We start from the raw sequence: 112904 nt of genomic DNA, 5'->3' as shown, positions 1-112904 counted from the left end.
CCGGCAGAATCGTTACGCCAAGGTTCGACAGCTTGAGCATGTGCTCCAGATGAATGCTCGAGTACGGCGCCTCGCGCGGCACCAGAATCAACTGGCGACGCTCTTTCAGCGTGACATCCGCAGCGCGTTCGATCAGGTTGTTGCAGGCGCCAGTGGCAATCGCCGACAGCGTGCCGGTCGAACACGGCACCACCACCATCGCCGCCGGCGCACCGGAGCCGGAGGCCACCGGCGACATCCAGTCTTCCTTGCCGTACACGCGAATCTGCCCGGCGGCGGCACCGGTGTACTCGGTCAGAAACGCCTGCATCATCTGCGGTTTGTTCGGCAGGGAAACGTCGGTCTCGGTGGCCATCACCAGTTGCGCAGCCTTGGAAATCAGGAAGTGCACTTCACGATCTTCGCGCACCAGGCAATCGAGCAGGCGCAAGCCGTACTGCGCGCCCGAAGCGCCGGTCATCGCCAGGGTGATGCGTTCCGGGCCGCCGGCCTGCGAATAAGTGTTCATTGCAGCGCCTCGGCGAGCTTGCCGTGCAGACCGCCGAAGCCGCCGTTGCTCATGATCACCACGTGCGTGCCGGGCTGCGCTTGGCTCTTCACGCGTTCGATGATGCCTTCCAGAGAATCGCTGACGATGGACGGCACGGTGCATAACGCTGCGGTGGCGCCGAGGTCCCAACCGAGGTTGGCGGGGGCATACCAGATCACCTGATCGGCATCGACCACGCTGTCTGGCAAACCGTCACGGTGCGCGCCGAGCTTCATCGAATTGGAGCGCGGCTCGATGATCGCAATCAGTGGCGCGTCGCCGATGCGTTTGCGCAGGCCATCGAGCGTGGTAGCGATGGCGGTCGGGTGATGGGCGAAATCGTCGTAGATGGTGATGCCACGCACGTCGGCGACTTTCTCCATACGCCGTTTGACGTTCTTGAAGGCGCTCAACCCGGCGATGCCCATCGATGGCACAACACCGACATGCCGCGCCGCAGCCAGAGCAGCCAGGGCGTTGGCGACGTTGTGCTGACCGGTCAATTCCCACTCGACGGTGCCTTGCGACACACCTTCGAACATCACTTCGAACGCCGAGCCGTCCTCGCTCAGCAACTTGACCTGCCACTGACCGCCGGCACCGGTGGTTTGCACCGGGGTCCAGCAGCCCATTTCGATCACGCGCTGCAACGCCGGCTCTGTGGTCGGATGAATAACCAGACCTTCGCTCGGGATGGTCCGCACCAAATGGTGGAACTGACGCTCGATGGCTGGCAGATCGGGGAAGATGTCGGCGTGATCGAACTCAAGATTGTTGAGAATCGCGGTGCGCGGACGGTAGTGAACGAACTTCGAGCGTTTGTCGAAGAAGGCGCTGTCGTATTCGTCAGCCTCGATCACAAAAAACGGCGTACCGCCCAGACGTGCGGACACCGAAAAGTTCTGCGGCACGCCGCCGATGAGGAAACCCGGGCTCATGCCCGCGTGTTCCAGCACCCAGGCGAGCATGCTGCTGGTGGTGGTCTTGCCGTGTGTACCGGCCACTGCCAATACCCAACGACCTTGCAGCACGTGATCCGCCAGCCACTGGGGGCCGGAGACGTACGGCAGGCCTTTGTTCAGTACATATTCCACCGCCGGATTGCCACGGGACATGGCGTTGCCGATCACCACCAGATCCGGTGCCGGATCGAGCTGCGCCGGGTCATAGCCCTGCGTCAGCTGAATGCCCTGGGCCTCGAGCTGCGTGCTCATCGGCGGATAGACGTTGGCGTCGGAGCCGGTAACGTGATGGCCCAGCTCTTTGGCCAACACCGCCATCGAGCCCATGAAAGTCCCGCAGATACCCAGAATATGAATGTGCATAGTCGACCTCGTAAAACATGGCCGCAGGTTAGCGTAGGGAGGGGGAAATGGCACTCTTTAGCTGTATTCGAATACTCCCGGCTACCCCAACTGCACTCGTCAGCTCCTACAGGGAAATTTATGCGGTTCGGGCGATACCGTGCTTGCGCAACTTTCTGTACAGCGTATTGCGACTGACCCCCAACTGTTCAGCGGTACGGGTCATATGCCAGCGCGTCTGCTCGAGCGCACCGAGCAAGGCCAGACGCTCGGCGTCATCCAGTGGCTGCGCGCAAGGCTGCGCCGGCGCAACCGCCGGCCGCGCCTGCCGAATCATTGCCGGCAAATCCGCAACCCCGACCCGCCCGCCATCACACAACGCCGCCAGCGTGCGCAGGACATTGCGCAACTGCCGCACATTGCCCGGCCAGTTGAATGCCAACAACGCTTGCCGCGCCGGTTCGTCGATCAGGATCGTTTCGCCTCCGGCCTCCTCGGCCAGAAGAAAATCCAGTAGTTGCGATTTGTCACTGCGCTCACGCAACGCCGGCAATGCCACTTCCAGCCCGTTCAAGCGGTAATACAGATCCTCGCGAAAGCTGCCGCCCTCGACCCGCTCGAGCAGATTGCGGTGCGTCGCGCTGATGATTCGCACGTCCACCGCTTGCGGTTCGCCGCCGATCGGTACCACTTGGCGATCCTCCAACACCCGCAGCAAGCGGGTCTGCAAGGCCAGCGGCATGTCGCCGATTTCGTCGAGGAACAAAGTGCCGCCATCGGCCTGTTGCAGCTTGCCGCGCATGCCGTCCTTGCGCGCGCCGGTGAAACTGCCACCGCGATAGCCGAACAGTTCGCTTTCGATCAGGCTTTCCGGGATGGCTGCGCAATTGAGTGCGACGAAGGCGTTGCCAAAGCGCTGGCTGGCCTGATGCACAGCCTTGGCAAAGGCCTCCTTGCCCGAGCCGGTTTCGCCGTTGATCAACAGCGGCACGTCACGCTCGAATACGCGCAGGGCCTTGCGAAATTCCGCCTGCAACGCTTCGTCGCTCAGGCAAATCCCGGACAGGCGTGGCGCTGGCGCGGCGATGGGCGCTGGAACAATAGCTGCCGGCTTGCGCGATTCGCCGCGCAACACCGCAAACAGATGCCGGCCATCGCGGGTACGCAACGGCCAACTGGCGCTGGCGTTAGCGCTCGCGCGGCCAAGCAGCTCATCCAGCGCACAATCGAAAAACGCTTCCACCGGTTGGCCGAGCAAGCCATCGCGGCTATGCCCGAGCAGGTTCAGCGCACTCTGGTTGACCGCACTGATCCGCCCTTCGCCGTCAAACGCCAGCAGCCCCTCGCTGAACAGACCGACGGACTCGGCCTGCAGGTGGAAACGCAGCAACCATTGATTGTCGAAACAGCGCAGGAAGTAGCAGCTCTCGATCATCTTCGCCGACAGATTGACCAGCGCCATGGTGTGAAACTGGCTTTGGCGCGAAACATCTGGGCGCGCCGAGGACACGTCGAGTACCGCCAGCAATTCCCCGTGCGGGTCGAACACCGGGCTCGCCGAGCAGGTCAGCCCGGTATGGCGGCCGCGAAAGTGTTCGTCCTGATGGATGGTTAGCGCCTGACGCTCGACCAGGCAGGTGCCGATGCCGTTGGTGCCTTCGCACGCCTCGCTCCAGTCAGCGCCGAGCCACAGCCCGGCGCGTTCGAAAATCCTGCGTTCGGTCGGCGCGGTGATGCAATTGAGGATCACACCGCGCGCGTCAGTCAGCAGCACCGCATGGCCGGCGCCGGAGAGTTGTTGATGCAGGCTGCTCATTTCCGTACCAGCGATTTGCAACACTTGTTGCAGACGTTCGCGACTCTCCAGCACCCGGCCGTGTTCAAGCACGGTCGGCGCCATGCTCAGGGCCGGGTCGAGGTGATAGTCCTGCAGACACCGTAGCCAGGAGCGGGCGATCGACGGGTCGGCACCGGGGCCGTGCAAATGCGGCTTGCCCTGGGTGGCGGTGAGGACCTGGCGGGCATGGCGACTCAAATGGTTGTCGTGCATTTCTTATTGTTCTCCCCGAAAGGTCTACGCAATCCCTGTAGGAGCTGCCGCAGGCTGCGATCTTTTGATCTTGAAAAACAAAATCAAAAGATCGCAGCCTGCGGCAGCTCCTACGGAGATTGCTGTTGGCTGAGGATCCCTCAGCCAACAGCGCATTGCAATGCTGGCAAGACCGTCCGGTCACGGGCTGTGCCGCAAGCGGTACAAATTGTCACGCGCGCTGTACCGAAACCGTCACAGCGCCACTCCATTCGTCCGAGACAAACCGGCCAAGCCCTTGATTTGCCTGACCTGCACGGCAGTGGCCCGAGCCTTGCTCTACGCTTATACCAAGCGCACTTGCGCGTCTCTCTAATAAGTACAAAGCCAAGGAGAACATCATCATGCGTTACGCTCACCCCGGTACTGACGGCGCCAAGGTCTCGTTCAAGAGCAAGTACGGTAACTACATCGGCGGCGAGTTCGTCGCGCCGGTCAAAGGTCAGTACTTCACCAACACCTCGCCAGTGAACGGCCAGCCAATTGCCGAATTCCCCCGCTCGACCGCCGAAGACATCGACAAGGCGCTGGACGCTGCCCATGCCGCCGCCGATGCGTGGGGCGCCACTTCCGTGCAGGCACGCTCACTGATCCTGCTGAAAATCGCCGACCGCATCGAAGAGAACCTCGAACTGCTGGCGATCACCGAAACCTGGGACAACGGCAAAGCCATCCGCGAGACCCTCAACGCCGACATCCCGCTGGCCGCTGACCACTTCCGCTATTTCGCCGGGTGCCTGCGCGCTCAGGAAGGCAGCGCTGCGGAAATCGACGGCAACACCGTGGCCTATCACATCCATGAACCTTTGGGCGTGGTCGGCCAGATCATCCCGTGGAACTTTCCGCTGCTGATGGCCGCGTGGAAACTCGCGCCAGCGCTGGCCGCCGGTAACTGCGTGGTGCTCAAACCCGCCGAGCAGACTCCGCTGGGCATCTGCGTGCTGATGGAGCTGATCGGCGACCTGCTGCCACCAGGCGTGCTCAATGTCGTGCAAGGCTTCGGCAAAGAGGCCGGCGAAGCACTGGCGACCAGCAAGCGTATCGCCAAGATCGCCTTCACCGGCTCGACCCCGGTCGGCTCGCACATCATGAAATGCGCAGCGGAAAACATCATTCCGTCCACCGTGGAACTGGGCGGCAAATCACCAAACATCTTCTTCGAAGACATCATGCAGGCCGAACCGAGCTTCATCGAAAAAGCCGCCGAAGGTCTGGTGCTAGCGTTCTTCAACCAGGGCGAAGTGTGCACCTGCCCGTCGCGCGCGCTGGTGCAGGAGTCGATCTACGACGAATTCATGCAGGCGGTGATGAAGAAGGTCAGCCAGATCAAACGTGGCGATCCGCTCGACACCGACACCATGGTCGGCGCCCAGGCATCCGAGCAGCAATTCGACAAGATCCTCTCTTATCTGGAAATCGCCAAGGGCGAAGGCGCCGAGCTGCTGACGGGCGGCAAGGTGGAAAAACTCGAAGGCAGCCTGGCCACCGGTTATTACATCCAGCCGACCCTGCTCAAGGGCACCAACAAGATGCGCGTGTTCCAGGAAGAAATCTTCGGCCCGGTGGTGAGCATCACCACCTTCAAGGACGAAGCCGAAGCCCTGGCGATCGCCAACGACACCGAGTTCGGCCTCGGCGCCGGCCTGTGGACTCGCGACATCAACCGCGCCTACCGCATGGGTCGGGCGATCAAGGCTGGCCGCGTGTGGACCAACTGCTACCACCTGTACCCGGCGCACGCCGCGTTTGGTGGTTACAAGAAGTCCGGTGTCGGCCGTGAGACGCACAAGATGATGCTCGACCATTATCAGCAGACCAAGAACCTGTTGGTGAGCTACGACATCAATCCGTTGGGCTTCTTTTAAGCGGACGGGGCGAGGCAGTGATTACTGCATCGCCCCTTCAATAGCTTCGCGAGCAGCTCGCTCCCGCAGAGAATTTGCGTGCGACCACAAGTCCACTGTGGGAGCGGGCTTGCTCGCGAAGGCGGTCTTACCTTCAATATCCAAGTCACTGACAAACCGCTTTCGCGAGCAAGCCCGCTCCCACAGGGGTAATTCGCCACTCCAGCGATCAGGTTGGATAAAAACAATAAAAACAGGTAACTGCTTATGCCAAGCGATCATGCAAACCCGCAACCGGCAACTTCCTCCGTCGACTTCGAAAAAGTCGGCACCGACTACTTTCAACAACGCGAACTGAAAAAAGGTGCCGCCGGCTGGGTCCTGCTGGTGGGCCTGGGCGTTGCTTACGTGATTTCCGGCGACTACGCCGGCTGGAACTTCGGCCTCGCCCAGGGTGGCTGGGGCGGCATGTTTCTCGCCACGCTGCTGATGGCGACCATGTACCTGTGCATGTGCTTTTCCCTGGCCGAACTGTCGTCGATGATTCCCACCGCCGGCGGCGGCTACGGTTTCGCCCGCAGTGCGTTCGGGCCGTGGGGCGGGTTTCTCACCGGCACGGCGATCCTTATCGAATACGCCATCGCCCCCGCTGCCATCGCGGTGTTCATCGGTGCGTACTGCGAGTCGCTGTTCGGCATTGGCGGCTGGATGATTTACCTGGCCTTCTACATCATCTTCATCGCCATCCATATTTTCGGCGTCGGCGAAGCGCTCAAGCTGATGTTCATCATCACCGCCGTCGCCGCGCTTGCGCTGGGCGTGTTTCTGGTGGCGATGGTGCCGCACTTCGACGTCGCCAACCTGCTCGACATCCCGGTGACCACTGCGGTCGGCGCCAGCCCGTTTCTGCCGTTCGGCTATGTCGGCGTATGGGCGGCGATACCCTATGCGATCTGGTTTTTCCTCGCCGTCGAAGGCGTGCCGCTGGCCGCCGAAGAAACCAAAAACCCCAAGCGCGATCTGCCGCGCGGGCTGATCGGGGCGATGCTGGTGCTGCTGATGTTCGCCCTGTTGATTCTGATCGTCGGCCCCGGCGGCGCCGGCGCCAATTCGCTGCTGACCTCAGGTAACCCGCTGGTCGAAGCACTGAGCAAGGCCTATGGCGGTTCGACCTGGATGGGCAGCTTCGTCAATCTCGTCGGTCTGGCCGGGCTGATCGCCAGTTTCTTCTCGATCATCTACGCCTACTCGCGGCAGATCTTCGCGTTGTCGCGGGCCGGTTACCTGCCGCGCAAACTGTCGCAGACCAACAAAAGCAAGGCGCCGGTGCTCGCGCTGGTGATTCCCGGGATTATCGGCTTCGGACTGTCGTTGACCGGCCAGGGCGACCTGCTGATTCTGGTCGCGGTATTCGGCGCTACCATTTCCTATGTGCTGATGATGGCCGCGCACATCACCCTGCGCATCCGCCGCCCCAAAATGGACCGGCCGTACCGCACGCCGGGCGGCATTTTCACTTCTGGCGTGGCGCTGGTGCTGGCTTGCATTGCCGTGGTGGCGGGCTTCCTCGTCGATCCACGGGTGGTGACTGGGGCCGCCATCATCTATGGAGTGTTAATTGCTTACTTTGCTTTCTACAGTCGGCATCACTTGGTAGCAGGCACGCCGGAAGAAGAATTCGCGGCGATTCAGAAAGCTGAACAAGCCTTGCACTGATTGTCGAAAACCACGGCGCAGAGCTGTTCTGCGCCGTCACGGAGAACGCTGAATGGCCAGTTTTGCTCACACGGTCGGCGCGCAGACTTACCGCTTCGACAGCCTCAAAGACGTCATGGCCAAGGCCAGTCCGGCACGCTCGGGAGACTTTCTTGCCGAAATCGCCGCGCTCAACGACGGCGAACGGGTGGCCGCGCAAATGGCCCTGGCGGACATCCCGCTCACCCACTTCCTGCAGGAAGCGCTGATTCCTTACGAAGCCGATGAAGTCACCCGGCTGATCATCGACACCCACGACAAGCAGGCCTTCGCCGTGGTCAGCCACCTCACCGTCGGTGGCTTTCGTGACTGGCTGCTCAGCGACGCCGCCGACGAAACCAGCCTGCGCCTGCTGGCCCCCGGTCTGACCCCGGAAATGGTCGCCGCCGTGTCGAAGATCATGCGCGTGCAGGATCTGGTGCTGGTCGCGCAGAAAATCCGCGTGGTGACGAAATTTCGCGGCACCCTCGGGTTGCGCGGACGCCTGTCGACCCGCCTGCAACCCAACCACCCGACCGACGAGCCGTCCGGGATCGCCGCGAGCATTCTCGACGGCCTGCTCTACGGCAACGGCGACGCGATGATCGGCATCAACCCGGCCACCGACAGCATCGCCTCGATCTGCGCCATGCTGGAGATGCTCGACGCGATCATCCAGCGCTACGACATTCCGACCCAGGCTTGCGTGCTGACTCACGTCACCACCTCGATCGAGGCGATCAACCGTGGCGTGCCGCTGGATCTGGTGTTCCAGTCGATTGCTGGCACCGAGGCAGCCAATGCCAGTTTCGGCATCAACCTCAATGTCTTGCAGGAAGGTTACGACGCCGGGCTCAGCCTCAAGCGCGGCACTCTCGGCCAGAACCTGATGTATTTCGAAACCGGTCAGGGCAGCGCGCTGTCGGCCAACGCCCACCACGGCGTTGATCAGCAAACCTGCGAGACAAGGGCCTACGCTGTAGCGCGCCATTTCAAGCCGTTTCTGGTGAACACGGTTGTAGGATTCATCGGCCCGGAATACCTCTACAACGGCAAGCAGATCATCCGCGCCGGCCTCGAAGACCATTTTTGCGGCAAGTTGCTTGGCGTGCCGATGGGTTGTGACATCTGCTACACCAATCACGCCGAAGCCGACCAGGACGACATGGACACCCTGCTGACGCTCTTGGGTGTGGCCGGGATCAACTTCATCATGGGTATCCCCGGCTCCGATGACATCATGCTCAACTACCAGACCACCTCGTTCCACGACGCCCTCTACGCCCGGCAGACCCTGGGCCTGAAACCGGCGCCGGAGTTCGAACAATGGCTGGCCAACATGGGCATTTTCACCCAGGCGGACGGCAAGGTTCGCTTCGGCAACAACCTGCCGCCGGCCTTCCGCCAGGCCCTGGCGCACTTGGGATGAGTCTTATGGAAAAACCACCGGTCGATTCGCAAAACCCGTGGCTGCAATTGCGCCGCCTGACCCCGGCGCGTATTGCTCTGGGCCGCACTGGCACCAGCCTGCCGACCAGCGCTCAGCTGGATTTCCAGTTCGCCCATGCGCAGGCGCGCGATGCGGTGCACCTGCCGTTCGATCATGCCGGGCTCAGCGCACAGTTGCAGGACGAAGGGCGCGAAAGCTTGCTGCTGCACAGTGCGGCGCCGGATCGCCACACCTATCTGCAACGCCCGGACCTGGGCCGCAGGCTCAGCGACGAGTCGGCGCAAACCTTGCGCGATTACGCCAGCGCCCATCCGGGCGGCGTCGATCTGGCGATTGTCGTCGCGGACGGCTTGTCGGCCCTGGCTGTGCATCGACATACCTTGCCGTTTCTCAAGCGCCTGGAAGAACAGATGAGCGACGACGGCTGGTCGCTCGCGCCCGTGCTGCTGGTGGAACAGGGCCGCGTCGCCATCGGTGACGAAATCGGCCAGTTACTCGGCGCGAAAATGCTGGTGATGCTGATCGGCGAGCGGCCGGGCCTGAGTTCGCCGGACAGCCTCGGGCTGTATTTCACCTACGCGCCCAAGGTTGGCCTGACCGACGCGTATCGCAACTGCATTTCCAATGTTCGGCTTGAAGGTTTGAGCTACGGCATGGCGGCGCATCGCTTGCTGTACCTGATGCGCGAGGCCGGTCGGCGGCAGCTGTCAGGTGTCAATTTGAAGGACGAAGCCCAGCTTCACACGTTGGAGACGGACGACGCTGTCGACATGAAAGGTAATTTCCTACTCGATCCGCCCCCAGCCTGAACCGTTTCCGCATTGCCTTTGCAAGCGGGTTTCAGGCAGGATCGACGCACGGCCGCCCGGGTTTCCCATCGCCGTCAGAGCAGTTGAAGACAGCCACTTGAAGACGAGACCTATCATGCGGATTATTCAAGCGACCCTCGAACATCTGGATTTGCTGACTCCTTTGTTCGTCAAATATCGCGAGTTCTACGGCTCCCTGCCCTACCCGGATTCCTCCCGCGCGTTCCTTGAAAAACGCCTGCGCCGCAAAGAATCGGTGATCTATCTGGCGCTGGCCGACGATGACGACAAGAAACTCATGGGTTTCTGTCAGCTGTATCCGAGCTTCTCTTCGCTGTCGCTCAAACGTGTGTGGATTCTCAACGATATCTACGTCGCCGAAGACGCGCGCCGGCAATTGGTGGCCGACAATCTGATCCGCACCGCGAAGAAAATGGCCAAGGAAACCCAGGCCGTGCGCATGCGCGTATCGACCAGCGCGAACAACGAAGTGGCGCAGAAAACCTACGAATCGATCGGCTTCAAGGAAGACACCGAGTTCAAGAACTACGTACTGCCAATCAGCGACGAGCTCTGACTCCGAAAGCGTCAGTGATGAGGGAGTTCGCTCCCTCGCCACGGCCAACCGCTGCCTGAAAATTGCTCACTTCGCGACACTCGCCGCTACAAAACCGGCGCGCTTTTCAGCGGTCAGACCGTATAATCCCGATCTTTCCGGCTTGTAAGAAAAACTACACCCCGCTGTAGGCTTACACGAAGTCATCCGCACAGGCCTGCCGAGTCGGGCCGTCATACAGGTGCCCCCATGGATTTCAACCCGCTCGACCTTATCCTGCATCTCGACGTCTACCTCGATTTGCTGGTGAACAACTATGGGCCATGGATCTACGCCATCCTGTTTCTGGTGATCTTCTGTGAAACCGGGCTGGTGGTGATGCCGTTCCTGCCGGGCGATTCGCTGCTGTTTATCGCCGGCGCGGTGGCCGCGGGCGGTGGCATGGATCCGGTGTTGCTTGGCGGTCTGCTGATGCTGGCGGCGATCATGGGCGATAGCACCAACTACGTGATCGGACGCACGGCCGGGGAGAAGCTGTTCAGCAACCCCAACTCGAAAATCTTCCGTCGCGACTACCTGCAAAAAACCCACGATTTCTACGACAAGCACGGCGGCAAGACCGTGACCATGGCGCGTTTCCTGCCGATCATCCGCACGTTCGCGCCGTTCGTCGCCGGTGTGGCGCGGATGCCGTACCCGCGTTTTTTCGGTTTCAGCGTGCTCGGCACGATCCTCTGGGTCGGCGGTCTGGTCACTCTGGGTTACTTCTTCGGCAACGTGCCGTTCATCAAGAAAAACCTCTCGCTGCTGGTGGTGGCAATCATCCTGCTGTCGCTGGTGCCGATGATCATCGGTGTAGTGCGCAGCCGTTTCGGCGGCACCAAAGTGCAATCGCACTGATCCGATGTGGTCACTGAGCGCCTGGCGTCGCCGGCGCCTCCTGGCCAGGCACCCGATTGCCGACGATCTGTGGCAACGGGTGCGCCATCAACTCTCCTTCCTTGACGGCATCAGCGCCGCTGAGGATCAGTGGTTGCGCGAAGCCTGCGTGCTGTTTCTCGAAGACAAGCACCTGACCGCCCTGCCCGGCGTCGAACTGCATCAGGAGCAGCGCCTGCTGCTCGCCGCCCAGGCGCAGTTGCCGCTGCTGCATCTCGGTGACCTGAACTGGTATCAGGGCTTTCACGAGATCGTCCTGTATCCCGACGACTTCCTCAGCCCGCAACGCCATCGCGATGCCAGCGGCGTCGAGCATGAGTGGGACGGCGAACACAGCGGTGAAGCCTGGCAGCAGGGGCCGGTGATTCTCGCCTGGCCCGGCGTGCTGGCAAGCGGTGGCTGGGAGGGCTACAACCTGGTGATTCACGAGTTGGCGCACAAGCTCGACATGCTCAACGGCGACGCCAACGGCCTGCCGCCGCTGCACGCCGACATGCGCGTCAGCGATTGGGCCGCAGTGATGCAGGCCGCCTACGACGACCTCAACCGACAGCTCGACCATGATTGCGACGCCGAAACCGCTATCGATCCATACGCTGCGGAGAACCCGGCGGAGTTCTTCGCGGTGACCAGCGAATACTTCTTCAGCGCCCCGGATCTGCTTCACGAGGCTTATCCACAGGTCTACTTGCAACTGCAGCATTTCTACCGGCAGGATCCGTTGGGCAGACTGCGGCAACTTCAGGCCACAGACCCGGTCTATCAGGCGCACGACTAAGCTCTGCACGACTTCTGGTACGTGGCGTCGGCGTAGGAATGTGCCTATAATCGCCGCCACTTTTTGGTCAATCCGGCCAAGTGTTTTTGGTCAACTACGGGGGCAACGCCCAATGAGCTACAGCAAGATTCCGGCTGGCAAAGACCTGCCGAACGACATCTACGTCGCGATCGAGATCCCGGCCAACCACGCGCCGATCAAATACGAAATCGACAAAGACAGCGATTGCCTGTTCGTTGACCGTTTCATGGCCACCCCAATGTTCTACCCGGCCAACTACGGTTACATCCCGAACACCCTGGCCGACGACGGTGACCCCCTCGACGTGCTGGTCGTGACCCCTTATCCGGTTGCCCCAGGTTCGGTGATCCGTGCCCGTCCGGTCGGCATCCTGAACATGACCGACGACGGCGGCGGCGATGCCAAAGTCATTGCAGTGCCACACGACAAGCTGTCGCAGCTGTACGTCGACGTGAAGGAATACACCGACCTGCCGCCACTGCTGATCCAGCAGATCGAGCACTTCTTCGCGAACTACAAGGATCTCGAAAAAGGCAAATGGGTCAAGATCGAAGGCTGGGCTGGCGCAGACGCCGCTCGCGAAGCGATCACCAAGTCGGTTGCCGCCTACAAGGGCTAAGCAATTGCGCCTCGCGTGAAGCTTGAAAAAAAACCCCGGCCATCCGGGGTTTTTTGTGTCTGCACGCTTCAGTTAAACGAAGCGTTTAAATTCCTACATGCAGTTTTAATCTGTTTAATTTCCCACAAGCGCGTCTTACATCCCGTCGCAAAATACAGGCTTTTTTTGAACGCCCGGTTTATTCAAACCGCTCTAGTGCGGCCGTAGACTCCGTGTTTATGAGAAAGAACACTAGCGGTCCACGATTCAAGGCACTCCTGGAAGCAGCGAACATCAGCACCACAGATTTCGCAAGGTTCTGGGGCACGGAAGCCCAAAACGTTCATAACTGGTACACCCGGGGCGTCCCGGCGTATCGCATGGAAGAAGTCTCACGCCTGTTGTCGGTCAATAGTGAATGGCTGAAAACCGGGGAAGGCGTCAAGGAGGTCCCGCGCCTGCACCCACCCGCCAGCAATGGCGACACGTTCGATGCCCAGGCCATCTGCGGCGTCTATACCGTCATCAACCCCAGCGACATCGACCTGGCTTTTTTCAAGGAAACCCCGATCGCCAACGGCGACGGCAAAACCCATGTCATCCTCGACCCTGACCAATCCCTGCGTCTGCCCCGCGCGCACCTCGATCAACTCGACATCCAGCACAGCAATGCCATTTGCGCGCACATGATAGGCAACAGCATGGCCGAACGCATCGAAGACGGCTCAATCGTCGCCATCGACCGCGGTCTGACCCAGGTCGTTGACGGTGAAATCTACGCCATCGAACACGACGGCATGCTGCGCATCAAATACCTGCACCGCATGCCCGGCAACGGCTTGCGCATGCGTAGCCACAACAGCGCCGAATACCCCGACGAAGTTTTCCGCCCGGCGCAGATCGAGGAGCAGCGGATCCACATACTTGGCTGGGTGTTCTGGTGGTCGACACTGGGCAAGCGCAGGCCGGTGGTGCCGTTTTTATGATTGATTCGAACCTGTGGGAGCGAGCCTGCTCGTGAAGAGGCCCTGATAACCGGTACAAATTCATAGCTTGTACCGCTTCACAGGCTCTAAACCGCACTTGAGGCTGGGAATCCAACGCAAAACTCAGTATCCTGCGCCCCACATTCGCGCATCGACCCGCCCAGCGGCTCGAGTGACGCCCGACACGGCAGACCAACGTCTGACCAAGTCCCACAGCCGGACGCAGATCCGGATGTACGTTTTGAAGGCTGGCGCGGTTTACCAAAAATAAACCAAGCCAGTCCCCGAGAAGCCGGCCACAAGCCGGCTTTTTAATGTCTGCAAAAAGGTCAGGCCTCGCGCAAAGGAATCGAACAAGCCGGGGCCTGCAGTTCTGAAGCGTTTCACAAGGAAGCTAAAACGTGCGATTCCCCCCTCGTTTCACAATGCTCGGACCAGTCATTCTGATCGCCGCGATGAGTTCTCAACTCTGCGGCTGCGTAGGCGCAATCGTGGCTTTGCCTGAGAAAACCACGCACAGAACGGATGAGTACAAAGTTCTAAGCGCTCGCTCGATCCCTCCAGCGGTCACCCGAACCGTTCAATCAACGCCCCAACGTGAGTGGTGTGGCATCACGGTTTGGGCGCTGATCATTCCTGTGCCGTTGAAGTTGCCTGTGTGCTCGTCGTACTCCGAGCAGTCCTTCGGACGTGACGGGTCTGGCAATGAAATCGCTTTGCTCTATTCAAAACAAACAGTGCCATCGCCGTTCTACGCCTGCGGCCCGTTCATGGTGCTGGGACCGATTGTTCACGGTTATCAGGGCAATGCGCTTTGTGGCGTTTTTCCAAACTAGCCGTCGCTCACGGATAACTAAACGACTTCACCAGCGTCAGCTCACCCACCGCCCGCATCGGCACCACAAACGTCTCCATCTTCTCGCTCGGCGTGCCTTCCTCGGTAATGACCGTCACCTGCGCCGTGGTCAGCGCCTGCACCGCTTCATCCCCACCCTCGTCATCCCCGCGATAGCCGCCGCCGTAATAGTTCACATAGACCAGATACTGCCCTTTGAGCGGCGCGGGCATGGCGGCGATTTCCGGGCCGTAGCCGGTGGTGACGTCGACATCGAGGGCGGCGCCGTTGGGTGCGACGCGGTTGCCGTACCAGATGTGGGCGCCATCGGGGGTGATCAGGTGCAGGTCGAGGTCGGTGCCGTCGCTGTCCCAGGCCAGCAGCACGCGCAATTTGGCCGGGGTGGCGCCGCCGCGGGCATTGAGGAACTGCGTGCGGTGGCGTTGCTGGCCGTCGGCGCTGCGCACTTCGACGCTGTTGCTGCCGTTGGGGAAGGAGAACGGCCGATCGAAGCCGCCGGCGGGATCGATTTTCAGCGGCATGCTGACGCCGTTGACGATCAGACGTCCGGGTTCGTTGTTCTTCGGCACGGTTTTAATCTGGCCACTGATTCTGGCGGTATTGGCCTGACCAACCGGCGTGTTGACCGACGAGGCTGGATAGTTGACGGTCTGGCGAAAGCTCTCGCCCTCGCCTTGCGGGGCGCCGCTGCGCCAGCCGCCGACCGGGGTGTCGAGTTTGACGCCGTCAGCGGCGTGGGCCAGCGGCAATAAATTGAAGGCACAGAGCAGCAGCAAGACCTGTGGATAACGAAGTGTCATGGTCATTCCAGCAAAAGGTGACGGGCGAGCCCTTCGATGTAGGTTTCATCCTGGCCGTTGGGGTGTGCTTCGAAGGCCAGGTGCAGATATTCGTGGGTCAAATCGAGGCGATCCTGCAGGGTCAGCACGCCCCGCACGTAAATGCGTTGGCGTTCGCGGTCGACGAAGGGCCGGCCGAAGGCGAGTTTGCATACGGCGAACGTGCTGACTTCGTTGTAGCCGTTTTCGCTTTCGAGCCTCGGACGCCAGCCGCGTCGCTGTTTTTGCAGCCAGTCGTGCGCGGCGGACAATGCTTCGCAGGAGGCGACCGGGTTGTCCCAGCGGCTGAGGCTGGCGCGTGGGTAGGCGTGCAGCAGAATCGCGTCGTAACGCTGGCCGGCGTTGGCTTGCTCGACGGCTTGCTGCCAGGCGAGTTTGTCCGGGCCGGGCTGCTCGGAGTGATAGGTGACCGTGCTGCCGGCCAGCACCAGATCGGCTGTCCACGCCGCAATGTTGCGCGATTCGGCTGAAGCCGGGCGCGGGGCGACGCGCTGGCGACTACTGCTGTCGTCGATGCTCAGGCAGTCGCCATTGCGCGTGGCGTTTTGCAGCAGATAAGTGCGGATCGCTACGGCCAGCGCTTTGGCGGCTTCGGCAGGTTGCGGTTTGGCTTCGCGCTCAAGGACGCGGGCGACATATTCTTCGCGATCAAGTCTTGCGACGAGTTTGTCGTCGAGCAGAAACAGTTCGCCGTCGCTGTGGATATCCAGCGCATTGCCGTTGGCGAACTCGACGCGGTAGTCGCCGCGCAATGGCCCTGACGTGGCAACACGATCCCCGGCCAGAACCTTGGAAACCGGATATTTCGAAAACAGCCCGACTTCCACACAACGCCCCGCGTCCGCTGGCCAAGCCGTCGGCAACACGCTGGCCAGCGCCTGACCGTAATGACGCAGAACCATTTGACTGGTACCGCGTCCACCCGCCCAGATCGGTGCGCCGTCGGCGGTCCAACCGGCGAATCCGCCTTGCCGCGATTGTGCATCCTGATCGCCGAGCCAGCTCCAGGTTTTCACCCGTAGACGCCCGCCCAGTTGGCCGACGACATTGCCGTCCGCCGCGTTCAGCACGACATCAAGTAATACGCGACGCATTTGATCCTGCGCTGGCAGCAACGCCAGAACGCCCAATAACTCAGCAACCGAAACCCTTGTTGCCGGCTGCACGGCTGGCAAATCCAGCAACCACGACGGCGCCTGCCGCGCCTGCCAATACGCTCGCCAATCCGTCGCAGCAATGCCCAACCGCGTCGGTTCGAAATACAGACCGCAGGATTTCACCAAGGCCTGATCACGCTCGATCCTGCCGCCCGCCGAGCAGCAATAAACTTCTTCTTTGGATTGCCCGCGACATTCATAAGCCGGTTCCCGTGCACCGGTATCCACCAGCCACGCGTAGACGAACAACTTCCACAGACTGCCCAGCGGCGCATCCAGCGACGCTGGCAACGGTTCGCGCTTGATGAGTTGCGTCTGACTCAACGACAACAACTCGCCCTGATAGGCCACGCGCAGCGGCTCGTCCTGCGCTGTCGCCAGCGCAGGCATCACACACATCAACAGCCACAGCAGCGGCCGGCGCATGTCAGTTGACCGTGACCTGACCGAGGGCGGCTTTCGCTTCCTGGGCCTGATGCTGCGGCGCATAGACTTGTTTGAAGCGCACCGGCGGGAGGCTGAACTGGCCTTTCTGCGAGAAGCGCACCAGATGGCGCAGGCGTAACTCGCCGCTCAGCGCATCGACCGGCACCGCGTAAGCCAGTTGCCCCGGTTCGAACCTGGCTTTCTCCAGCGCGGTCGGTTCGGTGCCATCCTTGCCTTGCAACTTGATGCCCCACGTTGTGCGTTCGACGTCCGCACCCGGTGGCAGCGGCACTTCGAGCATGCCGTAGCGCAGCGGTTTCGGTGCCTTGCTGGTGAGGATCACCTCGTCCAGGTACAAGCTGTCGCTGGACAGCGGTTTCGTGCCGACCGGCTCGAGTTTGAAGGTGAACGCTTCGTCGCCCGGCACCAGACGCGACAGGCGCCGGGTGACGGTCACGGCCATCGGATCGACCTGCGGCTGTTGCGTCTGAAAGCTCAGCGCCGCACGTAGCGGCCGCTCTTGCGTGCCGGACACGCTCAGCACGCTCGGCACCGGCGTCGCGCCTTGCCATGTCCAGTACATCTCGCCGCTGGCCCCGTAGTTTTTCTTCCAGCCCTCACCCGGCATCAGCGCGATGGTCGGCGAAGCCTGAGCGATGCTGCGTTGCAGCCAGGTCAGCGCCAATGCACGTTCCAGTGTCGATTGCTGCGGCAACAGACGTTGCAACAACGCCGTCGCACGGGCCTGATCGAACGGTTGCAGCGACAGACTCAACGCTTCGACAAATGGCTGCGAACTGACCGCCAGACGTTGTTGCGCTGCGCCCAGTTGGCGATTGAACGCCTCCGGCAAAGCGACTTTCGACTGCGCGGCCAACGATGCGCCGAGCACCCGCGCCGCTGCCAGACCCAGCGCCGAATCCGGATCGCTCATCACCAGACTGTCCTGGCCATCATCGAGCAAGGTTTCGGCGCTGCCCTCACCGGCCTTGGCCAGATCGTCGAGCAGACCGCTGAGCAGCGTGTTCACTGGCAGCTGCATCTGTTTGGCGAACGAGAGAATCAGCGCCCGTTGCAGCAATGGCGTATTCGGCGCTTGCTTGGCGTACACCTCGAGTACGCGCTGCCAGTGCTCCGGCGGCAGGGTCAGATCGAGTACGCGGCTGGCATTCCAGTCGGCGTAATAGGCATAGGCGGTAAGGAATGCATCCGGCTCGCCGTCGTAGCCCCACCAGGTGAAGCTCGCCGATGGCCCGGCCATCTGCACCAGCCGCAGGCGGCTGTTCTGCATGATCAGGCGCAAGCGATCACGTATCTGTGGATTCGAGGCCAGCGATGGATAAGCGATGCTCAACGGCAACAAGCGACTGGCGGTCTGCTCGACGCCGCCGTACGGGTAGCTGAGCAGATCATCGAGGGCCGAACGGAACAGCGCTTGCGGACTGTCATCCAGACGCAGGCGAATATCCGTGGCATCCGCCGGCAAAGTCAAAGGCGTATCGCCGGTGACGACATCAAGGCTTTGTGTCTGAGTGACCTGCCAGCCTTCGCCGGTTGCACTCAAGCGCACAGCCAGGGCATCGGCAACTTTGCCGTCCTGCACCAGCTCCGCTGTCCACTCGCCAGAGGCCAGGGCAAACGCCGGTAGCGGCAAGTAATTGATGCCGCTGTTCAGGGTCACCGGCAGACGTTGTTCGGTGCCGGCATAGTGAGTCACCAGTTCAGCCTTGACCGGTTTCTGAGCCTGACTGAACGCAAACACGCCCAGTTGCGGCTGATCGCCCTTGCGGAATTTGCTCGGCCCGCTCCACTTCAAGTACAGCGGTTTTTCCGAACGGACGAACTGCTTTTTCTGCCCGACCTGGCCATCATCGGCAATCGCTCGCGCGGTGATCCGCCACCGGGTCAGCGAGTCCGGCATCTTGAAGGTGAAACGGGTTTTGCCGTCTGCGCCGGTCAACAGCTCTGGCTGCCATGCGGCGGTGTCGACGTCCTCCCGGCGCGGACGCTCGAGCACTTTAACGCCGCGCTCGCTGCGGTTGGCCTTGCCCGGCGCACCCGGGCTGCCCGGCAATGCCACGTCATAACTGATGAACGACAGGCTGGCGCTGGTACGCACATTGTTGCGCCGTGGGTGATAGAAGAACTGATCGATAGTCGGCGCGACTTCCGGCTGCAACGCGTAGACCATTTCGTCGACCACGCTGACCGTCAGATGCGCCGGAACCGCTTTGCCGGCGAACTGCGTGGTCAGGTCGACCGTGACCGTATCGCCCGGCAGGTAGACCGCTTTGTCGGTGCTGATTGCCACGTCGATCTGCGGCGCGACCACTTTGATCCCGGCGTTCTGGAAACTGTACTGACCGCCCTTGGTGTAGAGCACGGAGAAGGTCAGGTTCGGCGCGAAGTTATCCTTCACCGCAATGCGCGCGCGGTATTGGGTGTCGCTGAGTTTTTCCAGCTTCAGCCAATCGCCGCCCTTGGCCAGCAGCGCGGTCGCTTCGACCTTGTCGCGCTCCAGCGACAGCAGCGCATCGCTGACCGGCTCGGGGAAAGTGATCAGCGCCAGCGCTTCTTCGCCCGCCTTGTACTCTGGCTTGTCGAGGACGATTTCCACCGTGCCCGGCACCGCTTTCACACCGTCGCCAGTGACCGAATGGCCGGTGGCGCCAAGGACGCGACCGTGTTGATCCTTGAGCGTCAGGTTGTAGGTGCCCGGGCGTTCGAAGGCGAGGCTGAAGCCTTTATCCGTCGCGGCGAGTTTGCCTTCGCTGGTGCTCTGATCTTCCAGGCGCACCCAGGCGTAGCTGCTCGGCGTCACGGCTTTGCTTTGTTCGCTGCCACCCTCATTCGCGTAGCTGAAGGCAACCTTGTCACCGACCGCGCTGAAACGTTGCGGCGCGCTCAAGCGGAAACTCGCGGCGCCACGGTCGATGAGGATTTCCTTGGTGGTCTTGACGCGATACGCCGCGCCGTCGCTGGCGAACACGGTGAGCATGTAGCGGCTCGGTTTATCGGCGGCTGGCAGATCCAGGGTCGCGTTGCCTTTGCTGTCGGTGGTCAATTCGGTGCTGGTCAGCTCCACCGGGAATTGCCCGAGGTATTGCAGCTCGTTGTCGACCATCGACAGTTGCTGGGCGCGCAGGCTCAGGCTCAATTTGGCGTTGGCCACCGGCTTGCCGTCCGGGTAGAGCAACACCAGACTGCCTTTGACCGGCTCGCCAGTGCGGTAGTCCTGCCTGGCCAGATTCAGCGAGATTTCGAAGTGCGGCTTTATGTACTCCGCCACACGGAAAGCACTGCTGTAAGCCTGATTCTTGTAGTTGAAGCGGATTTCGTAACCACCGGCCACGGCGTTATCCGGCAATTGGAAACGGCCCTGGGTACCTGCTTTCGAATCAAGCTTCAGATCGAGGGTTTGCAGTTCGGTCCCCGTGGCATCAAGCACGCTGACACTGACATCCGCCGCGCCCGGCAGCACCGAATCCCGCGCGCTCTTGAACTCGCGACCAACGATCTTCAGCGACACCCAATCGCCCGGGCGATACAGCGGCCGGTCGGTGAAGGCATAGAGTTTGGTGTCGTAGATTTCACTGTCGTAGTAGAAGTTTTCCGAGACGAATACGCCGCCTTCTTCGTCCTCGCCGATGACGAACGAGCGCTCCGGGCTGACGTGTTTCAGACGCAGCAGACCGTCGGCATCGGTAGCACCGCTGCTCATCACGCCGAGTCCGTCGGTCCACAGCACATTGACCTTGGGCACCGAACTGCCTTCGTGTTTGCGCGCGGCCCAGACCAGCAATTCGTCACCGGAAATCTTGCTCACCGCAACGGTGTTGGAGACGAAAACCATCGTGGTCGCGCGGTACTTGCCGATCAATGCTTCGACCAGATACAGCCCCGGCTTCAGGTTACCCAGCGGAATGTAAACGTTGCCCGGCGCGACACTGACAAAGTCGCTGGACGAGCCGGCCAGATTGACCCCGGCGGGCGGCTGGATCGGCTTGGCCTGCCACAGCGGATAACGGAACTGGCTAACCACCGGCAGACCCGGAATCAAGGCGAATTGTGGCTGCGCGTCGTACGGCGTCGGCGCGACCATGGCATCGCCCATTTTCAGCTCCGGCACTTCTTCGGTGACCTGCTTGCGCGATTCGTAAGAGAACGCACGCTGCATCACTCGCCGGGATTTTCGATACCAGTTGTCCCACAGATACGCGAGAGTGTTGGACAGCCCTTCGCCCTTGAACTGGCCGTCACTGACGACGCGGTGCAGGTTCTTCTGGCGCTTGAGGAAATCCAGTGGCTTGTCGATACGGTACACGCGAATGTCGGCGCCACCGTACGGCTCCATACGAAAGCGCCGGTAATCACGGCCCGGGGCTTCGAGGCGGACCATCGCCGGCTCGTCGCTGGCAAAACTGCTGTCGGCGAGCAGGAAGAAACTCTCACCGGCCACCGGCGTGTAATTGCTCGGTTCCACCGAATCTTCGGCGTTAACGCAGGTAAACGACAGCAACAACGCCAACAACAAAGAAATTCGCGAACAGATACGCAACATGCGAGCACCGGTCATTGGGAGAGAAAGTTCAGTCGATAGACGCCGATGAAGTTGGGGTTGGCTGCGTCGGGTATCCATCGGGTGTCCTTCCATGTCATGAGTTGCTGCAGGCTTGCCGAACGCATGCCGTTGTCAGTGGGGGTGGTGGTGCCGGTGTGATAGGCGATGTAGCGGCCCATCCAGATCATCAGGTGCTGGTCGTCGCCCTGATCGAAAAACATCAGATCACCGGGCCGCGCCTGCGATACATCGCGGCCGACCAGATGACTGTTGAACTGAATCAGTTTGATCGCGTTGACGTACGGCCCGACCTTGCCGCCGCCCTGCTGCCACTGTTGCGCAAGCTTGCGTTGCGCGTCGCTGAGCGCCAGCTCCGGCGGCAGATAGCGATTGGACAGGCCATTGCTTCGCAGCCATTTGTCGTCGTGGACTTTCAACGCTTCGTTGGCGGCAAAGCGCACCAGCCCGGCGCAATCCTGCTGATACCAGCGCGGGCTCGGGCCTTGGCTGAGCTGCTCTTGAGCGATGCGCACGAACCAGGCGCGGAATACCTGGGATTGCGCCGGATCGAGCGCTGGCGCTTCAACCGCACGGGCACCTGCGCTGAGCAACAGCGCGAGCAGGCCGAGGCTGCGGATCAGTGCGCTCACAGCGCTTTCCATTCCAGCGGCAGCCATTGCCAGTGGCCATCCGGCTCGCTGCCTTCGGGCAGGGTCAGGGCATATTTGCCGTAGCCACCGAGGGTGCGCAGTTTCGGCATCAGGTAGGTTTGCGCAGCGTTGTAGAACACCGGCTCCATATCCTGCGGCAGGCTGTCGAGGGTCTCGCGCTGCATCAGTTGCGCCATCGCATCCGGGCCGAAGTAGATCGGCATCAGCACGTCGTGCGGCAACACGTCGGCCATTGGCGGGAAGCGCTTGTCGAGGGTGCCGAGGGCTTTGTCGACGAGTTTGTCGTCGAGGGAAAACAGCAGCGTCGAGCCGTGACGGGCGAGGCTGACTTTCATGTACGCCTTGCCGGATATCGCCTCCGGGTTTTCGGCGGTCTTCGCCGCGTACGGCCCGAAACTGGAACTGACCTGACGCTGCCAGAGGTGGCTCTGGCCTTCCTGCTTGTCGATCACCGGGAATACGCTTTCAGCGACGTTGGCTTCGAACGCCCCGACCATCGAGCCGAATAACTTGCCCAGATCAGCGTCGAGTTTGCTGCTGTCCTCGTCTTTGAGGCTGGCGACCAGCAATGGCGTGTACAGCCGAGAATCGGCGTACCAGCACAGGCCCGCCGCACCGGCGACGTGTTCGGTGAGGGTCTGCGCCACTGCTTCTTCAGCGCCGAGCTTGATCAATATCGGTTTTTGCGGTTCGGCCGCCACCGGCAGGGTCACACAAGCGCTCGCCCCCAGGGGCATCGCCTGCCAGACCGGTTTGAAATCGAAGTCCGGCTGGTTTTCCAGCTCGTCCATGGTCAGATAGCTGTGCCAGCCCTTGTCGTCCATGTCGAAACGCAGCCCGGCAAAATTCGGGATGAAGCGCTGATAGCCCATGGCGAGGACGCTGGAATTGACCGATAGGCGCTGTTTGGTTTCCGCAGCTTTCGCCGGTAGGCCGAACGCTTCTGGAAACAGTTTTTCGCCATTGAGCAATGCCGCCAGCGCTTGCGCGGAGACGCGGCCCGACTCTTCCGGGACGCCGCTCTCCGGGTCGTAGTACTTCGCCGGATTGGACAACACCACCAGCTTGTCGCCGCGCGACGCGAACAGCAGCGATTTGCTGGCGTTGTAGCTGAGCTGATACAGCGGGATCTCATCACTGCCGACCTTGAGATTGCCGAAGACGCTGAGCTGGGTGTCATCCAGCGCAACTTTCGCCAGTGGCTCGAGCAGTTTCGCCAGCCCGCCGCGATCCATCACCAGCAGGAAATCCTTTAAGCGGCCATCGGCGCCTCGCCACAGCGCCACATCCGCCGGTTGATCAAAAAGCTGTTCGATCAAGCTGTCCTGCAACTTCAGGTCATGCTCGTAGATAATCCGGCGCAGGCTGCCGATCAAGCCGAGGCGGTCGGCGTGGGTTTCGTAATAGAAGACGAAATCCTCGGTGAGCGTGGCCTTGAGGAACGGCACCGTCAGCAGGTCCTTGGGCAACTGGCTGAGCGATCGGGTTTCGAGCAAGGCGTCCGGTCTGCCAAGGCCGAGTTTGTCACTGGCCAATTCAGCTGGCGGCGCTTTGGGCTTGAGCAGCAGCCAGCCGAAACCGCCCGCCACACCGGCCACCAGGCACAGGCCGAGCACGACCAGCGGCCAGCGCCGCGAAGGTTTGGCCGCCGGTGTCGCGGCAGCTGGAGTCACAGTGTTATCGCTCATGTTCACAACATCCGAGTTCATCCGTGGCGGGATGCTTAATAGTTGAAAGTCTTGACCAGCAGCAGATCACCGATCGCCCGCAGGGGCACGATGAAGGTTTCGCGTTTTTCGTCGACGGTGTTTTCGTTGAGCACCAGGGTGATCTGCGAGGTGATCACCTCGTTCTGGTTGCTGGTCTCCTCGAAGTTATAGCCACCATCGCCGTAGTTGCCCCAATAGTTGACGTACACCAGATAAGTGCCGTGCAGCGGCGCGGTCATGGTGAACATTTCCGGGCCGGGGCCGTCGACACCATCCGGGTCGAGGCCGCCGCCATTGCTCAGCGCCGGTCGTGCCCAAAAGGCATGCTGACCGTCGGGGGTGACAATATGCAGATCCAGCTCGGCTTTCGGGTCGTCCCATCCCAAGACAAGACGAATCTTCGCCGGCGTGCGCAGATTATTTGCTTCATAAAATTGCACGCGCTTGAGCGACTGGCCTTCGGCGCTGATCACTTCAACGCTGTTGGAACCGGCGCCGAAAGCGTAAGGCCGGGCGAAACGCCCCTGATCATCGGTGTACAGATTCAATGGATTGCCGTTGACGGCGAGGCTGTGCGGCGGGCGCATGTGCCCGAGGGCTTTGAGCTGGCCCTGGATCATCGTGCGGTTGCGCTGGATGCCGCGATCGATCGGCGGCGTCGGGTAGGCGACCTGCGGATTTTCCGAACGATCAAGCAAGCCGTGATAACGCCAGCCGCCGACCGGCTCGGACAATTCTGCAGTCGGCGCCGCCCACAGCGCAGGCGCGCAGGCGAGGCCGATCAGCAGCAAAAGAAATAAACGCATGTGACGCCTCCTGCCATGCCTTGAACGAAACCTTGCACCCGATCCTCGGTACTTCACAGCGGTGAACTGCGTTTCGTCTGAATGCCCCGCAACTGTCGGGGCCGTAGAAGCCGCGAAGAGTAGCGATTCGGCAGTTTTTTAACAATCGGATACATGTGTGATTGCTGTAGGAATCGCGCCATCCGGGTAGACGATGAGCCGAATAGCGTTTTTATTCGGCTCACGCTTTTACGACAGGTGATCAATGACCGCGCATTGGATCTGGCAACAACCGGATTGGCCCGACTTCAACTGGCAAGCAGAGCGCCTCGCCCCGCTGCTGCGCGAGTGCGTGCAGACGCAGGGCCGACTCTTGGGAATGGCCGGCTCAGTGGGCGATTCGATGAGCGCACAGAGCGAACTCAATGCGTTGCTTCAGAACATCGTCACCTCCTCCGCCATCGAAGGTGAGCAACTGAATGTCGGCTCCGTACGTTCTTCTCTGGCCCGGCGCCTGGGTCTGGAATGGATTGATCGCGATAGCGTCAGCCAGCGTAGCGAGGGCTTGGCGCAATTGGTGCTCGATGCCACCCATGGCTTCGACGAGCCGCTGACTCTGGCCCGATTGCTGGAATGGCACACATGGCTTTTCCCCGCCGAGGAAGCGATGTTCAGCGCGCGGCCAATACTCGTCGGTACCTTGCGCGGCGACGAACCGATGCAGGTGGTGTCCGGACGACTCGACAGGCCAACGGTTCAGTTTGAGGCGCCACCGCGCCAAGGGCTGGAACAGCAAATTGAGCGTTTTTTGAGCTGGTTCGAAGCCAGCCGCGATCAGGTTTCGCTGGATCCGCTGTTACGTGCTGGCATCGCGCATTTCTGGTTTGTCACTCTGCACCCTTTCGACGACGGAAACGTTCGTCTGACCCGCACCATCACCGATCTGGCGCTGGCGCAAGGCGAAGCGCAGGCGATCCGCTTCTATGCGATGTCCGCAAGCATTCTCGAGGATCGCGCCGGTTATTACCGGATTCTGGAGTCGAGCCAAAAGGCCAAGCTCGATATCACCGAATGGCTGACCTGGTTTTTGCAGACACTGCTGCGCAGCCTGCAGCAAGCCATCACCCGGATAGATTCGGTGTTGGGCAAGACTCGCTTCTGGCAGACGCACCGCGAGTCCGACCTTTCAGCGGAGCAGATCAAAGTGCTCAATCGCTTGCTCGATGGCGGTGAGCGCGGTTTCGAACAGGGCCTCAGCGCAGGGCAATATCAAGCGGTTGCGAAAGTATCCAAAGCCACCGCGACGCGGCATCTGACGGAGTTGCTGGACAAAGGCTGCCTGCAACGCCTGCCGGGGGGCGGACGCAGCACGCGTTACAAAATCCGCTATCCGGATTGACTCGCCGACCGTTATGGAGGGGCCTAGCGACGGCCCGCTCATTTGCCCATACCCCCCCTATCTGCTAGTGTCGCGCCGGTTTAACGTCTACCGGAAACTGCCGCCATGGCCCGCAAAAAAGCTGCACTGGATTTCGAACAATCCCTCGCCGACCTGCAAACACTGGTCGAGCGTCTGGAGAACGGTGAATTGTCGCTGGAAGACTCGCTGACCGCTTTCGAGCAGGGCATCGGCCTGACTCGCGACTGCCAGGCGGCGCTGGCGCAGGCCGAGCAGAAAGTGCAGGTGCTGCTGGAGCGCGATGGCGAGCTCGCCGAGGAACCCTTCGACGCGGATGAGCCAGAATGATTGCGGCGTACTCGGCGAGCAGTCAGGCCCGGGTCAACGCGGCGCTCGAGACGCTGTTCAGTGCGCCGCTGCCGGAACTGGCGCGGCTCTACGAAGCGATGCGCTACAGCGTGATGAACGGCGGCAAGCGCGTGCGCCCGCTGCTGGCTTACGCGGCGTGCGAAGCCCTCGGTGGCCAGGCCGAACAGGCCAGCGGCGCGGCGTGTGCGGTCGAGTTGATCCACGCCTACTCGCTGGTGCATGACGATTTGCCAGCCATGGACGACGACGATCTGCGTCGCGGCCAGCCGACGACCCACAAGAAATTCGACGAAGCCTGCGCGATCCTCGCCGGTGATGGCTTGCAGAGCCTGGCCTTCAGCGCCCTGCTCGATCCGCGTCTGAGCGATTGCAGCAGCGAAATCCGTCTGCAAATGGTCAGCGCACTGGCCCACGCCGCCGGTCCGGCGGGCATGGTCGGTGGGCAGGCCATCGATCTCGGTTCGGTCGGCCTCAAGCTCGATCAAAAAGCTCTCGAACAAATGCACCGGCACAAGACCGGCGCGCTGATCGAAGTCAGCGTCAAGCTCGGCGCCCTGGCCAGCGGCCGCGCCCAGCCTGATCAGCTTCAGGCGTTGCAGACTTACGCACAGGCCATCGGCCTGGCCTTTCAGGTGCAGGACGACATCCTCGACGTGGAAAGCGATACCGCGACCCTCGGCAAACGCCAGGGCGCCGACATTGCCCGCGACAAGCCGACCTACCCGGCCCTGCTCGGCCTCGACGCGGCCAAGGCCTACGCTCTGGAACTGCGCGACCAGGCCCTGCAGGCACTGCGACCGTTTGACGCGGCGGCCGAGCCGTTGCGCGAGCTGGCCCGGTATATCGTCGAGCGGCGCAACTGACGGCGTATCGGCCAAAAAAGACCAACGCGTGGGCAGGGGGCGATGCATCAGGTAAACTGCCGCATCTTTTATACCTATAACGATTCGCCTGATGCCCACGACGTTTCATGAGATTCCCCGCAAGCGCCCGACCACGCCCCTGCTCGACCGCGCGAATACGCCGGACGGCCTGCGCCGGTTAGGCGAAGCCGAGCTGGAAACCCTGGCCGATGAGTTGCGCCTGGAGTTGCTCTACACGGTCGGCCAGACCGGTGGGCATTTCGGTGCCGGCCTGGGCGTGATCGAGCTGACCATCGCGCTGCATTACGTCTTCGACACCCCGGACGACCGTCTGCTGTGGGACGTCGGGCATCAGGCGTATCCGCACAAGATCCTCACCGGTCGCCGCGAGCGCATGGCCAGCCTGCGTCAGAAGCACGGCATTGCCGCATTCCCGCGCCGCTCCGAGAGCGAATACGACACCTTTGGCGTCGGCCACTCCAGCACTTCGATCAGCGCCGCGCTGGGCATGGCGATTGCCGCCCGCCTGCAGGACAGCGATCGCAAGGCCATTGCCGTGATCGGTGACGGCGCGCTGACCGCCGGCATGGCTTTCGAAGCGCTCAACCATGCGCCGGAAGTCAACGCCAACATGCTGGTGATCCTCAACGACAACGACATGTCGATCTCGCGCAACGTCGGCGGGTTGTCGAATTATCTGGCGAAGATCCTTTCCAGCCGCACCTACGCGAGCATGCGCGAAGGCAGCAAGAAAGTCCTTTCGCGCCTGCCCGGCGCCTGGGAAATCGCCCGTCGCACCGAAGAATATGCCAAGGGGATGCTGGTCCCCGGCACCCTGTTCGAAGAACTGGGCTGGAACTACATCGGCCCGATCGACGGCCATGATCTGCCAACCCTGATCGCGACGCTGCGCAACATGCGTGACCTCAAAGGCCCGCAGTTCCTGCACATCGTCACCAAGAAAGGCAAAGGCTTCGCCCCGGCGGAAGTCGACCCGATCGGTTATCACGCCATCACCAAACTCGAACCACTGGATGCTCCGGCCGCTGCGCCGAAAGCCGCCAGCGGGCCGAAGTATTCGGCGGTGTTCGGCGAGTGGCTGTGCGACATGGCGGCGGCTGATGCGCGTCTGGTCGGGATCACTCCGGCGATGAAGGAAGGCTCGGATCTGGTGGCGTTCAGCGAGCGCTTCCCCGAGCGTTATTTCGACGTGGCGATTGCCGAACAGCACGCGGTCACGTTCGCCGCTGGCATGGCCTGTGAAGGCGCGAAACCGGTGGTGGCGATCTACTCGACGTTCCTGCAACGCGGTTACGACCAGTTGGTGCACGATGTCGCGGTGCAGAACCTCGACGTGCTGTTTGCCATCGACCGCGCCGGCCTGGTCGGCGAAGACGGCCCGACGCACGCCGGCAGCTTCGACCTGTCGTACCTGCGCTGCATCCCGGGCATGCTCATCATGACCCCGAGCGATGAAAACGAACTGCGCAAGATGCTCACTACTGGTCACCTGTTCAACGGCCCGGCGGCAGTGCGTTACCCGCGCGGCAGCGGCCCGAACGCGACCATCGAGAAAGACCTTACGCCAATCGAAATCGGTAAAGGCATAATCCGCCGTCAGGGCAGCAAAGTCGCCCTGCTGGTGTTTGGCGTGCAACTGGCCGAAGCGCTGAAAGTCGCCGATAAGATCGACGCCACCGTGGTCGACATGCGCTTCGTCAAACCGCTGGATGAAGCGCTTGTACGCGAGATCGCCGGTAGCCACGAATTGATCGTGACGATCGAAGAAAACGCGATCATGGGCGGCGCCGGTGGCGCAGTCAGCGAATTCCTCGCGCGCGAGAACATCCTCAAGTCGATGCTGCACCTGGGCTTGCCGGATATTTACGTCGAGCACGCGAAGCCTGCGCAGATGTTGGCCGAATGCGGTCTGGATGAAGCCGGGATCGAAGCGTCGATTCGTCAGCGCCTGGATCTGCTTAAAAAATAAACTGCTGGGTACATGCATAACCCCTGTGGGAGCGGGCTTGCTCGCGAATGCGGCGGATCAGTTGATGATGAGTTGACTGATTCACCGCTTTCGCGAGCAAGCCCGCTCCCACATTTGATTTGTGTAACACCTGAAACTGCCGTTGGACTGTCCATGAACCTCTCGCGCCTCGCCCTGCCCCTCCTCCTCCTGCCAAGCGCCAGCGCTGTCGCCGATACATTCGAACGCGATCAGGCGCTGAAGCTGGCGGACACGCTGATCAGCGCCAATCGTCAGGTCGAGGCGCGCAACGACAGCAGCGCCGCCAACACCGTGTTCACCCGCGAAGACATCGACCGCCTGCAACCGAGCAACGTGCCAGATCTGCTGCGGCGCGTGCCGGGCGTGCAGGTGGCGCAGACCGGCGGGCGTGGCAGTCTGCCGGGGATCTACATTCGCGGCACGCAATCGGCGCAAAGCCTGGTGCTGGTCGATGGCCAGCGCATCGGCAACTCGACTTCCGGCGACAGCAACCTGCAGCATTTGAATATCGAGCAGATCGAACGCGTCGAAGTGCTGCGCGGTTCGCGTTCGGTGATTTATGGCAGCGACGCGATTGGCGGGGTGATCCAGATCTTCACCCGGCGCGGCACCGAGCAAGGCTTGCAGCCACGCCTGCACCTTGGTTTCGGTAGTCAGCAGACATGGGAGCGCAGTCTTGGATTGTCCGCAGGCGATGAGAAAACCCGCTTCAACCTCGGCGCCAGCCTCAACGAAACTGGCGGGATCGACCGCACTCACGACTCGTACCCCAGCGACGGCGATCACGACGCCTACCGCAACAAATCCCTGAGCCTGAGCATCAGCCACGCGCTGAACGAGGACATCGAAATCGGCGCCAATCTGCTGGATAACCGTGGCAAAAGTGAGTTCGACAATCCGTTCGGCCGCTTCGACCCGGTGACGTTCGAGTCGCTGCAACAACAGCCCTACAGCGATTTCAACGTCAGCAGCCTTAGCAGTTATGTCGATGCGCGAGTCAACGAAACCTGGAAAACCCGCGTCGAATTCGGCCACAGCGAAAACCGCGAAAAGACCTTCGACAAGCTCAGCGACGAGCGCACCGTGTTCAACACCTATCGCGACTCGCTGAACTGGCAGAACGACCTGACGCTGGATGCGCGCAACAGCCTTATCCTCGGCGGCGACTGGTACGAAGACCGGGTCAACAGCAGCACTGCGTTCGACGAGGACAGCCGCTGGAATCGCGCAGCGTTCATCCAGCATCGCTATCAGGCCGACAGTTTCTCCACCGAGATCGGCCTGCGCCACGATGACAATCAGCAGTTCGGCAGCCAGAACACCTGGAGCGGCACCTTCACCCTGCCGCTCAATCCGGACAACGACCTGTTGCTGAGCTACAGCGAAGGTTTCCGCGCGCCGACCTTCAACGACCTGTACTACCCGGACTTCAGCAATCCCGACCTGAAACCGGAAACCTCGAAAAGCTACGAACTGCAATGGCGCAGCCAGTTGAGCGATAGCGCGCGCCTGGAAACCTCGATTTACCGCACCGACCTGGAAGACGCGATCATCTTCGGCAGCAACTCACGCCCGCAAAACGTCGCGTCGGCGCGGATCAATGGCTTTGAAGCGGCGCTCAGACACGAGCTGTTCGGCTGGCAGAGCAATCTTGGCGTGGCAATCATCGATCCGCGTGATCGCGATACCGGGCATACGCTTGCGCGAAGGGCGCGACGCACGGCCAGTTGGGATGTGGATCGGCAGTTCGATCGCTTGGGAGTGGGCGCCAGTTGGCAATTGGTCAGCGGCAGTTACGATGACGTGAAAAACACCCAGTCGCTGGGTGGCTACGGCACACTCGGACTGCGCAGCAGTTGGGCGCTTACTCGTGAGATCAAGCTGGATCTGAAGGTCGACAACCTGCTGGACAAGGGCTACAGCCGGGCGAATTACAGCTATGAAGGCGGGCAGTATGGCTATCGGGAGGAAGGTCGGGCGTGGATGTTCGGGGTGACCTGGACGCCTGAACTCTGATCCTTGATTTGTGCTGGATTGACTGGCCTCTTCGCGAGCAAGCCCGCTCCCACAGTGAATCTCGGTTGCACCACAGATTCATGGTTGAAGCCAATCAAATGTGGGAGCGGGCTTGCTCGCGAATGCAGGCGACGCGGTCTACCGGTCAGGCGCGATCAATTGGCAAAGCTTGGCGGTGGCGCTAATCATCTGCCCGCTCGGTCGCTCGAGGCCCTTGTCAGCGACCAATAGCAGTCTCCCCTGCCTCACCGCTGCCACCTGCGGCCAGGCCGTCCACGCCTCAAGCTGTGCCTGATCAGCGGCGACGATCACTTCTGGATCGCGCTGCAACACCGCCTCGATACTCACCTGCGGCGCCGGCAGATCAAGGTCGGCGAACACATTGCGCGCGCCGCACACCTCAAGCGCATCGCTGATGATCTGTCCGCCACCGACGGTGTACAGCGGCTTGTCCCAGACTTGATAAAACACCCGCAGTGGCACGTCTCGACGATAACGCTGGTGCAGATCGTCCAGCTGCTCGCGCAATTCGGCCGCCCGTTTCGCCCCGCGTTCAGGACGCCCGATCTGTTCGGCGATGGCTTCGATCTGTGCCGCGAGCTGCGTCATTGTGTGCGGCTCGGCGACAAAGGTCGGAATGTTCAGGCGCTTGAGCAGATCACGCTGCCCCGCGCCTACGCTTGCGGGCCAGAGCAACAGCAAATCCGGTTTCAGGCTGAGCAAGCGTTCCATGTCGAGCTGGCCATAGCGACCCACAGACGGAACATCGGCAATCGCCGCCGGCCGCTCGCCAGCATCGAGCACGCCGACCAGCAAGTCGGCAGAATCCAGCTCAACGACGATTTCAGACAGCGAGGGCGCGAGGCTGACCACCCGCAATGCGGCCAGCGCCGGGCTGCTCAGCACGAGCAGCAGAACCGCCAGCCACAGGCGAGACATCAGCCGAGTTGACGCGGAATACGGTAGAGGTAGAAGAGCACGGCGGTGGACAGCGCCAGCAGCATCAACGGCACGGCTTCGAGGCCGACGAAGACCGCCAGCGCGCCAATCCACGCTGGCAAAGACGCCACCAGAAACGCCGCACGCCGACGCGCCGCGAGGGCGATCCAGGCGGCGGGTTCATCGGCGGTATCGAGAGATTTTTGCGTGGCGATCAATGCGTGTTTGTAACGGCCGAAATACTTCAGGCTGACAAACATCGAGGCCACGCCGGCGATGAACAAAGGCATCGCCAGCACCGGCAAGAGGCCTTGGCCTTCGCCGAACAACGCGTTGAGTACGAACAGCGGCAACAGCGCCAGCGCCAGGTATTGCCACCAGGCCACCGCCAACCGCCGCCGCACCTGGCCGCGGGTCACGCGCGGTCGACCTCGCCCTGATGCTCATTGCCCATCATGTGGTCGAGCTTGCTGGCCTTGGTCGCCAGGTACAGTTTGTTGTGCGGGTTGTGGCCGGTGTGCAGCGGCACACGCTCGGCGACGACAATGCCCATCTCGGTCAAGGCTTTGACCTTACGCGGGTTGTTGGTCATCAGGCGCAGGGCTTTCACGCCCAGATGCTCGAGCATCGGCAGGCACATGGCGTAGTCGCGCTGATCGGCGGCAAAGCCCAGACGTTCATTGGCTTCTACGGTGTCGGCACCGCCGTCCTGCAATTCGTAGGCACGGATCTTGTTCAGCAGACCAATGCCGCGACCTTCCTGACGCAGATACAACAGCACGCCACGGCCTTCGCGGGCGATCGCCTGCAGAGCGGCGTCCAGTTGCGAACCGCAGTCGCAACGCTGGCTGAACAAGGCATCGCCGGTCAGGCATTCGGAGTGCAAACGGCCGAGTACCGGAGCGCCGTCGGCAATTTCACCCAGGCTCAGCACGACGTGCTCGCGGCCGGTGGATTCATCGAGAAACCCGTGCATGGTGAATTGCGCATAAGGCGTTGGCAGCTTGCAAGCGGCAACAAAGACGACAGGCACCGGTGTGCTCCTGATCTAAAAATTCTGAAAATTCGCAGGCCGGCATTGTAACAGCAGGTTCCTGTAGACGCTTAGGCTGAATTATCGGGCATAACGATCAAAAAGTTTGATGACACTCCCGCTCCTTGTAGGAGCTGTGTTGGGCTTCAGTTCGGGTTGAACGGGTACGGCTGCTGCCACTTCTCGAAGATCGGCTGTAGTTCCCCGCTCTTGACCAGTTCCGTCATGCGCCGGTCATACAGCGCCATCAACGCGCGAGCCTGTGGGGTATCGGCGAAACCGAGAAACAGCGGCAGTTCAGCCAGATGCGAATAACGGTACTGCGCCGGATCCGCCGCATCGCGCACCACGGCTTGAACCTCGGTCAGCGCGTCGATGTAGTAATCGGCCCGTCCCTGCTTGAGCATCAGCAAAATACCGGTACGCCGCTCGATCTGATTGAAGCGCTTGATGTTCGGCAGGTAGTTTTCGTAGCGGTAGCCGCGCACCCAGGCCAGGCGGTATTTACCCAAAGTCGCCTGGGTCGGCGCCGGACTGCTGGCCAGGCCCAATGCGTAGACGTGATCGGAATCGAAATTCCACTGCGGGTACACCAAGTGCTCGGCTTCGTTGCGGTAGGAGCCGACCTGCGCGTCGATTTCCTTCAACTGCGCCAACCCGATGGAACGGGTGTACGGCACGGTGCGAATGTCCAACTTGACCCCGGCCGGCTCGAAGACTTTGCGCAACACGTCCCAGGCCAGACCGTGGCCATCGGCGGCGGTGTAATTTTCCCAGTCTTCGCTGGCCAGATGGATGACCGCAGGCGTCGGCGCGGCCACCTGCGCATGGGCAACGGTGCCCAGCAGAGCGAAAACCAGCAGCGCCAACCCGCGTCGCAGCATCCGTTATTTCCTCACTTGAGACGAATCAGGCGAATACCCAAACCAGCCCTTGCATCGCCAGCCAGGCGAACACTCCGGCCAGCACGTCGTCGAGCATGATGCCGACGCCGCCATGCACGTGCTTGTCGATCCAGCGGATCGGCCACGGCTTGAGAATATCGAAGAAGCGGAACATCAGAAAACCCGCGAGCAGCCAGTACCAGCCTTCCGGCACCAGCCACAGGGTGATCCACATCCCGACCATTTCGTCCCAGACGATGCCTTCGTGGTCATGCACACGCAAATCGTCAGCGACTTTGCCGCACAGCCAGAAGCCGAACAGCATGGTGATGCCCAGCATCAGCCAGTAGCCCCAGTCGGGCAGCATCTGCCACAACGGAATGAACGGCAGCGCCACCAGCGAGCCCCACGTGCCCGGTGCCTTGGGCAAGGTGCCGGAGCCGAAGCCGAACGCGAGAAAATGCCACGGATTGCGCCAGACCGAAGGAGGCACGAATTCGGCAGGGACCTGTTTCGGGTGATCTGTCACGGTGTCTCCTGAAAATGTTGGTAGCCGCGAATTAGCGGGGTGATGTCGCGCCCGTCGCGGTCCAGCAGCGCCACGCCCTGGCCGTCGCTGACCCGGCCGATCACATGGATCGACCAGCCGTCAGCCAACAGCGCCGGCAACTCGGCGGACGGCAAGGTGAAAGCCAGCACGTAATCATCGCCGCCGCTCAGTGCCGCGCGCTCGGCACCGCGTTGCCCGAGAAACGCCACTAAAGCATCCGACAACGGTACGCGCTCGCGTTCAATCTCAAGTCGCACCTTCGACGCCAGCGCGATATGCCCGCAATCGGCCAGCAGACCGTCGGAGATGTCCAGCGCAGCCGTGGCCTTGCCGCGCAGGGCCTGACCGAGCGCCAGTTGCGGTTGCGGTGACCAGTAATGATCAAGCAGCACCTGGCCGATGTCGGGCGCCGCATCACGCTGCCCCAGCACCAGCGGCAAGGCGCCGGCCGCATTGCCCAGTTCGCCGCCAACGCAAAGCAGATCGCCGGGCTGCGCGCCGCTGCGGGTCAACGCCTGGCCGGCCGGTACGCGGCCGAATACGGTGACGGTCAGGCTCAGCGGCCCGCGTGTGGTGTCGCCACCGACCAGCGCCACGCCGCAGCTTTGCGCCATGCGGTTCAGACCACGGGCATAGGCTTGCAGCCAATCGGCAGTCACCGTCGGCAAGGTCAGGGCAAGGGTAAAGGCAACGGGCGCAGCGCCCATGGCGGCCAGATCGCTGACCGCCACGGCCAGCGAGCGCTGACCGAGCAGAAACGGATCGCAGGGGTCGGCGAAATGCACGCCGGCCACCAGCGTATCGGTGGAAACCGCCAGCTGTTCGCCAGCGGGAACCGCCAGCAAGGCGCAGTCGTCACCGATCCCCAGAGCAACGCCTTCGCCGCCCTGCGCACAAGGCGCGGCGGCGAAGAAATTGCGGATCAGCTCAAACTCGCCCATGGCCGAGAAAAAGTGTTCAAGCGCCGATCAGCGCTTGAACGCCTTCACTTCAGCTTCACGCAGGCGCGGGGCCAGCTTGTCGAGCACGCCGTTGACGAACTTGTGGCCGTCGGTCGAACCGAAGACTTTCGCCAGTTCGATACCTTCGTTGATGACCACGCGGTACGGCACGTCGACGCGCTTGAGCAGTTCCCAGGTCGACAGGCGCAGAACCGCCAGTTCAACCGGGTCCAGCTCTTCGATCGCCAGATCCAGGCAAGGCGTCAGGGCGGTGTCGATTTCGGTCTTGAACTGCGGAACCCCGTGAAGGATTTCGCGGAAGTAGGCGCCGTCGACATCGGTGAAATCGTTATCCACGCGAAACTGCGCTTCGATCTCGTTCAGCGATTGCCGGGCCATGTGCCACTGGTACAGCGCTTGAGTCGCGAGCTGACGGGCTTCGCGACGCTTGGCGCTTTTCGACGGCTTGCCGGCATCCGCAGGTTTCGGATCGCGCGGGTTGAAACGATCGCTTTCGTCGCTAATCACTTGGCCTCCAACTGCGCCAGCAGGCTGACCATTTCCAGAGCGGACAGGGCAGCTTCGGCACCTTTGTTACCGGCTTTGGTGCCGGAACGTTCGATGGCTTGCTCAATGGAATCGACGGTCAGCACGCCAAACGCGACCGGTACGCCGAATTCCATGGAGACCTGAGCCAGGCCTTTGGTGCACTCGCCCGCCACGTATTCGAAGTGCGGAGTACCGCCACGAATGACCGCGCCGAGGGCGATGATCGCTGCGAACTCGCCTTTCTGGGCGACTTTCTGCGCAACCAGCGGGATTTCGAAGGCGCCCGGTGCGCGGATGATGGTGATGTCGCTTTCGCTCACGCCGTGGCGAACCAGGGCATCAACGGCACCGCTGACCAGGCTTTCAACCACGAAGCTGTTGAAGCGGCCCACTACCAGAGCGTAGCGGCCTTTGGGGGCGATGAAGGTACCTTCGATGGTCTTCAGGGTCATTCGTCAGTTCTCTTAAAGAGCCGGGACGCGTCTGCTACGCGTCCCTCAGTGATTTGTTTGCCGCGAATCGGAGTCCGGAAACAGCCGGTCATTATTCGGAGGGCACGTATTCTACAACTTCCAGATCGAAACCGGATATCGCATTGAATTTCATTGGTGCCGACATCAAGCGCATTTTGCGCACACCGAGGTCTCGCAGGATCTGCGAACCGGCACCGACGATGCTGTAGGTGGTCGGCTTTTTCGGCGCTGCCTGCTCACCGGTTTCACGGATATGCGCCAGCAGCACGTCGCCATCCAGCGGATGCCCGAGCAACAACACCACACCGCTGCCGGCCTCGGCAACTGCGGCCATGGCGGCGCGCAGGCTCCAGCGGCCCGGTTGCTTGACCATCAGCAAGTCGCGCAGCGGATCCATGTTATGCACACGCACCAGCGTCGGCTCCTCAGCGCAGACAGTGCCCAGCGTGAGGGCCATGTGCACGTCACCTTCCACCGAATCACGATAGGTCACCAGGTTGAATTGGCCCAGTTCGCTGTCCAGCGGCTGCTCGGCAATCCGCTGAACGGTACGTTCGTGGATCATCCGATAGTGGATCAGGTCGGCGATGGTGCCGATCTTGATGTTGTGTTCGGCGGCGAACGCTTCGAGTTCAGCGCGACGGGACATGGTGCCGTCGTCGTTCATCACCTCGCAGATCACCCCGCTCGGCTCAAAACCGGCCATGCGCGCCAGGTCGCAAGCGGCTTCGGTGTGGCCGGCGCGAGCGAGGGTACCGCCGGCCTGGGCCATCAGTGGGAAGATGTGGCCCGGGCTGACGATGTCTTCGGCCTTGGCGTCTTTAGCGGCAGCCGCTTGCACGGTGCGCGCGCGATCGGCGGCGGAGATGCCGGTGGTCACGCCTTCGGCAGCTTCGATCGAAACGGTGAACTTGGTGCCGAAACCGGAACCGTTGCGCGGCGCCATCAGCGGCAGCTTCAGCAGTTCACAACGCTCGCGGCTCATCGGCATGCAGATCAGGCCACGGGCGTGCTTGGCCATGAAGTTGATGTGTTCGGCCTGGCAGCATTCGGCGGCCATGATCAGATCGCCTTCGTTCTCGCGGTCTTCGTCATCCATGAGGATGACCATCTTGCCTTGGCGGATGTCTTCAACCAGTTCTTCGATGCTATTGAGCGCCACAAGGCACCCCCTTCTCTTGAATTATTTGAGGTAGCCGTTTTGGGCCAGAAAGCTTTCGGTGATGGTGCTGCCGGCGGTCTTTTCTGCAGCCTTGTCACCCAGCAGCAGACGTTCCAGATAACGCGCCAGCAGGTCGACTTCCAGATTCACCCGGCGGCCCGGTTTGTACGAAGCCATGATGGTTTCGCTGAGGGTGTGCGGAATAATCGTCAGCATGAATTCGGCGCCATCGACTTCGTTCACGGTCAGGCTGGTGCCGTCCACGGTGATCGAGCCTTTGTGGGCGATGTACTTGGCGAGCTCTTTCGGTGCGCGGATGCGAAATTCCACAGCGCGGGCATTGTCGCTACGCGATACCACTTCGCCGACGCCATCGACGTGACCGCTGACCAGATGCCCGCCGAGGCGAGTGGTCGGTGTCAGGGCTTTTTCCAGATTGACCGGGCTGCCGCTTTTCAGGTCATTCATGGCGGTGCAATCGAGCGTTTCGCGGCTGACGTCGGCAGCAAAACCATTGCCCGGCAACTCGACGGCGGTCAGGCAAACGCCGTTGACCGCAATGCTGTCACCCAGTTTGACGTCGCTCAGGTCGAGCTTGCCGGTGTCGACGTGCACCCGCACATCACCGCCCTTTGGGGTCAGTGCGCGGATACTGCCGATGGATTCGATGATGCCGGTGAACATGGGGTTCTCCTTGAGAACGGGGCCAGGGCTAACGCAATGGCCGGGAATTATACGCGGGCTGAAGGGACAGGAATCGCAGTGACTCGCCAGTCATCGCCCACCGCGCGGATTTCAGTGATTTTCAGTTCCGGCGCGTCTTTCATCTGCACCAGCGGCCAGTCGAGCAGCGGACGCGCCGTTGAGCCAAGGAACTTGCCGGCAATGAAGATCACGAATTCGTCGACCAGACCCAGTTGCGCAAAGGCCCCGGCCAGTCGCGGACCGGCCTCGACCAACACCTCGTTGGTGCCACGGCTGGCCAGTTCGATAAGTAATTGATGCAGGTCGACCTGGCCGTCTTCACCCGGCACGATCAGGCATTCCGGGCCGTTGGCGTATTGCTCTTCGACCGCAACACAGGTGGCGACCAGCGCCGGCCCGGCCTTGAAGAACGGCGCGTCCAGCGGCACTCGCAGGCGGCCGTCAATCAGTACCCGCAGCGGCGGGCGGCTGATGGCCAATGCGGTTTGCTCGGCATTCATGCCCAGTTCGTCTGCCCGTACCGTCAGGCGTGCGCCATCGGCCAGCACCGTGTCGGCGCCGGTCAGCACCACCGCTGCCTCAGCGCGCAAACGCTGCACCGCAGAACGCGCCGCCGGGCCGGTGATCCATTGGCTCTCGCCGCTTTCCATCGCCGTGCGACCGTCCAGGCTCATGGCCAACTTCACCCGCACGAACGGCAAGCCATGCTCCATGCGTTTCAGAAAACCCTGGTTGAGCTTGCGTGCGTCAGCCTCCAGCACCCCACTTTCGGCGGCGATACCAGCGTCGCTCAGGCGCTGCAAACCGCGCCCGGCGACCTGCGGATTGGGATCGCGCATCGCAGCTACAACACGCGCAACGCCAGCGGTCACCAAGGCATCGGCGCACGGCGGGGTACGGCCGTGGTGGCTGCAAGGTTCGAGGGTGACATACGCCGTGGCGCCCCGGGCCTGCGTGCCAGCGGCGCGCAGGGCGTGGACTTCGGCATGGGGCTCGCCGGCGCGCTCATGCCAGCCTTCGCCGACAATCTGCCCGTCACGCACCACCACGCAACCGACCCGAGGATTGGGATGGGTGGTGTAGTGGCCCTTGCGCGCCAGTTCCAGCGCGCGGGCCATGAAGTGGGCGTCGAGGATCGCCTGCTCGGCGGCGGTGGTCATTCTTTCACCGGTTCGCGGGCGAGGCGGTCGATCTCTTCGCGGAATTCATTGAGGTCCTGGAAGCGCTTGTACACCGAGGCAAAACGGATATAGGCGACTTCATCAAGCTTTTGCAGTTCGGCCATCACCAGTTCGCCGACCACGAGGGATTTGACCTCTCGTTCGCCGGTGGCGCGCAGCTTGTGCTTGATATGGACCAGAGAGGATTCGAGGCGCTCGACGCTGACCGGACGTTTCTCCAGCGCGCGTTGCATGCCGGCGCGCAGTTTTTCTTCGTCGAATGGTTGGCGGCTGCCGTCGGTTTTGATCAGGCGCGGCAACACCAGTTCGGCCGTCTCGAACGTCGTGAAACGTTCGCCGCAGGCCAGGCATTCACGCCGGCGGCGCACCTGTTCGCCCTCGGCGACCAGACGCGAGTCGATGACCTTGGTGTCGTTGGCACCGCAGAAGGGACAGTGCATGGTGGCTGGCAACAAAAAATGGGAGGGCCATGGTAGCGCATCCCCGTGGCAAGACAAGCCATAGGCTTTGCGGTATACAGAACGGCATGATCGTCTGATCCATGGAATTCATTCTGCCGGAGCCTCCAATGCCGTTACGTCCGCTCGTTCTGCTCAGTCTTTTCAGCCTGCTGGTGGCCTGTGGCAGCGACGCACCCAAGCCGCAACCGCCGACCCCAGGCCCCGCGCCGCAACAGGCGCAGAAAAAAGCCAAAGAGGCCGCCGAACTCGGCCCGCTGCCAGCGCATCAGCGCGAACTGAGCGGCACCCTGCAAGGCGTGCCCGCTGGCGCCGAAGTCGAACTGGCGCTGCTGGTGATCGACGCAAAGGATCGCCCGCAACAGCTGCTCGCCAGTTCCAGCCTGATCGGCAACAACCAGGTCCTGCCGTTTCATCTGCGCTTCAACCCCGAAGCGTTTCCGGTCGGCGCGCGAGTTGAGCTGCGCGGTCGCGCCAGCCAGTCCGGGCAACTTATTCTGCATCTGCCGTCGCAGACGATCACTCAACCGACCACTCAGGCTCTGGGCCAGCTGCAATTTGTCAAAGCACCATGAAGGCACCGCTCGACCTGCAGCAGGCTTTGGGGGAATTGCTCGGCGACGCCAGACTCAAAGCCTGCACGCTGCCCGGCACCGATTTGCAGTTGTGGTTGATCGACGGCGACAACATGGCCCGCGAATTCAGCCAGGAAGAGACCCAACGCATCCTGCACGAGCCACCCTATTGGAGTTTTTGCTGGGCCAGCGGCTTGGCCGTGGCGCGTTACCTGGCTGAGTGTCCCGAGTGGGTGCGCGGCAAGCGCGTGCTGGATTTCGGCGCCGGCTCGGGGATTGCCGGGATCGCGGCGGTGAAGGCCGGAGCGCTGGAAGTGGTGGCCTGCGATCTCGATCCGCTGGCGATCGCCGCGTGCCGGGCGAATGCCGAGCTCAACGATGTGCAGATGAGTTATTCGACGGATTTCTTTGCCGAGGCCGATCGCTTCGATCTGATTCTGGTCGCCGACGTCCTGTACGACCGCGCCAACCTGCCGCTGCTCGATGCGTTTCTCAGTCGAGGCCGCGAGGCGCTGGTGGCGGATTCGCGGGTGCGGGATTTTCGTCACCCGTTGTATGAGCGAATTGAAATGCTCGAGGCGATGACCTTGCCGGATCTGGCCGAGCCAGAGCAATTCAGACATGTCAGCCTCTACCATGCGCGGCGTGATTGACGCCGCCAAAAGATCGCAGCCTTCGGCAGCTCCTGCTTTCGATCGCCTACCCCTGTGGGAGCTGCCGAAGGCTGCGATCTTTTGCGCCACCCCTTATAGTGCGGTCATTGACGCTTAGAGAGATCCCCCATGAGTCAGCAAACGCCGTACATCTTCGACGCCACGACTGCCGATTTCGACAAGTCAGTGATCGAAGCCTCCTTCAACAAACCGGTGCTGGTGGATTTCTGGGCCGAGTGGTGTGCGCCGTGCAAGGCGCTGATGCCGATGCTGCAAGGCATTGCCGAGAGCTATCAAGGCGAGTTGCTGCTGGCCAAGGTCAATTGCGACGTCGAGCAGGACATCGTCGCCCGCTTCGGCATTCGCAGCCTGCCGACCGTGGTGCTGTTCAAGGACGGGCAACCGGTCGACGGTTTCGCCGGCGCACAACCGGAGTCCGCCGTGCGCGCCCTGCTTGAACCGCATGTGCAGATGCCCCCGCCGGCCGCTGCCGACCCGTTCGAACAGGCTCAGGCGATGTTCGACGACGGTCACTTCGCCGAGGCCGAAGCGGCGCTGGTCGCCCTGCTCAATGAAGACAACACCAACGCCAAAGCGCTGATCCTTTATGCCCGTTGCCTGACCGAGCGCGGTGAGCTGGGCGAAGCGCAAACTGTGCTCGACGCGGTCAGGAGCGATGAACACAAAGCCGCACTGGCCGGTGCCAAAGCGCAGATCCACTTCCTCGGCCTCGCCCGCGACCTGCCGGACGCCGCCGACCTGAAAAGCCGCCTGGCGCAAAATCCTCAGGATGATGAAGCGGTGTACCAACTGGCGATCCAGCAACTGGCGCGCCAGCAATACGAAGCGGCGCTGGACGCCTTGCTCAAACTGTTCATCCGCAACCGCAGCTACGGCGAAGGCCTGCCGCACAAGACCTTGCTGCAGGTGTTCGAACTGCTGGGCAATGATCATCCGTTGGTGACGGTGTATCGCCGCAAGATGTTTGCTGCGCTTTATTGAGAGCAAAAGATCGCAGCGTGCCGCAGCTCCTAATCGGATCGTGTTCACCGCGGTTTTTTGCGGATGAATGCTGATTCTGTAGGAGCTGCCGAAGGCTCGGGCCGCGATCGGACGATCTTTTAAGGCTTACCCGATCCAGCTATAGAGCGGCGTATCCCCGCCGCTCGCCACCTTCACTTCGGAACTGTGGCGCAAACGCACGAGCAAACGCTTGCCCGCCGCCGCACTGCCGGTCAGCGCTTCCAGTTGCTCGAGCAGATCCGGCCCACTGAGCTGGCCGGCCTTGCGCAACAAGTCTTTGGCCACCTGCCACAGCGCATCATCCTGATTCACCGGCTTCGCCGCCGAAGCCGACGCCACTGTCTCAGACTGCGCAACCGGCGCCTGCCCGCTTAACGCGGAACCCAGCCTCGCCCAATCGCTGTCATCCAGCTCCACCGTCAAATCCACCGGCACCTCGCCGACCATTCCGCGTATCCGCAACATCGAGTTCGCTCCTGCACTTTTCTGACCTGCATGCTCCCATGGGGCTTGTGCAACGCCAAGTAAAGTCGTCCAGTGTGGCGGTTATCGAGCATTCATCTAGAGTGTTCTTTTTCTCACAGCACCATGTAATGAAACGCCCTTATTCGCTCCTCCTCATAATTCCGTTTTTGCTCATCGTGGCATGGCGCATCTGGTTGCCTGCCGATCTTTCGGCTTGTCCCGCTGATGGGGAAACTGCAGGTCCACTGACCCTTGTCATTCGTGATTACTTTGAGCGCAATAGCCGGACCGACTGGCGAGACATGGATGATCGTTTCGACATACTTTCAACCCCCGAAGGTCAGAGCATAGCGAGTCAACCGAATTCACACACTTGCGAAGCATTGCGGGTACTGCAGAGTCCGGCGTTCAGTCAGAGTGAAAAAATCTTCACCATGGCACTGATGTTCAGACTGCCAATCGACCAGTACATGGCCCTGATGGATCGCAGTCATCAACTCTACACGCAGGGCAAAATGGATAAGGAGGTGCTGACTCTGGTGGTATTTCCGCGCGGAACAGCCATCAACTACTGGTGGCTTCCGGCTTGGCGACAGCGTTTCAGTCGCAATGCCCCGAGCGTGCTCGACGCAAATCTGATCAATGATGTTCTTTCGGGACACTATTGGTTCGACTATCCCGGCGCAGGCTTCTGATTCTGCAAGCATGACATCCAATCCCAGCACCGCCCGCGAACTCATCCCGGGCGGTGCTTAGCCATGTCTTGCGCAATCTCACGCGCACGGGCACACTCTGCGCACTTTCGTTATAAGATTACATAACAAACTTTTCATTCTTCTCGGAGTCCGTCATGCGTCGTTTGCTGCTCGCTTTGCCGTTTGCCCTGTTGCCGCTGGCCGCTGCCCATGCGGTTGATGAGCACGATCACGACCACGAGCACGGCAGCCTCGGCGCGCATGAGCATGGCGTGGGTCGCCTGAATGCCGCGCTCGACGGTCAGACCCTGGAGCTTGAGCTTGAAAGCCCGGCGATGAATCTGGTCGGTTTTGAACACGCCGCGACATCGGACGCCGACAAGGCCAAAGTGGCCGCCGCTCGTGCGCAGCTGGAAAAACCATTGGCCCTGTTCAGCCTGCCGGCAGCAGCCGGCTGCAAAGTGGTCGGCCAGGAACTGGAAAGCCCGCTGTTCGGCGACAAGCCGGATGCCGACAATCACGACGAAGATGAAGCGGACAAGGACGGTCACGAGCATCACCACGACCACAGCGAAATCCATGCGCATTACCAGTTCAACTGCGCCACACCGGGCGCGCTGAACACGCTGGATCTGGCGAACATCTTCAAGACCTTCCCTGCAACGCAGAAGATTGAGGTACAACTGATCAGCGCCAGCGGCCAGCAAGGCGCGGAAGTGACGGCGAAATCGGCTGCGCTGAAATTCTGAAGCGAATGAAGATCCCCTGTAGGAGCTGCCGAAGGCTGCGATCTTTTGATTGTGCAGATCAAGATCAAAAGATCGCAGCCTTCGGCAGCTCCTACAGAGATCCGTGTCCAACCATGAAATCGGTGCCATGACCCAAGCACTCATCGAACTCGCAAACCTGGGCTTCAACTGGCCCGGTCACCCGACGCTGCTGGACATCCCGGCGTTTCGTCTGGAAGCCGGCGAAACCCTGTTTCTCAAAGGCCCCAGCGGCAGCGGCAAGACCACTCTGCTCGGCTTGCTTGGCGGGGTGCAGAAGCCCGTCCGCGGCAGCATTCGCCTGCTTGGCCAGGAGCTGACCGAGCTCTGCGCCGGCAAGCGCGATACGTTTCGTGTCGATCACACCGGCTACATTTTCCAGCAATTCAATCTGTTGCCGTTTCTTTCGGTGCGCGAGAACGTCGAGTTGCCCTGCCATTTTTCCAAGCTACGTGCGCAACGCGCGAAACAGCGCCACGGCAGCGTTGACCAAGCCGCCGCCACCCTGCTCGCCCACTTGGGTCTGAAAGACGAAAGTCTGCTCAGCCGCCGCGCCGATTCCTTGTCCATCGGCCAGCAACAACGGGTCGCCGCCGCGCGCGCACTGATCGGCCAACCGGAACTGGTGATCGCCGACGAACCGACGTCAGCGCTGGATTATGACGCCCGCGAGAATTTCATTCGGCTGTTGTTCGCCGAGTGCCGCGAGGCCGGTTCGAGTCTGTTATTCGTCAGCCATGACCAGAGCCTGGCGCCGCTGTTCGATCGTCACCTGTCCCTGGCCGAACTCAATCGCGCCGCTACGTCTGCCGAGGTCTGAGATGTATCTGTTTCGTCTGGCCATGGCCAGCCTGGCCAATCGCCGTTTCACTGCGTTGCTCACCGCGTTCGCCATCGCTTTATCAGTGTGCTTGCTGCTGGCGGTCGAGCGCGTGCGCACCGAAGCCAAAGCCAGTTTCGCCAGCACCATCAGCGGCACCGACTTGATTGTCGGCGCGCGCTCCGGTTCGGTAAACCTGCTGTTGTACTCGGTGTTTCGCATCGGCAATGCCACCAACAATATTCGCTGGGACAGCTTCGAGCACTTCGCCAACAACCCGAAAGTGAAGTGGGCGATCCCGATGTCCCTCGGCGACTCGCATCGCGGGTACCGGGTGATGGGCACCACCGAAGCCTACTTCGAGCACTACCAATACGGGCGTCAGCAGCACTTGGCGCTGGCCGACGGACGTGCGTTTGCCGCTGATCCTTTCGAAGTGGTGCTCGGCGCCGAAGTCGCCGAAGCACTGCATTACAAGCTCGGCGACAAACTGGTACTGGCCCACGGCGTGGCGGCGATCAGCCTGGTCAAGCACGACGACAAACCGTTCACCGTGGTCGGCATCCTGCAGCGCACCGGCACGCCGGTGGACCGCACGCTGCACATCAGCCTCGGCGGCATGGAAGCGATTCACATCGATTGGCACAACGGTGTACCGGCGCGCGGCAACGGGCGGATCAGCGCTGATCAGGCGCGCAACATGGACCTGACGCCGCAAGCGATCACCGCGTTCATGCTCGGCCTCAATAGCAAGATTTCTACCTTCGCCCTGCAACGCGACATCAACGAATACCGGGGCGAGCCGATGCTGGCGATTCTGCCGGGCGTGGCCTTGCAGGAATTGTGGAGCCTGATGAGCACCGCTGAAAAAGCGCTGTTCGTGGTCTCGCTGTTCGTCGTGCTGACCGGGTTGATCGGTATGCTCACGGCAATTCTCACCAGCCTCAACGAGCGCCGCCGCGAGATGGCGATTCTGCGTTCGGTGGGCGCGCGGCCCTGGCACATCGCGAGCCTGCTGGTGCTGGAAGCCTTCGCTTTGGCGCTGACCGGGGTGATCGCCGGACTGGCGCTGCTGTACATCGGCATCGCCGCCGCGCAGGGTTACGTGCAGGCCAATTACGGTTTGTATCTGCCGTTGGCATGGCCGAGCGAGTATGAATGGACACTGCTCGGTGGCATTCTGGCGGCCGCGCTGCTGATGGGCAGCGTGCCGGCCTGGCGCGCGTATCGCCAATCATTGGCCGATGGCCTGTCGATCCGTTTATGAGGATGTTCACCATGCCCCGCGCCCTGCTTGCGCTGCTGATGCTGCTCGCCCTGCCCGTGTGGGCGGCGGCGCCGAAAGACCTGACCTGGTCGGAAATGATCCCGCCGGACGCCGCGCCGGAAGTGCCGAACATGACCCCGCTGCATGACCTGTCGAAGATGGGCGACGCACTCTCCGCCGAGTCCGCACCGGCGGCCAGGCAAGACATGCCGAATGCGCCGGTGGTGAAGAGCCTCGACGGGCAGAACATTCGCCTGCCCGGTTACATCGTGCCGCTGGAAGTCAGCGAAGAGGGGCGCACCACGGACTTTTTGCTGGTGCCGTATTTCGGCGCCTGCATCCACGTACCGCCACCGCCGTCGAACCAGATCGTCCATGTGAAAAGCGAACTGGGCGTGAAGCTTGATGAGCTGTATCAGCCTTACTGGGTTGAGGGGCCGTTGCAGGTGAAAGCCTCGAGCAGTGAACTGGCCGATGCCGGGTATCAGATGGAGGCGGACAAGATTTATGCGTACGAATTGCCGGAGTAAGGCCCGGTAGTTTTGTGTTGTTTGTCCTATAGCCTTCGCGAGCAAGCCCGCTCCCACATTTGCAACGCATTCCCCTGTGGGAGCGGGCTTGCTCGCGAAAGGGCCAGCACAGACACCGCAAAAATCCGGGGTTTCACTGTTTCATTGAGCTGAGTCAAAACACCGTATCAGACGGCTTCGTACCCTAGGACATCGAATTTTTATGTCCTTTCGGAGCCCCCATGAACAAGTCCTTGCTCAGCGCCTCGCTGTTTGCCCTCGCGCTCGCAGCCCCGCTCGCCCACGCTCACGAGGCAGGCGATATTCTCGTGCGCGCCGGCGCGATCACCGTCAACCCGAAGGCCGACAGCTCCAGCGTCAAGGTCGATCAGGGTCCGCTGAGCGGCACCAATCTGGGCGGCAAGGCGACCATGAGCAGCGACACCCAGCTGGGTCTGAACTTCGCCTACATGCTCACCAACAACATCGGTATCGAATTGCTGGCCGCCACGCCGTTCGAGCATGACGTCAAGCTCAAGGGCACCGCGCTGCCCGCCGCCAATGGCAAGCTCGGCACCCTGAAACACTTGCCGCCGACTCTCAGCGTCGTCTACTACCCGCTGGATTCGAAATCGGCCTTCCAGCCCTACGTCGGTGGGGGCATCAACTACACCTGGATCTACGACGAGCACGTCGGCAGCGAAGCCAGCGCCAACGGTTTCAGCAACTTCAAGGCGAAAAATTCCTGGGGTCTGGCCTGGCAGGTCGGCGCCGATTACATGATCACCGACAACATCATGCTCAACGCCCAAGTGCGTTACATCGACATCGACACCCGCGCGACCGTCGAGAACAACGCCGTCGCACCGGGCACCCGTGCACGGGTGAATGTGGACGTCGATCCGTTCATCTACATGGTCGGTCTGGGCTACAAGTTCTAAGCCGGTTTTTTACCGAACGTTCACGTGGTGGTGAATGAGGCTGAGTGGCGGGCAGACGCAGAACTGACGACGACCGTACGCAGTCGATCGGGGGACAACATTCCCTCGCCACAGGGATAGCGATATTCCGGCCGTGAAAAAGGCGCCTGATGATGGGCGCCTTTTTCATGTCCGAAAGCTTGTTTCATCCGCGCCCGAGCAAGCGCGCCAAGCCCACACTCATCGGCGTCTGCGGCGGCATTTCGAAGCGCTGCAGCAAGCGTCGGTTATCGGCGCGCGAATGGCGGATATCCCCCGAACGTGCCGGCGCGTAGCTCACGGGCGGCAGTTCACCGACCACCGATTTCAATGCTTCGAGCATCTGCTTCAGGCTCATCGCCTGGTTCCAGCCAATGTTGACCGCCCCTTCCTGCACTTCGGGCTTTTCCAGCGCCTGCACCAGCAAATCGACCAGATCACCGACATACAGAAAATCGCGGGTCTGCTCGCCATCGCCAAACACGGTGATCGGCAAACCTTTCGAGGCGCGTTCGCTGAAGATGCTGATCACCCCCGAATACGGCGAGGACGGATCCTGACGTGGACCGAAAATGTTGAAGAAGCGGAAAATCGCCGGCTCCAGGCCATGCTGGCGGCGGTAGAAATCGAAGTACTGCTCACCGGCCAGTTTGTCCGAGGCATAGGGTGTCAGCGGTGCTTTTGGCGTGTCTTCATCAATCGACTCACCCTCGCCATTGTTGCCGTACACCGCCGCGCTGGAGGCATACACCACACGTTTGACCCCGGCCAGGCGCATGGCTTCGCAGACATTCAGGGTGCCGATGAAATTGCTCTGGTGGGTTTTCACCGGATCATCCACCGAGGCCTGCACCGAGGCCACCGCCGCCAGATGCGCAACAGCGTTGCAACCTTGCATGGCGCGGGCAACCAGTGCGGCATCGGCGACATCACCGACCACCAGTTCAACCTCTGGATTGTCCAACGGCAGGTTGCTGCGCTTGCCGGTCGACAGGTCGTCGAGCACGCGCACCGAATAGCCCTTGGCGAGCAAGGCATCGGTCAGGTGCGAACCGATGAATCCGGCGCCGCCCGTGATTAAAACCTTTGCTTCAGCCATGTCGGTAGAACCTGTCCAGTAGACTCGGGAGCGCAGCACGCCAGGCGCGCGGCTTGATCCCGAAAGTGTGGAGAATTTTCTTGCAGGCCAGCACCGCGTGTTGCGGTTCCTCGGCGGCATCCGGGCGCGCGGCGTGCGCCTGCGCGGTGGGTGCTTCGATCGCTAGCGGATGCAGACTGCGTGCTTCGGTGAGAATCGCCTGGCCCAGCGCCAGCGGCGTGGTCGCTTCGTGGCCGGCGTAATGGTAAGTGCCCCAGAGCGGTGCGGCGCAGTCGAGTTGTTTGAGCACCGAGATGATCACGCGTGCGGCATCGTCGACCGGAGTCGGATTACCGCGACGGTCATCGGCCAGCAGCAACTCTTCGGGTTTTTCCGCGCGGGCGAGGAAGCGCCCGAGAGTGCCGTCCGCACTGTCGTCGAGCAGCCAGCCAAAACGCAGCAATACATGTTGCGGGCAGGTTGCGCGCACGCTTTGCTCGATGCGCCACAAGGCCTGACCGCGCAGGCCCAACGGCACCGGTTCGTCTTTTTCGCTGTAAGCCGTGGCCCGCGAGCCGTCGAACACGCGATAGCTCGACGGCTGTACGAGGACAATGTTGTGGTGCTGGCACAGTTCGGCCAGACGCTCGATGGCGCGCTCCTGGCCAGTCATGCGGCTTTCGCTGACGCTCTCGGCCTGGAACCAGTCGAAATAGTAGGCGAGGTTGATCAACGCATCGGGACGGGTGTCGTCGAGCAATTGTGTGAGGCTCGCGGCATCCCAGCCATTTTCGGGCGGGCGGGGGGCAAGAAAACCGATGTCTTCTTCCGCACCGAGGCGAATCAGCGCCTGCCCAAGGGCATTTCCGCCGCCCAGTAACATAAGGCGCATTCGCATAGAGTCAGCAGGCCCAGTCTGATTGGAACGATGGCTTTAGCGACGGATCTCGTGGAACCGTCGTCGATAATTGCCGGAATCGTTGCATTTTGCGGGTTTAGTGCGCAACCGTCATCCGCAAAGTGTGTATCGCCAGGATTTGTGTTGTGGCAATTGCCCCCTTCGCGAGCAAGCTCGCTCCCACATGGGCACGCGGTCAACTGTGGGAGCGAGCTTGCTCGCGAGGGGCACTGCCAGACAGCCGAGATCCCCAGCGGTACTTGCATCTTCCCGCCCCCGCCCGCATAACTTCAGTCATGAATCTGCCCCTCCCCGCCAACAGCGCTCTGGCCGGCTTTCACCCCGCCGTCAGCGCCTGGTTCAGCCACACGTTCCCGGCGGTCACAGCTGCCCAGGCCCGTGCGTGGCCGCTGATCCGCCAGCGCCGTTCGACGCTGATTGCCGCGCCCACCGGCTCGGGCAAGACCCTGACCGCGTTCCTCGCCGTGCTCGATGAGCTTGTCCACCGCGGCCTCGAACACCCCGACGGCCTGCCCGCCGAAACCCTGGTGGTTTACGTCTCACCGTTGAAAGCACTGTCCAATGATATCCAGATCAACCTGCAGAATCCGCTGGCCGGCATCACCGAACAACTGCGCCAACTGGGTCTGCCCGAGCTGCAGATCACTACGGCCGTGCGCACCGGCGATACCCCGCAGAAAGACCGCGCCGCCATGCGCAAGACCGCGCCGCACATTCTGGTCACCACGCCGGAGTCGCTGTACGTGCTGCTCGGTTCCGAGTCAGGCCGTAAGATGCTCGGCACAACGCGCACGGTGATCATCGACGAAATCCACGCCATGGCCGCCGGCAAGCGCGGCAGTCACCTGTCCTTGAGCCTTGAGCGCCTGCAAGCCTTGTGCAGCGAACCGCTGACCCGAATCGGCCTGTCCGCCACACAGAAACCGGTCGAAGCCGTGGCGCAATTTCTCGTCGGCCATGAGCGCCCCTGCGAGATCGTCGACATCGGCCACGCCCGCCCGCGAGACCTGGGCATCGAAGTGCCGCCCGTGCCGTTGTCGGCGGTGATGGCCACCGATGTCTGGGGATTGGTTTATGACCGTCTCGCCGAACTTGCTCGCGAGCACCGCACCACGCTGATTTTCGTCAACACCCGGCGCCTCGCCGAGCGCCTCAGCCGGCATCTGAGCGAACGCCTCGGCAAGCACGCGGTGGCGGCGCACCACGGCAGCCTCGCCAAGGAGTTTCGCCTCGATGCGGAACAACGGCTCAAGCGCGGCGAGCTGCAAGTGCTGATCGCCACCGCGTCGCTGGAACTGGGCATCGATATCGGTGAAGTCGACCTGGTCTGCCAGATCAGTTCGCCGCGTTCGATCGCCGCGTTTCTGCAAAGAGTGGGTCGCTCCGGACACCAGGTCGGCGGCACGCCCAAGGGGCGCTTGTTCGCCACCACCCGCGACGACCTGATCGAGTGCGCCGCCCTGCTCGACTGCGTACGTCGGGGCGAGCTCGATACGCTGCACATTCCGGAAAAACCGCTGGACGTGCTGGCGCAGCAGATCATTGCCGAGGTCAGTTGCCAGGAATGGTCGGAAGACGCCTTGCTGGCGATGTTCCGTCAGGCATGGCCTTACCGCGATCTCGACACAAAACACTATCAGGCCCTGCTGAGCATGCTCGCCGAAGGCTACAACGGGCGCCAGGGCATCCGCAGCGCCTACCTGCATCGCGACGCCGTCAGCCGCACGTTGCGTGGGCGGCGGGGCGCGCAACTGACCGCCGTGACCAGTGGCGGCACCATCCCGGACAACGCCGACTACAGCGTGCTGCTTGAACCGCAGGGTTTGAACATCGGCAGCGTCAACGAAGATTTCGCCGTGGAAAGTATCGCTGGCGATGTGTTCCAGCTCGGCAATACCTCTTACCGCATCCTGCGGGTGGAAAGCGGCAAGGTGCGCGTCGAGGATGCGCAGGGCATGCCGCCGACCATTCCATTCTGGCTCGGTGAGGCGCCGGGGCGCAGTGACGAGCTGTCGGCGGCTGTCGCACGCCTGCAAGCGCAATTGGACGAATTGCTCAGTGCCAGCCCCGGCAACCTGCAACCTGCGCTCGACTGGCTGACCATCACACTCGGCCTCAACCTCGCCAGCGCCGAGCAACTGGTGGAATACCTCGCTCGCGCGCGGCAAACCCTCGGCGCCCTGCCCTCGCAGGACACGTTGTTGATGGAGCGGTTTTTCGATGAGTCCGGCGGCACCCAACTGATCATCCACACACCGTTCGGCAGCCGCATCAACCGCGCCTGGGGCCTGGCCCTGCGCAAGCGTTTCTGCCGCACCTTCAACTTCGAGCTGCAGGCCGCCGCCAGCGAAGACGCGATCGTCTTGTCGCTCTCGACCAGTCACAGTTTCGAGCTCGATGAAGTCTGGCGTTACCTGCACAGCAACAGCGCTGAACACACGCTCATTCAAGGGGTGCTCGATGCGCCATTGTTCGGCGTACGCTGGCGCTGGAATGCCGGGGTGGCGCTGGCGCTGCCACGCTTCACCGGCGGGCGCAAAGTCGCTCCGCAACTGCAACGGATGAAAAGCGAAGACCTGATCGCCAGTGTGTTTCCCGACCAGATCGCCTGCCTGGAAAACCTCGCCGGCGAGCGCGAAGTCCCCGAACATCCGCTGGTCGAACAGACCCTCGACGATTGCCTGCATGAAGCGATGGACAGCGAAGGCTGGCTGACCCTGCTGCGGCGCATGGAGCGTGGCGAGGTGCGCCTGATCGCGCGGGATTTGCCTGCGCCGTCGCCACTGGCGGCGGAAATTCTCAGCGCCCGGCCGTACACGTTTCTCGACGACGCGCCGCTTGAAGAACGTCGCACCCAAGCGGTGATCAACCGGCGCTGGAGCGATCCGCAATCGACCGACGACCTCGGTGCGCTCGATGCCGACGCGATCACGGCGGTGCGCGAAGAAGCGTGGCCGTCGCCCAATTCGATGGATGAAATGCACGAAGCGCTGATGAGCCTCGCCTGCATCAGCGACACCGAGGCGCAGGCCAACGCGGGTTGGCCGGACTGGCTGCAAACGCTGATGACCGGCGGGCGTGCTTGCCTGTTACAGGTCGACGCTGAGCATCAGTTATGGCTGGCGCGCGAGCGTTTGAGTTGTCTGCAGGCACTTTATCCACAGGCCACATTGCAGACTGCAGCGGTAGAGCTGCCCGGTTTCGACGAAACGTGGACATTCGATGAAGCCCTGCTCGAAGTGATCCGCGCCCGGCTCGGCGCCTTCGGGCCAATCCCGTTGTCCGCCATCGCCGAGTCGCTTGCTTTGCCAGCCGCGCAGGTCAATCAGTCCCTCGCGCAGTTGGAGCGTGAGGGCTATGTGTTGCGCGGCCAGTTCACGCCGCACAGCGAAATCGAAGAATGGTGCGAACGCCATCTGCTGGCGCGTATTCATCGCTACACGGTCAAGCGCCTGCGCCGGGAAATCGAACCGGTGGCATTGCAGGACTTCATGCGTTTCCTGTTCGACTGGCAGCATTTGACGCCGGCCACCCAAGTTCAGGGCAGCGCGGTGTTGCCGGCGATTGTCGGCCAGTTCGAAGGCTACCCGGCCGCAGCTTCGGCGTGGGACAGCGACATTCTGCCGGCACGCCTCAAGGACTATTCGCCGAGCTGGCTGGATGAACTGTGCCGCAGCGGCAAACTGGTGTGGACGCGCATAAGCGCGCGGCAGAAAGTCAGCGGCTCGGCATTGCGCAGTACGCCGATTGTGCTGCTGCCACGTAATCGGGTCGGCGTGTGGAGTGCGTTGGCTGAACAGACGCCAGTGAGTGAGTTATCGCCTAAAACACAGAAAGTCTTCGAGGCGCTGAGTCAGCATGGCGCACTGTTCTTTGACGAGCTGATTCACGAAGCGCGCCTGCTGCGCACCGAGCTGGAAATCGCCTTGCAGGAACTGGTCGCCGCCGGGCTGGTGAACGCCGACAGCTTTGCCGGCCTGCGCGCACTGATCACGCCGGCGAGCAAACGCCAACAGCGCAGCAGTCGGCGTGGACGCGGCGCGTTCATCGGCGGCATGGACGATGCCGGGCGTTGGGCTTTACTGCGCCGTGGAACAACCGTGGACGCGGCCGAGACACTCGAACATGTGGCCATGACCCTGCTGCGCCGCTACGGCGTAGTGTTCTGGCGTTTGCTGGAGCGTGAAGCCGACTGGTTGCCGAGCTGGCGCGAATTACTGCGCACCTTCCATCGACTGGAAGCGCGAGGCGAGATTCGTGGCGGGCGGTTTGTCAGTGGCCTGGCCGGGGAGCAATTTGCCTTGCCCGAAGCCATTCCCTTGCTGCGCGAAGTACGCCGTCGCCCGCAGGACGGCAGCCTGGTGGCGGTATGCGGGGTCGATCCGCTGAATCTGGCCGGGACTTTGCTGCCCGGGGCAAAGGTGCCGGCGCTGGCGAGTAATCGGCTGGTGTATCGCGATGGGGTTCCGGTGGCGGCGGTGATCGCCGGCAAACAGCAGGTTTGGGCGGATCTGGATCAGGCGGCCATGGAGCAGATAGGCAGGAAATTGATCCGCCATTGAGGGTGTCTGCTCAGGCCACTTCGCGGGCAAGCGTGCTCCCACAGGGTTCTGCGGCGTACACAAAACCGATGTGCGAGCGGGCTTGCCCGCGAAGAGGCCGGGACATCCAACGCACAGATCAGATCAGGGCCGCGACTCCTGAGGCACCTGCGCCGCAACCACCGCCCCCTCCTCCTGCCGCTTCGGCAACAACACCTGTTGTGGATAAGTCTGCGCAAAATGCACATTCGGGGTGTTATCCACAAGCTTCTTCAAGCGCTGATTGAACGCGCGGCTCACCGCATATTGCCCACCGGACACCGTGCGGAACTGCGCCGTCAGCACCACGCCGTTGAGATCCATCTTGTCCACGCCAAACACATCCAGCGGGCCTTGCAGGTTGTATTTGAGAAACGGGTCTTCGCGGATCGAATCGCCGGCCTCGCGGATCAGCTCGATCGCCTTGTCGACGTCGGTGTCGTAAGTGAACTGCACCGAGAAAAACGCGAAAGCAAACTGGCGTGATTGGTTGGTCACTGCCTTGATCTGGCCGAACGGCACCGAGTGCACAAAACCCTTGCCGTCGCGCAGGCGCAAGGTGCGGATAGTCAAACCTTCTACCGTGCCGGCGTGGCCTGAATCGAGTACCACCCAGTCGCCGATCGACAGGGTGTCTTCGATGATGATGAACAACCCGGTGATGACGTCCTGCACCAGTTGCTGCGAGCCGAAACCGATCGCCAGGCCAACGACCCCGGCACCGGCCAACAGCGGCGCGACGTTGATGCCGAGATTGGCCATAGTGGTGATCGCGCAGATCACCACGAGGATGATTTTGATCGCATTGCGCAACAACGGCAGGATGGTTTTCACCCGCGTGCTCGGCTGACGTGCTCCGCGTTTGCTGACCGGCGGTTTCAGCGCTTCCTGAATCGCCGTGTCGAGCACCACCCACAGCAGCCACGTCACCAGGAAGATCAGGCCGATGCTGCTCAATGCATTACTGATCGCCCGGCCGACCGTGCTGCTCTGGGCGAAATCGAGCAGCGAAACGCCCCAGATCCGCCCAAGAATATCGATGAACACAACCGCCATGACGATGCGCAGCAAGGCATGCAACAGGCTGAGAAAGCGTTCCTTGTAAGCACTGCTGCGCTGGATCGCCTCGGCCTTGCGCGACTTGAACAGGTGCTGCAACACAGTGCTGAGAAACACCGTGGCGATCAGCAGCACGGTAGTGAACAAGGCGCAACGCAGGGCTTTCTGATTGTCCTCGCCGATGCCGATCAGACTGACCGCCGAGACCAGCACCATCAACACGATCGGCCAGTACCACAGCCCGGAAAATATCCGCAGCGACTCTTGCAGCGACGGTTGTTTCAAACGTTGAGCCAAAGGGCGATTGCGGATCAGATGCGCCACCGGCCGACGCAGGCGAATCACCAGCAAACCGAAAATCACCGAGGCGATCAGCCCGGTGAACACGGCGATACTGCTGGTGATATTGCCGCCCAGTTGCCGGGCAATCTGCGGGCTGGTCAGCGCATCGCTGAGGGCGGCGAGAAAGCCGATCAGGAACAGCGGTCGCGGACAATATTCACGGATGATTCGCGCGGCGGTGCGCTTGTGACCGACGTTGAACATCACCACCACGCACAACAACATCGACGTGGAAAAGATGCCGCTGCTGGTGGCATAGGCCAGGCACAGCGCCAATGCACGGCCCACCGAACCTTGCAGATAATGGCTGACATACAGCGTCAGCGGCAGGCAGACCAACGCCGGCACGGTGTACGGCAGCACGTAGCCGAGCAAATCCTGACTGCGCTGGCGCGTGCGCAACCAACGGCCCTCACGCAGACGCTTGGCCAGCAAGCTGCCAAGCACGGTCAGCAGGGCGAAACTGCCCAGCCAGACGCCCGACAGCGTGAGGAAATCCCCGGCCACGCTCCAGCCCGAACGGTTCGACGGTTGCTTGACCAACCGATCGACTTCATCCGCCGCACGGTCGGCGCGCAGTCGCCAGGCATCGACCAGATGTTCATCGAGATCGAGTTTTTCCTGCACATCGTCAATGCTCGTACTGATCGCCCCGAGCAGACCGCCCTGGACCAGCGGCTCCGGTTCAGCGGGTTTTTCCGCAGCGTCGGCGGGAGCCGGAACGCCCGGCAGCGCGGCGGCTTGCGATGTGTTGACGCCCAAACACAGCAGCGCTGCCAGCAGAATGGCGATCCTGAAATTGCGCAAAACTCCGATCTCCCATGGCCGAACCTCGTAAGGAACTGATCGGTATTTGCACGGCAAGTTCAGCCGTCAGGGCCACGCACCTGCACGATGAATCGGACGCAAACCCCAATCGCGACCGTCCGTAACACCACCGAAACTTTCCCGCCCCCGCCGCAGTCATCACAGAACATCGGCAACACGAGGACTTTCTACGGGAGGATGGGATGGCGACGATTCACATCGGTATTTCAGGCTGGCGCTACGTCCCGTGGCGCGGGGATTTCTACCCGAAGGGGCTGGCGCAGAAGCGCGAATTGCAGTTCGCCTCCCGCGCGGTCAACAGCATCGAAATCAATGGATCGTTCTACGCTCTGCAACGACCCGAACGTTACGCCCAGTGGTACGCCGAAACCCCCGATGACTTTGTGTTCAGCGTCAAGGCGCCGCGCTTCATCACCCACGTGCGCCGCTTGCGCGAAATCGAAAAACCGCTGGCGAATTTTTTTGCCTCGGGGGTGCTGGAGCTGAAGGAAAAACTCGGGCCGATCCTTTGGCAGTTTCCACCCAATTTCAAATTCGATGCCGAGCGTTTCGACCAGTTTCTAGCGCAACTGCCACACGACACCGAAGCTGCCGCCGCACTCGCCCGCCAGCACGACGCCCACATGCCCGGCAATGCCAGCGTCAAAGCCTGGCGCAAAAAGCCGCTGCGTCATGCCGTGGAAATCCGTCATGAAAGTTTCATCGACCCGCAGTTCGTGCGCCTGCTCAAGCGCCATAACGTTGCACTGGTGGTCGCCGACACCGCCGGCAAATGGCCGTACCGCGAAGACCTCACCAGCGACTTTGTCTACTTGCGTTTGCATGGCGCCGAAGAGCTCTACGCCAGCGGCTACTCCGAACAAGCGCTCAAGCGCTGGGCCGAGCGCATCGACGCCTGGCATCACGGTAAACAGCCAGAGGATGCACATCTGATAGCGCCACGCCTCAAACCCCGCGCCCGCAAATCCCGCGAAGTGTTCTGCTACTTCGACAACGACATCAAAGTCCGCGCGCCCTACGACGCGCGCAACCTCCTGCAGCGCTTCGACCTCGACAAAGACCTGGCCACAACGCCCGGGCAAGTCGCCGCTCAAGGAGTTCTGTCATGAGCATTCCCGAACCGGTCGGTTTCACCGACGAAGGCTCCGTGGTTGCGCCCTCGGTGCGCACCTTCACCGTGCTGACGGTCAACACCCACAAGGGCTTCACGGCGCTGAACCGGCGTTTCATTCTGCCGGAGCTGCGTGAGGCGGTGCGCAGCGTCGCTGCCGATGTGGTGTTTCTGCAGGAAGTCCACGGCACCCACGAGCAGCATCCGAAACGCTACGACAACTGGCCGACGATGCCGCAATACGAATTCCTCGCCGACAGCCTCTGGCCGCAATTCGCCTACGGGCGCAACGCGGTGTACCCGGCGGGCGATCACGGTAATGCGCTGCTGTCGAAATTCCAGATCATCCGCCACGACAACCTCGACGTGTCGATCAGCGGCCATGAAAACCGTGGCCTGTTGCATTGTGTGTTGCGCCTGCCCGGTGACGGCACCGAAGTGCACGCGATCTGCGTGCATCTGGGCCTGCGCGAGAGCCACCGCAACGCCCAACTCGACCTGCTGATGCAACGACTCGGCGAACTGCCCGCCGATGCACCGGTGATCGTCGCCGGCGATTTCAACGACTGGCGCCAGCGCGCCGATGCGCAGCTCAAGCCCTGTGGCCTGCGCGAAGTATTTGCCGAACACCACGGCAAACCGGCGCGCAGCTTTCCGGCGCGGCTGCCAGCGCTGCGGCTCGACCGCATCTATGTACGCAACCTCAAGGCCAGCCGGCCAAAAGTGTTGACCAACCGGCCCTGGTCCCACCTTTCCGACCACGCACCGTTATCGGTGGAGATTGAACTATGAACAGTGCGCCACTGGAAAAATCCGCCGTCGACCCGGTCACGCTGAACCCACCGGTGCGCGAGCCCGGGCACGTTGACGTCGAGTATCAATGGCACAGCAACAACCGTGTGCAATTGCTTGAGAACGGCGAGGAGTATTTCCCCCGCGTATTCGAAGCGATGCGCGCAGCCAAGAGCGAGATCCTTCTCGAAACTTTCATTGTTTTCGAAGACAAGGTCGGCGCCGAGTTGCAGCAGATCCTCATCGAAGCCGCCCAGCGCGGCGTGCGCACCACGGTCAGCCTCGACGGCTTCGGCTGTGGCGAGCTGAGCACCGGCTATCTGTCAGCATTGAGCGATGCCGGCGTGCATTTGCAGATCTTCGATCCGGCGCCCAAGCACCTGGGCATCCGCACCAACTGGTTCCGCCGTTTGCACCGCAAGATCGTGGTGGTCGACGGTCTGATCGCGTTCATTGGCGGGATCAATTTTTCCGGTGATCATCTGGCCGACTTCGGCCCTGAAGCCAAGCAGGATTACTCGGTGGAGATCCAGGGCCCGGTGGTCGCCGATATCCATCACTTCGCCCTGCTGCAAAGCGGTCGTCCCGGACGCGCGCGGTTCTGGTGGCAGCGCCGGCGCCAGCGACTGGAGGAAATGGCCTTCACCGATCACGACGGCCAGGTGCGCCTGGTGTTCCGCGATAACGACCAGCACAACACCGATATCGAAGACGTGTATTTGCAGGTGCTGCGCAACGCCAAGCGCCGGGTAATCATCGCCAACGCCTACTTCTTCCCCGGCTACCGCCTGCTGCGCGAGATCCGTAACGCCGCGCGCCGTGGCGTCGAGGTGCGGCTTATCCTGCAGGGCCAGCCGGACATGCTCGTCGCGAAACTGGCAGCGCGCATGACTTACGATTATCTGTTGCGTGCCGGCGTGCAGATTCACGAATACTGCCAGCGCCCGCTGCACGGCAAAGTCGCGCTGGTCGACGATGACTGGAGCACCGTGGGCTCAAGCAATCTAGACCCGCTGAGCCTGTCGCTGAATCTGGAAGCCAACGTACTGATCCGCGATCGCGCCTTCAATCAGCACCTGTACGAACGCCTCGAAGACCTCAGCCAGAACCACTGCAAAGCCATGGATGCCAAACTGTTGCCGCGCGGGCGCATTTGGCACATGACCGTGGGTTTTCTGGTGTTCCACTTCCTGCGGCACTTCCCGGCGATGGCCGGTTGGCTGCCGGCGCATAAACCGCGTCTGAAGCCTTTCCGAGGTGCGCGTCCATGAGTCATTCCGAAGCACACTCGAGCAGCCCTTCGGCGCAAGCGGCGCCGTCAAAATGGAGCCGCTGGAAACGTCCGCTGACCATCCTGTTCTTTCTCGCGCTGATCGTCCTGTTGACGATGTTCGCTACGCGCATCGAATGGGCCGAGGTGCTGGAGACCCTCGCCGATTTCAAGGTGCGCACACTGATCATCGCTGCCAGCCTGACCTTGTTGAGCTTTCTGGTGTACGCCAGTTTCGACCTGATCGGCCGTACCTACATTCGTCAGGATCTGACCTGGAAGCAGATCCTGCCGGTGGGCATCATCAGTTATGCCTTCAACCTCAACCTCAGCGCGTGGGTCGGCGGCATCGCCATGCGGTATCGGCTGTATTCGAGGCTGGGTGTGAGCAAGGGCAATATTGCCAAGATCCTCGGTCTGAGCCTGGCGACCAACTGGTTTGGCTACATGACCATCGCCGGCGTGGTGTTCAGCAGTGGGCTGGTGCGCATGCCGCCGGGCTGGAAACTCAGCAGTGATGCGCTGCAATTGGTGGGCGTTTTGTTGCTGTTGGTCAGTGCCGGCTATCTGGCGGCGTGTCAGTTTTCCAAGCGCCGCGAGTGGTCGATTCGCGGCGTGGAAATCAACCTGCCGTCGCTGCGCATGGCGGTGCTGCAATTGCTGCTTGGTGCATTGAATTGGTCACTGATGGCGGCAGTCATTTTCACTCTGCTGCCGAGCAAACTGGATTACCCGCTGGTGCTTGGCGTGCTGCTGATCAGCGCAATTGCCGGGGTGATCACGCACATTCCGGCGGGGCTTGGCGTGCTTGAGGCTGTGTTTGTCGCGCTGCTGCAGCATGAGGCGTCGCGCGGCAGTCTCGTCGCGGGCTTGCTGGCGTACCGGGCTATTTACTTTCTGTTGCCGTTGTTGATTACGGTGGTGATGTATCTGGTGGTGGAGGCCAAGGCCAAGGCGTTGCGGATCGAGAAGAAACCCACACATTAGAATCAGGATCAAAAGATCGTCCGAAGGCTCGGGCCGCGATCGGACGATCTTTTGATTTTTCAGGATTGGATAATGCTCAACCGCTCCCCCACCACCATCTCGGTAATCCAGTCCACCAGAATCGAGGTGTAGGCCTGCTGTGACACCGGGTCACTCAATGCGTGATCCGTGCCATCGATGATCCGGTGGGTCAACGAGTGGGTCTGCTGACACGCGGCGCGGTAACTCATGATCGTCGCGTGGGGCACGAAATCGTCGGTTTCCGATTCCACCAGCAGCACATCGCCCGTGAATTGCGAGCAGGCATGCAGGGCGCGATTGCTGTCGGCGCGCACCAGCGTATTGCGATAATCGCGCAGGTCGGCCTTGTCCAGATCGCGCTTGGGCGTATGCCATTGTTCGTCGCGGTACAGCGCCGGCACGCGCAGCGCCAGCCAGCGCACCGGGCGCAATGAGGTCAGGATCGAGGCCAGATAGCCGCCATAACTGGTGCCGACCACGGCGATCGCCGAGGTATCCAGCGCCGGGTGCGCCAGCAGGCGATCATAGGCCGCCAGCAAGTCACGCAGATTGTCTTCACGGGTCACCCGGGTCAGCGGGATTCCGGTGCCGCCGGTGTGCCCGCGCAGGTCGAAGGTCAGGCACACGCAACCCAGGCCGGCGATGCCTTTGGCCCGTTCCAGATCGCGCTCCTGACTGCCGCCCCAACCGTGAACAAACAACACCCCCGGCACTTTCGATTTAGGACTGAGAAAGGTCCCGCTCATCTGTTCGTCATCAATGTCGATTTGAATGCTTTCGCTTCTAGCCGTCATAGGATTGGACCGTCACATATTTGAGAAGAAACGCGCTGTTTTCCGCCGGGCCGCGATAGACCTCGATGGCGTCCGCCGGCAGCGCCTGATCGGTATAGGTTTCCAACGACGACACGCGGATGGCGCGCATCTGTGGGTCGTTGACGAAGCTCTGCAACGCCGCGACCTCGGCACTGCTGGCGCCGCCCATGCGCCAGGATTGTTCGAGCACGCCGCTGCGCGGCTGGCCGCTGGCGTCGAGGCCTTGCGCGATATCGTAATTGCGCCGCGAGGCGAAGAAGCGCGGGTAGGCTTCGTTGGCAGCGCTGTCGAACACCTGCGCCTGTTCAATGGCCAGGCGCACATCATCGGGCAGCTCCAGCGCCAGCAATTGGTCATAGCCGCCCTGCACCACCAGCAGATTCGAACCGCCGTAGACCTCTTCGCCCTCGCCGTCCTCGGTCAAGTACTGCTCGCCGCAGTAACTCAACACTTTGCCGCCGATGAACGACTGACCGACGCTGTGGGTAATGACGTTGCTCAAGTCCTGCTCCAGCACCACCCCGTCACTGAACAGACTTTGCGCCTCGGGGCGCGCGAGGATTGCATCGAACGCGTCGAGGCTTTTGATCACTTCCTGTCCGCGCCCGGCGCAGGCGTGGACCGGCTTCAAGCGAATCGGCCCGGCATACAGCAGATGTTCGGCAGCGGGCCGTGCATCTTCCAGGGCGAATACGCTGAGACCGTCGAGCACGACGTTGCGCACCCGCTCCGAAAACAGCGGCGACCAACCCTGCGGCGCATGCGCCAGATGGCTGCGCAAACCGTGGCTGATGGCTTTGGTGCAGATGAAATCGTAGTCGACGTAACCGCCCCACAAATCATCAGGGCCTTTGATGCCCAGCGCTTGAGCATGGGCGGCACCGACGATGGTCTGCGTCGGCAGTAGATACAGCTCGCGGCCCGAATGTTTGGCCGGGTCGTAACTGCCGCCGAATTTGCAATTGAGGATCTGCGCCAGCCAGCGCGCCAGGGCCTTGTTGGTCTCGACTTCATGTTGTGGCGCCTCGGCACGTACCGAATGGGCCACGACGATTTTTTTGCTGGGTGTCGGGGTCATGCGTTCCCCTTGTATCAGGCGATGGGTTCACTCAGGGAAATTGCAGAGATCAGGCCAATCAACGATCACCACGAACCGCCCGGTGATCGGGCGTTTGCCACGAGTGTGCTGGCATCGCGCCTGTTTCAAACTGCACGACGGCGCGGAAAATTCCGGCAAATTGCATGATCTCTCATCCTCGCCGCGATCGCTGTGGGAGTTCATTGATTCAGCTTAGCGCGTCAGACCAAACCGCCCCCGATAATCACTCGGCCCCAACCCAGTGATCTTCTTGAAGATCGCGCGAAACGCCCCCGGATCCTGATAGCCCACCGTCCAGGCGATGTGATCGATCGTGCCGTTGGTGAATTCGAGCATTTCCCGCGCCTTGCCGACCCGCAGATGCTGGCAATACTCGGTCGGCTTCAACCCTGTGGCCGCGCGGAATCGGCGCAGGAAAGTGCGTTCTTCCAGACTCGCGCGCTCGGCCATTGCCGCCAACGAAACCTCCGTCGCCCCGGTGCTTTGCAGCCAGTGCTGAACCTTGAGAATCGCCGCGTCACCGTGACTGAGGATCGGCGCGAAATTGCTCCCGCATTCGCTGGCGCTGTCACTGTGTTCCATCACCAGAAACCGCGCAGTTGCGGTGGCGATGCTCGGGCCGAGCAAGCCATCGACCAGACGCAATCCCAGCTCCGACCAGGCCATCAGCCCCGCCGTGGTGATCAGATCGCCGTCATCGACTATCGGCGTATCGGCCTTCAGTCTGATCTTCGGGTAACGCTCGGCAAACGCCTCGGCCGAGGTCCAGTGGGTGGTGGCGCTGCGACCATCGAGCAAGCCGCTTTCGGCAAGCATCAACGAGCCCACACAGACGCCACCGAGGGTCGCGCCGCGTGCATGCTGGTCGCGTAGCCATTGCGTCAGGCCCGGAGTCATCTGCGCTGCATCGAACCCGCCCAGAGACGGCGGAATCAGCACGGCGAGCAAAGCGTCTTCGTCACTCGGATGACTGTCATAAACCCGCGCTGGCAACTGCTCGCCTTCGACCTGCCAGTGACTGACCCGCAGCACAGGTAAGTGCACAGCCTGATACTCGGCGGCGATGCGGTTGGCCACCGCAAACAGGTCGGTCAGACCGTGCACCGCAGCCAGTTGCGCGCCGGGGTAAATCAGCACGCCCAATTCAGCAGTCGCGGCTTTTTGTGCAGCCATTGTCAGTTTTCCCCCGTCTATTGTCGGTGCGGCCAATCCTCCAATCCTCGGCCAGCGCCAATACTGAGGTCACACCCAATCACTGCCTCAAGGACAATCCCATGGCCAAGCAAGCGCTCATCGTAGTCGATATCCAGAACGACTACTTCCCCCAAGGCAAGTGGCCGCTGGTCGGCGCCGACGCCGCAGCCGACAACGCGGTGCGGCTGATCGCAGCCTTTCGCGCAGCGGGCGATTCGGTGGTGCACATTCGCCACGAATTCACCGCCGAAGATGCGCCGTTTTTTACCCCCGGCTCCGAAGGCGCCAAACTGCATCCGAAAGTGCTCAACCACGCTGACGAGCCGGTGGTGCTCAAGCACTTCGTCAACTCGTTTCGCGAGACCGAACTGAAATCGGTGCTAGACGATCAAGGAATCACCGAACTGGTGGTGGTCGGCAGCATGAGCCATATGTGCATCGATGGCATCACCCGCGCGGCGGCGGACATGGGCTACGGCGTCACAGTAATCCACGATGCCTGCGCCAGCCGTGACCTTGAGTTCAATGGCCTGACGGTGCCCGCCGCCCATGTGCATGCGGCATTCATGTCAGCGCTGGGTTTTGCCTATGCCAGCGTGGTATCAACCGAGCAGTTCCTGCACAGCAACGCCTAGCAACAACTGCTCAACCCACAGGCCCGCCACGTTGCGAGCCTTTTTGCGTCTGTCATGAAAATCTCACGCGTGAGTCATTGATGGCACTTTGCATTAGTTGTAGTGTGGCCCACGCGTGAGACGCTCATAACCGGATTCCAGCCATGACAAGCCGCACTCGGACGACTGCCGCCGCCAGCCCCAAGGGCGAGCGTGGCAAAGCGTCGGCGAAAAAACCGTCAAGCTTCTACATGAAGCAAATGCGCGCAGGCCTGGCCGCCGCCGGTTATGTGAAACACGAAACTTGGGTGCTTCCGGAAAACCGAAGCTTGCTCAAGCAAATGGAGCAACAGCTACGCCAACCGATTCTGGCTGGCTCTTTCATGTCGGAGAAATACATGAGCGCAGGCAACAACTGGACCATCGACAGCCTCTTCAATGCCCTCAAGGCGCTGGACGAGGTGGCTTCCCAAGAGATTTCGCTGTCCCTGATCCAGAGCTCCGAGCCGAGCATCAAGCTGCAAATGAACGAATTCGGCGGCCTGCCGATTCACATCGCCCTGGCCGGCCAGCAGGTCATCGTCGACACCGTGCTGGTCGACATCGACTCGATCAGCAATGTCCAGGCGTTCAACGATGCCGTGCTGCGCAGCCGCGAGATGTTCCCGCTGTCGTCGATCGGTATCGAGTCGATGCCCAACGGGCAGACCGTCTACAACATGTTCGGCGCCCTCAGCGCCGACTCGAGCCTGACCAACGTCATCACCGAGGTGAAAACCCTGGTCGACAACGTGCAGCGCGCCAGCGAAGCCTTCGAACACTTCTTCAAGTAATCAACAGGGAAAATCCAATGACTCAGTCCATCTGGAGCAAGTTGTTCACCGCACTGCGCGGCGGTGCCAATGAAGTCGGCGAAGCCATCGCCGACCAGCAGGCCCTGCGCATCCTCGATCAGGAAATCCGCGACGCCGACAGCGCGCTGTCGAACGCGCGCCGCGAGCTGGTGACGATCATGGCCAAGCACAAACTGGCCGCCGATCGCGTCAGCGAGTACGACGCCAAGATCAAGGATCTCGAAGCCAAAGCCGTTGCCGCACTGAATGCCGGTCGTGAAGACCTGGCGCTGGAAGTGGCCGAAGCGATTTCGACCCTGACCAACGACCTCGCTGCCGAGAAGAAACTCAGCGATGAGTTCGGCGCCTACGCCGACAACATGCGCAAAGACATCAGCAAAGCCGAATCGCGAATCAAGAGCCTGCGCCAGCAAGTGGACATGGCCAAGGCCCGCGACAGCGTGCAGAAAGCCCAGGTCAGCGCCTCGATTGCCAGCGGCGGCGCCAACGGCAAACTCGAAACCGCCGTGGGCACCCTCAACCGTCTGCAAGCCAAGCAGCAGCAACGCGCTGCCGAACTGAACGCCGCAGACGAACTGGCCGACGCCTCCACCGGCAACGACCTGGAACGCAAACTGCGCGACGCTGGCATCACGCCGAACGAAGGCAGCGCCAATGCGATCCTTGAGCGGTTGAAGCAGAAGTCCGCGCAGTAACACTGCAATCATAATTGTGGGAGCGGGCTTGCTCGCGAAGGCGTACTGTCAGTCAAATTTCTACTGCCTGTCACCCCGCCTTCGCGAGCAAGCCCGCTCCCACATGGTTTGCGGCGTGTCGTTCACCGCTTCGCCCGTTACACTACCGCCACTTTTTCACCCCGAACACCTCCACCCGCTTCAAGGAACGTACCCATGGGATGGTTTAAAGACTTGCTCGGCACCCGCAATTGGCAGGCCCCTGCGCCAACGAGCACCGGCGCCAGCGGCCCGCTGGGCATGGCTCAAGGCAAAGGCGTGCGCTTCGACACGACGCTGGCGTTGCTGCTGGAAGGCTCGACTTCGGTACGGGTGCCGTTCAATCAAGCGGTGTGGAGCGCCGGTTGGGTCGATCTTGGCCAGTCCAACAAACTGCACCGCTATTACATGAACGACGAGGATTTCTGGGTGCAGATCCACGTCACCGGTGAAGACCAGATCGAGTCGGTCACCCTGTTCAATTACCTCAGTTACGTGACGGTCAACAGCGACGCCGAACTGCAGCGTCTGGCCGGCCCGAACAGCCTGATCGGTCTGCCCACCTACAACCACGACGGTGTTGAGTACACCCGCGAATGGGGCACCGAGTTGCAGCAGACCGAACTGGTGCCGATGACCGAACACGTGGTCAACCCGGACGAGTCCTACACCATCAAGCACCACGCCATGCTGTATGCCCGCGACACCGGCCTGACCGATCGCCGCGAACTACTGCTGTTCTGCGTCGAACAGGATGAAGAAGGCACCGTCAGCCTGAGCACTTCGCTGGGCATTTCGCTGTACACCACTGATTTGAGCGCCATCTAAAAAAGGAAGTTTTTCATGCTGGAAGTGTTGGCCGTTTCCCTGAACAAAACCGCGTTGGTCGGTTTTGTCGTCTACCTGATCGGCGCCGTGTTGCTGCTCATGCTGTTTCAGTTCGTCTACACGCGCATCACCGCGCACAAGGAATTCGAGCTGATCCGTGCCGGCAACACTGCCGCCGCCATTGCCCTGTCCGGGGCAATCATCGGTTTCGCCATTCCGGCGAGCAACGTGATCGCCTACTCGGTCAACGTGCTCGACTTTGTACTCTGGGCGGTCATCGCAGCAGTCGTTCAGCTGTTGGCATTTGTTGCGACCGGGCTGGTGCTCAAGGGTACGTCCCAGCGCATCGCCAACGGCGAAGTGGCTGCCGGCATTTATGTGGCCGCCGTGGCGATCAGCGTCGGCATGCTCAATGCCGCGTGCATGACCCCGTCCCACTGACCGGCAGGAAGCCTCCCGATGAAACGCAGCAAATACGTGCAGTTGTCCCTCGCCGCGTCAGTGGCAATGGCGATTTCCGGGGAAGCGGCAGCGGTGGATCAGGCACGCCATTTCCAGAGCGTCGAGCAGTGCGTCGACGCCGAAGTGGCCGCCGATCTCTGCTCCAGCGCCTACGTCGCCGCTCTGAATGAACACCGACGCATCGCCCCGGCCTACAACGACAAGGCCAAGTGCGACGCAGACTTTGCCTCCGGCTGGTGTCAGAAAAATTCCGACGGCCGCTTCGTGCCCAAGCTCGGCGGCTTTAAAGTGCAGCGCGATGCTCAGACGCCGCAAGATCTGGACGCCATCGCCGATGCGCAGATGCCAGCGGGCGACACCACGAGCAGCGCAAGCACCGGCAGCTCACACTACTCCGGCGGCTCGGGTGGCGGCGGTAATGGCTGGCTGACCGGCTGGCTGATCGGCAACGCAATGAGCAACAATGCCAATCGCACCGTTTACCGCGATCGCGAAACGCGCCAGCCGTACAACACCTCTACGCAGTACCGCAGAGCTGAGACCACCACGCGCAGCCAGACGGATTATGAAAGCAGCAAGAGCAAACCGGTGAACGTTGCGTCGTCGACTTCGCGCGGCGGCTTCGGCAGCCAGTCCAGCGCCCGCAGCGGTTGGGGTGGCTGGGGCAGCAGTTCCGGACGCTCGAGCAGCTGACATGAAAAAGATCCACTGCGCCGAGCGCCCCGACTGGAAACACACCGCCGAAAGCCTCGGCTTCATGTTCCACACCATCGACGATGAACCGTACTGGGACGAAAGCGCCTACTACCAGTTCAGCCTCGCGCAAATCGAAAACGATCTGGAAGACCCGACTACCGAACTGCATGAAATGTGCATGGATCTGGTTGATCGCGTGGTCAGCAGTGAGGAGATGCTCGACCGCCTGAGCATTGCGCCGGCGCACTACGACATGATCCGCACCTCCTGGCGCGAAGGTCATCCGCATCTGTACGGTCGCATGGACTTTTCCTATAGCGGTAACGGCCCGGCGAAACTGCTGGAGCTCAACTACGACACGCCGACCAGCCTCTATGAAGCGGCGGCGTTTCAGTGGGGCTGGCTGGAACAGTGCATCGAGCGCGGCACGCTGCCGCGGCATGCTGATCAGTTCAACAGCATCGACACCAAGCTGCACCAGGCCTTCGCCGAGCTGCAGCTCAAGCGGCCGTTCTACTTTGCGTCGATGAAGGGCTCGGTCGAGGACAAAGGCACCACCGACTACCTGCGGCTGATCGCGGAAAAGGTCGGCATCGAATCACGCCACATCGATATCGAAGACATCGGCCTGACGGCTGAAGGTCGTTTCGTCGACCTGCAGGATCGCTGGATTCCACACTTGTTCAAGCTGCACGCTTGGGAATTCATTTTCCACGAACCGTTCGGCGCAGCGATTGCCGAATGCGATACGCAGTTCTTCGAGCCGGCGTGGAAGGCAATCCTGTCCAACAAAGGCGTGTTGCCCTTGTTATGGGAAATGCACAAGGGCCACCCGAATCTGCTGGCAGCGCACCTTGATCCGAACCCTCAAAGTACGGTGCCGAAAGGCTGGGTACGCAAGCCGTATTTTTCCCGCGAAGGTGCGAACATCGAACTGCAAACCGCCGAAGGGATGATTGTCAAAGAGGACGGGCCCTACACCGATGCGCCATTTATCCTGCAAGAGTTTGCGCCGTTACCGAAGTTTGGCGACAGCTACACGCTGATCGGCTCGTGGGTAATCGGCGACGAGGCGGCGGGTATTGGGGTGCGGGAAGACAATAGCCTGATCACCAGGGATTCGAGCCGGTTTCTGCCACACCTGATCCTCGACTAGATCACTCCCAGAATGAAAAAGCCGTAGCGTTTGCGCTACGGCTTTTTCATTCTGGTCAGGACGGTTCGGTTGTACGCGGCCCGCTCGTTACCGCAACCTCTTCTCTGGCGGGTTCGACCGTTGCCACTCCTGCCAGTCTGCGACGAGCGATTTCAGCACCACGACGACGCAGTGGCGTCTCGACGAAGCGGTAGTTCAGTTCGCTGCATACCACCATGATCAACAAGGCGGTGAGCACAAGCTCAACCGTATGCCCGCCACCCAGCGCCATGCCACTGCTGGCGGCCAATCGCGTCCATATCTCGGTACTCAGGTGATAGGCAAATATGTGCACCACGTACAAGGCGTAGGAACGTGAACCCAGCCACTCGAACAGCCCGCTGAAGATGGATGGGCAATAGATGTAGCCTTTCTGATAGCTGGCCAGCCAGACAATGATCAAAGCCGTTATCGCGATCAGACCGACAGCAATCGGCACCGCGATCATCTGCCCGGCAATCGCGCCCAACAGATACAGCAGAAACAGCGTAGTCGTCAGACGCTTGAACACACTGGTACCGAGCGCAACTGGCTCGATGTCCCGGTAGAGCGGCGTGCGGGAGAACAGGCAGAGCACAATACCCCACATCATCGCATCGAGTCTGAAAGAAAACAGCATCGGTGCCGGGGGCGCGGCAAAGCCATTGCGATCAAAGCCGAACTGCAGGGCGATCAAGGCAAGCAGGACAATCACCCGCCAGCGCGCCGATGTCACAAGCAGCAGAAAAAGCGGGAAGATGAGGTAAAACTGCTCCTCAAGCGCCAGACTCCAGTACACCGAGTTAGGACCGAGCAACAAACCGTACTGATTGGCCAGGTTGCCCGTGAACGTAGCCACGGCAGTAAAACTGCGCAGGTTATAAAACCACGACTGGAACGCATTCGACTCGTTGAAAAGAATCGAAAACGCTAACGGTATCAGCACCCATAACCACGCGGTGGGCAGCAAACGGTAAGCCCGCCGGATCCAGAATGACGTGGCGGCCAATCCGAACCTGTGCTGCTCACGGTGGCTATCGAAATAGTCGAGATACGCCTTGCTGACAACGTAACCGGAAATACAAAAGAACAGATCTACCCCGGTCCATGGGGAATACACGTTGTACAAGTTCATCAGGTACGAATCGTGGAATGGCAACAGTTGTGGAAGATGGGTCAGGACCGTCATGAGAATGGCCGCCCCGCGCAAATACTCGATTTCCTTGTTCTTGCGACTGGTCATGAGACTCTCTTGTTTTTATGTGCAAACAGGCGTTCGAGCGCCTGCAAGCGACGCCGAATGAGCTGACTTGTTATTCGTCGAAGGGATCATGGAGCGGCCCGCGACGACCTTCAAGGCTCCGTACAAAATCTTTTCCGGATATCCACCCGGACTCTTCGGTCTGCTGTCGGCGTTCTATTCATCGATGCCCCTGCAAAACGACAAAGCCCCCGCAATAGCGAGGGCTTTGTCTGGAAGCGATCAAATCTCAGAACGGAATATCGTCATCGAAGCTGTCGAAATCCGGAGCCGGTTGCGGTGCGGCCTGCTGAGGCGCTGGCGGAGCCGAACGCTGCTGCGGAGCAGACTGCTGCGGGCGTGGAGCCTGCTGACGTGGCGCCTGCTGCTGGTAGTTGTTGCCGCCGCCTTGCTGATCGCCCTGTTGTGGACGGCCGCCGAGCAGTTGCATGGTGCCTTGCATGTCGACCACGATTTCGGTGGTGTAACGCTTGATACCGTCCTTTTCCCACTCACGGGTCTGCAGCTTGCCTTCGATGTACACCTGCGAACCCTTGCGCAGGTATTCACCGGCGATTTCGGCAACCTTGCCGAACATCGAAACACGGTGCCACTCGGTCTTCTCGACCTTCTGGCCGGTTTGCTTGTCGGTCCATTGTTCGCTGGTGGCCAGACTCAGGTTGGTCACGGCGTTACCGTTAGGCAGGTAGCGAACTTCGGGATCCTGGCCGCAAGTGCCGACCAATATGACTTTGTTAACCCCACGGGCCATAACGTTCTCCTAAGCGTCGCACGCAGCCCCGGCCGGGTTGTTGACCAGGCGTTCGAGGGTCGTGCGATCCACTAATTCTTTGTCCAGTTTGATGTAAACAGCCGCCTCTTCGGCGACTATCACTGCATCCGTTACCCCTACGAGGGCCTTGAGACGCTCGACCAGACCCGCTTCGCGGATCGCTTCGGGCGACAACGGCAAGCGCAGGCTCGTCACGTAGGGAGGTTCGCGCATGGTAACAGCAAAGGCCAGCCAAAGTGCAGCCAGCCCGGCACATCCAAGGAACACAACCGACAGACCGCCATGCTGAAACAGCCAGCCGCCGAGTATCCCGCCGAGTGCCGAACCGAGGAACTGGCTGGTGGAGTACACGCCCATGGCCGTGCCCTTGCCGCCTGCCGGTGAAACCTTGCTGATCAGCGATGGCAACGAAGCCTCCAGCAGATTGAACGCGGTGAAGAACACCACGGTGCCAATCACCAGAGCGCGCAGGCTGTCGCCGAACTGCCAGAAGAATAGTTCAGTCAGCATCAATGTCATGACGGCGCCGAGCAAAACTCGTTTCATTTTGCGTCGCTTCTCGCCGTAGATGATGAAAGGGATCATGGCGAAGAAGGAAATCACCAGCGCGGTGAGGTACACCCACCAGTGCTGCTCCTTGGGCAGGCCGGCTTTTTCCACCAGCGCCAGGGGCAAGGCGACGAAGCTCGACATCAACATGGCATGTAACACAAAGATGCCCAAATCAAGGCGCAGCAGGTCCGGATGCTTGAGCGTCGGCAGCAATGCCTGCCGCGCCACCCCGGATTCACGGTGCTGCAACGGCCCGGTGGAGCGCGGCACCATGAACATGATGATCAGGATACCGACCAGCGCCATGCCGCCAGTAGCAAGGAACAACCCGGACAGCCCGAAGGCACGGGTCAGCAACGGCCCGACCACCATGGCCACGGCGAACGACAGGCCGATGGTCATGCCGATCATCGCCATGGCTTTGGTTCGATGCTGTTCGCGGGTCAGGTCGGACAGCAGCGCCATGACCGCTGCGGAAATCGCCCCGGCGCCCTGCAGGATCCGCCCGGCGATCACGCCCCAGATCGAATCGGCCTGCGAGGCGAGGACACTGCCGAGGGCGAAGACGATCAGTCCCAGATAAATCACCGGTCGACGGCCGATCCTGTCGGAAATGATCCCGAAGGGGATCTGGAAAATTGCCTGGGTCAGGCCGTAAGCGCCAATCGCCAGCCCGATCAGGGCCGGGGTCGCTCCCGCCAGATCCATGCCATAGGTCGCCAGCACCGGCAACACCATGAACATGCCCAGCATACGGAAGGCGAACACCAGGGCCAGACCGCTCGCCGCGCGGGTCTCGCTGCCACTCATGCGTTCGCTGTGGGGATCGTGCATGGAAAAACCTCGTGTGAACCGGCGGCGATTCTACCAGTCCCATCGGAAGACGGGGTATATCGCGACGCTATGACGCGTATAGATGAAACTCTCTTCATGAACGGCAAGAAGCCTTCGTTGGATAGTGTGCATCCATCCAGTATTTGCCCGTATACTCCTACGTTTTCGACGCCCGCCGAGCGAGGCCACTTTGGACAAGATCCTGATACGTGGGGCCCGTACCCACAACCTGAAGAACATCGACCTGACCCTGCCACGGGACAAACTGATCGTCATCACCGGCCTGTCCGGATCCGGCAAGTCGTCCCTGGCGTTCGACACGCTGTATGCCGAAGGTCAGCGCCGCTATGTCGAATCGCTGTCGGCCTACGCCCGCCAGTTCCTGTCGATGATGGAAAAACCCGACGTCGACACCATCGAAGGCCTGTCGCCGGCGATCTCCATCGAACAGAAGTCGACCTCGCACAACCCGCGTTCCACGGTCGGCACCATCACCGAAATCTACGACTACCTGCGCTTGCTTTACGCTCGCGTCGGTACGCCGCGTTGCCCGGATCACGACATTCCGCTGGAGGCGCAGACCGTCAGCCAGATGGTCGATCTGGTGCTGGCACAGCCGGAAGGCAGCAAACTGATGTTGCTGGCACCGGTGATCCGCGAACGCAAAGGCGAACACCTGTCGGTCTTCGAAGAATTGCGTGCGCAGGGTTTCGTCCGCGCCCGGGTCAACGGACGCATTTGCGAGCTCGACGAGCTGCCGAAGCTGGATAAACAAAAGAAGCATTCGATCGATGTGATCGTCGACCGCTTCAAGGTCCGCGCCGATCTGCAACAACGTCTTGCCGAGTCGTTCGAGACCGCGCTGAAACTCGCCGACGGCATTGCCCTGGTGGCGCCGATGGACGACGAGCCTGGCGAAGAAATGATCTTCTCCGCACGCTTCGCCTGCCCGATCTGCGGCCACGCAATCAGCGAACTGGAACCCAAGCTGTTCTCCTTCAACAACCCGGCCGGCGCCTGCCCGACCTGCGATGGCCTGGGCGTGAAGCAGTTCTTCGACATCAAGCGCCTGGTCAATGGCGAGCTGACCCTGGCCGAAGGTGCGATCCGCGGCTGGGACCGGCGCAACGTCTATTACTTCCAGATGCTCGGCTCACTCGCCTCACACTACAAGTTCAGCCTGGACAAGCCCTTCAACGAGCTGAGCGCCGAGCAGCAGAAGTTCATCCTGCACGGCAGCGGCTCGCAGAACGTCGACTTCAAATACCTCAACGACCGTGGCGACATCGTCAAACGCTCGCACCCGTTTGAAGGTATCGTGCCGAATCTTGAGCGCCGTTACCGCGAAACAGAATCGGCGAGCGTGCGCGAAGAGCTGGCCAAGTTCCTCAGCCATCAGGCCTGCCCGGATTGCCGTGGCACACGTCTGCGTCGCGAAGCACGGCACGTCTGGGTCGGTGAGAAAACCCTGCCGGCCGTGACCAACCTGCCGATCGGTGACGCCTGCGAGTACTTCGCCGATCTGAAGATGACCGGGCGGCGCGGCGAGATCGCCGACAAGATTCTCAAGGAAATTCGCGAGCGTCTGCAGTTTCTGGTCAACGTCGGCCTCGATTACCTGTCGCTGGATCGCAGTGCCGACACCTTGTCTGGTGGCGAGGCGCAGCGGATTCGTCTGGCCAGTCAGATCGGCGCCGGTCTGGTCGGCGTTCTGTACATCCTCGATGAACCGTCCATTGGCCTGCATCAGCGCGACAACGACCGACTGCTCGGCACGCTCAAGCATTTGCGCGACATCGGCAACACAGTGATCGTCGTCGAACACGACGAAGACGCGATTCGCCTGGCTGACTATGTCGTCGACATCGGTCCGGGCGCCGGCGTACATGGTGGGCAGATCGTTGCCGAAGGCACACCGGACGAAGTCATGGCGCACCCTGACTCGCTGACCGGCAAGTACCTGTCGGGCCGGGTGAAGATCGAAGTGCCGGCCAAACGCACACCACGCAACAAGAAGCTCAACCTGTCGCTCAGAGGCGCGCGCGGCAACAACCTGCGCAACGTCGATCTGGACATTCCGATCGGCCTGCTGACGTGCGTGACCGGCGTGTCCGGTTCGGGCAAATCGACGCTGATCAACAACACGCTGTTCCCGCTGAGCGCCACGGCACTCAATGGCGCGACCACGCTGGAAGCGGCCGCGCACGACAGCATCAAAGGTCTGGAACACCTCGATAAAGTTGTGGATATCGACCAGAGCCCGATTGGACGCACACCACGTTCCAACCCGGCGACCTATACCGGGCTGTTCACGCCGATCCGCGAACTGTTCGCTGGCGTGCCCGAGTCGCGTTCCCGTGGTTACGGCCCGGGGCGTTTCTCGTTCAACGTCAAGGGCGGTCGCTGCGAGGCGTGTCAGGGCGACGGCCTGATCAAGGTGGAAATGCACTTCCTGCCGGATATCTACGTGCCCTGCGATGTGTGCAAGAGCAAGCGTTACAACCGCGAGACCCTTGAGATCAAATACAAGGGCAAGAGCATTCACGAGACTCTCGAGATGACCATCGAAGAAGCCCGAGAGTTCTTCGACGCGGTGCCGGCGCTGGCGCGCAAGCTGCAAACGCTGATGGATGTGGGCCTGTCGTACATCAAGCTCGGGCAGTCGGCGACCACGCTCTCTGGCGGTGAGGCACAGCGGGTGAAGCTGTCTCGCGAGCTGTCCAAGCGTGATACCGGCAAAACCTTGTACATCCTCGATGAACCGACCACCGGTTTGCACTTCGCCGATATCCAGCAGTTGCTCGACGTGCTGCATCGTCTACGCGATCACGGCAACACCGTGGTGGTCATCGAGCACAACCTCGATGTGATCAAGACCGCCGACTGGCTGGTGGATCTTGGTCCCGAGGGCGGTTCCAAGGGCGGTCAGATCATTGCTACCGGCACCCCGGAGGAAGTGGCCGAGATGAAGCAATCTCACACCGGCCATTACCTCAAGCCGCTGCTGATCCGCGATCGGGCATAACCGTCAGGCATGAAAAAGCCCCTGTCACCGTTGAAGTGACAGGGGCCTTTTCGTAGCTATTGCAATCAGGACGCGTGGGATTGCAGGTAGTTCTCGAGACCGATGAGCTTGATCAGGCCGAGCTGCTTTTCCAGCCAGTAGGTATGATCTTCTTCGGTGTCGTTGAGCTGAACCCGCAGAATTTCGCGGCTGACATAGTCCTGGTGTTGCTCGCAAAGTTCGATGCCCTTGCACAGCGCAGCGCGGACTTTGTATTCGAGGCGCAGATCGGCTTCGAGCATCGTAGGCACCGTAGTGCCAACATCCAGATCATCCGGACGCATGCGCGGGGTGCCTTCGAGCATCAGAATCCGCCGCATCAACGCATCGGCGTGGCCGGCTTCTTCTTCCATCTCGTGGTTGATGCGCTCGTAGAGCTTGGTGAACCCCCAGTCCTCATACATCCGCGAATGAACGAAATATTGGTCACGCGCGGCCAGTTCGCCGGTCAGCAACGTGTTGAGGTAATCGATTACGTCTGGGTGGCCTTGCATCGCCCTACATCTCCCTGCCTGAAAGTCTGTAGTTTGAACCAACCTGACCGGAAGGTCACCCGCTGCGCGCAAGAAAAGCGAAGAATCTCCGAGAAAAGCAGCTTAAATAACGCAAAAACCGCCCAAATGAGGGCGGTTCTGCTTCTCGTTTAGACTTCGTTAAGCTGTACGTTGAGCAGCTTTGCGATTGCTTCTCCGTACGCCGGATCAGCTTTGTAAAAATGCTGCAACTGGCGATCAACGACGTCGCTTGAAACACCTGCCATGGCACCGGCAATGTTGCTGACCAGCAGAGCTTTCTGCTCGTCGCTCATCAAGCGGAACAAGGCACCCGCGTGGCTGTAGTAATCGGTGTCTTCACGGTGATCGTAGCGATCAGCGGCACCGCTCAAGGCCAACGCTGGTTCGGCGTAATGTGGGGCTTGTTTCGGCGATTCGACGTAGCTGTTAGGTTCGTAGTTTGGCGCTGCGCCGCCATTGCTGCCGAACGCCATGGACCCGTCACGCTGGTAAGTGTTCACCGGGCTGCGTGGTGCGTTCACCGGCAATTGCTGGTGGTTGGTGCCGACACGGTAGCGGTGTGCGTCAGCGTAGGCGAATACGCGCCCCTGCAGCATACGGTCCGGTGACAGACCAACGCCTGGCACCATGTTGCTCGGGCCGAATGCAGCCTGTTCAACTTCAGCGAAGTAGTTCAGCGGGTTACGATTCAACTCCAGCTCACCAACTTCGATCAGCGGAAACTCCTTCTGCGACCAAGTCTTGGTTACGTCGAACGGATTTTCATAATGAGTCGCCGCTTGCGCTTCGGTCATGATCTGAATGCACACGCGCCATTTCGGAAATTCACCACGCTCGATCGCTTCGAACAGGTCACGCTGCGCGTAGTCCGGATCGGTACCCGCCAAACGCGCGGCGTCGGCTGGCGCCAGGTTCTTGATGCCTTGCTGGGTTTTGTAGTGCCACTTCACCCAGTGACGCTCGCCTTTGGCGTTGATCAGGCTGTAGGTGTGGCTACCGAAACCGTGCATGTGACGGTAGCCGTCAGGAATGCCGCGGTCAGAAAACAGAATGGTGACCTGGTGCAGCGCCTCAGGCGAATGCGACCAGAAGTCCCACATCATCTGAGCGCTTTTGAGATTGCTTTGCGGCAGACGCTTCTGGGTGTGGATGAAGTCAGGAAATTTCAGGGGATCACGGATGAAGAATACTGGCGTGTTGTTGCCAACGATGTCCCAGTTGCCTTCTTCGGTGTAGAACTTCAAGGCAAAACCGCGCGGGTCGCGCTCGGTGTCGGCTGAGCCACGCTCGCCACCCACGGTGGAAAAGCGCAGAAAGGTCGGCGTTTGTTTACCTACCGACTCGAACAATTTGGCACTGGTGTATTCAGTGATATCGCGGGTAACGGTGAACGTACCGTAAGCGCCCGAGCCTTTTGCATGGACACGGCGCTCAGGAATATTTTCACGATTGAAGTGCGCGAGCTTTTCGATCAGATGAAAGTCGTCGAGCAGCAACGGACCGCGCGGGCCGGCGGAGCGAGAATTCTGGTTATCAGCGACGGGTGCGCCACTGGCGGTTGTAAGCGTCTTGGTCTGGCTCATGCGGTCATCTTCCTCTGTCAGTCTTGAACTGCCGGCTACTGGGCTTGGCGGGAAGTATTGATCATCGACTGTTTAGCTACAAATTCATTAACTTGTAGGCATCGATAGATAATTACTAATAATGTTTTCCCAGCACATAGTGGCAGTTCAACCATGTCAGAAACTTGTACAAACGGCGCATTTGTTACAGGCACAAAAAACCGGGCACTAGGCCCGGTTTTTCGTTTCAGACTGACGTCTTACTCGGCGGATACAGCTTCGCCAGCAGTAGCACGATCAACCAACTCGACGTACGCCATAGGCGCGTTGTCGCCAGCACGGAAACCGCACTTGAGGATGCGCAGGTAGCCACCCTCACGGGTAGCGTAACGCTTGCCCAGGTCGTTGAAGAGCTTACCAACGATTGCTTTCGAACGAGTACGGTCGAAAGCCAGACGGCGGTTAGCCAGGCTGTCTGTCTTGGCCAGAGTGATCAGCGGCTCGGCAACGCGGCGCAGTTCTTTGGCTTTTGGCAGAGTAGTTTTGATCAGCTCGTGCTCGAACAGCGACACCGCCATGTTTTGGAACATGGCCTTGCGGTGCGAGCTGGTGCGGCTCAGGTGACGACCACTTTTACGATGACGCATGGTTCATTCCTTACCAAACACTACGTTCGGTGATTACGACGATCAGGCAGTCGCCTTGTCGTCCTTCTTAAGACTTGCAGGCGGCCAGTTGTCGAGGCGCATGCCGAGGGACAGACCGCGGGAGGCCAGAACGTCCTTGATTTCAGTCAAGGATTTCTTGCCCAGGTTCGGAGTCTTCAACAGCTCTACTTCGGTACGCTGAATCAGGTCGCCGATGTAGTAGATGTTTTCCGCCTTAAGGCAGTTAGCCGAACGTACAGTCAGTTCCAGATCGTCAACCGGGCGAAGCAGGATCGGATCGATCTCGTCTTCCTGCTCGACAACCAGCGGCTCACTTTCACCTTTGAGGTCGACGAACGCAGCCAGCTGCTGTTGCAGGATGGTTGCAGCGCGACGGATAGCCTCTTCAGGATCCAGAGTACCGTTGGTTTCCAGATCAATAACCAGCTTGTCCAGGTTGGTACGCTGCTCGACACGGGCGTTTTCCACCACGTAGGCGATACGGCGAACCGGGCTGAACGAAGAGTCGAGCTGCAAGCGACCGATGCTGCGGCTTTCGTCTTCATCGCTCTGACGCGAGTCGGCTGGTTCATAACCACGACCACGAGCTACGGTGAGCTTCATGTTCAGGGCGCCGTTAGACGCCAGGTTAGCGATTACGTGATCGGGATTAACGATCTCGACATCATGATCCAGCTGAATATCGGCAGCGGTAACCACCCCCGAACCCTTCTTCGACAAGGTCAGCGTAACTTCGTCACGACCGTGCAGCTTGATGGCCAGACCTTTAAGGTTCAACAGGATTTCAATTACGTCTTCCTGTACACCTTCGATGGCGCTGTACTCGTGGAGCACACCGTCAATCTCGGCCTCGACTACTGCGCAGCCGGGCATTGAGGACAACAGGATGCGGCGCAGCGCGTTGCCCAGGGTGTGGCCAAAACCACGCTCGAGAGGCTCGAGAGTGATCTTGGCGCGGGTTGGACTGACAACCTGCACATCAATGTGGCGGGGTGTCAGGAACTCATTTACCGAAATCTGCATGGATGCACCTATTTTCTAGCCCTTACTTGGAGTAGAGCTCGACAATCAGGCTTTCGTTGATGTCGGCGGACAGATCACTGCGAGCAGGAACGTTCTTGAAAACGCCCGACTTCTTCTCAGTGTCTACTTCTACCCATTCTACGCGGCCACGTTGGGCACACAGATCGAGAGCTTGGACAATGCGAAGTTGGTTTTTTGCTTTCTCGCGAACTGCAACCACGTCACCAGCACGAACCTGATACGACGGAACGTTTACGGTCTGACCGTTGACGCTGATCGACTTGTGCGATACCAGCTGACGGGATTCGGCACGAGTCGAACCAAAGCCCATACGGTATACAACGTTGTCCAGACGGCATTCGAGAAGTTGCAGCAGGTTTTCACCGGTTGCACCTTTCTTGCCAGCAGCTTCTTTGTAGTAGCCGCTGAACTGACGCTCGAGAACGCCGTAGATACGACGGACCTTCTGCTTTTCACGCAGTTGGGTGCCGTAGTCGGACTGGCGACCGCGGCGTTGGCCGTGGATACCAGGTGCTGCTTCAATGTTGCACTTCGATTCGATCGCGCGCACGCCGCTCTTCAGGAAGAGATCGGTGCCTTCGCGACGAGCGAGTTTGCATTTTGGACCAATGTAACGAGCCATTCTTTACAATCTCCTGGATTACACGCGGCGCTTCTTCGGCGGACGGCACCCGTTGTGCGGGATTGGCGTCACGTCGGTGATGCTGGCGATCTTGTAGCCACAGCCGTTCAAAGCGCGGACTGCGGATTCACGACCTGGACCTGGACCCTTGACGTTGACGTCGAGGTTTTTCAGGCCGTATTCCAGCGCAGCTTGACCAGCACGCTCAGCAGCTACTTGAGCAGCGAACGGGGTGGACTTGCGGGAACCGCGGAAACCCGAACCACCGGAGGTAGCCCAGGAAAGAGCGTTACCTTGACGGTCGGTGATGGTCACGATGGTGTTGTTAAAAGATGCATGGATGTGGGCGATGCCATCAACCACTGTCTTTTTAACTTTTTTACGAGGACGAGCAGCAGGTTTTGCCATGATTAAATTCCTGTCGATTCGCTGGGGCGATTACTTGCGGATCGGCTTACGCGGACCTTTACGGGTACGCGCGTTGGTCTTGGTACGCTGACCGCGTACTGGCAGACCACGACGATGACGCAGACCGCGATAGCAACCGAGGTCCATCAAGCGCTTGATTTTCATGTTGATTTCGCGACGCAGGTCACCTTCAGTGGTGAACTTCGCCACTTCGCCACGCAGCTGTTCAATTTGCTCGTCGCTCAGATCTTTGATCTTTGCTGCTGGGTTTACCCCAGTCACTGCACAGATCTTCTGCGCAGTAGTGCGACCAACACCATAGATGTAGGTCAGCGAGATAACAGTATGCTTGTTATCTGGAATGTTAACGCCTGCAATACGGGCCATTCAGTGGGACTCCAATTGACAGCTACCTACGCCCCGGAAGCCAAGAAATAGGGCGCGAGATAATATCGCTGTAATAACAAATAATCAACCCGGTAGCGCACTAGCTACCGGGCTTGAAGCACAATCACACTCAGCCTTGGCGCTGTTTGTGACGCGGTTCCGCGCTGCAAATTACTCGAACAACACCTTCGCGGCGAATAATCTTGCAGTTACGGCACAGCTTTTTCACCGATGCACGAACTTTCATCACCAACTCCTCGAACCTTATGGGTACTCAGCGCAACATGCCGCTGCCGTAACCCTTCAGGTTGGCTTTCTTCATCAGGGATTCGTACTGGTGCGAAACGAGGTGCGATTGTACTTGGGACATGAAGTCCATCACAACCACGACCACGATCAGCAACGAGGTCCCGCCAAGGTAGAACGGAACGTTTGCTGCAACCACCAGGAACTGGGGCAACAGGCACACGGCCGTCATGTAAAGAGCACCGAACAGGGTCAAGCGGGTCAGAACGCCATCAATATAGCGTGCAGACTGCTCACCTGGACGAATGCCCGGAATAAAGGCACCGGACTTCTTCAGGTTTTCCGCTACGTCTTTCGGATTGAACATCAACGCCGTATAGAAGAAGCAGAAGAAAATAATCCCTGCACTAAACAGCAGAATATTCAACGGCTGACCAGGAGCGATCGACTGCGAGATGTCCTGCAACCAGCCCATACCTTCAGACTGACCGAACCAGGCACCCAGCGAAGCCGGGAACAGCAAAATGCTGCTCGCGAAAATAGCCGGAATAACACCGGCCATGTTCACCTTCAGCGGCAAGTGGCTAGTCTGCGCCGCAAAGACCTTACGGCCCTGCTGACGCTTGGCGTAGTGAACAGCAATGCGACGCTGACCACGCTCAATGAACACCACGAAACCGATAATCGCTACTGCCAGCAAACCGATGGCAACCAAGGCGAAGATGTTGATATCGCCCTGACGCGCAGACTCGAAAGACTGCCCGATTGCTCTCGGAAGACCGGCGACGATACCCGAAAAGATCAACATCGAGATACCGTTGCCAACACCACGCTCAGTAATCTGCTCACCCAGCCACATCATGAACATCGCACCAGCCACAAATGTGGTTACCGCGACGAAATGGAAGCCAAAGTCACCAGTGAACGCGACGCCCTGCCCCGCCAGACCAATGGACATGCCAATAGCCTGGACCAGAGCGAGAGCGACGGTGAGGTAGCGGGTGTACTGGCTGATCTTGCGACGGCCAGCTTCACCTTCCTTCTTCAACTGCTCCAGCTGCGGGCTGACGGCGGTCATCAGCTGCATGATGATCGATGCCGAAATGTACGGCATGATCCCCAGTGCAAAGATGCTCATCCGCTCCAGCGCGCCGCCGGAAAACATGTTGAACAAGCTAAGAATGGTCCCCTCATTCTGTCGAAACAGGTCCGCGAGACGGTCCGGGTTGATACCTGGAACCGGGATGTGTGCGCCTATTCGGTAGACGATAATCGCCAGGAACAGAAAACGCAGACGAGCCCAGAGTTCAGACATACCGCCTTTGCCGAGCGCAGAGAGAGCACCTTGCTTAGCCATTTATTCCTCGAACTTGCCGCCAGCTGCTTCGATAGCCGCACGCGCACCTTTGGTGGCGCCGATTCCCTTGCCGATAGTGACAGCGCGAGTCACTTCACCGGACAGCATGATTTTCACACGCTGTACGTTGACGTTGATCACGTTGGCATCTTTCAGGGACTGCACAGTAACGATGTCGCCTTCCACTTTAGCCAACTCGGACAGACGCACTTCTGCGCGATCCATGGCCTTCAGAGAAACGAAACCGAACTTAGGCAGGCGACGATGCAGCGGCTGTTGACCGCCTTCAAAGCCTGGAGCGATGGTGCCACCGGAGCGGGAGGTCTGACCTTTGTGACCACGGCCACCAGTCTTGCCCAAACCACTACCGATACCACGGCCCGGACGATGCTTTTCGCGACGGGAACCCGGCGCTGGACTCAGATCATTGAGTTTCATCGATTAACCCTCGACACGCAGCATGTAGTAAGCCTTGTTGATCATCCCGCGATTCTCGGGAGTATCCTGGACTTCCACAGTGTGACCGATGCGACGCAGACCCAGACCCTTAACGCACAGTTTGTGGTTAGGGATGCGGCCGGTCATGCTTTTGATCAGCGTTACTTTAACAGTAGCCATGATTACTTGATCTCCTCAACACGCAGGCCACGCTTGGCAGCGATGGACTCAGGAGACTGCATAGCCTTCAGACCCTTGAAAGTGGCGTGAACCACGTTTACCGGGTTGGTCGAGCCGTAGCACTTGGCCAGAACGTTCTGAACGCCAGCAACTTCGAGGACAGCACGCATAGCGCCGCCAGCGATGATACCGGTACCTTCAGAAGCAGGCTGCATGTACACCTTCGAAGCGCCATGGGCGGATTTCATTGCGTACTGCAGAGTGGTGCCGTTCAGGTCAACTTGAATCATGTTGCGGCGAGCAGCTTCCATTGCCTTCTGGATCGCAGCAGGCACTTCACGCGACTTGCCACGGCCGAAGCCAACACGCCCTTTACCATCACCAACCACGGTCAACGCGGTGAAAGTGAAGATACGGCCGCCTTTAACGGTTTTGGCTACGCGGTTAACTTGAACCAGCTTCTCGATGTAGCCTTCGTCGCGCTTTTGGTCGTTATTTGACATAACTTAGAACTCCAGCCCAGCTTCACGAGCAGCATCAGCCAGCGCTTTAACGCGGCCGTGGTACTTGAAGCCAGAGCGGTCGAAAGCCACTTGCGATACGCCAGCGGCCTTAGCACGCGTAGCGACCAGCTGGCCAACCTTTGTGGCCGCGTCGATGTTGCCAGTGGCACCATCACGCAGTTCTTTATCCAAAGTCGAGGCACTTGCCAAGACTTTGTTGCCGTCGGCCGAGATGACCTGGGCGTATATGTGCTGCGACGAGCGGAACACGCAGAGACGCACGACTTCGAGTTCGTGCATTTTCAGGCGTGCTTTGCGAGCGCGACGCAGTCGAGTAACTTTTTTGTCGGTCATTTGCTATGCCCTACTTCTTCTTGGCTTCTTTACGACGGACGACTTCGTCCGCGTAGCGCACACCTTTGCCTTTGTACGGCTCTGGTGGACGGAAGTCGCGGATCTCGGCGGCCACTTGACCTACCAGCTGCTTGTCGATGCCCTTGATCAGGATATCGGTCTGGCTAGGAGTCTCAGCGGTGATGCCTTGCGGCAGTTCGTAATCCACTGGGTGCGAGAAGCCAAGAGCCAGGTTCAGAACCTGACCTTTTGCTTGCGCTTTGTAACCAACACCGACCAGCTGGAGCTTGCGCTCAAAGCCTTGGCTTACGCCCTGGACCATGTTGTTTACCAACGCACGCGTGGTACCGGCCATTGCGCGAGTTTGTTGATCGCCGTTGCGAGCAGCAAAACGCAGCTCACCAGCTTCCTCAACGATCTCAACGGACGAATGGATGTTCAGTTCAAGAGTACCCTTGGCACCCTTCACCGAAAGCTGTTGGCCTGCGAATTTGACTTCGACACCGGCTGGCAGCTTAACGGGGTTCTTAGCGACGCGAGACATGCTTATCCCCCCTTAGAACACAGTGCAAAGAACTTCGCCGCCGACACCGGCAGCGCGCGCAGCACGATCCGTCATCACACCTTTGTTGGTGGAGACGATAGACACGCCGAGACCGCCACGAACTTTTGGCAGATCTTCAACGGACTTGTACTGACGCAGGCCTGGACGACTAACGCGCTTCACTTCTTCGATAACCGGACGGCCCTCGAAGTACTTCAGCGAGATGGACAACGACGGCTTGGCGTCGGTGGTGATCTGAAAATCCGCGATGTAACCTTCGTCCTTCAGGACTTTTGCTACAGCAGCCTTCAACGTGGAAGACGGCATGCTTACGACAGACTTTTCAGCCATCTGGGCATTACGGATTCGAGTTAGCATGTCCGCTAACGGGTCCTGCATACTCATGGGCTAGACGCTCCTAATACAAAAAAATTAGCCTTGCGGCTACTACTTGTCGCCGAGAACTTCCGGGCATAAAAACACGGGCTCAGGCGAGCCGGTCATTCTAGACACACCCCAGAAATGAATCAAGCCCCAAAAGGGGCTTGATTCAGATTCAAGGCCACCGATGGTCAGGTTCTTGCGAACCCGAACATCGAGACTTTGACAACTATTACCAGCTGGCTTTAACCAGACCTGGTACGTCACCACGCATTGCAGCTTGACGCAGCATGTTACGGCCGAGGCCGAACTTGCGGTACACGCCGTGCGGACGACCAGTCAGGCGGCAACGGTTACGCATGCGCGAAGCGCTTGCGTCACGTGGTTGCTTCTGCAGAGCTACGGTAGCTTCCCAACGCGCTTCTGGACTTGCGTTCAGATCGACGATGATAGCTTTCAGCGCTGCACGCTTGGTGGCGTACTTGGCAACGGTGAGCTGACGTTTCAGCTCACGGTTTTTCATGCTCTTCTTGGCCATTTTCCTACTCCAATCAGTTGCGGAACGGGAATTTGAAAGCACGCAGCAGAGCGCGGCCCTCATCATCGTTCTTGGCAGTGGTGGTCAGGGTAATGTCCAGACCGCGGAGAGCATCGATCTTGTCGTAGTCGATTTCCGGGAAGATGATCTGCTCTTTCACGCCCATGCTGTAGTTACCACGACCATCGAAGGACTTGGCATTCAGGCCGCGGAAGTCGCGAACCCGAGGCAGGGAGATCGACAGCAGACGATCCAGGAACTCGTACATACGCTCACGGCGCAGAGTCACTTTGACGCCGATCGGCCATCCTTCGCGGACTTTGAAGCCAGCGATGGATTTGCGAGCGTAGGTCACAACGACTTTCTGGCCGGTGATCTTTTCCAGGTCAGCAACAGCGTGCTCGATGACTTTTTTGTCGCCGATCGCTTCGCCCAGACCCATGTTCAGGGTGATTTTGGTAACGCGCGGAACTTCCATCACGTTCGAAAGCTTAAGTTCTTCCTTAAGTTTCGGAGCGATTTCCTTCCGGTAAATCTCTTTTAGTCGTGCCATGGTCTTCTACCTAGCAGTGTTCAAGCATCAACCGCTTTTTGGGTCGACTTGAAGACACGAATTTTCTTACCGTCTTCTACTTTGAAACCAACGCGGTCAGCCTTGTTGGTTTCGCCATTGAAGATGGCGACGTTGGAAGCGTGCAGTGGCGCTTCTTTCTCGACGATACCGCCCTGTACGCCCGACATCGGGTTAGGCTTGGTATGACGCTTGACCAGGTTCAGACCACCAACAACCAGACGGTTGTCAGCAAGAACCTTCAGCACCTTACCGCGCTTACCTTTGTCTTTGCCGGCGATCACGATGATCTCGTCGTCACGACGAATCTTTTGCATGTCGGATCTCCTTACAGCACTTCTGGGGCGAGCGAGACGATCTTCATGAACTTCTCAGTACGAAGTTCACGGGTCACTGGCCCAAAGATACGGGTGCCGATCGGCTCTTGCTTGTTGTTCAGAAGAACAGCAGCGTTGCCATCAAAGCGGATAATGGAGCCATCAGCACGACGTACGCCGTGACGAGTGCGGACTACAACAGCAGTCATCACTTGGCCTTTTTTCACCTTACCGCGAGGAATTGCTTCCTTCACGGTAACTTTGATGATGTCACCGATACCAGCGTAACGACGATGGGAGCCACCCAGCACCTTGATGCACATAACACGGCGAGCGCCGCTGTTATCGGCCACATCGAGCATGGATTGAGTCTGAATCATATAATTTCTCCGACCCCTAGCCCTTAGACTTCCACAGCGCGTTCGAGAACATCAACCAGCGCCCAAGACTTGGTCTTAGCCATCGGACGAGTTTCACGAATAGTGACTTTGTCGCCGATGTGGCACTGATTGGTTTCGTCGTGCGCGTGCAGCTTAGTCGAACGCTTAACGTATTTACCGTAGATCGGGTGCTTTACGCGACGCTCGATCAGAACGGTGATGGTTTTGTCCATCTTGTCGCTGACAACACGGCCAGTCAGCGTACGGACAGTTTTTTCGGCTTCAGCCATGATCACTTACCTGCCTGCTGGTTGAGCACAGTCTTCACGCGAGCGATGTCACGCTTAACTTGCGAGAGCAGATGAGACTGCCCCAACTGGCCAGTTGCTTTCTGCATGCGCAGATTGAACTGGTCGCGCAGCAAGCCGAGCAGTTGCTCGTTCAGCTGCTGTGCGGATTTTTCACGAAGTTCATTCGCTTTCATCACATCACCGTCCGTTTAACAAAGGAGGTGGCGAGCGGCAGCTTTGCAGCAGCCAGGGCGAAAGCCTCACGCGCCAGCTCTTCAGAAACACCCTCGATTTCATACAGGACTTTGCCTGGCTGAATCTGGGCAACCCAGTACTCCACGTTACCCTTACCTTTACCCATACGAACCTCGAGAGGTTTCTTGGAGATCGGCTTGTCCGGGAATACACGGATCCAGATCTTGCCGCCACGTTTTACGTGACGGGTCAGAGCACGACGCGCTGACTCGATCTGACGAGCGGTGAGACGACCACGAGCAACAGACTTCAGCGCGAACTCGCCGAAGCTGACTTTGCTACCGCGCAGTGCCAGACCACGGTTGTGGCCGGTCATCTGCTTGCGGAACTTCGTACGCTTTGGTTGCAACATTTGGCGTACCCCTTACTTAGCAGCTTTTTTACGAGGCGCTGGTGCTTGTGGTTTCAGTTCTTCTTGGCGACCACCAATAACTTCGCCTTTGAAGATCCAAACCTTTACACCGATCACACCGTAAGTGGTGTGAGCTTCGTAGTTGGCATAGTCGATGTCGGCACGCAGGGTGTGCAGTGGCACACGACCTTCGCGATACCATTCAGTACGTGCGATTTCAGCACCGCCGAGACGACCGCTCACTTGGATTTTGATGCCTTTGGCACCAATGCGCATGGCGTTCTGTACTGCGCGCTTCATAGCGCGACGAAACATTACACGGCGCTCCAGCTGCTGAGCTACGCTCTGCGCAACCAGCATACCGTCGAGCTCCGGCTTGCGGATCTCTTCGATATTGATGTGCACAGGCACACCCATTTGCTTGGTCAGGTCCTGACGCAGCTTCTCAACATCTTCACCTTTCTTCCCGATAACGATACCTGGACGAGCGGTGTGAATGGTGATGCGTGCAGTTTGGGCCGGACGATGGATATCGATACGGCTTACGGACGCGCTTTTTAGTTTGTCTTGGAGATACTCACGCACTTTCAGATCTGCGAACAAATAGTCCGCATAAGTCCGACCGTCTGCGTACCAGACGGAGGTGTGCTCCTTGACGATTCCCAGGCGAATGCCAATGGGATGTACTTTCTGACCCATCTCTTCGACTCCGTTACTTGTCAGCAACCTTGACAGTGATATGGCAAGACCGCTTGACGATGCGATCAGCACGGCCTTTGGCACGTGGCATGATGCGCTTCAGCGAACGCCCTTCGTTGACGAAAACGGTGCTGACCTTCAGGTCATCAACGTCTGCGCCTTCGTTATGCTCGGCGTTGGCTACGGCCGACTCCAGCACTTTTTTCATGATCTCGGCGGCTTTCTTACTGCTGAAAGCCAACAGGTTGAGCGCTTCGCCCACCTTCTTCCCGCGGATCTGGTCGGCGACCAAGCGGGCTTTCTGGGCGGAGATTCGAGCGCCCGACAACTTAGCGGCTACTTCCATTTCCTTACCCCTTAACGCTTGGCTTTCTTGTCAGCCACGTGCCCGCGATAGTTGCGGGTACCGGCGAACTCGCCCAGTTTGTGGCCGACCATGTCTTCGTTAACGAGAACCGGGACGTGCTGACGACCGTTGTGTACTGCGATGGTCAGACCGACCATTTGTGGCAGGATCATGGAACGACGCGACCAGGTTTTAATTGGTTTGCGATCGTTCTTTTCCGCCGCCACTTCGATCTTCTTCAGTAGGTGAAGATCAATAAAAGGACCTTTTTTCAGAGAACGTGGCACTGTCGTATCCCTCTATTTACTTGCGACGACGGACGATCATTTTGTCGGTACGCTTATTACCACGAGTCTTCGCGCCCTTAGTCGGGAAGCCCCATGGCGATACCGGATGACGACCACCAGAGGTACGACCTTCACCACCACCATGTGGGTGGTCAACCGGGTTCATGGCAACACCACGAACGGTTGGGCGAACGCCACGCCAGCGTTTGGCACCAGCTTTACCCAGCGAACGCAGGCTGTGCTCGGAGTTCGAGACTTCACCCAGGGTCGCACGGCATTCAGCCAGGACTTTACGCATCTCACCGGAACGCAGACGCAGGGTCACGTAGACACCTTCACGAGCGATCAGCTGAGCCGAAGCACCAGCGGAACGAGCGATCTGTGCGCCTTTACCTGGCTTCAATTCGATGCCGTGTACGGTAGAACCGACTGGAATGTTGCGCAGTTGCAGAGCGTTCCCTGGCTTGATTGGAGCCAAAGCACCTGCGATCAGCTGGTCGCCAGCACTCACGCCTTTAGGGGCGATGATGTAGCGGCGCTCGCCGTCTGCGTAGCAGAGCAGTGCGATGTGAGCAGTACGGTTTGGATCGTATTCGATACGCTCGACAGTGGCGACGATGCCATCTTTGTCGTTGCGACGGAAATCGACCATACGGTAATGCTGCTTGTGACCTCCACCGATGTGACGCGTGGTAATACGGCCATTGTTGTTACGACCACCAGACTTCGATTTTTTCTCGAGCAGCGGTGCGTGAGGAGCGCCTTTATGCAGCTCCTGGTTGACCACCTTGACCACAAAACGGCGGCCAGGGGAAGTCGGTTTGCATTTAACGATTGCCATGATGCACCCCTTCCTTACTCAGCACTGCTGCTGAAATCGAGATCTTGGCCTGGCTGAAGGGAGATAACTGCCTTCTTCCAGTCATTACGCTTGCCCAGACCGCGAGCAGTGCGCTTGCTCTTACCCAGAACGTTCAGGGTAGTGACGCGCTCTACTTTCACGCTGAACAGGCTTTCGACGGCCTTCTTGATTTCCAGCTTGGTTGCATCAGTAGCAACCTTGAAAACGAACTGGCCTTTCTTGTCTGCCAGAACCGTAGCCTTCTCGGAAACGTGCGGGCCAAGCAGAACTTTAAATACGCGTTCCTGGTTCATCCCAGCAGCTCCTCGAATTTCTTCACGGCCGACACGGTGATCAACACCTTGTCGTATGCGATCAGACTAACTGGATCGGAACCTTGCACGTCACGCACATCTACGTGCGGCAGGTTGCGAGCAGCCAGGTACAGGTTCTGATCAACAGCGTCCGACACGATCAAAACATCGGTCAGGCTCATGTTGTTCAGTTTGCCCAGCAGATCTTTGGTTTTCGGAGTTTCAACAGCGAAATCCTGAACCACGACCAGACGATCAGTACGCACCAGCTCAGCAAGGATGGAACGCATTGCTGCGCGATACATCTTCTTGTTCAGCTTCTGGGAGTGATCCTGTGGACGAGCTGCAAAAGTGGTACCGCCGCCACGCCAGATTGGGCTACGGATAGTACCGGCACGAGCACGGCCAGTACCTTTCTGACGCCATGGGCGCTTGCCGCCACCACGAACGTCGGAACGGGTCTTCTGCTGCTTGCTACCTTGACGGCCGCCGGCCATGTAGGCCACGACTGCTTGGTGAACCAGCGTCTCGTTGAATTCGCCGCCAAATGTCAGTTCGGAAACTTCGATCGCTTGAGCGTCATTTACATTTAATTGCATGTCAGCTTCCCCTTAACCGCGAGCCTTGGCTGCTGGACGTACAACCAGGTTGCCGCCAGTAGCGCCAGGAACAGCACCCTTGACCAACAACAGATTGCGTTCAGCGTCCACGCGCACTACTTCCAGGGACTGCACGGTCACGCGCTCAGCGCCCATATGACCGGACATTTTTTTGCCCTTGAATACACGACCAGGAGTCTGGCACTGGCCGATAGAGCCTGGGACGCGGTGGGATACGGAGTTACCGTGGGTGTTATCTTGCCCGCGGAAATTCCAACGCTTGATCGTACCCTGGAAGCCTTTACCTTTGGACTGACCGGTTACATCAACCAGTTGACCAGCGGCGAAGATTTCAGCGTTGATCAGATCGCCAGCCTGGTACTCGCCTTCTTCAAGGCGGAATTCCATGGTGGTGCGACCGGCGGCAACGTTCGCTTTAGCGAAGTGGCCAGCCTGAGCTGCTGTTACACGCGAAGCACGACGCTCGCCGACAGTGACTTGCACTGCACGATAGCCATCGGTCTCTTCAGTTTTGAACTGGGTGACGCGATTCGGCTCGATCTCAATGACCGTGACCGGAATGGAGACACCTTCTTCGGTGAAAATACGGGTCATACCGCATTTACGACCGACTACACCAATAGTCATGTTGTAAACCTCATGAGTGTACGGGGCTTTCACCCGCTATGGCCGCCCATTTCAGAGCGTTACACGACCAAGACCGAGTCTTAGCCGAGGCTGATCTGCACTTCCACACCGGCCGCAAGATCAAGCTTCATCAGCGCATCAACGGTTTTATCCGTTGGCTGGACGATGTCCAGAACACGCTTATGAGTGCGGATCTCGTACTGGTCACGCGCGTCTTTGTTGACGTGCGGGGAAACCAGAACGGTGAACCGCTCTTTACGGGTAGGCAGTGGAATTGGACCACGCACTTGAGCACCAGTACGTTTCGCGGTTTCCACGATTTCCTGGGTTGATTGGTCGATCAGGCGATGGTCAAAAGCCTTCAACCTGATACGGATTTGCTGATTTTGCATTGGATTTCAGACTCCGGCTGCTATTCCCACCGGGCGCAATACGCCCGTTAAAAGGAGGCGCAATTCTATAGACGCCCCCGATAGGTGTCAACCCAATAAAAAAGCCCCCGCTGAGCGGGGGCTTTTTCAATCCATCAAGCTGACTTTAAAAGTCTTACTCGATGATTTTGGCTACGACGCCAGCGCCGACGGTACGACCGCCTTCACGGATAGCGAAACGCAAACCGTCTTCCATCGCGATGGTCTTGATCAGGGTAACAGTCATCTGAATGTTGTCACCTGGCATTACCATTTCAACGCCTTCTGGCAGCTCGCAGTTACCAGTCACGTCAGTAGTACGGAAGTAGAACTGTGGACGGTAGCCTTTGAAGAACGGAGTGTGACGACCGCCTTCTTCCTTGCTCAGAACGTAAACTTCTGCGGTGAACTTGGTGTGCGGCTTGACCGAACCTGGCTTGACCAGAACCTGGCCACGCTCAACGTCGTCACGCTTGGTACCACGCAGCAGAACGCCGCAGTTCTCGCCAGCACGACCTTCGTCGAGCAGCTTGCGGAACATCTCAACACCGGTGCAGGTGGTGGTGGTGGTGTCACGCAGACCAACGATTTCCAGCGCGTCCTGAACGCGAACGATACCGCGCTCGATACGACCAGTCACAACAGTACCGCGACCGGAGATCGAGAATACGTCTTCGATTGGCATCAGGAATGGCTTGTCGATCATACGAACTGGTTCTGGAATGTAGGTATCCAGAGTTTCAACCAGTTTACGAACGGCAGTGGTGCCCATTTCGTTGTCGTCTTTGCCTTCCAGCGCCATACGAGCCGAACCGATGATGATCGGAGTGTCGTCGCCTGGGAAGTCGTAGGTCGACAGCAGGTCACGAACTTCCATCTCAACCAGTTCCAGCAGCTCAGCGTCGTCTACCAGGTCAGCCTTGTTCAGGAAAACCACGATGTACGGAACGCCTACCTGACGGGACAGCAGGATGTGCTCACGGGTTTGTGGCATCGGACCATCAGCGGCCGAGCAAACCAGGATCGCGCCGTCCATCTGCGCAGCACCGGTGATCATGTTCTTCACGTAGTCAGCGTGACCTGGGCAGTCAACGTGAGCGTAGTGACGAATAGTCGAGTTGTACTCAACGTGAGCGGTGTTGATGGTGATACCGCGAGCTTTTTCTTCTGGCGCGCTGTCGATCTTGTCGAATTCAACGACGGCCGAACCGAAAACTTCGGAGCACACGCGAGTCAGAGCAGCAGTCAGAGTGGTTTTACCGTGGTCAACGTGACCAATGGTGCCAACGTTGACGTGCGGTAGGGAACGATCAAATTTTTCTTTAGCCACGACAATTAACTCCTAGCCTAAAGGGGCTGAATCAGCCTTGTTTTTTGGTTACGGATTCGACGATGTGCGACGGAGCCGTATCGTATTTTTTGAATTCCATAGAGTAGCTTGCGCGACCCTGGGACATGGAACGAACGTCGGTCGCATAACCGAACATCTCACCCAGTGGAACCTCGGCACGGATAACCTTGCCGGACACTGTGTCTTCCATACCCTGGATCATGCCGCGACGACGGTTAAGGTCGCCCATCACATCACCCATATAGTCTTCAGGCGTAACAACCTCTACCGCCATGATCGGCTCGAGCAACTCACCACCGCCCTTCTGGGCCAGTTGCTTGGTCGCCATGGAAGCAGCCACTTTAAACGCCATCTCGTTGGAGTCGACGTCGTGGTAAGAACCATCGAACACGGTAGCCTTCAGGCCGATCAGCGGATAGCCGGCAACAACGCCGTTCTTCATCTGCTCTTCGATACCCTTCTGGATAGCCGGGATGTATTCCTTAGGAACCACACCACCTACAACTTCGTTCACGAATTGCAGACCTTCCTGACCTTCGTCAGCAGGAGCAAAACGGATCCAGCAGTGACCGAACTGGCCGCGACCACCGGACTGACGAACGAACTTGCCTTCGATTTCACAGTTCTTCGTGATGCGCTCACGATACGAAACCTGAGGCTTGCCGATGTTGGCTTCGACGTTGAACTCACGGCGCATCCGGTCAACCAGGATGTCCAGGTGCAGCTCGCCCATGCCGGAGATGATCGTCTGACCAGTCTCTTCATCAGTTTTAACGCGGAAAGACGGGTCTTCCTGAGCGAGTTTGCCCAGAGCGATACCCATTTTTTCCTGGTCATCCTTGGTCTTAGGCTCTACGGCAACCGAAATAACCGGCTCCGGGAAGTCCATGCGAACCAGGATGATTGGCTTGTCAGCGTTGCAGAGGGTTTCACCAGTGGTGACGTCCTTCATGCCGATCAGGGCCGCGATGTCACCAGCGCGTACTTCCTTGATCTCTTCACGGGCGTTTGCGTGCATTTGCACCATACGACCCACGCGCTCTTTCTTGCCTTTGACCGAGTTGATCACGCCGTCGCCGGAGTTCAACACGCCCGAGTAAACACGGACGAAGGTCAGAGTACCCACGAATGGGTCGGTAGCGATCTTGAACGCCAGAGCCGCGAAAGGCTCATTGTCGTCTGCATGACGCTCCATCTCTTCTTCCTCGTTATCAGGGTTGGAACCCTTGATAGCAGGAATGTCGGTCGGAGCTGGCAGGTAGTCGATAACGGCGTCGAGAACCAGGGGCACGCCCTTGTTCTTGAACGAAGAACCGCAAACGGCCAGAACGATTTCGCCGGCAATAGTACGCTGACGCAAAGCAGCCTTGATCTCTTCGATCGACAGCTCTTCGCCTTCCAGGTACTTGTTCATCAGCTCTTCGTTGGCTTCGGCGGCAGCTTCAACCATGTTGTTGCGCCACTCTTCAGCCAGCTCTTGCAGCTCGGCAGGAATGTCCTTGCGAACAGGGACCATACCTTTGTCGGAGTCGTTCCAGTAGACAGCTTGCATGTTGATCAGATCGATCTGACCCTGGAAGTTGTCTTCGGAACCGATGGCCAACTGGATTGGCACCGGAGTGTGACCCAGACGCTGCTTGATCTGACCGATCACGCGCAGGAAGTTGGCGCCGGCACGGTCCATCTTGTTTACGTAAACAAGACGCGGAACGCCGTATTTGTTGGCTTGACGCCATACGGTTTCCGACTGCGGCTCAACACCCGAAGTACCGCAGAACACAACGACAGCGCCGTCGAGTACGCGCAGGGAACGCTCAACTTCAATGGTGAAGTCAACGTGGCCCGGGGTATCGATTACGTTGAAACGGTGCTCGTGAGAGTACTGCTTCTCGGAACCTTTCCAGAAGGCGGTAATGGCAGCAGAAGTAATGGTAATACCACGCTCCTGCTCCTGAACCATCCAGTCTGTGGTCGCGGCGCCATCATGCACCTCGCCCATTTTGTGACTTTTGCCGGTGTAAAACAGCACGCGCTCGGTGGTGGTGGTTTTACCAGCATCCACGTGAGCGACGATACCGATGTTACGGTAGCGGCTAATCGGAGTAGTACGAGCCATAAAGCCCTCGCAAAATTAGTGAAGCTAAAATTAGAAGCGGTAGTGCGAGAAAGCTTTGTTAGCTTCGGCCATACGGTGCACGTCTTCACGCTTCTTAACAGCAGCACCTTTACCTTCAGCTGCATCCAGCAGTTCGCCAGCCAAACGCAGAGCCATAGACTTCTCGCCGCGCTTACGGGCGAAGTCTACCAACCAGCGCATTGCCAGAGCGTTACGACGGGAAGGACGAACCTCGACCGGAACCTGGTAAGTAGCACCACCAACGCGGCGCGACTTCACTTCGACCAGCGGAGCGATGGCGTCGAGTGCTTTTTCGAAGAGTTCCAGGGGATCGGTGCCAGCCTTACGGGCCGCAACGGTTTCCAGGGCACCATAAACGATACGCTCGGCAACGGCTTTCTTGCCGCTTTCCATAACGTGGTTCATGAATTTGGCGAGGATCTGGCTTCCGTATTTCGGATCGTCCAGAATCTCACGCTTTGCTGCTACGCGACGTCTTGGCATGATAAGCCCTCAAGCGGTCTTCAGGTTAGCTCGGGACAGATCCAGAGGATGCGTGCCCGACCTTACTCTTATCGACTCAATAAAATAAAAATCTGCAAAACGGCCGATTACTTCGGACGCTTGGTACCGTACTTCGAACGACCCTGGTTACGGCCTTTAACGCCGGAAGTATCCAAGGAGCCGCGAACGGTGTGGTAACGAACACCTGGCAAGTCTTTTACACGACCGCCGCGGATCAGGACCACGCTGTGCTCTTGCAGGTTGTGGCCTTCACCACCGATGTACGAGGAAACCTCGAAACCGTTGGTCAGACGCACACGGCAAACTTTACGCAGTGCCGAGTTAGGTTTTTTCGGCGTGGTGGTGTACACACGGGTGCACACGCCACGACGTTGCGGGCAGTTCTGCAGCGCAGGCACGTCGGATTTCTCGACGATACGCTTACGCGGCTGACGTACCAGCTGGTTGATAGTTGCCATCTACTAGCTCCACTGTTGTCTTGCGACGCTATTGTCTTGCAAGAAAAGCAAAATGGCAGGAACGAATTCCCGCCAAATTTAGGGGATCAAGAGTCTAAAGAGGATCTTGATTCCAGTCAAGGCAAGACCCCGACCTCCCCGCCCATCGAACCTTGACTTGATGTCTCGATTCGACGAACGGAGCGATCAGGGCCTCACTCTCGTATATCGCAGAACTCAGTTACCGCTCGAGTTCAGCGCTTCAGTCAGTGCAGCTTCCACTTCACTGGCGCTTACGCGCAACGGCTTGTCGGCATCACGGCGACGCTTGCGCTCGCTGTGATAGGCAAGACCGGTACCGGCCGGGATCAGACGACCCACGACTACGTTTTCTTTCAGGCCGCGCAGGTAATCGCGCTTGCCGGTGACTGCCGCTTCGGTCAGTACGCGGGTGGTTTCCTGGAAGGAAGCCGCCGAGATGAACGATTCGGTGGACAACGACGCCTTGGTGATACCCAGCAGAACGCGAGTGAATTTGGAGACAAACTTGTCTTCCGCGCCCAGACGCTCGTTCTCGACCAGCACGTGAGTCAGTTCCATCTGGTCGCCCTTGATGAAGCTGGAATCGCCGGACTCGGAGATCTCAACTTTACGCAGCATCTGACGCAGGATGGTCTCGATGTGCTTGTCGTTGATCTTCACGCCTTGCAGACGATAAACGTCCTGGATCTCGTTGACGATGTACTTGGCCAGCGCGCTCACACCCAGCAGACGCAGGATGTCGTGCGGATCGCTTGGACCGTCGGAGATAACTTCGCCGCGGTTTACCTGTTCGCCTTCGAAGACGTTCAGGTGACGCCACTTCGGAATCAGCTCTTCGTACGGATCGCTACCGTCGTTCGGGGTAATGACCAGACGGCGCTTGCCTTTGGTCTCTTTACCGAACGCGATGGTGCCGCTGACTTCAGCCAGAATCGAAGCCTCTTTCGGACGACGAGCTTCGAACAGGTCGGCAACACGCGGCAGACCACCGGTGATGTCGCGAGTTTTCGAAGTTTCCTGCGGGATACGAGCGATAACATCACCGATCGCAATCTTCGCACCGTCAGCCACACCAACCAGGGCGTTGGCTGGCAGGAAGTACTGAGCGATTACGTCAGTACCTGGCAGCAACAGATCCTTGCCGTTGTCGTCAACCATCTTCACTGCAGGACGAATTTCTTTGCCCGCTGCTGGACGATCTTTCGCGTCGAGAACTTCAATGTTGGTCATACCGGTCAATTCGTCAGTCTGACGCTTGATCGTGATGCCTTCTTCCATGCCCACGTAGGTCACGGTACCTTTCATTTCGGTAACGATCGGGTGAGTGTGCGGATCCCACTTGGCCACGATTGCGCCAGCGTCGACCTTGTCACCTTCCTTAACCGAAATCACAGCACCGTACGGCAGCTTGTAACGCTCGCGCTCACGACCGAAATCGTCAGCGATTGCCAGCTCACCGGAACGGGACACAGCAACCAGGTGGCCATCCACTCGCTCAACGTGCTTCAGGTTGTGCAGACGGACAGTACCGCCATTCTTCACCTGAACGCTGTCGGCTGCGGAAGTACGGCTTGCCGCACCACCGATGTGGAACGTACGCATGGTCAGCTGGGTACCTGGCTCACCGATGGACTGGGCAGCGATAACGCCGACCGCTTCACCGATGTTCACCTGGTGACCACGAGCCAAGTCACGGCCGTAGCACTTGGCGCAGATGCCATAGCGGGTTTCGCAGCTGATCGGCGAACGCACGATCACTTCGTCGATGCTGTTCAGCTCGATGAATTCGACCCACTTCTCGTCTACCAGGGTGCCGGCAGGAACGATAACGTCCTCGGTACCTGGCTTGAATACGTCACGGGCAATAACACGACCCAATACGCGCTCACCCAACGGCTCTACAACGTCACCGCCTTCAATGTGCGGAGTCATCAGCAGACCGTGTTCGGTGCCGCAATCGATCTCGGTTACTACCAGATCCTGCGCTACGTCTACCAGACGACGAGTCAGGTAACCGGAGTTCGCAGTTTTCAACGCGGTATCCGCCAGACCTTTACGAGCACCGTGAGTCGAGATGAAGTACTGAAGTACGCTCAAACCTTCACGGAAGTTCGCAGTAATAGGCGTTTCAATGATGGAACCGTCCGGCTTGGCCATCAGGCCACGCATACCGGCCAGCTGACGAATCTGTGCCGCGGAACCCCGCGCACCCGAGTCGGCCATCATGTACATCGAGTTGAAGGACTCTTGGTCGACTTCTTCGCCGTGACGGTCGATAACCTTCTCTTTCGAGAGGTTGGCCATCATCGCCTTGGAAACTTCGTCGTTCGCCTTCGACCAAAGGTCGATCACTTTGTTGTACTTCTCGCCCTGGGTTACCAGGCCGGAGGCGTACTGGCTCTCGATCTCTTTTACTTCGTCGGTGGCGGCACCGATGATGCGGGCTTTTTCATCCGGGATAACGAAGTCGTTAACACCGATGGAAACGCCGGAGATGGTCGAGTAAGCGAAACCGGTGTACATCAACTGGTCAGCGAAGATAACGGTCTCTTTCAGACCAACCACGCGGTAGCACTGGTTGATCAGCTTGGAGATCGCCTTCTTCTTCATCGGCAAGTTAACGACGTCGTACGACAGACCTTTTGGCACAACCTGGAACAGCAGCGCACGGCCGACAGTAGTGTCGACGATACGGGTACCGCTCACGCTGTTGCCATCACGGTCGTTGACGGTTTCGTTGATACGAACCTTGACCTTGGCGTGCAGTGCGGCTTCGCCGGCACGGAACACACGGTCAACTTCCTGCAGATCCGCGAACACACGACCTTCGCCTTTCGCGTTGATCGCTTCACGGGTCATGTAGTACAGACCCAATACAACGTCCTGCGACGGAACGATGATTGGCTCACCGTTGGCTGGCGACAGAATGTTGTTGGTCGACATCATCAACGCACGCGCTTCGAGCTGGGCTTCCAGCGTCAGCGGTACGTGCACGGCCATTTGGTCGCCGTCGAAGTCGGCGTTGTACGCGGCGCAGACCAGCGGGTGCAGCTGGATAGCCTTACCTTCGATCAGTACCGGTTCAAACGCCTGGATACCCAGACGGTGAAGGGTCGGTGCACGGTTGAGCAGGACCGGGTGTTCGCGAATCACTTCAGCGAGAACGTCCCAAACCTCTGGCAACTCGCGCTCGACCATTTTCTTGGCCGCTTTGATGGTGGTCGCCAGACCACGCATTTCCAGCTTGCCGAAAATGAATGGCTTGAACAGCTCGAGAGCCATTTTCTTCGGCAGACCGCACTGGTGCAGACGCAGGGTCGGGCCTACGGTAATTACCGAACGACCGGAGTAGTCAACACGCTTACCGAGCAAGTTCTGACGGAAACGACCCTGCTTACCCTTGATCATGTCAGCCAGGGATTTCAGAGGACGCTTGTTCGAACCGGTGATCGCGCGGCCACGACGACCGTTGTCGAGCAGAGCATCGACCGCTTCCTGCAACATACGCTTTTCGTTGCGCACGATGATGTCCGGAGCGGACAGATCCAGCAGGCGCTTCAAACGGTTGTTACGGTTGATCACTCGACGATACAGATCGTTGAGGTCGGAGGTCGCGAAACGACCGCCATCCAGCGGAACCAGTGGACGCAGATCTGGCGGCAGAACCGGCAGTACGGTCAGCACCATCCACTCTGGCAGGTTGCCGGAACCCTGGAAGGCTTCCATCAACTTCAGACGCTTGGACAGCTTCTTGATCTTGGTTTCCGAGTTGGTTTGCGGAATCTCTTCGCGCAGACGGCCAATCTCGTGCTCCAGGTCGATAGCGTGCAGCAGTTCACGGACAGCTTCGGCACCCATGCGGGCGTCGAAATCGTCACCGAACTCTTCCAGCGCTTCGAAGTACTGCTCGTCGTTCAGCAGCTGACCTTTTTCAAGGGTGGTCATGCCTGGATCGATAACGACATAGCTCTCGAAGTAGAGAACGCGTTCGATATCACGCAGGGTCATGTCCATCAGCAGGCCGATACGCGACGGCAGCGATTTCAGGAACCAGATGTGGGCAACCGGCGAAGCCAGTTCGATGTGCGCCATGCGCTCACGACGAACCTTGGCCAGTGCAACTTCAACGCCGCACTTCTCGCAGATCACACCACGGTGTTTCAAGCGCTTGTACTTACCGCACAGGCACTCGTAATCCTTTACCGGGCCAAAGATCTTGGCGCAGAACAGGCCGTCACGCTCAGGTTTGAACGTACGGTAGTTGATGGTTTCCGGCTTTTTAACTTCACCGAACGACCACGAACGGATCATCTCAGGCGATGCCAATCCGATACGGATGGCGTCGAACTCTTCGACTTGACCCTGGTTTTTCAGCAAATTCAGTAGGTCTTTCAAGGCCTTTCCTCCTGGCGGAGCAGAGAGCGGGCAATCCTGCCCCGCTCTCGATTCGCGTCACGTGTTATTCGGTTTCCAGATCGATATCGATGCCGAGGGAACGAATTTCCTTGATCAACACGTTGAAGGACTCGGGCATGCCCGGCTCCATACGGTGATCGCCATCCACGATGTTCTTGTACATCTTGGTACGGCCGTTCACATCGTCCGACTTCACTGTGAGCATTTCTTGCAGAGTGTAAGCAGCACCGTATGCTTCCAGTGCCCAGACCTCCATCTCCCCGAAACGCTGACCACCGAACTGCGCCTTACCACCCAGCGGCTGCTGGGTAACCAGGCTGTAAGAACCGGTAGAACGCGCGTGCATCTTGTCGTCTACCAAGTGGTTCAGCTTCAGCATGTACATGTAGCCAACGGTGACTGGACGCTCGAACTTGTTGCCGGTACGGCCGTCGGTCAGCTGCATCTGGCCGCTTTCCGGCAAGTCTGCCAGTTTCAGCATGGCCTTGATTTCGCTTTCCTTGGCGCCGTCGAACACTGGAGTGGCCATTGGAACGCCGCCACGCAGGTTGTTCGCCAGATCGAGGATTTCCTGATCGGAGAAGCTGTCCAGATCTTCGTTACGACCGCCGATCTGGTTGTAGATCTCGTCCAGGAAAGTGCGCAGTTCAGCGACTTTACGCTGCTCTTCGACCATCCGGTTGATCTTCTCGCCCAGACCTTTGGCCGCGAGGCCCAGGTGGGTTTCGAGGATCTGACCAACGTTCATACGCGAAGGTACGCCCAGCGGGTTGAGGACCACGTCGACCGGGGTGCCATTGGCATCGTGCGGCATGTCTTCAACCGGCATGATCACGGAGACCACACCCTTGTTACCGTGACGACCGGCCATCTTGTCGCCCGGCTGGATGCGACGACGGATTGCCAGGTAAACCTTGACGATTTTCAGCACGCCTGGAGCCAGGTCATCGCCCTGCTGCAGTTTGCGCTTCTTGTCTTCGAACTTGTCGTCCAGCAGACGGCGACGATCAACGATGTAGGCCTGAGCCTTCTCGAGCTGCTCGTTCAGAGCGTCTTCAGCCATGCGCAGTTTGAACCACTGGCCGTGCTCAAGACCGTCGAGTACTTCGTCGGTGATGTCCTGACCTTTCTTCAGGCCGGCGCCGCCTTCAGCCTTGTGGCCTACCAGTGCGGAACGCAGACGTTCGAAAGTTGCGCCTTCAACGATGCGGAACTCTTCGTTCAGATCCTTGCGGATCTCGTCCAGCTGGGACTTCTCGATCGACAGAGCACGAGCATCACGCTCAACGCCGTCACGGGTGAAGACCTGTACGTCGATGACAGTACCTTTGGTGCCAGTTGGCACGCGCAGGGAAGTGTCTTTAACGTCGCTGGCTTTTTCACCGAAGATTGCGCGCAGCAGTTTTTCTTCCGGAGTCAGCTGGGTCTCGCCTTTCGGAGTGACCTTGCCAACCAGGATGTCGCCTGCGCCTACTTCAGCACCTACGTAAACGATACCGGCTTCGTCCAGCTTGTTCAGTGCAGCTTCACCCACGTTCGGGATGTCCGCAGTGATTTCCTCTGGGCCAAGCTTGGTGTCACGGGCCACACAGGTCAGTTCCTGAATGTGGATCGTGGTGAAACGGTCTTCCTGAACAACACGCTCGGACAGGCAGATGGAGTCTTCGAAGTTGAAGCCGTTCCATGCCATGAACGCGATGCGCATGTTCTGACCCAGTGCCAGTTCACCCATGTCGGTGGACGGGCCGTCGGCCATGATGTCGCTACGCTGAACGCGATCGCCTTTACGCACCAGCGGACGCTGGTTGATGCAGGTGTTCTGGTTCGAGCGGGTGTATTTGGTCAGGTTGTAGATGTCGACACCGGCTTCACCGGTTTCAACTTCGTCATCGGCAACACGAACCACAATACGGCTGGCGTCGACGGAATCAATCACGCCGCCACGACGAGCCACGACGCAAACGCCGGAGTCACGGGCTACGTTACGCTCCATGCCGGTACCTACCAGCGGCTTGTCAGCACGCAGAGTCGGTACAGCCTGACGCTGCATGTTCGAACCCATCAACGCACGGTTGGCGTCGTCGTGCTCGAGGAACGGAATCAGCGACGCTGCAACCGACACAACCTGCTTCGGCGAAACGTCCATCAGGGTGACGTCTTCCGGCGCCTTGACGGTGAATTCGTTCAGGTGACGTACCGCCACCAGTTCGTCGATCAGGACTTTCTGCTCGTTCATGGTCGCCGAAGCCTGCGCGATCACGTGATCGGCTTCTTCAATAGCGGACAGGAACACGATCTCGTCAGTGACCACACCCTCTTTCACCACGCGGTACGGGCTTTCAAGGAAGCCGTACTGGTTGGTGCGAGCGTACGCAGCCAGGGAGTTGATCAGACCGATGTTCGGACCTTCCGGCGTTTCAATCGGGCAGACACGACCGTAGTGAGTCGGGTGTACGTCACGGACTTCGAAGCCTGCGCGCTCACGAGTCAGACCGCCAGGGCCGAGTGCAGAGACACGACGCTTGTGGGTGATCTCGGACAGCGGGTTGTTCTGGTCCATGAACTGCGACAGCTGGCTGGAACCGAAGAACTCTTTCACCGCCGCAGCCACTGGCTTGGCGTTGATCAGGTCTTGCGGCATCAGGCCTTCGCTTTCGGCCATCGACAGACGCTCTTTGACCGCACGCTCAACACGTACCAGGCCAACACGGAACTGGTTCTCGGCCATTTCGCCTACGCAGCGAACACGACGGTTACCCAGGTGGTCGATGTCATCGACGATGCCTTTACCGTTACGGATGTCGACCAATGTCTTCAGTACCGCGACGATGTCTTCCTTGCACAGCACGCCCGAACCTTCGATCTCGGTACGACCGATACGACGGTTGAACTTCATCCGGCCGACCGCAGACAGGTCATAGCGCTCAGGGCTGAAGAACAGGTTGTTGAACAGAGTCTCGGCAGCGTCTTTGGTTGGCGGCTCGCCTGGACGCATCATGCGATAGATCTCGACCAGCGCTTCCAATTGGTTGCTGGTGGAGTCGATCTTCAGCGTGTCGGAGACGAACGGACCGCAGTCGATGTCGTTGGTGTACAGGGTCTCGATGCGAACGACCTGAGCCTTGGCGATTTTCGCCAGGACTTCAGTGTTCAGCTCAGTGTTGCATTCGGCCAGGATTTCGCCGGTAGCCGGGTGCACGATAGCCTTGGCGGTGGTGCGTCCGAGGACGTAGTCCAGTGGCACATCCAGCGTCTTGATACCGGCTTTTTCGATCTGGTTGATGTGGCGCGCGGTAATACGGCGGCCCTGCTCAACGATGACCTTGCCCTTCTCGTCCTGGATATCCAGAACCGCAACCTCACCACGCAGGCGCGATGGCACCAGTTCCAGGCTGAGGGTTTCGCCGCTCAGGTGGAATACGTTGGTGGTGTAGAACGCGTCCAGCACTTCTTCGGTGGTGTAACCGAGTGCGCGCAGCAATACCGAGGCCGGCAGCTTGCGACGACGGTCGATACGCACGAAGACGCAATCTTTCGGGTCGAACTCGAAGTCCAGCCACGAACCGCGGTAAGGAATGATGCGAGCCGAGTACAGCAGTTTGCCGGAGCTGTGCGTCTTGCCGCGGTCGTGGTCGAAGAACACGCCCGGGGAACGGTGCAGCTGGGAAACGATAACACGCTCGGTACCGTTGATTACGAAGGTACCGTTCTCAGTCATCAGGGGGATTTCACCCATGTAGACTTCTTGCTCTTTGATGTCCTTGATCGCTTTGTTCGACGATTCTTTGTCGAAAATGATCAGACGCACTTTTACCCGCAAAGGTACGGCGAAAGTTACACCGCGCAATACGCATTCTTTGACATCAAATGCCGGTTCGCCCAGGCGATAACCGACGTACTCCAGCGCAGCATTGCCGGAGTAGCTGATGATCGGGAAAACGGATTTGAAGGCCGCATGCAGGCCCACGTCGCGGAACTGATCTTTAGTCGCTCCCGCTTGCAAGAATTCACGATACGAATCCAGCTGGATGGCCAGGAGGTAAGGCACATCCATGACGTCCGGCAACTTGCTAAAGTCCTTGCGGATACGTTTTTTCTCAGTATATGAGTAAGCCATCAGCGTTCCCCAGCTTGGTCACCTGCTTGTTTGGCCCCTCCCGACGGGAGCAGCCAGAAAATCGTGCAAACCCCATGGTTTGCGCCACCGCATCGGGTGGTTACAGCGCCTTTATCGACACCGACCCAGTCGGCTGCCAATAACGGAAAAAGGCCGGTGGCAAGAGCCACCAGCCATCAGCCTGTCGCTTGACGCTCGGGCTGGAGGAGCAAAGTCGATGCTTACTTCAGCTCGACTTTAGCGCCTGCTTCTTCCAGCTTCTTCTTGGCGTCTTCAGCCGCTTCTTTCGAAACGCCTTCAGCTACAACCTGAGGAGCGCCGTCTACTTTCTCTTTGGCTTCTTTCAGGCCCAGACCGGTCAGTTCACGAACTGCCTTGATCACGTTAACCTTCTTCTCGCCAGCTTCCAGCAGAACAACGTTGAACTCGGTTTGCTCTTCAACAGCAGCAGCAGCCACAGCTGGGCCAGCCGAAGCGGCAGCAGCGGTAACACCGAAGGTTTCTTCCATCGCTTTGATCAGCTCAACGATTTCCACTACGGATTTCTGGCCGATTGCTTCGATGATTTGTTCGTTAGTCAGAGACATGACTCAATTCCTGAATTGGGGGACGGCCTACGCGACCATCGAAATAAACAAAAAACGCGAGAAGTGACGAGCCTTAGGCTGCGGCAGCTTCTTTCTGGTCGCGAATTGCCGCCAGAGTACGAGCCAATTTGCTGGTAGCGCCTTGAATCACGCTCATCAGCTGAGAAATTGCTTCGTCACGGGTCGGCAGAGTTGCCAGTACGTCGATCTGATTAGCTGCGAGGAACTTGCCCTCGAACGCAGCTGCCTTGATCTCGAACTTGTCCTGACCCTTGGCAAACTCTTTGAAGATACGGGCAGCAGCGCCCGGATGTTCGTTGGAGAATGCAATCAGGGTCGGGCCGGTGAACACGTCGTTGAGGACACTGTATTGAGTGTCAGCAACAGCGCGCTTGAGCAGGGTGTTACGTACAACACGTACGTAAACGCCAGCTTCACGAGCCTCTTTACGGAGTCCGGTCATTGCGCCTACTGTTACGCCACGTGCATCAACCACGACAGCGGACAGAGCGACTTTGGCAGCCTCGTTGACTTCAGCGACGATGGCCTTCTTGTCTTCGAGATTAATTGCCACGGGTTTAACTCCTGCTTGTTACCGTTTCATTCGATCGAAACCGAATGTCGTTTTGGTGTCTGATTCGGTAAGGAACCGGGAGCACCATCTGCGTAGGCTGATGGTTTAAGACTTGCGCCGCCTACGGTCTTGGATAGCCCCCGCCAGGCAGGGACCCCAATTTTTCAATTGACGCGATCTCTCGCGCCAATCTGTGTCTTACGCGTCCAGCGAGCTCTGGTCGATAACCAGACCTGGGCCCATAGTGGTGCTCAGGGTAACGCGCTTGACGTAGATACCTTTCGAAGAAGCTGGCTTGATACGCTTCAGGTCAGCGATCAGGGCTTCAACGTTTTCCTTCAGCTTGACGGCGTCGAAACCGATCTTGCCAACGGAGGTGTGGATGATGCCGTTTTTGTCGGTGCGATAACGAACCTGACCAGCCTTGGCGTTTTTAACCGCGGTAGCTACGTCTGGAGTCACGGTACCAACTTTAGGGTTAGGCATCAGACCACGTGGACCGAGGATCTGACCCAACTGACCAACAACGCGCATAGCATCCGGAGATGCGATAACTACGTCGTAGTTCAGGTCGCCGCCTTTCATTTCGGCAGCCAGGTCGTCCATGCCTACACGGTCAGCGCCGGCAGCCAAAGCGGCCTCGGCAGCTGGACCCTGGGTGAACACTGCAACGCGAACAGTCTTGCCAGTGCCGTGCGGCAGCACGGTAGCGCTACGAACAACCTGGTCGGATTTACGCGGGTCTACACCCAGGTTTACAGCAACGTCGAACGACTCGCTGAACTTGACAGTCGACAGCTCAGCCAGCAGAGCGGCAGCATCTACAATGTTGTAGGCCTTGCCTGCTTCGATTTTGCCGGCGATAGCCTTTTGACGCTTGGTCAGCTTAGCCATTACACACCCTCCACGTTAAGGCCCATGCTACGAGCAGAACCGGCGATAGTACGCACGGCTGCATCCATATCAGCTGCAGTCAGATCCGCGTTTTTGGTTTTCGCGATTTCTTCCAGCTGAGCACGGGTAACAGTGCCAACCTTAACGGTGTTCGGACGAGCGGAGCCGCTGGTCAGACCGGCCGCCTTCTTCAGCAGAACCGAAGCAGGGGTGGATTTGGTTTCGAAAGTGAAGCTACGGTCGCTGTAGACAGTGATGATCACTGGAGTCGGCAGACCTGGCTCAAGACCCTGAGTACGGGCGTTGAAGGCCTTGCAGAATTCCATGATGTTCACGCCGTGCTGACCCAGAGCAGGACCAACAGGTGGGCTTGGGTTAGCCTGAGCGGCCTTCACTTGCAGCTTGATGTAAGCGGTAATCTTCTTGGCCATGAGGCACTCCAATTACGGGTTCGAACGCCTCGAAAGGCTCCCCGGTTACTTGCGCGTTTATCCCAGTGACGACAAAACCCCACAGCCTAGGGCTGCGGGGTTGGGATTGCTTGTCCAGTTAGACCTTTTCGACCTGACTGAACTCGAGCTCCACCGGAGTAGAGCGTCCGAAAATGAGCACCGCCACTTGGATCCGGCTCTTTTCGTAGTTAACTTCTTCCACAACGCCGTTGAAATCGGCGAATGGACCGTCATTGACACGTACCGTCTCGCCTGGCTCGAACAACGTCTTCGGCTTCGGCTTGTCGCTACCGTCAGCAACGCGACGCAGAATCGCTTCTGCCTCTTTATCAGTAATTGGCGCAGGCTTGTCAGCGGTCCCGCCGATGAAGCCCATCACCCGAGGAGTATCCTTGACCAAGTGCCAAGTACCCTCATTCATATCCATCTGGACCAGCACATAGCCCGGGAAGAACTTGCGCTCGCTTTTGCGCTTCTGGCCGTTGCGCATCTCAACCACTTCTTCAGTGGGAACCAGAATTTCGCCGAAGCCATCTTCCATGCCAGCCAGCTTTACGCGCTCGATCAGCGAGCGCATCACATGCTTCTCGTAACCCGAGTAAGCATGCACAACATACCAACGCTTAGCCACGGGACACCCTTAGCCGACAATCAAGGAAACAAGCCAGCCGAGCAGGGAATCAAGCCCCCACAACAGCAACGCCATAACCAGAACAACAGCCACGACAATCAGCGTGGTCTGCGTGGTTTCTTGGCGAGTTGGCCACACGACTTTACGAATCTCGGTGCGAGCTTCCTTAACCAGTACAAAGAAAGACTTGCCCTTCGCGGTTTGCAGGCCTACAAAGGCAGCTACAGCAGCGATGACAAGCAAAGCGAGTACACGGTACAGGATCGGCGAAGCAGCGTAATACTGATTGCCAACAACGCCAACAACTACCAAAGCGACTACTACAAGCCACTTGAGCAGATCGAAGCGAGAGCCTTGAGCTTCAGCCTTAGGAGTCATCTATGAAGATCCTGTGAAAAGAAAGCCAGACACACCAAGTGAATCTGGCAGGTCAGGAGGGAATCGAACCCCCAACCTACGGTTTTGGAGACCGTCGCTCTGCCAATTGAGCTACTGACCTAAAACAAAATCAGGCCGACCATTATGCCGGCCCGAAAAATACATTACAACCGCTTATTCGATGATTTTGGCTACGACGCCAGCGCCGACGGTACGACCGCCTTCACGGATAGCGAAACGCAGACCGTCTTCCATCGCGATGGTTTTGATCAGGGTAACAGTCATCTGAATGTTGTCACCTGGCATTACCATTTCAACGCCTTCTGGCAGCTCGCAGTTACCAGTCACGTCAGTAGTACGGAAGTAGAACTGTGGACGGTAGCCTTTGAAGAACGGAGTGTGGCGGCCGCCTTCTTCCTTGCTCAGAACGTAAACTTCTGCGGTGAACTTGGTGTGCGGCTTGACCGAACCTGGCTTGACCAGAACCTGGCCACGCTCAACGTCGTCACGCTTGGTACCACGCAGCAGAACGCCGCAGTTCTCGCCAGCACGACCTTCGTCGAGCAGCTTGCGGAACATCTCAACACCAGTGCAGGTGGTGGTGGTGGTGTCACGCAGACCAACGATTTCCAGTGCATCCTGAACGCGAACGATACCGCGCTCGATACGACCAGTCACAACAGTACCGCGACCGGAGATCGAGAATACGTCTTCGATTGGCATCAGGAATGGCTTGTCGATCATACGAACTGGTTCTGGAATGTAGGTATCCAGAGTTTCAACCAGTTTACGAACGGCAGTGGTGCCCATTTCGTTGTCGTCTTTGCCTTCCAGCGCCATACGAGCCGAACCGATGATGATCGGAGTGTCGTCGCCCGGGAAGTCGTAGGTCGACAGCAGGTCACGAACTTCCATCTCAACCAGTTCCAGCAGCTCAGCGTCGTCTACCAGGTCAGCCTTGTTCAGGAAAACCACGATGTACGGAACGCCTACCTGACGGGACAGCAGGATGTGCTCACGGGTTTGTGGCATCGGACCATCAGCGGCCGAGCAAACCAGGATCGCGCCGTCCATCTGCGCAGCACCGGTGATCATGTTCTTCACGTAGTCAGCGTGACCTGGGCAGTCAACGTGAGCGTAGTGACGAATAGTCGAGTTGTACTCAACGTGAGCGGTGTTGATGGTGATACCGCGAGCTTTTTCTTCTGGTGCACTGTCGATCTTGTCGAACTCAACGACGGCCGAACCGAAAACTTCGGAGCAGACGCGAGTCAGAGCAGCAGTCAGAGTGGTTTTACCGTGATCAACGTGACCAATGGTCCCAACGTTGACGTGGGGCAGGGAACGATCAAATTTTTCCTTAGCCATCGATATCACCCTCTACAGAAGAAATTAGACAAACAATATCAACCATTAAAACAAAGGCAGATATTTTCATATCTGCCTTGTTATATGGAGCTCTTGAGCGGATTTGAACCGCTGACCTCACCCTTACCAAGGGTGTGCTCTACCAACTGAGCTACAAGAGCAAAACCCTTTGCACAACCTGCAAACTTGGAGCGGGTAGCGGGAATCGAACCCGCATCATCAGCTTGGAAGGCTGAGGTTCTACCACTAAACTATACCCGCGGAGCCTGCAGCTCACGCTTAAATCTGGTGGAGGGAGAAGGATTCGAACCTTCGAAGTCGTAGACGTCAGATTTACAGTCTGATCCCTTTGGCCGCTCGGGAACCCCTCCTAATCAGGCCGGCATTCTATATCATGCCAAACCCCTGTCAAGCATTTTCTCATTTAAAAACCTGAGGTTAGCTGCGTTGACACACTTCACTTTGAATGCCGATTAAGGTGTTCGCTGTGGAGCGGGCGCCATTCTATGCAAACTATTGAGTGGGTGCAACCCCTTCGCACAGCATTATTTTATGTTTTAACTCATTGAATTCCTTGGAAAGGTTTTGCAACTGCTGATCACCCAGCAAACGCTGGCCGTCCGGCGTAACCACCAGCCAGTAACCGTTTCCCGCAGCATCTTTGGGGACGGATTGCACACTGACTCTCAGTACCATCAGACGCTGCTGCAATCTGGCAATTGAATCTTCGTCAGAAAGCCCGCCAAGAAACAGGCATTGCTGTCGCGGAACACTGTCCGCTCTACGGCCGCCCCCGGCCGTTTCGCTCAGCAGACGAATATCCTGCTGCGAACCGCGATATAAATTCAAAGGCGTTACATCCTTGGCTCGCAACGGCGCTTCCTGTTGATGCCAGACATAGTAAAAAACATTAAGAACAACAAGCAGCAGGAACAACCAACGCATAGAAACCTCAGGACAAGGGGCACGCCATGGCCAAGCCGACAAAAACCAGGTCTGGCACAACCCTGGCATCAGGCGCGACGCCATCCACCAACTCAGCATCCCCTCCTGTAATGAATACTATGAAGTTTTCCTCCCAATATGCTCGAGCCAGCTCCAATTGAGTGAGTACGAACCCCCTCAGCATCAAAGAACAACCGCGCTCCACAGCCTCAACGGTGCTGCGCCCCGGGACATGGCAGGAAAGGGCTTGCTCTGCGGCTTCATCACCATAACGAATTTTACGGGTATGGGTGCGAAGTTGGTTGCGCATCAAAGGCATACCAGGACAAATGAACCCGCCGAGATGCTCACCGTCAGCCGCAACAAAATCAGCAGTGACTGCCGTACCGAAGTCGAGAATCAGACAAGCATTTCCAGCAGCCAGGTGAAAGGCCCCTAGCATCGCCAGCCAGCGATCAAGACCTAAACGTTCATAATCTTCATAGCCGTTACGAACACCGGACATCTCGCGAGCGGGTTCCGCACGTACGATAGGAATACCGAACTCGTGCTTAATAATCTCGGTTAACGTGCCAGTTTCTTCAGTGGTTCTGACGCTCACTAAACGGCAGTTGCGCAGCGAGAGGGATTTTATGCTCCGCAGACTCTCAATCAAAGCCTGATTGGAATCTACAACCCCTTCCGAGATCACCCCACACGCCAAGGCATCTAGCACTCGCCATTTTATAAAGCTGTTGCCGCAGTCAAGCTCAAGAATCATCACGCAACCTCAGGCTGAGCTCTCCGCCACTAAAGACTTTTTCAATACCATCTACAAGCAAGCGCAGTCCGCCTTGGTTATCAATGCCGACCACAACACCATCAACATGGCTGTTACCCGCGATCAACGATACGGAGCGACCCTGCCATAGATGATTTTCCGCCCATTCTTCCTGCAGATTTGCGAACCCTTGATGCTGATGCTTATGGATATAAGACTTGAGTTGATTACTCAACTCTATAACCAAAGCATTGCGATCACAGGATTTGCCTGACTCAAGCTTTATAGAGGTCCATTGCTGGTCGACCTCATCAGCAACCAGCATATTCACGTTGACTCCTATGCCCAATACGACATGGCATACATCCGCGGGATCCCCGACGAGTTCAAGTAGGATGCCGGCTACTTTCTTATTACCGACCAGAACATCGTTGGGCCACTTCAGACCGGCTGTCGGCACGCCGGCGCTTCGCAAGGTCTGCATTACTGCCAAGCCAACAACAAGACTCAACCCTTCAAGCTGACGCATGCCACCTTCGATACGGAGCACAAGGCTGTAGTAAAGGTTTTCCGCAAATGGGCTCACCCACTTTCGGCCTCGACGACCACGTCCAGCCAACTGTCGCTCGGATAGCACCAAAAACGGCGCGACTGCACCTTCGCTAATGGCGCGCAAAGCTTCGGCATTCGTCGAGTCGACGGAATCGAACACAGTTACCGGCCACTGGGGTGCCTTTCTGCTTATTTCTTGAGGATCAAGCAGCGTCAGGGGTGCCGACAATTGATATCCGCGACCGCGAACTTTATGGATCGACAGATTAAGCTCAGCTTCAAGCTGCTGCAGCTGCTTCCATACAGCACTACGGCTAATACCCAAGGCCGCTCCCAGGTCCTGACCGGAATGGAATCGCCCATCCTTCAGAAGATTCAATAACGTCAACATGCAGGTTTCGCCTTACAATGAGGCCGCATAATAGCCATGCCCCGAGCCGTTGCATAGAAATCAAGCAGACACATTTCTCGCAGGCAAAACAAAACCCCAACTGCTTACGCAATTGGGGTTTCGGAATTTAATCTTGACGATGACCTACTCTCACATGGGGAAACCCCACACTACCATCGGCGATGCATCGTTTCACTGCTGAGTTCGGGATGGGATCAGGTGGTTCCAACGCTCTATGGTCGTCAAGAAATTCGGGTACTGACTCGTGACCAGATGGCCTCGCTTCAGCAAATCGGGTATGTGACAGCTAGGTGTTTGTGCGTTTCGAACTTTCGGTTCGTTTCGTCTTCACACACCGCAATCTGGTCTCTCTCGAGTTCGCAAATTGCTTGGGTGTTATATGGTCAAGCCTCACGGGCAATTAGTATTGGTTAGCTCAACGCCTCACAGCGCTTACACACCCAACCTATCAACGTCGTAGTCTTC

114 protein-coding genes, 4 tRNA genes and 2 rRNA genes (1 of these 120 running past the window's edge) are annotated in these 112904 nt (G+C 59.3%); 37 read left to right on the top strand and 83 right to left on the bottom strand.

Going from position 1 to position 112904, the window contains the following annotated elements; translation table 11 throughout:
* The 3 genes from ubiX to ACP7D9_RS17530 form a co-directional block, all read right to left on the bottom strand.
* Positions 1-508, bottom strand: the 5' portion of a protein-coding gene (ubiX, locus tag ACP7D9_RS17540; protein ID WP_101160650.1) for a flavin prenyltransferase UbiX. Its footprint begins 140 nt before the window's first position; 508 of the gene's 648 nt are visible here — the first part of the coding sequence; the start codon lies at positions 506-508; its stop codon lies beyond the left edge, outside the window.
* A complete protein-coding gene (gene mpl / locus ACP7D9_RS17535; protein ID WP_101160653.1) occupies positions 505-1854 on the bottom strand; it encodes a UDP-N-acetylmuramate:L-alanyl-gamma-D-glutamyl-meso-diaminopimelate ligase in 1350 nt (449 codons plus the stop codon). Before mpl ends, ubiX begins: the two co-directional genes overlap by 4 nt.
* A 118-nt stretch (positions 1855-1972) precedes the next feature.
* Positions 1973-3883: a sigma-54-dependent Fis family transcriptional regulator gene (locus ACP7D9_RS17530; protein WP_426158821.1), complete on the bottom strand. Its 1911-nt coding sequence runs from the start codon at positions 3881-3883 to the stop codon at positions 1973-1975.
* Between the two features lie 383 nt (positions 3884-4266).
* Here ACP7D9_RS17530 and exaC point away from each other — a divergent pair, with 383 nt between their 5' ends.
* From exaC to ACP7D9_RS17480, 10 genes are all read left to right on the top strand, one after another.
* A complete protein-coding gene (gene exaC, locus ACP7D9_RS17525) occupies positions 4267-5787 on the top strand; it encodes an acetaldehyde dehydrogenase ExaC (RefSeq protein WP_024014465.1) in 1521 nt (506 codons plus the stop codon).
* A gap of 246 nt (positions 5788-6033) precedes the next feature.
* On the top strand, positions 6034-7482 hold the full coding sequence (eat, locus tag ACP7D9_RS17520) for an ethanolamine permease (protein ID WP_426158818.1): 1449 nt from the start codon (positions 6034-6036) through the stop codon (positions 7480-7482).
* A 52-nt stretch (positions 7483-7534) separates the two neighbouring features.
* The gene (locus ACP7D9_RS17515) at positions 7535-8929 is read left to right on the top strand and encodes an ethanolamine ammonia-lyase subunit EutB (RefSeq protein ID WP_101160662.1); all 1395 of its coding nucleotides are present in this window, start codon (positions 7535-7537) and stop codon (positions 8927-8929) included.
* A gap of 5 nt (positions 8930-8934) precedes the next feature.
* Entirely contained in the window at positions 8935-9759 is an 825-nt protein-coding gene (gene eutC / locus ACP7D9_RS17510; RefSeq protein WP_426158816.1) for an ethanolamine ammonia-lyase subunit EutC, read from the top strand.
* Positions 9760-9874: 115 nt separating this feature from the next.
* On the top strand, positions 9875-10336 hold the full coding sequence (locus tag ACP7D9_RS17505; protein ID WP_016773002.1) for a GNAT family N-acetyltransferase: 462 nt from the start codon (positions 9875-9877) through the stop codon (positions 10334-10336).
* Positions 10337-10564: 228 nt separating this feature from the next.
* Entirely contained in the window at positions 10565-11215 is a 651-nt protein-coding gene (locus tag ACP7D9_RS17500; protein WP_016773001.1) for a DedA family protein, read from the top strand.
* A 4-nt stretch (positions 11216-11219) separates the two neighbouring features.
* Entirely contained in the window at positions 11220-12032 is an 813-nt protein-coding gene (locus ACP7D9_RS17495; protein ID WP_426158814.1) for a zinc-dependent peptidase, read from the top strand.
* A 112-nt stretch (positions 12033-12144) separates the two neighbouring features.
* Positions 12145-12672: an inorganic diphosphatase gene (gene ppa / locus ACP7D9_RS17490; RefSeq protein WP_003205933.1), complete on the top strand. Its 528-nt coding sequence runs from the start codon at positions 12145-12147 to the stop codon at positions 12670-12672.
* Between the two features lie 218 nt (positions 12673-12890).
* Positions 12891-13637, top strand: coding sequence for a S24 family peptidase (locus ACP7D9_RS17485; protein ID WP_101160671.1), 747 nt, complete (start codon positions 12891-12893; stop codon positions 13635-13637).
* Between the two features lie 401 nt (positions 13638-14038).
* On the top strand, positions 14039-14473 hold the full coding sequence (locus ACP7D9_RS17480) for a hypothetical protein (RefSeq protein ID WP_426158812.1): 435 nt from the start codon (positions 14039-14041) through the stop codon (positions 14471-14473).
* 7 nt (positions 14474-14480) lie between these two features.
* Here ACP7D9_RS17480 and ACP7D9_RS17475 read toward each other — a convergent pair whose 3' ends face one another.
* The 6 genes from ACP7D9_RS17475 to ACP7D9_RS17450 are packed head-to-tail and all read right to left on the bottom strand — an operon-like array spanning position 14481 to position 24662.
* Positions 14481-15293 (bottom strand): YfaP family protein, encoded by an 813-nt coding sequence (locus tag ACP7D9_RS17475; protein WP_426158810.1) that lies wholly within the window; start codon positions 15291-15293, stop codon positions 14481-14483.
* 2 nt (positions 15294-15295) lie between these two features.
* Positions 15296-16915 carry a DUF2300 domain-containing protein gene (locus ACP7D9_RS17470; protein WP_426158808.1) on the bottom strand — a complete coding sequence of 540 codons (1620 nt, stop codon included), beginning with the start codon at positions 16913-16915 and terminating at the stop codon, positions 15296-15298.
* Position 16916: 1 nt separating this feature from the next.
* Positions 16917-21491 (bottom strand): alpha-2-macroglobulin family protein, encoded by a 4575-nt coding sequence (locus ACP7D9_RS17465; RefSeq protein WP_426158806.1) that lies wholly within the window; start codon positions 21489-21491, stop codon positions 16917-16919.
* A complete protein-coding gene (locus ACP7D9_RS17460; RefSeq protein WP_071173713.1) occupies positions 21488-22138 on the bottom strand; it encodes a DUF1175 domain-containing protein in 651 nt (216 codons plus the stop codon). The genes ACP7D9_RS17465 and ACP7D9_RS17460 overlap by 4 nt, the downstream gene beginning before the upstream one ends.
* Positions 22123-23835, bottom strand: a complete 1713-nt coding sequence (locus ACP7D9_RS17455; protein WP_426158805.1) for a DUF2138 domain-containing protein — start codon at positions 23833-23835, stop codon at positions 22123-22125. Before ACP7D9_RS17455 ends, ACP7D9_RS17460 begins: the two co-directional genes overlap by 16 nt.
* 35 nt (positions 23836-23870) lie before the next feature.
* Complete coding sequence (locus ACP7D9_RS17450) at positions 23871-24662, bottom strand: YfaP family protein (protein WP_426158803.1); 792 nt, start codon at positions 24660-24662, stop codon at positions 23871-23873.
* A gap of 244 nt (positions 24663-24906) precedes the next feature.
* On the opposite strand from ACP7D9_RS17450, the gene ACP7D9_RS17445 reads away from it, so the two are divergent.
* The 5 genes from ACP7D9_RS17445 (at position 24907) to ACP7D9_RS17425 (ending at position 31299) form a co-directional block, all read left to right on the top strand.
* Entirely contained in the window at positions 24907-26040 is a 1134-nt protein-coding gene (locus tag ACP7D9_RS17445; protein ID WP_426158801.1) for a Fic family protein, read from the top strand.
* Positions 26041-26145: 105 nt separating this feature from the next.
* Positions 26146-26388, top strand: a complete 243-nt coding sequence (locus tag ACP7D9_RS17440; protein ID WP_016772991.1) for an exodeoxyribonuclease VII small subunit — start codon at positions 26146-26148, stop codon at positions 26386-26388.
* Positions 26385-27272 (top strand): (2E,6E)-farnesyl diphosphate synthase, encoded by an 888-nt coding sequence (gene ispA / locus ACP7D9_RS17435; RefSeq protein WP_426158799.1) that lies wholly within the window; start codon positions 26385-26387, stop codon positions 27270-27272. Before ACP7D9_RS17440 ends, ispA begins: the two co-directional genes overlap by 4 nt.
* A gap of 91 nt (positions 27273-27363) precedes the next feature.
* Complete coding sequence (dxs, locus tag ACP7D9_RS17430) at positions 27364-29262, top strand: 1-deoxy-D-xylulose-5-phosphate synthase (protein WP_426158797.1); 1899 nt, start codon at positions 27364-27366, stop codon at positions 29260-29262.
* A 153-nt stretch (positions 29263-29415) separates the two neighbouring features.
* Positions 29416-31299, top strand: a complete 1884-nt coding sequence (locus ACP7D9_RS17425; protein WP_426158795.1) for a TonB-dependent receptor domain-containing protein — start codon at positions 29416-29418, stop codon at positions 31297-31299.
* A gap of 138 nt (positions 31300-31437) precedes the next feature.
* Here the strand turns inward: ACP7D9_RS17425 and ACP7D9_RS17420 are convergent, their stop codons facing one another.
* The 12 genes from ACP7D9_RS17420 to nrdR all read right to left on the bottom strand — a co-directional run bounded on the left by ACP7D9_RS17420 (position 31438) and on the right by nrdR (position 40156).
* Positions 31438-32238 (bottom strand): helical backbone metal receptor, encoded by an 801-nt coding sequence (locus ACP7D9_RS17420; protein WP_426158793.1) that lies wholly within the window; start codon positions 32236-32238, stop codon positions 31438-31440.
* Positions 32238-32657 carry an MFS transporter gene (locus ACP7D9_RS17415; RefSeq protein WP_101160701.1) on the bottom strand — a complete coding sequence of 140 codons (420 nt, stop codon included), beginning with the start codon at positions 32655-32657 and terminating at the stop codon, positions 32238-32240. The genes ACP7D9_RS17420 and ACP7D9_RS17415 overlap by 1 nt, the downstream gene beginning before the upstream one ends.
* Complete coding sequence (gene ribA, locus ACP7D9_RS17410) at positions 32654-33271, bottom strand: GTP cyclohydrolase II (protein ID WP_426158791.1); 618 nt, start codon at positions 33269-33271, stop codon at positions 32654-32656. The genes ACP7D9_RS17415 and ribA overlap by 4 nt, the downstream gene beginning before the upstream one ends.
* Positions 33272-33417: 146 nt before the next feature.
* Positions 33418-34155, bottom strand: coding sequence for a substrate-binding periplasmic protein (locus tag ACP7D9_RS17405; protein ID WP_426158789.1), 738 nt, complete (start codon positions 34153-34155; stop codon positions 33418-33420).
* A gap of 25 nt (positions 34156-34180) precedes the next feature.
* The gene (locus tag ACP7D9_RS17400; protein ID WP_101160709.1) at positions 34181-34684 is read right to left on the bottom strand and encodes a phosphatidylglycerophosphatase A family protein; all 504 of its coding nucleotides are present in this window, start codon (positions 34682-34684) and stop codon (positions 34181-34183) included.
* Positions 34681-35646, bottom strand: coding sequence for a thiamine-phosphate kinase (thiL, locus tag ACP7D9_RS17395; RefSeq protein WP_101160712.1), 966 nt, complete (start codon positions 35644-35646; stop codon positions 34681-34683). Before thiL ends, ACP7D9_RS17400 begins: the two co-directional genes overlap by 4 nt.
* 27 nt (positions 35647-35673) lie before the next feature.
* Positions 35674-36174 (bottom strand): transcription antitermination factor NusB, encoded by a 501-nt coding sequence (gene nusB, locus ACP7D9_RS17390; RefSeq protein ID WP_024014489.1) that lies wholly within the window; start codon positions 36172-36174, stop codon positions 35674-35676.
* On the bottom strand, positions 36171-36647 hold the full coding sequence (gene ribH / locus ACP7D9_RS17385; RefSeq protein ID WP_003228649.1) for a 6,7-dimethyl-8-ribityllumazine synthase: 477 nt from the start codon (positions 36645-36647) through the stop codon (positions 36171-36173). Before ribH ends, nusB begins: the two co-directional genes overlap by 4 nt.
* 91 nt (positions 36648-36738) lie before the next feature.
* Positions 36739-37830 (bottom strand): bifunctional 3,4-dihydroxy-2-butanone-4-phosphate synthase/GTP cyclohydrolase II, encoded by a 1092-nt coding sequence (gene ribBA / locus ACP7D9_RS17380; RefSeq protein WP_039761895.1) that lies wholly within the window; start codon positions 37828-37830, stop codon positions 36739-36741.
* Positions 37831-37851: 21 nt separating this feature from the next.
* A complete protein-coding gene (locus ACP7D9_RS17375) occupies positions 37852-38514 on the bottom strand; it encodes a riboflavin synthase (protein ID WP_101160715.1) in 663 nt (220 codons plus the stop codon).
* A gap of 47 nt (positions 38515-38561) precedes the next feature.
* Positions 38562-39695 carry a bifunctional diaminohydroxyphosphoribosylaminopyrimidine deaminase/5-amino-6-(5-phosphoribosylamino)uracil reductase RibD gene (ribD, locus tag ACP7D9_RS17370; RefSeq protein WP_426158785.1) on the bottom strand — a complete coding sequence of 378 codons (1134 nt, stop codon included), beginning with the start codon at positions 39693-39695 and terminating at the stop codon, positions 38562-38564.
* Complete coding sequence (gene nrdR, locus ACP7D9_RS17365) at positions 39692-40156, bottom strand: transcriptional regulator NrdR (protein ID WP_007910946.1); 465 nt, start codon at positions 40154-40156, stop codon at positions 39692-39694. Before nrdR ends, ribD begins: the two co-directional genes overlap by 4 nt.
* Before the next feature lie 128 nt (positions 40157-40284).
* On the opposite strand from nrdR, the gene ACP7D9_RS17360 reads away from it, so the two are divergent.
* The 3 genes from ACP7D9_RS17360 (at position 40285) to trxA (ending at position 42404) form a co-directional block, all read left to right on the top strand.
* Positions 40285-40749 (top strand): YbaY family lipoprotein, encoded by a 465-nt coding sequence (locus ACP7D9_RS17360; RefSeq protein WP_426158783.1) that lies wholly within the window; start codon positions 40285-40287, stop codon positions 40747-40749.
* Entirely contained in the window at positions 40746-41402 is a 657-nt protein-coding gene (locus tag ACP7D9_RS17355; protein WP_426158781.1) for a class I SAM-dependent methyltransferase, read from the top strand. The genes ACP7D9_RS17360 and ACP7D9_RS17355 overlap by 4 nt, the downstream gene beginning before the upstream one ends.
* Positions 41403-41531: 129 nt before the next feature.
* The gene (gene trxA, locus ACP7D9_RS17350) at positions 41532-42404 is read left to right on the top strand and encodes a thioredoxin (RefSeq protein ID WP_426158779.1); all 873 of its coding nucleotides are present in this window, start codon (positions 41532-41534) and stop codon (positions 42402-42404) included.
* Between the two features lie 126 nt (positions 42405-42530).
* Here trxA and ACP7D9_RS17345 read toward each other — a convergent pair whose 3' ends face one another.
* The gene (locus ACP7D9_RS17345; protein ID WP_101160727.1) at positions 42531-42890 is read right to left on the bottom strand and encodes a hypothetical protein; all 360 of its coding nucleotides are present in this window, start codon (positions 42888-42890) and stop codon (positions 42531-42533) included.
* A gap of 128 nt (positions 42891-43018) precedes the next feature.
* Between ACP7D9_RS17345 and ACP7D9_RS17340 the strand changes: the two genes are divergently transcribed.
* The 6 genes from ACP7D9_RS17340 to ACP7D9_RS17315 all read left to right on the top strand — a co-directional run bounded on the left by ACP7D9_RS17340 (position 43019) and on the right by ACP7D9_RS17315 (position 47889).
* A complete protein-coding gene (locus tag ACP7D9_RS17340; RefSeq protein WP_426158777.1) occupies positions 43019-43585 on the top strand; it encodes a hypothetical protein in 567 nt (188 codons plus the stop codon).
* 155 nt (positions 43586-43740) lie between these two features.
* A complete protein-coding gene (locus ACP7D9_RS17335; RefSeq protein ID WP_426158775.1) occupies positions 43741-44334 on the top strand; it encodes a DUF2796 domain-containing protein in 594 nt (197 codons plus the stop codon).
* A 127-nt stretch (positions 44335-44461) separates the two neighbouring features.
* A complete protein-coding gene (locus tag ACP7D9_RS17330; protein ID WP_426158773.1) occupies positions 44462-45172 on the top strand; it encodes an ABC transporter ATP-binding protein in 711 nt (236 codons plus the stop codon).
* A 1-nt stretch (position 45173) separates the two neighbouring features.
* A complete protein-coding gene (locus ACP7D9_RS17325) occupies positions 45174-46439 on the top strand; it encodes an ABC transporter permease (RefSeq protein ID WP_426158771.1) in 1266 nt (421 codons plus the stop codon).
* A gap of 11 nt (positions 46440-46450) precedes the next feature.
* The gene (locus ACP7D9_RS17320; RefSeq protein ID WP_426158769.1) at positions 46451-46969 is read left to right on the top strand and encodes a DUF3299 domain-containing protein; all 519 of its coding nucleotides are present in this window, start codon (positions 46451-46453) and stop codon (positions 46967-46969) included.
* A gap of 221 nt (positions 46970-47190) precedes the next feature.
* Positions 47191-47889 carry an OmpW/AlkL family protein gene (locus ACP7D9_RS17315; RefSeq protein ID WP_016772968.1) on the top strand — a complete coding sequence of 233 codons (699 nt, stop codon included), beginning with the start codon at positions 47191-47193 and terminating at the stop codon, positions 47887-47889.
* 184 nt (positions 47890-48073) lie between these two features.
* Here ACP7D9_RS17315 and ACP7D9_RS17310 read toward each other — a convergent pair whose 3' ends face one another.
* Positions 48074-49006 (bottom strand): NAD-dependent epimerase/dehydratase family protein, encoded by a 933-nt coding sequence (locus ACP7D9_RS17310; RefSeq protein ID WP_426158766.1) that lies wholly within the window; start codon positions 49004-49006, stop codon positions 48074-48076.
* Complete coding sequence (locus ACP7D9_RS17305; protein WP_101160744.1) at positions 48999-49883, bottom strand: sugar nucleotide-binding protein; 885 nt, start codon at positions 49881-49883, stop codon at positions 48999-49001. The genes ACP7D9_RS17310 and ACP7D9_RS17305 overlap by 8 nt, the downstream gene beginning before the upstream one ends.
* Before the next feature lie 296 nt (positions 49884-50179).
* Between ACP7D9_RS17305 and ACP7D9_RS17300 the strand changes: the two genes are divergently transcribed.
* A complete protein-coding gene (locus tag ACP7D9_RS17300) occupies positions 50180-54466 on the top strand; it encodes a DEAD/DEAH box helicase (RefSeq protein WP_426158764.1) in 4287 nt (1428 codons plus the stop codon).
* Positions 54467-54589: 123 nt separating this feature from the next.
* Here the strand turns inward: ACP7D9_RS17300 and ACP7D9_RS17295 are convergent, their stop codons facing one another.
* Positions 54590-56692, bottom strand: coding sequence for a mechanosensitive ion channel domain-containing protein (locus ACP7D9_RS17295; protein WP_397479119.1), 2103 nt, complete (start codon positions 56690-56692; stop codon positions 54590-54592).
* Positions 56693-56895: 203 nt separating this feature from the next.
* On the opposite strand from ACP7D9_RS17295, the gene ACP7D9_RS17290 reads away from it, so the two are divergent.
* Genes ACP7D9_RS17290 through ACP7D9_RS17275 form a run of 4 tightly spaced genes read left to right on the top strand, consistent with a single transcriptional unit; the run spans position 56896 to position 60873 of the window.
* Positions 56896-57822: a DUF72 domain-containing protein gene (locus ACP7D9_RS17290; RefSeq protein ID WP_426158761.1), complete on the top strand. Its 927-nt coding sequence runs from the start codon at positions 56896-56898 to the stop codon at positions 57820-57822.
* Positions 57819-58616: an endonuclease/exonuclease/phosphatase family protein gene (locus ACP7D9_RS17285; protein ID WP_101160754.1), complete on the top strand. Its 798-nt coding sequence runs from the start codon at positions 57819-57821 to the stop codon at positions 58614-58616. The genes ACP7D9_RS17290 and ACP7D9_RS17285 overlap by 4 nt, the downstream gene beginning before the upstream one ends.
* The gene (gene clsB, locus ACP7D9_RS17280) at positions 58613-59887 is read left to right on the top strand and encodes a cardiolipin synthase ClsB (protein ID WP_426158759.1); all 1275 of its coding nucleotides are present in this window, start codon (positions 58613-58615) and stop codon (positions 59885-59887) included. Before ACP7D9_RS17285 ends, clsB begins: the two co-directional genes overlap by 4 nt.
* A complete protein-coding gene (locus ACP7D9_RS17275; RefSeq protein WP_397479120.1) occupies positions 59884-60873 on the top strand; it encodes a lysylphosphatidylglycerol synthase domain-containing protein in 990 nt (329 codons plus the stop codon). Before clsB ends, ACP7D9_RS17275 begins: the two co-directional genes overlap by 4 nt.
* 59 nt (positions 60874-60932) lie before the next feature.
* On the opposite strand, the gene ACP7D9_RS17270 is transcribed toward ACP7D9_RS17275, so the two are convergent.
* The 3 genes from ACP7D9_RS17270 to ACP7D9_RS17260 form a co-directional block, all read right to left on the bottom strand.
* Entirely contained in the window at positions 60933-61688 is a 756-nt protein-coding gene (locus ACP7D9_RS17270; RefSeq protein WP_426158756.1) for an alpha/beta hydrolase family protein, read from the bottom strand.
* Complete coding sequence (locus ACP7D9_RS17265) at positions 61678-62787, bottom strand: DUF3182 family protein (RefSeq protein WP_426158754.1); 1110 nt, start codon at positions 62785-62787, stop codon at positions 61678-61680. The genes ACP7D9_RS17270 and ACP7D9_RS17265 overlap by 11 nt, the downstream gene beginning before the upstream one ends.
* Positions 62788-63000: 213 nt before the next feature.
* The gene (locus tag ACP7D9_RS17260) at positions 63001-63981 is read right to left on the bottom strand and encodes a GlxA family transcriptional regulator (RefSeq protein WP_426158752.1); all 981 of its coding nucleotides are present in this window, start codon (positions 63979-63981) and stop codon (positions 63001-63003) included.
* 101 nt (positions 63982-64082) lie between these two features.
* Between ACP7D9_RS17260 and ACP7D9_RS17255 the strand changes: the two genes are divergently transcribed.
* The 7 genes from ACP7D9_RS17255 (at position 64083) to ACP7D9_RS17225 (ending at position 69325) form a co-directional block, all read left to right on the top strand.
* On the top strand, positions 64083-64637 hold the full coding sequence (locus ACP7D9_RS17255) for a cysteine hydrolase family protein (protein ID WP_101160766.1): 555 nt from the start codon (positions 64083-64085) through the stop codon (positions 64635-64637).
* Positions 64638-64867: 230 nt separating this feature from the next.
* Positions 64868-65449, top strand: coding sequence for a YjfI family protein (locus tag ACP7D9_RS17250; protein WP_313004270.1), 582 nt, complete (start codon positions 64868-64870; stop codon positions 65447-65449).
* 17 nt (positions 65450-65466) lie between these two features.
* A complete protein-coding gene (locus ACP7D9_RS17245; RefSeq protein ID WP_101160773.1) occupies positions 65467-66165 on the top strand; it encodes a PspA/IM30 family protein in 699 nt (232 codons plus the stop codon).
* Between the two features lie 195 nt (positions 66166-66360).
* Positions 66361-67011 carry a DUF2491 family protein gene (locus ACP7D9_RS17240; protein WP_426158749.1) on the top strand — a complete coding sequence of 217 codons (651 nt, stop codon included), beginning with the start codon at positions 66361-66363 and terminating at the stop codon, positions 67009-67011.
* A gap of 15 nt (positions 67012-67026) precedes the next feature.
* The gene (locus ACP7D9_RS17235; protein ID WP_426158747.1) at positions 67027-67452 is read left to right on the top strand and encodes a DUF350 domain-containing protein; all 426 of its coding nucleotides are present in this window, start codon (positions 67027-67029) and stop codon (positions 67450-67452) included.
* Between the two features lie 18 nt (positions 67453-67470).
* Positions 67471-68166, top strand: a complete 696-nt coding sequence (locus ACP7D9_RS17230) for a DUF1190 domain-containing protein (RefSeq protein ID WP_426158746.1) — start codon at positions 67471-67473, stop codon at positions 68164-68166.
* Position 68167: 1 nt separating this feature from the next.
* A complete protein-coding gene (locus ACP7D9_RS17225) occupies positions 68168-69325 on the top strand; it encodes a glutathionylspermidine synthase family protein (protein WP_426158744.1) in 1158 nt (385 codons plus the stop codon).
* Between the two features lie 55 nt (positions 69326-69380).
* Here ACP7D9_RS17225 and ACP7D9_RS17220 read toward each other — a convergent pair whose 3' ends face one another.
* The 3 genes from ACP7D9_RS17220 to ACP7D9_RS17210 all read right to left on the bottom strand — a co-directional run bounded on the left by ACP7D9_RS17220 (position 69381) and on the right by ACP7D9_RS17210 (position 72762).
* Positions 69381-70586, bottom strand: coding sequence for an acyltransferase family protein (locus ACP7D9_RS17220; protein ID WP_426158742.1), 1206 nt, complete (start codon positions 70584-70586; stop codon positions 69381-69383).
* 247 nt (positions 70587-70833) lie between these two features.
* Entirely contained in the window at positions 70834-71355 is a 522-nt protein-coding gene (locus ACP7D9_RS17215) for a single-stranded DNA-binding protein (protein WP_042610650.1), read from the bottom strand.
* Positions 71356-71364: 9 nt separating this feature from the next.
* Positions 71365-72762, bottom strand: coding sequence for an MFS transporter (locus ACP7D9_RS17210; RefSeq protein WP_426158740.1), 1398 nt, complete (start codon positions 72760-72762; stop codon positions 71365-71367).
* A gap of 190 nt (positions 72763-72952) precedes the next feature.
* Between ACP7D9_RS17210 and uvrA the strand changes: the two genes are divergently transcribed.
* Positions 72953-75787, top strand: coding sequence for an excinuclease ABC subunit UvrA (gene uvrA, locus ACP7D9_RS17205; RefSeq protein ID WP_426158738.1), 2835 nt, complete (start codon positions 72953-72955; stop codon positions 75785-75787).
* 65 nt (positions 75788-75852) lie between these two features.
* On the opposite strand, the gene bfr is transcribed toward uvrA, so the two are convergent.
* From bfr to ACP7D9_RS16945, 52 genes are all read right to left on the bottom strand, one after another.
* The gene (gene bfr / locus ACP7D9_RS17200) at positions 75853-76320 is read right to left on the bottom strand and encodes a bacterioferritin (protein ID WP_130912285.1); all 468 of its coding nucleotides are present in this window, start codon (positions 76318-76320) and stop codon (positions 75853-75855) included.
* Positions 76321-76469: 149 nt separating this feature from the next.
* Positions 76470-77924 carry a catalase gene (locus ACP7D9_RS17195; protein ID WP_426158736.1) on the bottom strand — a complete coding sequence of 485 codons (1455 nt, stop codon included), beginning with the start codon at positions 77922-77924 and terminating at the stop codon, positions 76470-76472.
* A 239-nt stretch (positions 77925-78163) separates the two neighbouring features.
* Positions 78164-78550 carry a 50S ribosomal protein L17 gene (rplQ, locus tag ACP7D9_RS17190; protein ID WP_003176402.1) on the bottom strand — a complete coding sequence of 129 codons (387 nt, stop codon included), beginning with the start codon at positions 78548-78550 and terminating at the stop codon, positions 78164-78166.
* Between the two features lie 42 nt (positions 78551-78592).
* Positions 78593-79594, bottom strand: coding sequence for a DNA-directed RNA polymerase subunit alpha (locus ACP7D9_RS17185; protein WP_016772946.1), 1002 nt, complete (start codon positions 79592-79594; stop codon positions 78593-78595).
* A gap of 22 nt (positions 79595-79616) precedes the next feature.
* Positions 79617-80237, bottom strand: a complete 621-nt coding sequence (gene rpsD / locus ACP7D9_RS17180) for a 30S ribosomal protein S4 (protein ID WP_003176404.1) — start codon at positions 80235-80237, stop codon at positions 79617-79619.
* An 18-nt stretch (positions 80238-80255) separates the two neighbouring features.
* Positions 80256-80645, bottom strand: a complete 390-nt coding sequence (gene rpsK, locus ACP7D9_RS17175; protein WP_002555466.1) for a 30S ribosomal protein S11 — start codon at positions 80643-80645, stop codon at positions 80256-80258.
* Positions 80646-80675: 30 nt separating this feature from the next.
* Positions 80676-81032, bottom strand: coding sequence for a 30S ribosomal protein S13 (gene rpsM / locus ACP7D9_RS17170; protein WP_003186020.1), 357 nt, complete (start codon positions 81030-81032; stop codon positions 80676-80678).
* A 130-nt stretch (positions 81033-81162) separates the two neighbouring features.
* Positions 81163-81279, bottom strand: coding sequence for a 50S ribosomal protein L36 (gene rpmJ / locus ACP7D9_RS17165; protein ID WP_002555468.1), 117 nt, complete (start codon positions 81277-81279; stop codon positions 81163-81165).
* Positions 81280-81306: 27 nt separating this feature from the next.
* Positions 81307-82635: a preprotein translocase subunit SecY gene (gene secY, locus ACP7D9_RS17160; protein WP_016772945.1), complete on the bottom strand. Its 1329-nt coding sequence runs from the start codon at positions 82633-82635 to the stop codon at positions 81307-81309.
* Positions 82636-83073, bottom strand: a complete 438-nt coding sequence (gene rplO, locus ACP7D9_RS17155; RefSeq protein WP_003228720.1) for a 50S ribosomal protein L15 — start codon at positions 83071-83073, stop codon at positions 82636-82638. It lies immediately after the preceding gene.
* Between the two features lie 3 nt (positions 83074-83076).
* Positions 83077-83253: a 50S ribosomal protein L30 gene (rpmD, locus tag ACP7D9_RS17150; RefSeq protein WP_003176408.1), complete on the bottom strand. Its 177-nt coding sequence runs from the start codon at positions 83251-83253 to the stop codon at positions 83077-83079.
* 2 nt (positions 83254-83255) lie between these two features.
* Positions 83256-83756: a 30S ribosomal protein S5 gene (rpsE, locus tag ACP7D9_RS17145; RefSeq protein WP_007955637.1), complete on the bottom strand. Its 501-nt coding sequence runs from the start codon at positions 83754-83756 to the stop codon at positions 83256-83258.
* A gap of 3 nt (positions 83757-83759) precedes the next feature.
* Complete coding sequence (gene rplR / locus ACP7D9_RS17140; protein ID WP_003186037.1) at positions 83760-84110, bottom strand: 50S ribosomal protein L18; 351 nt, start codon at positions 84108-84110, stop codon at positions 83760-83762.
* 10 nt (positions 84111-84120) lie between these two features.
* Positions 84121-84654 carry a 50S ribosomal protein L6 gene (gene rplF / locus ACP7D9_RS17135; protein WP_007966176.1) on the bottom strand — a complete coding sequence of 178 codons (534 nt, stop codon included), beginning with the start codon at positions 84652-84654 and terminating at the stop codon, positions 84121-84123.
* 12 nt (positions 84655-84666) lie between these two features.
* Positions 84667-85059, bottom strand: a complete 393-nt coding sequence (rpsH, locus tag ACP7D9_RS17130; protein ID WP_016772944.1) for a 30S ribosomal protein S8 — start codon at positions 85057-85059, stop codon at positions 84667-84669.
* Between the two features lie 208 nt (positions 85060-85267).
* Entirely contained in the window at positions 85268-85573 is a 306-nt protein-coding gene (gene rpsN / locus ACP7D9_RS17125) for a 30S ribosomal protein S14 (RefSeq protein WP_003186042.1), read from the bottom strand.
* A gap of 13 nt (positions 85574-85586) precedes the next feature.
* Entirely contained in the window at positions 85587-86126 is a 540-nt protein-coding gene (gene rplE / locus ACP7D9_RS17120) for a 50S ribosomal protein L5 (RefSeq protein ID WP_003210069.1), read from the bottom strand.
* A gap of 20 nt (positions 86127-86146) precedes the next feature.
* A complete protein-coding gene (gene rplX / locus ACP7D9_RS17115) occupies positions 86147-86461 on the bottom strand; it encodes a 50S ribosomal protein L24 (protein WP_003186046.1) in 315 nt (104 codons plus the stop codon).
* 11 nt (positions 86462-86472) lie between these two features.
* A complete protein-coding gene (rplN, locus tag ACP7D9_RS17110; protein ID WP_002555479.1) occupies positions 86473-86841 on the bottom strand; it encodes a 50S ribosomal protein L14 in 369 nt (122 codons plus the stop codon).
* A gap of 23 nt (positions 86842-86864) precedes the next feature.
* Positions 86865-87131, bottom strand: coding sequence for a 30S ribosomal protein S17 (rpsQ, locus tag ACP7D9_RS17105; RefSeq protein WP_003194644.1), 267 nt, complete (start codon positions 87129-87131; stop codon positions 86865-86867).
* A gap of 2 nt (positions 87132-87133) precedes the next feature.
* A complete protein-coding gene (rpmC, locus tag ACP7D9_RS17100; protein ID WP_002555481.1) occupies positions 87134-87325 on the bottom strand; it encodes a 50S ribosomal protein L29 in 192 nt (63 codons plus the stop codon).
* Positions 87325-87738, bottom strand: coding sequence for a 50S ribosomal protein L16 (gene rplP, locus ACP7D9_RS17095; RefSeq protein WP_003228729.1), 414 nt, complete (start codon positions 87736-87738; stop codon positions 87325-87327). The genes rpmC and rplP overlap by 1 nt, the downstream gene beginning before the upstream one ends.
* Before the next feature lie 12 nt (positions 87739-87750).
* Positions 87751-88437: a 30S ribosomal protein S3 gene (gene rpsC / locus ACP7D9_RS17090; RefSeq protein WP_003176422.1), complete on the bottom strand. Its 687-nt coding sequence runs from the start codon at positions 88435-88437 to the stop codon at positions 87751-87753.
* A 13-nt stretch (positions 88438-88450) separates the two neighbouring features.
* The gene (gene rplV, locus ACP7D9_RS17085) at positions 88451-88783 is read right to left on the bottom strand and encodes a 50S ribosomal protein L22 (protein ID WP_003103908.1); all 333 of its coding nucleotides are present in this window, start codon (positions 88781-88783) and stop codon (positions 88451-88453) included.
* Between the two features lie 11 nt (positions 88784-88794).
* Entirely contained in the window at positions 88795-89070 is a 276-nt protein-coding gene (rpsS, locus tag ACP7D9_RS17080; protein ID WP_011336172.1) for a 30S ribosomal protein S19, read from the bottom strand.
* Positions 89071-89086: 16 nt separating this feature from the next.
* Complete coding sequence (gene rplB / locus ACP7D9_RS17075) at positions 89087-89911, bottom strand: 50S ribosomal protein L2 (protein WP_016772943.1); 825 nt, start codon at positions 89909-89911, stop codon at positions 89087-89089.
* A 14-nt stretch (positions 89912-89925) separates the two neighbouring features.
* The gene (rplW, locus tag ACP7D9_RS17070) at positions 89926-90225 is read right to left on the bottom strand and encodes a 50S ribosomal protein L23 (protein ID WP_002555488.1); all 300 of its coding nucleotides are present in this window, start codon (positions 90223-90225) and stop codon (positions 89926-89928) included.
* Positions 90222-90824, bottom strand: coding sequence for a 50S ribosomal protein L4 (gene rplD, locus ACP7D9_RS17065; protein ID WP_003228735.1), 603 nt, complete (start codon positions 90822-90824; stop codon positions 90222-90224). The genes rplW and rplD overlap by 4 nt, the downstream gene beginning before the upstream one ends.
* A gap of 12 nt (positions 90825-90836) precedes the next feature.
* Positions 90837-91472, bottom strand: a complete 636-nt coding sequence (gene rplC, locus ACP7D9_RS17060; RefSeq protein WP_003228738.1) for a 50S ribosomal protein L3 — start codon at positions 91470-91472, stop codon at positions 90837-90839.
* Positions 91473-91552: 80 nt separating this feature from the next.
* Positions 91553-91864, bottom strand: coding sequence for a 30S ribosomal protein S10 (gene rpsJ / locus ACP7D9_RS17055; protein WP_003186070.1), 312 nt, complete (start codon positions 91862-91864; stop codon positions 91553-91555).
* Positions 91865-92018: 154 nt separating this feature from the next.
* Positions 92019-93212: an elongation factor Tu gene (gene tuf / locus ACP7D9_RS17050; RefSeq protein WP_024014521.1), complete on the bottom strand. Its 1194-nt coding sequence runs from the start codon at positions 93210-93212 to the stop codon at positions 92019-92021.
* A 31-nt stretch (positions 93213-93243) separates the two neighbouring features.
* Positions 93244-95349, bottom strand: coding sequence for an elongation factor G (gene fusA / locus ACP7D9_RS17045; RefSeq protein ID WP_016772942.1), 2106 nt, complete (start codon positions 95347-95349; stop codon positions 93244-93246).
* Between the two features lie 30 nt (positions 95350-95379).
* Complete coding sequence (gene rpsG / locus ACP7D9_RS17040; RefSeq protein ID WP_016772941.1) at positions 95380-95853, bottom strand: 30S ribosomal protein S7; 474 nt, start codon at positions 95851-95853, stop codon at positions 95380-95382.
* Between the two features lie 107 nt (positions 95854-95960).
* A complete protein-coding gene (gene rpsL, locus ACP7D9_RS17035; protein WP_003186084.1) occupies positions 95961-96332 on the bottom strand; it encodes a 30S ribosomal protein S12 in 372 nt (123 codons plus the stop codon).
* 216 nt (positions 96333-96548) lie between these two features.
* The gene (gene rpoC / locus ACP7D9_RS17030; protein ID WP_313004234.1) at positions 96549-100748 is read right to left on the bottom strand and encodes a DNA-directed RNA polymerase subunit beta'; all 4200 of its coding nucleotides are present in this window, start codon (positions 100746-100748) and stop codon (positions 96549-96551) included.
* Between the two features lie 64 nt (positions 100749-100812).
* Positions 100813-104886, bottom strand: a complete 4074-nt coding sequence (gene rpoB / locus ACP7D9_RS17025) for a DNA-directed RNA polymerase subunit beta (protein WP_016772939.1) — start codon at positions 104884-104886, stop codon at positions 100813-100815.
* Between the two features lie 221 nt (positions 104887-105107).
* On the bottom strand, positions 105108-105473 hold the full coding sequence (rplL, locus tag ACP7D9_RS17020; protein WP_007962228.1) for a 50S ribosomal protein L7/L12: 366 nt from the start codon (positions 105471-105473) through the stop codon (positions 105108-105110).
* 73 nt (positions 105474-105546) lie between these two features.
* A complete protein-coding gene (gene rplJ / locus ACP7D9_RS17015; protein WP_008081912.1) occupies positions 105547-106047 on the bottom strand; it encodes a 50S ribosomal protein L10 in 501 nt (166 codons plus the stop codon).
* A 198-nt stretch (positions 106048-106245) separates the two neighbouring features.
* A complete protein-coding gene (gene rplA / locus ACP7D9_RS17010) occupies positions 106246-106941 on the bottom strand; it encodes a 50S ribosomal protein L1 (RefSeq protein ID WP_003228754.1) in 696 nt (231 codons plus the stop codon).
* A complete protein-coding gene (gene rplK, locus ACP7D9_RS17005; RefSeq protein ID WP_003176435.1) occupies positions 106941-107372 on the bottom strand; it encodes a 50S ribosomal protein L11 in 432 nt (143 codons plus the stop codon). The genes rplA and rplK overlap by 1 nt, the downstream gene beginning before the upstream one ends.
* Positions 107373-107490: 118 nt before the next feature.
* Complete coding sequence (nusG, locus tag ACP7D9_RS17000; protein ID WP_007957598.1) at positions 107491-108024, bottom strand: transcription termination/antitermination protein NusG; 534 nt, start codon at positions 108022-108024, stop codon at positions 107491-107493.
* 9 nt (positions 108025-108033) lie between these two features.
* Positions 108034-108402, bottom strand: a complete 369-nt coding sequence (gene secE, locus ACP7D9_RS16995; RefSeq protein WP_064589465.1) for a preprotein translocase subunit SecE — start codon at positions 108400-108402, stop codon at positions 108034-108036.
* A gap of 45 nt (positions 108403-108447) precedes the next feature.
* Positions 108448-108523 (bottom strand) — tRNA-Trp (locus ACP7D9_RS16990).
* A gap of 53 nt (positions 108524-108576) precedes the next feature.
* A complete protein-coding gene (gene tuf, locus ACP7D9_RS16985) occupies positions 108577-109770 on the bottom strand; it encodes an elongation factor Tu (protein WP_024014521.1) in 1194 nt (397 codons plus the stop codon).
* A gap of 85 nt (positions 109771-109855) precedes the next feature.
* Positions 109856-109931 (bottom strand) — tRNA-Thr (locus tag ACP7D9_RS16980).
* Between the two features lie 26 nt (positions 109932-109957).
* A tRNA-Gly gene (locus tag ACP7D9_RS16975) sits at positions 109958-110031 on the bottom strand.
* A gap of 25 nt (positions 110032-110056) precedes the next feature.
* Positions 110057-110141: transfer RNA gene (locus ACP7D9_RS16970), tRNA-Tyr, on the bottom strand.
* 142 nt (positions 110142-110283) lie between these two features.
* Positions 110284-110715 (bottom strand): hypothetical protein, encoded by a 432-nt coding sequence (locus ACP7D9_RS16965; protein ID WP_313004249.1) that lies wholly within the window; start codon positions 110713-110715, stop codon positions 110284-110286.
* Between the two features lie 7 nt (positions 110716-110722).
* Complete coding sequence (locus tag ACP7D9_RS16960) at positions 110723-111475, bottom strand: pantothenate kinase (RefSeq protein WP_426158723.1); 753 nt, start codon at positions 111473-111475, stop codon at positions 110723-110725.
* Complete coding sequence (gene birA, locus ACP7D9_RS16955) at positions 111465-112418, bottom strand: bifunctional biotin--[acetyl-CoA-carboxylase] ligase/biotin operon repressor BirA (RefSeq protein WP_426158721.1); 954 nt, start codon at positions 112416-112418, stop codon at positions 111465-111467. Before birA ends, ACP7D9_RS16960 begins: the two co-directional genes overlap by 11 nt.
* 131 nt (positions 112419-112549) lie before the next feature.
* Positions 112550-112665 (bottom strand): 5S ribosomal RNA (gene rrf, locus ACP7D9_RS16950).
* Positions 112666-112818: 153 nt separating this feature from the next.
* Positions 112819-112904 (bottom strand): 23S ribosomal RNA (locus tag ACP7D9_RS16945); the annotation flags it as partial.

This window comes from Pseudomonas sp. TSRC2-2 (genome assembly GCF_049897785.1).
In the GTDB taxonomy this organism is placed as follows: Bacteria; Pseudomonadota; Gammaproteobacteria; order Pseudomonadales; family Pseudomonadaceae; genus Aquipseudomonas.
This window is presented reverse-complemented; position numbering and strand designations above follow the sequence as displayed.

Bases quoted from the DNA above. Each gene is read 5' to 3' on its own strand.
- rpsN (WP_003186042.1), bottom strand. From the start codon at position 85,573: ATGGCCAAGAAGAGCATGAAAAACCGTGAGCTGAAACGTCAGCTCACC.
- rplC (WP_003228738.1), bottom strand. From the start codon at position 91,472: ATGACTATTGGTGTAGTCGGTCGTAAATGCGGTATGACCCGTATTTTC.
- rpsE (WP_007955637.1), bottom strand. From the start codon at position 83,756: ATGTCAAATAACGACCAAAAGCGCGACGAAGGCTACATCGAGAAGCTG.
- mpl (WP_101160653.1), bottom strand. From the start codon at position 1,854: ATGCACATTCATATTCTGGGTATCTGCGGGACTTTCATGGGCTCGATG.
- rplX (WP_003186046.1), bottom strand. From the start codon at position 86,461: ATGCAAAAGATTCGTCGTGACGACGAGATCATCGTGATCGCCGGCAAA.
- ACP7D9_RS17185 (WP_016772946.1), bottom strand. From the start codon at position 79,594: ATGCAGATTTCGGTAAATGAGTTCCTGACACCCCGCCACATTGATGTG.
- rplV (WP_003103908.1), bottom strand. From the start codon at position 88,783: ATGGAAGTAGCCGCTAAGTTGTCGGGCGCTCGAATCTCCGCCCAGAAA.
- dxs (WP_426158797.1), top strand. From the start codon at position 27,364: ATGCCCACGACGTTTCATGAGATTCCCCGCAAGCGCCCGACCACGCCC.
- rplR (WP_003186037.1), bottom strand. From the start codon at position 84,110: ATGACCGACAAAAAAGTTACTCGACTGCGTCGCGCTCGCAAAGCACGC.
- ACP7D9_RS17470 (WP_426158808.1), bottom strand. From the start codon at position 16,915: ATGCGCCGGCCGCTGCTGTGGCTGTTGATGTGTGTGATGCCTGCGCTG.
- ACP7D9_RS17485 (WP_101160671.1), top strand. From the start codon at position 12,891: ATGAGAAAGAACACTAGCGGTCCACGATTCAAGGCACTCCTGGAAGCA.
- ACP7D9_RS17305 (WP_101160744.1), bottom strand. From the start codon at position 49,883: ATGCGAATGCGCCTTATGTTACTGGGCGGCGGAAATGCCCTTGGGCAG.
- eutC (WP_426158816.1), top strand. From the start codon at position 8,935: ATGGAAAAACCACCGGTCGATTCGCAAAACCCGTGGCTGCAATTGCGC.
- ACP7D9_RS17375 (WP_101160715.1), bottom strand. From the start codon at position 38,514: ATGTTCACCGGCATCATCGAATCCATCGGCAGTATCCGCGCACTGACC.
- rplE (WP_003210069.1), bottom strand. From the start codon at position 86,126: ATGGCACGACTAAAAGAGATTTACCGGAAGGAAATCGCTCCGAAACTT.
- rplQ (WP_003176402.1), bottom strand. From the start codon at position 78,550: ATGCGTCATCGTAAAAGTGGTCGTCACCTGAGCCGCACCAGCTCGCAC.
- ribD (WP_426158785.1), bottom strand. From the start codon at position 39,695: ATGACCACCGCCGCCGAGCAGGCGATCCTCGACGCCCACTTCATGGCC.
- rpmD (WP_003176408.1), bottom strand. From the start codon at position 83,253: ATGGCTACTGTTAAAGTAACGCTGATCAAAAGCATGACCGGCCGCATC.
- rpsL (WP_003186084.1), bottom strand. From the start codon at position 96,332: ATGGCAACTATCAACCAGCTGGTACGTCAGCCGCGTAAGCGTATCGTC.
- birA (WP_426158721.1), bottom strand. From the start codon at position 112,418: ATGTTGACGTTATTGAATCTTCTGAAGGATGGGCGATTCCATTCCGGT.
- ACP7D9_RS17450 (WP_426158803.1), bottom strand. From the start codon at position 24,662: ATGCGTTTATTTCTTTTGCTGCTGATCGGCCTCGCCTGCGCGCCTGCG.
- rplL (WP_007962228.1), bottom strand. From the start codon at position 105,473: ATGTCTCTGACTAACGAACAAATCATCGAAGCAATCGGCCAGAAATCC.
- fusA (WP_016772942.1), bottom strand. From the start codon at position 95,349: ATGGCTCGTACTACTCCGATTAGCCGCTACCGTAACATCGGTATCGTC.
- rpmJ (WP_002555468.1), bottom strand. From the start codon at position 81,279: ATGAAAGTTCGTGCATCGGTGAAAAAGCTGTGCCGTAACTGCAAGATT.
- ACP7D9_RS17500 (WP_016773001.1), top strand. From the start codon at position 10,565: ATGGATTTCAACCCGCTCGACCTTATCCTGCATCTCGACGTCTACCTC.
- ACP7D9_RS17530 (WP_426158821.1), bottom strand. From the start codon at position 3,883: ATGCACGACAACCATTTGAGTCGCCATGCCCGCCAGGTCCTCACCGCC.
- rpsQ (WP_003194644.1), bottom strand. From the start codon at position 87,131: ATGGCTGAAGCCGAAAAAACTGTCCGTACGCTGACTGGCCGTGTTGTC.
- ACP7D9_RS17465 (WP_426158806.1), bottom strand. From the start codon at position 21,491: ATGACCGGTGCTCGCATGTTGCGTATCTGTTCGCGAATTTCTTTGTTG.
- ACP7D9_RS17455 (WP_426158805.1), bottom strand. From the start codon at position 23,835: ATGAGCGATAACACTGTGACTCCAGCTGCCGCGACACCGGCGGCCAAA.
- ACP7D9_RS17320 (WP_426158769.1), top strand. From the start codon at position 46,451: ATGCCCCGCGCCCTGCTTGCGCTGCTGATGCTGCTCGCCCTGCCCGTG.
- thiL (WP_101160712.1), bottom strand. From the start codon at position 35,646: ATGGGCGAGTTTGAGCTGATCCGCAATTTCTTCGCCGCCGCGCCTTGT.
- ACP7D9_RS17235 (WP_426158747.1), top strand. From the start codon at position 67,027: ATGCTGGAAGTGTTGGCCGTTTCCCTGAACAAAACCGCGTTGGTCGGT.
- trxA (WP_426158779.1), top strand. From the start codon at position 41,532: ATGAGTCAGCAAACGCCGTACATCTTCGACGCCACGACTGCCGATTTC.
- rpsM (WP_003186020.1), bottom strand. From the start codon at position 81,032: ATGGCCCGTATTGCAGGCGTTAACATTCCAGATAACAAGCATACTGTT.
- eat (WP_426158818.1), top strand. From the start codon at position 6,034: ATGCCAAGCGATCATGCAAACCCGCAACCGGCAACTTCCTCCGTCGAC.
- ACP7D9_RS17360 (WP_426158783.1), top strand. From the start codon at position 40,285: ATGCCGTTACGTCCGCTCGTTCTGCTCAGTCTTTTCAGCCTGCTGGTG.
- ACP7D9_RS17300 (WP_426158764.1), top strand. From the start codon at position 50,180: ATGAATCTGCCCCTCCCCGCCAACAGCGCTCTGGCCGGCTTTCACCCC.
- rplO (WP_003228720.1), bottom strand. From the start codon at position 83,073: ATGAAACTCAATGATCTGAGTCCAGCGCCGGGTTCCCGTCGCGAAAAG.
- rplF (WP_007966176.1), bottom strand. From the start codon at position 84,654: ATGTCTCGCGTCGCTAAGAACCCCGTTAAGCTGCCAGCCGGTGTCGAA.
- rplA (WP_003228754.1), bottom strand. From the start codon at position 106,941: ATGGCTAAGCTGACCAAGCGTCAAAAGGCTATCGCCGGCAAAATCGAA.
- rplW (WP_002555488.1), bottom strand. From the start codon at position 90,225: ATGAACCAGGAACGCGTATTTAAAGTTCTGCTTGGCCCGCACGTTTCC.
- rplD (WP_003228735.1), bottom strand. From the start codon at position 90,824: ATGCAATTAAATGTAAATGACGCTCAAGCGATCGAAGTTTCCGAACTG.
- ACP7D9_RS17210 (WP_426158740.1), bottom strand. From the start codon at position 72,762: ATGCACGATCCCCACAGCGAACGCATGAGTGGCAGCGAGACCCGCGCG.
- ACP7D9_RS17310 (WP_426158766.1), bottom strand. From the start codon at position 49,006: ATGGCTGAAGCAAAGGTTTTAATCACGGGCGGCGCCGGATTCATCGGT.
- ACP7D9_RS17445 (WP_426158801.1), top strand. From the start codon at position 24,907: ATGACCGCGCATTGGATCTGGCAACAACCGGATTGGCCCGACTTCAAC.
- ACP7D9_RS17285 (WP_101160754.1), top strand. From the start codon at position 57,819: ATGAGCATTCCCGAACCGGTCGGTTTCACCGACGAAGGCTCCGTGGTT.
- rpsK (WP_002555466.1), bottom strand. From the start codon at position 80,645: ATGGCAAAACCTGCTGCTCGTCCTCGTAAAAAAGTTAAAAAGACAGTG.
- rpsJ (WP_003186070.1), bottom strand. From the start codon at position 91,864: ATGCAAAATCAGCAAATCCGTATCAGGTTGAAGGCTTTTGACCATCGC.
- ACP7D9_RS17275 (WP_397479120.1), top strand. From the start codon at position 59,884: ATGAGTCATTCCGAAGCACACTCGAGCAGCCCTTCGGCGCAAGCGGCG.
- ACP7D9_RS17250 (WP_313004270.1), top strand. From the start codon at position 64,868: ATGAAGCAAATGCGCGCAGGCCTGGCCGCCGCCGGTTATGTGAAACAC.
- ACP7D9_RS17245 (WP_101160773.1), top strand. From the start codon at position 65,467: ATGACTCAGTCCATCTGGAGCAAGTTGTTCACCGCACTGCGCGGCGGT.
- rpsH (WP_016772944.1), bottom strand. From the start codon at position 85,059: ATGAGTATGCAGGACCCGTTAGCGGACATGCTAACTCGAATCCGTAAT.
- ACP7D9_RS17340 (WP_426158777.1), top strand. From the start codon at position 43,019: ATGAAACGCCCTTATTCGCTCCTCCTCATAATTCCGTTTTTGCTCATC.
- ACP7D9_RS17225 (WP_426158744.1), top strand. From the start codon at position 68,168: ATGAAAAAGATCCACTGCGCCGAGCGCCCCGACTGGAAACACACCGCC.
- ACP7D9_RS17215 (WP_042610650.1), bottom strand. From the start codon at position 71,355: ATGGCCCGTGGGGTTAACAAAGTCATATTGGTCGGCACTTGCGGCCAG.
- rplB (WP_016772943.1), bottom strand. From the start codon at position 89,911: ATGGCAATCGTTAAATGCAAACCGACTTCCCCTGGCCGCCGTTTTGTG.
- ACP7D9_RS16960 (WP_426158723.1), bottom strand. From the start codon at position 111,475: ATGATTCTTGAGCTTGACTGCGGCAACAGCTTTATAAAATGGCGAGTG.
- tuf (WP_024014521.1), bottom strand. From the start codon at position 109,770: ATGGCTAAGGAAAAATTTGATCGTTCCCTGCCCCACGTCAACGTTGGG.
- clsB (WP_426158759.1), top strand. From the start codon at position 58,613: ATGAACAGTGCGCCACTGGAAAAATCCGCCGTCGACCCGGTCACGCTG.
- ACP7D9_RS17260 (WP_426158752.1), bottom strand. From the start codon at position 63,981: ATGGCTGCACAAAAAGCCGCGACTGCTGAATTGGGCGTGCTGATTTAC.
- ACP7D9_RS17195 (WP_426158736.1), bottom strand. From the start codon at position 77,924: ATGAGCCAGACCAAGACGCTTACAACCGCCAGTGGCGCACCCGTCGCT.
- nrdR (WP_007910946.1), bottom strand. From the start codon at position 40,156: ATGCACTGTCCCTTCTGCGGTGCCAACGACACCAAGGTCATCGACTCG.
- ACP7D9_RS17345 (WP_101160727.1), bottom strand. From the start codon at position 42,890: ATGTTGCGGATACGCGGAATGGTCGGCGAGGTGCCGGTGGATTTGACG.
- secY (WP_016772945.1), bottom strand. From the start codon at position 82,635: ATGGCTAAGCAAGGTGCTCTCTCTGCGCTCGGCAAAGGCGGTATGTCT.
- ACP7D9_RS17265 (WP_426158754.1), bottom strand. From the start codon at position 62,787: ATGACCCCGACACCCAGCAAAAAAATCGTCGTGGCCCATTCGGTACGT.
- rplN (WP_002555479.1), bottom strand. From the start codon at position 86,841: ATGATTCAGACTCAATCCATGCTCGATGTGGCCGATAACAGCGGCGCT.
- ispA (WP_426158799.1), top strand. From the start codon at position 26,385: ATGATTGCGGCGTACTCGGCGAGCAGTCAGGCCCGGGTCAACGCGGCG.
- ACP7D9_RS17325 (WP_426158771.1), top strand. From the start codon at position 45,174: ATGTATCTGTTTCGTCTGGCCATGGCCAGCCTGGCCAATCGCCGTTTC.
- rplP (WP_003228729.1), bottom strand. From the start codon at position 87,738: ATGTTGCAACCAAAGCGTACGAAGTTCCGCAAGCAGATGACCGGCCAC.
- rplK (WP_003176435.1), bottom strand. From the start codon at position 107,372: ATGGCCAAGAAGATTACCGCTTACATCAAGCTGCAAGTGAAGGCCGCT.
- ACP7D9_RS17515 (WP_101160662.1), top strand. From the start codon at position 7,535: ATGGCCAGTTTTGCTCACACGGTCGGCGCGCAGACTTACCGCTTCGAC.
- ACP7D9_RS17230 (WP_426158746.1), top strand. From the start codon at position 67,471: ATGAAACGCAGCAAATACGTGCAGTTGTCCCTCGCCGCGTCAGTGGCA.
- ppa (WP_003205933.1), top strand. From the start codon at position 12,145: ATGAGCTACAGCAAGATTCCGGCTGGCAAAGACCTGCCGAACGACATC.
- ACP7D9_RS16965 (WP_313004249.1), bottom strand. From the start codon at position 110,715: ATGCGTTGGTTGTTCCTGCTGCTTGTTGTTCTTAATGTTTTTTACTAT.
- rpmC (WP_002555481.1), bottom strand. From the start codon at position 87,325: ATGAAAGCGAATGAACTTCGTGAAAAATCCGCACAGCAGCTGAACGAG.
- ACP7D9_RS17495 (WP_426158814.1), top strand. From the start codon at position 11,220: ATGTGGTCACTGAGCGCCTGGCGTCGCCGGCGCCTCCTGGCCAGGCAC.
- ACP7D9_RS17425 (WP_426158795.1), top strand. From the start codon at position 29,416: ATGAACCTCTCGCGCCTCGCCCTGCCCCTCCTCCTCCTGCCAAGCGCC.
- ACP7D9_RS17475 (WP_426158810.1), bottom strand. From the start codon at position 15,293: ATGACACTTCGTTATCCACAGGTCTTGCTGCTGCTCTGTGCCTTCAAT.
- rpsC (WP_003176422.1), bottom strand. From the start codon at position 88,437: ATGGGTCAGAAAGTACATCCCATTGGCATTCGCCTGGGAATCGTCAAG.
- ACP7D9_RS17335 (WP_426158775.1), top strand. From the start codon at position 43,741: ATGCGTCGTTTGCTGCTCGCTTTGCCGTTTGCCCTGTTGCCGCTGGCC.
- ACP7D9_RS17355 (WP_426158781.1), top strand. From the start codon at position 40,746: ATGAAGGCACCGCTCGACCTGCAGCAGGCTTTGGGGGAATTGCTCGGC.
- bfr (WP_130912285.1), bottom strand. From the start codon at position 76,320: ATGCAAGGCCACCCAGACGTAATCGATTACCTCAACACGTTGCTGACC.
- ACP7D9_RS17240 (WP_426158749.1), top strand. From the start codon at position 66,361: ATGGGATGGTTTAAAGACTTGCTCGGCACCCGCAATTGGCAGGCCCCT.
- ACP7D9_RS17330 (WP_426158773.1), top strand. From the start codon at position 44,462: ATGACCCAAGCACTCATCGAACTCGCAAACCTGGGCTTCAACTGGCCC.
- ACP7D9_RS17505 (WP_016773002.1), top strand. From the start codon at position 9,875: ATGCGGATTATTCAAGCGACCCTCGAACATCTGGATTTGCTGACTCCT.
- ACP7D9_RS17405 (WP_426158789.1), bottom strand. From the start codon at position 34,155: ATGCTGCGACGCGGGTTGGCGCTGCTGGTTTTCGCTCTGCTGGGCACC.
- ACP7D9_RS17220 (WP_426158742.1), bottom strand. From the start codon at position 70,586: ATGACCAGTCGCAAGAACAAGGAAATCGAGTATTTGCGCGGGGCGGCC.
- ACP7D9_RS17440 (WP_016772991.1), top strand. From the start codon at position 26,146: ATGGCCCGCAAAAAAGCTGCACTGGATTTCGAACAATCCCTCGCCGAC.
- ACP7D9_RS17255 (WP_101160766.1), top strand. From the start codon at position 64,083: ATGGCCAAGCAAGCGCTCATCGTAGTCGATATCCAGAACGACTACTTC.
- rpsG (WP_016772941.1), bottom strand. From the start codon at position 95,853: ATGCCAAGACGTCGCGTAGCAGCAAAGCGTGAGATTCTGGACGATCCG.
- rpsD (WP_003176404.1), bottom strand. From the start codon at position 80,237: ATGGCTCGTTACATTGGTCCAAAATGCAAACTCGCTCGTCGCGAAGGC.
- rpoB (WP_016772939.1), bottom strand. From the start codon at position 104,886: ATGGCTTACTCATATACTGAGAAAAAACGTATCCGCAAGGACTTTAGC.
- ribH (WP_003228649.1), bottom strand. From the start codon at position 36,647: ATGACCCTGAAGACCATCGAAGGTACCTTCATCGCCCCCAAAGGCCGC.
- ACP7D9_RS17290 (WP_426158761.1), top strand. From the start codon at position 56,896: ATGGCGACGATTCACATCGGTATTTCAGGCTGGCGCTACGTCCCGTGG.
- ACP7D9_RS17460 (WP_071173713.1), bottom strand. From the start codon at position 22,138: ATGGAAAGCGCTGTGAGCGCACTGATCCGCAGCCTCGGCCTGCTCGCG.
- ACP7D9_RS17315 (WP_016772968.1), top strand. From the start codon at position 47,191: ATGAACAAGTCCTTGCTCAGCGCCTCGCTGTTTGCCCTCGCGCTCGCA.
- ACP7D9_RS17420 (WP_426158793.1), bottom strand. From the start codon at position 32,238: ATGTCTCGCCTGTGGCTGGCGGTTCTGCTGCTCGTGCTGAGCAGCCCG.
- exaC (WP_024014465.1), top strand. From the start codon at position 4,267: ATGCGTTACGCTCACCCCGGTACTGACGGCGCCAAGGTCTCGTTCAAG.
- ACP7D9_RS17270 (WP_426158756.1), bottom strand. From the start codon at position 61,688: ATGACGGCTAGAAGCGAAAGCATTCAAATCGACATTGATGACGAACAG.
- secE (WP_064589465.1), bottom strand. From the start codon at position 108,402: ATGACTCCTAAGGCTGAAGCTCAAGGCTCTCGCTTCGATCTGCTCAAG.